The sequence below is a fragment of the Actinoplanes sp. URMC 104 genome (assembly GCF_051386375.1).
In the GTDB taxonomy this organism is placed as follows: domain Bacteria; phylum Actinomycetota; class Actinomycetes; order Mycobacteriales; family Micromonosporaceae; genus Actinoplanes.
Window position 1 is genome coordinate 278170 of record NZ_JBPQTO010000002.1, and the last position, 112623, is coordinate 390792.

General features: G+C 73.3%; 102 protein-coding genes and 1 pseudogene (2 of these 103 cut by a window edge). 37 read left to right on the plus strand and 66 right to left on the minus strand.

The annotated features are described in order from the left end of the window. Together ACSNN8_RS02305 and ACSNN8_RS02310 are read left to right on the plus strand one after the other, a co-directional pair. Window positions 1–453, plus strand: the 3' end of a protein-coding gene (locus tag ACSNN8_RS02305) for a pirin family protein (RefSeq protein ID WP_436646621.1). It extends 516 nt beyond the left edge of the window; 453 of the gene's 969 nt are visible here — the last part of the coding sequence; its start codon lies off the left edge, out of view; it ends in the stop codon at window positions 451–453. Between the two features lie 48 nt (window positions 454–501). Beyond that, on the plus strand, window positions 502–1701 hold the full coding sequence (locus ACSNN8_RS02310; RefSeq protein ID WP_436646623.1) for an aminopeptidase: 1200 nt from the start codon (window positions 502–504) through the stop codon (window positions 1699–1701). Window positions 1702–1723: 22 nt separating this feature from the next. Here the strand turns inward: ACSNN8_RS02310 and ACSNN8_RS02315 are convergent, their stop codons facing one another. Beyond that, a complete protein-coding gene (locus ACSNN8_RS02315; RefSeq protein WP_436646625.1) occupies window positions 1724–1861 on the minus strand; it encodes a hypothetical protein in 138 nt (45 codons plus the stop codon). A gap of 77 nt (window positions 1862–1938) precedes the next feature. On the opposite strand from ACSNN8_RS02315, the gene ACSNN8_RS02320 reads away from it, so the two are divergent. After that, window positions 1939–3513, plus strand: coding sequence for a phospholipase D family protein (locus ACSNN8_RS02320; protein WP_436646627.1), 1575 nt, complete (start codon window positions 1939–1941; stop codon window positions 3511–3513). Here the strand turns inward: ACSNN8_RS02320 and ACSNN8_RS02325 are convergent. Next, window positions 3500–4039: a DUF6817 domain-containing protein gene (locus ACSNN8_RS02325; protein WP_436646629.1), complete on the minus strand. Its 540-nt coding sequence runs from the start codon at window positions 4037–4039 to the stop codon at window positions 3500–3502. The genes ACSNN8_RS02320 and ACSNN8_RS02325 overlap by 14 nt on opposite strands. Next, window positions 4036–5115: a protein-L-isoaspartate O-methyltransferase family protein gene (locus tag ACSNN8_RS02330; protein WP_436646631.1), complete on the minus strand. Its 1080-nt coding sequence runs from the start codon at window positions 5113–5115 to the stop codon at window positions 4036–4038. Before ACSNN8_RS02330 ends, ACSNN8_RS02325 begins: the two co-directional genes overlap by 4 nt. A gap of 106 nt (window positions 5116–5221) precedes the next feature. Here ACSNN8_RS02330 and ACSNN8_RS02335 point away from each other — a divergent pair, with 106 nt between their 5' ends. Then, complete coding sequence (locus ACSNN8_RS02335) at window positions 5222–6052, plus strand: alpha/beta fold hydrolase (protein WP_436646633.1); 831 nt, start codon at window positions 5222–5224, stop codon at window positions 6050–6052. Between the two features lie 170 nt (window positions 6053–6222). Here ACSNN8_RS02335 and ACSNN8_RS02340 read toward each other — a convergent pair whose 3' ends face one another. Further along, window positions 6223–7374, minus strand: coding sequence for a phosphotransferase family protein (locus tag ACSNN8_RS02340; protein WP_436646634.1), 1152 nt, complete (start codon window positions 7372–7374; stop codon window positions 6223–6225). 53 nt (window positions 7375–7427) lie between these two features. Between ACSNN8_RS02340 and ACSNN8_RS02345 the strand changes: the two genes are divergently transcribed. From ACSNN8_RS02345 to ACSNN8_RS02355, 3 genes are read left to right on the plus strand one after another with little or no spacing between them, the layout of a single operon-like run. Further along, the gene (locus ACSNN8_RS02345; protein WP_436646636.1) at window positions 7428–8489 is read left to right on the plus strand and encodes a hypothetical protein; all 1062 of its coding nucleotides are present in this window, start codon (window positions 7428–7430) and stop codon (window positions 8487–8489) included. A gap of 23 nt (window positions 8490–8512) precedes the next feature. Continuing rightward, on the plus strand, window positions 8513–8836 hold the full coding sequence (locus tag ACSNN8_RS02350; RefSeq protein WP_436646637.1) for a TfoX/Sxy family protein: 324 nt from the start codon (window positions 8513–8515) through the stop codon (window positions 8834–8836). Window positions 8837–8871: 35 nt separating this feature from the next. Next, complete coding sequence (locus ACSNN8_RS02355; protein WP_436646639.1) at window positions 8872–10005, plus strand: alpha/beta fold hydrolase; 1134 nt, start codon at window positions 8872–8874, stop codon at window positions 10003–10005. Here ACSNN8_RS02355 and ACSNN8_RS02360 read toward each other — a convergent pair. From ACSNN8_RS02360 to uraD, 7 genes are all read right to left on the minus strand, one after another. Beyond that, window positions 9992–11131 carry a DUF6986 family protein gene (locus ACSNN8_RS02360; RefSeq protein ID WP_436646640.1) on the minus strand — a complete coding sequence of 380 codons (1140 nt, stop codon included), beginning with the start codon at window positions 11129–11131 and terminating at the stop codon, window positions 9992–9994. The genes ACSNN8_RS02355 and ACSNN8_RS02360 overlap by 14 nt on opposite strands. Then, the gene (gene aceB / locus ACSNN8_RS02365) at window positions 11131–12678 is read right to left on the minus strand and encodes a malate synthase A (protein WP_436646642.1); all 1548 of its coding nucleotides are present in this window, start codon (window positions 12676–12678) and stop codon (window positions 11131–11133) included. The genes ACSNN8_RS02360 and aceB overlap by 1 nt, the downstream gene beginning before the upstream one ends. A gap of 133 nt (window positions 12679–12811) precedes the next feature. Further along, a complete protein-coding gene (locus ACSNN8_RS02370; RefSeq protein WP_436646643.1) occupies window positions 12812–14287 on the minus strand; it encodes a DUF1996 domain-containing protein in 1476 nt (491 codons plus the stop codon). A 194-nt stretch (window positions 14288–14481) separates the two neighbouring features. Next, window positions 14482–15837: an 8-oxoguanine deaminase gene (locus ACSNN8_RS02375; protein WP_436646644.1), complete on the minus strand. Its 1356-nt coding sequence runs from the start codon at window positions 15835–15837 to the stop codon at window positions 14482–14484. Beyond that, the gene (gene pucL, locus ACSNN8_RS02380) at window positions 15834–16694 is read right to left on the minus strand and encodes a factor-independent urate hydroxylase (protein WP_436646646.1); all 861 of its coding nucleotides are present in this window, start codon (window positions 16692–16694) and stop codon (window positions 15834–15836) included. Before pucL ends, ACSNN8_RS02375 begins: the two co-directional genes overlap by 4 nt. A 6-nt stretch (window positions 16695–16700) precedes the next feature. After that, window positions 16701–16967: a hydroxyisourate hydrolase gene (locus tag ACSNN8_RS02385; RefSeq protein WP_436646648.1), complete on the minus strand. Its 267-nt coding sequence runs from the start codon at window positions 16965–16967 to the stop codon at window positions 16701–16703. 81 nt (window positions 16968–17048) lie between these two features. Further along, a complete protein-coding gene (uraD, locus tag ACSNN8_RS02390; RefSeq protein WP_436646650.1) occupies window positions 17049–17555 on the minus strand; it encodes a 2-oxo-4-hydroxy-4-carboxy-5-ureidoimidazoline decarboxylase in 507 nt (168 codons plus the stop codon). A 173-nt stretch (window positions 17556–17728) separates the two neighbouring features. Between uraD and ACSNN8_RS02395 the strand changes: the two genes are divergently transcribed. Next, window positions 17729–20572, plus strand: a complete 2844-nt coding sequence (locus ACSNN8_RS02395; RefSeq protein ID WP_436646652.1) for an ATP-dependent RNA helicase — start codon at window positions 17729–17731, stop codon at window positions 20570–20572. A 320-nt stretch (window positions 20573–20892) separates the two neighbouring features. Here ACSNN8_RS02395 and ACSNN8_RS02400 read toward each other — a convergent pair whose 3' ends face one another. The 4 genes from ACSNN8_RS02400 to ACSNN8_RS02415 all read right to left on the minus strand — a co-directional run bounded on the left by ACSNN8_RS02400 (window position 20893) and on the right by ACSNN8_RS02415 (window position 26215). Further along, window positions 20893–23199 (minus strand): putative bifunctional diguanylate cyclase/phosphodiesterase, encoded by a 2307-nt coding sequence (locus ACSNN8_RS02400; RefSeq protein WP_436646653.1) that lies wholly within the window; start codon window positions 23197–23199, stop codon window positions 20893–20895. A 79-nt stretch (window positions 23200–23278) separates the two neighbouring features. Next, the gene (locus tag ACSNN8_RS02405; protein WP_436646655.1) at window positions 23279–24001 is read right to left on the minus strand and encodes a PP2C family protein-serine/threonine phosphatase; all 723 of its coding nucleotides are present in this window, start codon (window positions 23999–24001) and stop codon (window positions 23279–23281) included. A gap of 70 nt (window positions 24002–24071) precedes the next feature. Continuing rightward, window positions 24072–25097, minus strand: a complete 1026-nt coding sequence (locus ACSNN8_RS02410) for a hypothetical protein (RefSeq protein WP_436646657.1) — start codon at window positions 25095–25097, stop codon at window positions 24072–24074. Beyond that, on the minus strand, window positions 25094–26215 hold the full coding sequence (locus ACSNN8_RS02415; RefSeq protein ID WP_436646659.1) for a transporter substrate-binding domain-containing protein: 1122 nt from the start codon (window positions 26213–26215) through the stop codon (window positions 25094–25096). The genes ACSNN8_RS02410 and ACSNN8_RS02415 overlap by 4 nt, the downstream gene beginning before the upstream one ends. 90 nt (window positions 26216–26305) lie before the next feature. Between ACSNN8_RS02415 and ACSNN8_RS02420 the strand changes: the two genes are divergently transcribed. Further along, window positions 26306–26998, plus strand: coding sequence for a hypothetical protein (locus tag ACSNN8_RS02420; protein WP_436646661.1), 693 nt, complete (start codon window positions 26306–26308; stop codon window positions 26996–26998). A 114-nt stretch (window positions 26999–27112) separates the two neighbouring features. Next, window positions 27113–27379 (plus strand): annotated as a pseudogene (locus ACSNN8_RS02425) (calcium-binding protein); the annotation flags it as partial. Between the two features lie 247 nt (window positions 27380–27626). Here the strand turns inward: ACSNN8_RS02425 and treZ are convergent. From treZ to glgX, 3 genes are read right to left on the minus strand one after another with little or no spacing between them, the layout of a single operon-like run. Then, window positions 27627–29360 carry a malto-oligosyltrehalose trehalohydrolase gene (gene treZ / locus ACSNN8_RS02430; protein WP_436646662.1) on the minus strand — a complete coding sequence of 578 codons (1734 nt, stop codon included), beginning with the start codon at window positions 29358–29360 and terminating at the stop codon, window positions 27627–27629. Further along, window positions 29357–31627: a malto-oligosyltrehalose synthase gene (gene treY, locus ACSNN8_RS02435; protein ID WP_436646663.1), complete on the minus strand. Its 2271-nt coding sequence runs from the start codon at window positions 31625–31627 to the stop codon at window positions 29357–29359. The genes treZ and treY overlap by 4 nt, the downstream gene beginning before the upstream one ends. Window position 31628: 1 nt before the next feature. Further along, complete coding sequence (gene glgX, locus ACSNN8_RS02440; protein WP_436646665.1) at window positions 31629–33740, minus strand: glycogen debranching protein GlgX; 2112 nt, start codon at window positions 33738–33740, stop codon at window positions 31629–31631. A gap of 192 nt (window positions 33741–33932) precedes the next feature. Here glgX and ACSNN8_RS02445 point away from each other — a divergent pair, with 192 nt between their 5' ends. The 9 genes from ACSNN8_RS02445 to ACSNN8_RS02485 all read left to right on the plus strand — a co-directional run bounded on the left by ACSNN8_RS02445 (window position 33933) and on the right by ACSNN8_RS02485 (window position 44612). Continuing rightward, a complete protein-coding gene (locus tag ACSNN8_RS02445; RefSeq protein ID WP_436646667.1) occupies window positions 33933–35837 on the plus strand; it encodes an amylo-alpha-1,6-glucosidase in 1905 nt (634 codons plus the stop codon). Further along, window positions 35834–37075 (plus strand): glycosyltransferase family 4 protein, encoded by a 1242-nt coding sequence (locus ACSNN8_RS02450; protein WP_436646669.1) that lies wholly within the window; start codon window positions 35834–35836, stop codon window positions 37073–37075. The genes ACSNN8_RS02445 and ACSNN8_RS02450 overlap by 4 nt, the downstream gene beginning before the upstream one ends. 17 nt (window positions 37076–37092) lie before the next feature. Further along, a complete protein-coding gene (locus ACSNN8_RS02455; protein WP_436646671.1) occupies window positions 37093–37320 on the plus strand; it encodes a potassium transporter TrkA in 228 nt (75 codons plus the stop codon). Between the two features lie 2 nt (window positions 37321–37322). Continuing rightward, on the plus strand, window positions 37323–38795 hold the full coding sequence (locus tag ACSNN8_RS02460; protein WP_436646673.1) for a cation:proton antiporter domain-containing protein: 1473 nt from the start codon (window positions 37323–37325) through the stop codon (window positions 38793–38795). Window positions 38796–38815: 20 nt separating this feature from the next. Continuing rightward, window positions 38816–39805, plus strand: a complete 990-nt coding sequence (locus ACSNN8_RS02465) for a 3-oxoacyl-ACP synthase III family protein (RefSeq protein ID WP_436646675.1) — start codon at window positions 38816–38818, stop codon at window positions 39803–39805. Continuing rightward, entirely contained in the window at window positions 39802–40536 is a 735-nt protein-coding gene (locus ACSNN8_RS02470) for a glycosyltransferase family A protein (protein ID WP_436646677.1), read from the plus strand. Before ACSNN8_RS02465 ends, ACSNN8_RS02470 begins: the two co-directional genes overlap by 4 nt. Further along, entirely contained in the window at window positions 40536–41981 is a 1446-nt protein-coding gene (locus ACSNN8_RS02475; protein WP_436646678.1) for an AMP-binding protein, read from the plus strand. Before ACSNN8_RS02470 ends, ACSNN8_RS02475 begins: the two co-directional genes overlap by 1 nt. Window positions 41982–42377: 396 nt before the next feature. After that, on the plus strand, window positions 42378–43649 hold the full coding sequence (locus ACSNN8_RS02480; protein WP_436646680.1) for a cytochrome P450: 1272 nt from the start codon (window positions 42378–42380) through the stop codon (window positions 43647–43649). Between the two features lie 135 nt (window positions 43650–43784). Beyond that, the gene (locus ACSNN8_RS02485) at window positions 43785–44612 is read left to right on the plus strand and encodes an NAD-dependent epimerase/dehydratase family protein (protein WP_436646682.1); all 828 of its coding nucleotides are present in this window, start codon (window positions 43785–43787) and stop codon (window positions 44610–44612) included. On the opposite strand, the gene ACSNN8_RS02490 is transcribed toward ACSNN8_RS02485, so the two are convergent. Beyond that, the gene (locus tag ACSNN8_RS02490) at window positions 44599–45177 is read right to left on the minus strand and encodes a fibronectin type III domain-containing protein (RefSeq protein ID WP_436646684.1); all 579 of its coding nucleotides are present in this window, start codon (window positions 45175–45177) and stop codon (window positions 44599–44601) included. The two genes, ACSNN8_RS02485 and ACSNN8_RS02490, sit on opposite strands and share 14 nt — an antisense overlap. A 61-nt stretch (window positions 45178–45238) precedes the next feature. Continuing rightward, the gene (locus ACSNN8_RS02495; protein ID WP_436646686.1) at window positions 45239–45988 is read right to left on the minus strand and encodes an EcsC family protein; all 750 of its coding nucleotides are present in this window, start codon (window positions 45986–45988) and stop codon (window positions 45239–45241) included. An 83-nt stretch (window positions 45989–46071) separates the two neighbouring features. On the opposite strand from ACSNN8_RS02495, the gene ACSNN8_RS02500 reads away from it, so the two are divergent. Beyond that, window positions 46072–48405, plus strand: coding sequence for a putative bifunctional diguanylate cyclase/phosphodiesterase (locus ACSNN8_RS02500; protein WP_436646688.1), 2334 nt, complete (start codon window positions 46072–46074; stop codon window positions 48403–48405). A gap of 59 nt (window positions 48406–48464) precedes the next feature. After that, window positions 48465–49373 (plus strand): proteasome assembly chaperone family protein, encoded by a 909-nt coding sequence (locus ACSNN8_RS02505; protein ID WP_436646690.1) that lies wholly within the window; start codon window positions 48465–48467, stop codon window positions 49371–49373. Here ACSNN8_RS02505 and ACSNN8_RS02510 read toward each other — a convergent pair. Both ACSNN8_RS02510 and ACSNN8_RS02515 read right to left on the minus strand, forming a co-directional pair. Next, complete coding sequence (locus ACSNN8_RS02510) at window positions 49370–50110, minus strand: alpha/beta hydrolase (protein WP_436646692.1); 741 nt, start codon at window positions 50108–50110, stop codon at window positions 49370–49372. The two genes, ACSNN8_RS02505 and ACSNN8_RS02510, sit on opposite strands and share 4 nt — an antisense overlap. Window positions 50111–50114: 4 nt before the next feature. After that, the gene (locus tag ACSNN8_RS02515) at window positions 50115–50759 is read right to left on the minus strand and encodes an alpha/beta fold hydrolase (protein WP_436646694.1); all 645 of its coding nucleotides are present in this window, start codon (window positions 50757–50759) and stop codon (window positions 50115–50117) included. Between the two features lie 138 nt (window positions 50760–50897). On the opposite strand from ACSNN8_RS02515, the gene ACSNN8_RS02520 reads away from it, so the two are divergent. Continuing rightward, complete coding sequence (locus ACSNN8_RS02520; RefSeq protein WP_436646696.1) at window positions 50898–51608, plus strand: SDR family oxidoreductase; 711 nt, start codon at window positions 50898–50900, stop codon at window positions 51606–51608. Window positions 51609–51618: 10 nt separating this feature from the next. Here ACSNN8_RS02520 and ACSNN8_RS02525 read toward each other — a convergent pair whose 3' ends face one another. From ACSNN8_RS02525 to ACSNN8_RS02570, 10 genes are all read right to left on the minus strand, one after another. Beyond that, window positions 51619–52275 (minus strand): hypothetical protein, encoded by a 657-nt coding sequence (locus tag ACSNN8_RS02525; protein ID WP_436646698.1) that lies wholly within the window; start codon window positions 52273–52275, stop codon window positions 51619–51621. Beyond that, on the minus strand, window positions 52272–53681 hold the full coding sequence (locus ACSNN8_RS02530; protein ID WP_436646699.1) for a selenium-binding protein SBP56-related protein: 1410 nt from the start codon (window positions 53679–53681) through the stop codon (window positions 52272–52274). Before ACSNN8_RS02530 ends, ACSNN8_RS02525 begins: the two co-directional genes overlap by 4 nt. A 59-nt stretch (window positions 53682–53740) precedes the next feature. Then, the gene (locus ACSNN8_RS02535) at window positions 53741–55822 is read right to left on the minus strand and encodes an ATP-binding protein (RefSeq protein ID WP_436646701.1); all 2082 of its coding nucleotides are present in this window, start codon (window positions 55820–55822) and stop codon (window positions 53741–53743) included. A gap of 44 nt (window positions 55823–55866) precedes the next feature. Then, window positions 55867–56502, minus strand: coding sequence for a tRNA (guanosine(46)-N7)-methyltransferase TrmB (trmB, locus tag ACSNN8_RS02540; RefSeq protein WP_436649372.1), 636 nt, complete (start codon window positions 56500–56502; stop codon window positions 55867–55869). Between the two features lie 54 nt (window positions 56503–56556). After that, window positions 56557–56931 (minus strand): hypothetical protein, encoded by a 375-nt coding sequence (locus ACSNN8_RS02545; protein ID WP_436646703.1) that lies wholly within the window; start codon window positions 56929–56931, stop codon window positions 56557–56559. Window positions 56932–57011: 80 nt separating this feature from the next. Then, a complete protein-coding gene (locus tag ACSNN8_RS02550) occupies window positions 57012–58319 on the minus strand; it encodes a hypothetical protein (protein WP_436646704.1) in 1308 nt (435 codons plus the stop codon). A gap of 150 nt (window positions 58320–58469) precedes the next feature. Then, window positions 58470–58793, minus strand: coding sequence for an ArsR/SmtB family transcription factor (locus ACSNN8_RS02555; RefSeq protein ID WP_436646706.1), 324 nt, complete (start codon window positions 58791–58793; stop codon window positions 58470–58472). Next, window positions 58790–59236, minus strand: coding sequence for an SRPBCC family protein (locus ACSNN8_RS02560; protein WP_436646708.1), 447 nt, complete (start codon window positions 59234–59236; stop codon window positions 58790–58792). The genes ACSNN8_RS02555 and ACSNN8_RS02560 overlap by 4 nt, the downstream gene beginning before the upstream one ends. 525 nt (window positions 59237–59761) lie before the next feature. Beyond that, window positions 59762–60367: a hypothetical protein gene (locus tag ACSNN8_RS02565; protein ID WP_436649374.1), complete on the minus strand. Its 606-nt coding sequence runs from the start codon at window positions 60365–60367 to the stop codon at window positions 59762–59764. A gap of 228 nt (window positions 60368–60595) precedes the next feature. Further along, window positions 60596–61231, minus strand: coding sequence for an HAD family hydrolase (locus tag ACSNN8_RS02570; protein WP_436646710.1), 636 nt, complete (start codon window positions 61229–61231; stop codon window positions 60596–60598). Between the two features lie 27 nt (window positions 61232–61258). Between ACSNN8_RS02570 and ACSNN8_RS02575 the strand changes: the two genes are divergently transcribed. Further along, a complete protein-coding gene (locus tag ACSNN8_RS02575; protein WP_436646712.1) occupies window positions 61259–61753 on the plus strand; it encodes a DUF402 domain-containing protein in 495 nt (164 codons plus the stop codon). A 10-nt stretch (window positions 61754–61763) separates the two neighbouring features. Here ACSNN8_RS02575 and ggt read toward each other — a convergent pair whose 3' ends face one another. The 5 genes from ggt to ACSNN8_RS02600 form a co-directional block, all read right to left on the minus strand. Then, a complete protein-coding gene (gene ggt, locus ACSNN8_RS02580) occupies window positions 61764–63560 on the minus strand; it encodes a gamma-glutamyltransferase (protein WP_436646714.1) in 1797 nt (598 codons plus the stop codon). A 148-nt stretch (window positions 63561–63708) separates the two neighbouring features. After that, window positions 63709–65622 carry an ABC transporter ATP-binding protein gene (locus tag ACSNN8_RS02585; protein WP_436649375.1) on the minus strand — a complete coding sequence of 638 codons (1914 nt, stop codon included), beginning with the start codon at window positions 65620–65622 and terminating at the stop codon, window positions 63709–63711. 2 nt (window positions 65623–65624) lie between these two features. Beyond that, on the minus strand, window positions 65625–67403 hold the full coding sequence (locus tag ACSNN8_RS02590; RefSeq protein ID WP_436646716.1) for an ABC transporter ATP-binding protein: 1779 nt from the start codon (window positions 67401–67403) through the stop codon (window positions 65625–65627). A gap of 19 nt (window positions 67404–67422) precedes the next feature. Next, window positions 67423–68646, minus strand: coding sequence for an MFS transporter (locus ACSNN8_RS02595; RefSeq protein WP_436646718.1), 1224 nt, complete (start codon window positions 68644–68646; stop codon window positions 67423–67425). A gap of 25 nt (window positions 68647–68671) precedes the next feature. Then, window positions 68672–70165, minus strand: coding sequence for an alpha/beta hydrolase (locus tag ACSNN8_RS02600; RefSeq protein ID WP_436646720.1), 1494 nt, complete (start codon window positions 70163–70165; stop codon window positions 68672–68674). Between the two features lie 70 nt (window positions 70166–70235). Between ACSNN8_RS02600 and ACSNN8_RS02605 the strand changes: the two genes are divergently transcribed. Next, window positions 70236–71372, plus strand: coding sequence for a PQQ-dependent sugar dehydrogenase (locus ACSNN8_RS02605; protein WP_436646722.1), 1137 nt, complete (start codon window positions 70236–70238; stop codon window positions 71370–71372). On the opposite strand, the gene ACSNN8_RS02610 is transcribed toward ACSNN8_RS02605, so the two are convergent. The 6 genes from ACSNN8_RS02610 to ACSNN8_RS02635 form a co-directional block, all read right to left on the minus strand. Continuing rightward, complete coding sequence (locus ACSNN8_RS02610; protein ID WP_436646724.1) at window positions 71363–71629, minus strand: hypothetical protein; 267 nt, start codon at window positions 71627–71629, stop codon at window positions 71363–71365. The genes ACSNN8_RS02605 and ACSNN8_RS02610 overlap by 10 nt on opposite strands. A 55-nt stretch (window positions 71630–71684) precedes the next feature. After that, window positions 71685–71939, minus strand: a complete 255-nt coding sequence (locus ACSNN8_RS02615) for a hypothetical protein (RefSeq protein ID WP_436646726.1) — start codon at window positions 71937–71939, stop codon at window positions 71685–71687. 88 nt (window positions 71940–72027) lie between these two features. Then, entirely contained in the window at window positions 72028–72318 is a 291-nt protein-coding gene (locus ACSNN8_RS02620; protein ID WP_436646727.1) for a hypothetical protein, read from the minus strand. A 12-nt stretch (window positions 72319–72330) separates the two neighbouring features. Beyond that, a complete protein-coding gene (locus tag ACSNN8_RS02625; protein ID WP_436646728.1) occupies window positions 72331–74001 on the minus strand; it encodes a sodium:solute symporter family protein in 1671 nt (556 codons plus the stop codon). Window positions 74002–74092: 91 nt separating this feature from the next. After that, complete coding sequence (locus ACSNN8_RS02630) at window positions 74093–74749, minus strand: HAD family hydrolase (RefSeq protein ID WP_436646730.1); 657 nt, start codon at window positions 74747–74749, stop codon at window positions 74093–74095. 2 nt (window positions 74750–74751) lie between these two features. Continuing rightward, complete coding sequence (locus ACSNN8_RS02635) at window positions 74752–75624, minus strand: LLM class F420-dependent oxidoreductase (RefSeq protein ID WP_436646731.1); 873 nt, start codon at window positions 75622–75624, stop codon at window positions 74752–74754. A 279-nt stretch (window positions 75625–75903) separates the two neighbouring features. On the opposite strand from ACSNN8_RS02635, the gene ACSNN8_RS02640 reads away from it, so the two are divergent. Continuing rightward, the gene (locus ACSNN8_RS02640; protein ID WP_436646733.1) at window positions 75904–76548 is read left to right on the plus strand and encodes a hypothetical protein; all 645 of its coding nucleotides are present in this window, start codon (window positions 75904–75906) and stop codon (window positions 76546–76548) included. On the opposite strand, the gene fgd is transcribed toward ACSNN8_RS02640, so the two are convergent. Next, window positions 76545–77543, minus strand: coding sequence for a glucose-6-phosphate dehydrogenase (coenzyme-F420) (fgd, locus tag ACSNN8_RS02645; RefSeq protein WP_436646735.1), 999 nt, complete (start codon window positions 77541–77543; stop codon window positions 76545–76547). The genes ACSNN8_RS02640 and fgd overlap by 4 nt on opposite strands. Before the next feature lie 10 nt (window positions 77544–77553). Further along, on the minus strand, window positions 77554–79434 hold the full coding sequence (locus ACSNN8_RS02650) for a sigma-70 family RNA polymerase sigma factor (protein WP_436646737.1): 1881 nt from the start codon (window positions 79432–79434) through the stop codon (window positions 77554–77556). 166 nt (window positions 79435–79600) lie between these two features. Here ACSNN8_RS02650 and ACSNN8_RS02655 point away from each other — a divergent pair, with 166 nt between their 5' ends. From ACSNN8_RS02655 to ACSNN8_RS02670, 4 genes are all read left to right on the plus strand, one after another. Beyond that, window positions 79601–79990 (plus strand): ATP-binding protein, encoded by a 390-nt coding sequence (locus ACSNN8_RS02655; protein WP_436646738.1) that lies wholly within the window; start codon window positions 79601–79603, stop codon window positions 79988–79990. 88 nt (window positions 79991–80078) lie between these two features. Then, window positions 80079–81221 (plus strand): PP2C family protein-serine/threonine phosphatase, encoded by a 1143-nt coding sequence (locus ACSNN8_RS02660; RefSeq protein ID WP_436646740.1) that lies wholly within the window; start codon window positions 80079–80081, stop codon window positions 81219–81221. A gap of 103 nt (window positions 81222–81324) precedes the next feature. Next, window positions 81325–81789: a MarR family winged helix-turn-helix transcriptional regulator gene (locus ACSNN8_RS02665; protein ID WP_436646741.1), complete on the plus strand. Its 465-nt coding sequence runs from the start codon at window positions 81325–81327 to the stop codon at window positions 81787–81789. 14 nt (window positions 81790–81803) lie between these two features. After that, window positions 81804–82691, plus strand: coding sequence for an LLM class flavin-dependent oxidoreductase (locus tag ACSNN8_RS02670; protein WP_436646743.1), 888 nt, complete (start codon window positions 81804–81806; stop codon window positions 82689–82691). A gap of 39 nt (window positions 82692–82730) precedes the next feature. Here ACSNN8_RS02670 and ACSNN8_RS02675 read toward each other — a convergent pair whose 3' ends face one another. Next, a complete protein-coding gene (locus tag ACSNN8_RS02675; protein ID WP_436646745.1) occupies window positions 82731–83078 on the minus strand; it encodes a histone-like nucleoid-structuring protein Lsr2 in 348 nt (115 codons plus the stop codon). Window positions 83079–83267: 189 nt separating this feature from the next. On the opposite strand from ACSNN8_RS02675, the gene ACSNN8_RS02680 reads away from it, so the two are divergent. Together ACSNN8_RS02680 and ACSNN8_RS02685 are read left to right on the plus strand one after the other, a co-directional pair. After that, the gene (locus ACSNN8_RS02680; RefSeq protein ID WP_436646746.1) at window positions 83268–83696 is read left to right on the plus strand and encodes a hypothetical protein; all 429 of its coding nucleotides are present in this window, start codon (window positions 83268–83270) and stop codon (window positions 83694–83696) included. An 86-nt stretch (window positions 83697–83782) separates the two neighbouring features. Then, window positions 83783–85021: a D-alanyl-D-alanine carboxypeptidase family protein gene (locus ACSNN8_RS02685; RefSeq protein WP_436649377.1), complete on the plus strand. Its 1239-nt coding sequence runs from the start codon at window positions 83783–83785 to the stop codon at window positions 85019–85021. Window positions 85022–85040: 19 nt separating this feature from the next. On the opposite strand, the gene ACSNN8_RS02690 is transcribed toward ACSNN8_RS02685, so the two are convergent. Beyond that, entirely contained in the window at window positions 85041–85556 is a 516-nt protein-coding gene (locus tag ACSNN8_RS02690) for a DUF456 domain-containing protein (RefSeq protein ID WP_436646748.1), read from the minus strand. Window positions 85557–85772: 216 nt separating this feature from the next. On the opposite strand from ACSNN8_RS02690, the gene ACSNN8_RS02695 reads away from it, so the two are divergent. Beyond that, window positions 85773–86693 (plus strand): sigma-70 family RNA polymerase sigma factor, encoded by a 921-nt coding sequence (locus ACSNN8_RS02695; RefSeq protein ID WP_436646749.1) that lies wholly within the window; start codon window positions 85773–85775, stop codon window positions 86691–86693. A 39-nt stretch (window positions 86694–86732) separates the two neighbouring features. Here the strand turns inward: ACSNN8_RS02695 and ACSNN8_RS02700 are convergent, their stop codons facing one another. Next, window positions 86733–89063: a HelD family protein gene (locus tag ACSNN8_RS02700; RefSeq protein WP_436646751.1), complete on the minus strand. Its 2331-nt coding sequence runs from the start codon at window positions 89061–89063 to the stop codon at window positions 86733–86735. 178 nt (window positions 89064–89241) lie between these two features. Between ACSNN8_RS02700 and ACSNN8_RS02705 the strand changes: the two genes are divergently transcribed. After that, the gene (locus ACSNN8_RS02705; protein ID WP_436646753.1) at window positions 89242–89757 is read left to right on the plus strand and encodes a hypothetical protein; all 516 of its coding nucleotides are present in this window, start codon (window positions 89242–89244) and stop codon (window positions 89755–89757) included. 51 nt (window positions 89758–89808) lie between these two features. On the opposite strand, the gene ACSNN8_RS02710 is transcribed toward ACSNN8_RS02705, so the two are convergent. Then, window positions 89809–90648 (minus strand): sigma-70 family RNA polymerase sigma factor, encoded by an 840-nt coding sequence (locus ACSNN8_RS02710; protein WP_436646754.1) that lies wholly within the window; start codon window positions 90646–90648, stop codon window positions 89809–89811. A gap of 318 nt (window positions 90649–90966) precedes the next feature. Here ACSNN8_RS02710 and ACSNN8_RS02715 point away from each other — a divergent pair, with 318 nt between their 5' ends. Beyond that, window positions 90967–92490, plus strand: a complete 1524-nt coding sequence (locus tag ACSNN8_RS02715; RefSeq protein WP_436646755.1) for a DEAD/DEAH box helicase — start codon at window positions 90967–90969, stop codon at window positions 92488–92490. Between the two features lie 44 nt (window positions 92491–92534). Here the strand turns inward: ACSNN8_RS02715 and ACSNN8_RS02720 are convergent, their stop codons facing one another. Together ACSNN8_RS02720 and ACSNN8_RS02725 are read right to left on the minus strand one after the other, a co-directional pair. Further along, window positions 92535–93209, minus strand: coding sequence for a response regulator (locus ACSNN8_RS02720; protein ID WP_436646756.1), 675 nt, complete (start codon window positions 93207–93209; stop codon window positions 92535–92537). Then, window positions 93200–94366: a sensor histidine kinase gene (locus ACSNN8_RS02725; RefSeq protein ID WP_436646758.1), complete on the minus strand. Its 1167-nt coding sequence runs from the start codon at window positions 94364–94366 to the stop codon at window positions 93200–93202. The genes ACSNN8_RS02720 and ACSNN8_RS02725 overlap by 10 nt, the downstream gene beginning before the upstream one ends. A gap of 189 nt (window positions 94367–94555) precedes the next feature. Here ACSNN8_RS02725 and ACSNN8_RS02730 point away from each other — a divergent pair, with 189 nt between their 5' ends. Next, window positions 94556–95257 (plus strand): hypothetical protein, encoded by a 702-nt coding sequence (locus ACSNN8_RS02730; protein ID WP_436646760.1) that lies wholly within the window; start codon window positions 94556–94558, stop codon window positions 95255–95257. 37 nt (window positions 95258–95294) lie between these two features. On the opposite strand, the gene ACSNN8_RS02735 is transcribed toward ACSNN8_RS02730, so the two are convergent. Genes ACSNN8_RS02735 through ACSNN8_RS02745 form a run of 3 tightly spaced genes read right to left on the minus strand, consistent with a single transcriptional unit; the run spans window position 95295 to window position 99154 of the window. Next, window positions 95295–95807 carry a YceI family protein gene (locus ACSNN8_RS02735; protein WP_436646762.1) on the minus strand — a complete coding sequence of 171 codons (513 nt, stop codon included), beginning with the start codon at window positions 95805–95807 and terminating at the stop codon, window positions 95295–95297. Between the two features lie 35 nt (window positions 95808–95842). Then, window positions 95843–98476: an ATP-binding protein gene (locus tag ACSNN8_RS02740; protein ID WP_436646764.1), complete on the minus strand. Its 2634-nt coding sequence runs from the start codon at window positions 98474–98476 to the stop codon at window positions 95843–95845. Window positions 98477–98491: 15 nt separating this feature from the next. After that, the gene (locus tag ACSNN8_RS02745) at window positions 98492–99154 is read right to left on the minus strand and encodes a hypothetical protein (protein ID WP_436646765.1); all 663 of its coding nucleotides are present in this window, start codon (window positions 99152–99154) and stop codon (window positions 98492–98494) included. A 17-nt stretch (window positions 99155–99171) separates the two neighbouring features. Between ACSNN8_RS02745 and ACSNN8_RS02750 the strand changes: the two genes are divergently transcribed. Beyond that, window positions 99172–99354 carry a hypothetical protein gene (locus ACSNN8_RS02750; RefSeq protein ID WP_436646767.1) on the plus strand — a complete coding sequence of 61 codons (183 nt, stop codon included), beginning with the start codon at window positions 99172–99174 and terminating at the stop codon, window positions 99352–99354. Here the strand turns inward: ACSNN8_RS02750 and ACSNN8_RS02755 are convergent. From ACSNN8_RS02755 to ACSNN8_RS02780, 6 genes are all read right to left on the minus strand, one after another. After that, window positions 99328–100329 carry an App1 family protein gene (locus tag ACSNN8_RS02755; RefSeq protein ID WP_436649379.1) on the minus strand — a complete coding sequence of 334 codons (1002 nt, stop codon included), beginning with the start codon at window positions 100327–100329 and terminating at the stop codon, window positions 99328–99330. The two genes, ACSNN8_RS02750 and ACSNN8_RS02755, sit on opposite strands and share 27 nt — an antisense overlap. A 143-nt stretch (window positions 100330–100472) precedes the next feature. Continuing rightward, window positions 100473–101198 carry a hypothetical protein gene (locus ACSNN8_RS02760; protein WP_436646769.1) on the minus strand — a complete coding sequence of 242 codons (726 nt, stop codon included), beginning with the start codon at window positions 101196–101198 and terminating at the stop codon, window positions 100473–100475. A 104-nt stretch (window positions 101199–101302) separates the two neighbouring features. Further along, on the minus strand, window positions 101303–101638 hold the full coding sequence (locus ACSNN8_RS02765; protein WP_436646771.1) for a hypothetical protein: 336 nt from the start codon (window positions 101636–101638) through the stop codon (window positions 101303–101305). A 10-nt stretch (window positions 101639–101648) separates the two neighbouring features. Further along, window positions 101649–102662: a helix-turn-helix transcriptional regulator gene (locus ACSNN8_RS02770; RefSeq protein ID WP_436646773.1), complete on the minus strand. Its 1014-nt coding sequence runs from the start codon at window positions 102660–102662 to the stop codon at window positions 101649–101651. A gap of 159 nt (window positions 102663–102821) precedes the next feature. Beyond that, window positions 102822–103037, minus strand: coding sequence for a hypothetical protein (locus ACSNN8_RS02775; RefSeq protein ID WP_436646775.1), 216 nt, complete (start codon window positions 103035–103037; stop codon window positions 102822–102824). 53 nt (window positions 103038–103090) lie between these two features. After that, window positions 103091–103918, minus strand: coding sequence for a class I SAM-dependent methyltransferase (locus ACSNN8_RS02780; RefSeq protein WP_436646776.1), 828 nt, complete (start codon window positions 103916–103918; stop codon window positions 103091–103093). A 69-nt stretch (window positions 103919–103987) separates the two neighbouring features. Between ACSNN8_RS02780 and ACSNN8_RS02785 the strand changes: the two genes are divergently transcribed. Continuing rightward, window positions 103988–105223 (plus strand): ROK family protein, encoded by a 1236-nt coding sequence (locus tag ACSNN8_RS02785; RefSeq protein WP_436646778.1) that lies wholly within the window; start codon window positions 103988–103990, stop codon window positions 105221–105223. 135 nt (window positions 105224–105358) lie between these two features. Here the strand turns inward: ACSNN8_RS02785 and ACSNN8_RS02790 are convergent, their stop codons facing one another. The 6 genes from ACSNN8_RS02790 to ACSNN8_RS02815 form a co-directional block, all read right to left on the minus strand. Beyond that, a complete protein-coding gene (locus ACSNN8_RS02790; protein WP_436646779.1) occupies window positions 105359–106747 on the minus strand; it encodes a GH1 family beta-glucosidase in 1389 nt (462 codons plus the stop codon). Next, window positions 106744–107775: an ABC transporter ATP-binding protein gene (locus ACSNN8_RS02795; protein ID WP_436646781.1), complete on the minus strand. Its 1032-nt coding sequence runs from the start codon at window positions 107773–107775 to the stop codon at window positions 106744–106746. The genes ACSNN8_RS02790 and ACSNN8_RS02795 overlap by 4 nt, the downstream gene beginning before the upstream one ends. Beyond that, window positions 107775–108791, minus strand: a complete 1017-nt coding sequence (locus tag ACSNN8_RS02800; protein WP_436649381.1) for an ABC transporter permease — start codon at window positions 108789–108791, stop codon at window positions 107775–107777. Before ACSNN8_RS02800 ends, ACSNN8_RS02795 begins: the two co-directional genes overlap by 1 nt. Before the next feature lie 57 nt (window positions 108792–108848). Continuing rightward, entirely contained in the window at window positions 108849–109829 is a 981-nt protein-coding gene (locus ACSNN8_RS02805; protein WP_436646783.1) for an ABC transporter permease, read from the minus strand. Further along, entirely contained in the window at window positions 109826–110905 is a 1080-nt protein-coding gene (locus ACSNN8_RS02810; protein WP_436646785.1) for an ABC transporter ATP-binding protein, read from the minus strand. Before ACSNN8_RS02810 ends, ACSNN8_RS02805 begins: the two co-directional genes overlap by 4 nt. Window positions 110906–110977: 72 nt before the next feature. After that, window positions 110978–112623, minus strand: partial view of an ABC transporter substrate-binding protein gene (locus tag ACSNN8_RS02815; RefSeq protein WP_436646788.1) — the 3' portion only. 43 nt of this gene lie beyond the right edge of the window; the window shows 1646 of its 1689 coding nt (coding positions 44–1689); its start codon lies beyond the right edge, outside the window; its stop codon occupies window positions 110978–110980.

Genomic DNA, 112623 nt, shown 5'->3' on the forward strand with positions numbered 1-112623 from the left:
ACCCCCGACGGCGGCGGCCTGATCCGGGTGATCGCCGGCGAGATCGCCGGGCACGCCGGCCCCGGCTCCACGTTCACCCCGATCAACCTGGCGCACGTCACCCTGCAGCCCGGCGCCCGGCTCGACCTGCCCTGGCAGCCCGACTACAACGCGCTGGTCTACGTGCTGGCCGGTCGCGGCACGGTCGGCGCCGAGCAGCGCCCGATCCACCTCGGCCAGCTGGCCGCCCACGGCAAGGGCGACGCGATCCGGGTCACCGCCGACGCCACGCAGGACTCGAACGTCGACGCCCTGGAGCTGTTCATCATGGGCGGCCGCCCGATCCGCGAGCCGGTGGCCCACTACGGCCCGTTCGTCATGAACACCCAGGCCGAGCTCCGGCAGGCGTTCGAGGACTTCCAGAAGGGCCGGCTCGGCGTCGTCCCCGCGGAGCGCCTGCCCCACACCGACTGACCGCGCGCGGGGCGACCGGCCGGCGGGGATTGACATACCCTGCTCGGCATGGCGCTGATCGAGCGATTCGCCGCCCTCGTGGTCCGGGCCGGCGTCAACGTGCAGCCCGGGCAGGGCGTCGTCCTCTACACCGACACGGCCCACCTCGAGATCGCCCGCGCGGTGACGCAGGCGGCTTACGAGGCGGGCGCCGCCTGGGTCGAGCCGGTGTGGACGGACGGGCCCATGCGCCGGTCGGCCGTCGAGCACGCCACTGTGGAGCAGTTGTCCGCCGTACGCCCCTGGGCCCTCTCCCGGATCGAGGAGTGGCGGCAGGCCGGTGTCGCGTGGGTCCGGCTGCTGGGCGACGCGGACCCGCACCTGCTCGACGGGCTCGACCCCGCCAGGGTCGCCGCCTCGCCGGCCGGGGAGCTGCAGGCCATGCGCCGCGCGGTCGTCGACGGCGGCCTGCGCTGGACGGTCGTGGGAGCGCCCAACCCGGGCTGGGCCCGCGAGGTCTTCGGCGAACCGGACGTCGAGCGGCTGTGGAAGGCGGTCGGCACGGCGATGCGGCTCGACCTCGACGACCCGGTGGCCGCCTGGCAGGAACGGGCCGAGATGCTCGCCGAGCGGGCCCGCCGGCTCGACGCGCTGGAGCTGACCGAGCTGCGCTACCACGGGGAGGGCACCGACCTGACCGTCGGGCTGGTGCCGGACACCCGCTGGAAGGGCGGCGGGCTGGTCGACTCCGACGGCATCGCGTACCTGCCGAACATCCCCACCGAGGAGGTCTTCACCAGCCCCGACCGGCGCCACGCCGAGGGCGTGATCCGGGTGACCCGGCCCGTGGTGGTCGGCGGCCGGGTGATCACCGGGTTGCGGGTGACGCTCGCCGGCGGGCGCATCACCGAGGTCACCGCCGACGACGGCGCCTCCGTCGTGCGGGCCCACCTCGACACCGACGAGGGGGCCCGGCGCCTGGGCGAGGTCGCGCTCGTCGACCGGGACAGCCGGATCGCCCGCACCGGCGTGGTGTTCCACAACATGCTGTTCGACGAGAACGCGGCCTGCCACGTAGCGTGGGGTCAGAGCTTCCCGTTCGCCGTGGCCGGCGGCACCGGGATGACCGAGCCGCAGCGCGCCGGGCTGGGGCTGAACATGTCGAGCGTGCACACCGACGTGGTGATCGGCGGCGAGGGCGTCTCGGTCACCGGGCGCGGGCCCCGCGGCACGGTCGCCATCATCCGCGACGACGAGTGGGTGTTGTGACGGCCGGCGCAGCCGCCGGTGGTCAGGCCATGAACAGCATCGCCGAGGTGCCGAGCAGCACGAGCAGGAGCACGGCGATGAGCAGGCCCTTCTCGGCCGCGAGGGCGGAGTCGACGGGGGCGACGGTGTCGGGGGTCGTGGTCAGCGGCTCTGCGCTCATGGCGTGGATCCTCCGGGAGCGGTGGCGCAGCACACTTCGACGTGCGCGCGCCCGGCTGGCGGCTTAAGTTCGGGGGCGTGCCAATGCCGGATTGGTTCCTCAGCGCTGAGGAGCGTGACAACCCCGACTCCTCCATACCCACCTGGTGCACGGGAAACGCGGTCGAACCGCTTATTCACGGCAGAACATATTTCGACCGGCTCGTGACGGAAGTGGAAAGCCTGCGTGAAGGCGACCACCTCTTTTTCACCGACTGGCGCGGCGACCCCGACGAGCTGATGCGCGACGGCGGCCCCACGATCGCCGAGCTGTTCGCGGCGGCGGCCAAGCGCGGCGTCGTGGTCAAGGGCCTGCTGTGGCGATCCCACCTCGACAAGTTCGCCTACAGCGAGGAGGAGAACCGCAACCTCGGCGAGGACATCCGCGCGGCCGGCGGCGAGGTGCTGCTCGACCAGCGCGTCCGGCGGGGCGGCTCGCACCACCAGAAGCTCGTCGTGCTGCGCCACCCCGGCCGCCCGGAGCTCGACGTGGCGTTCGCGGGCGGCATCGACCTGTGCCACAGCCGCCGCGACGACGAGCGGCACCTCGGCGATCCGCAGGCGGTCGCGATGAGCAAGGCGTACGGGGACAACCCGCCGTGGCACGACGTGCAGCTCGCCCTGCGCGGGCCGGTCGTGGGCGTGCTCGACCTGACGTTCCGCGAGCGCTGGCGCGACCCCAACGACCTCGACCAGCACGGCCCGATCTCGACGGTGGCCGACAAGCTGCGCCACGCCGACATGAGCCCCGACCCGCTGCCGCCCCAGCCGCCGGACCCGCCCGAGTGCGGGCCGCACGCCGTGCAGACGCTGCGCACCTATCCCTCGATGCGGCCCAAGTACACGTTCGCTCGCAACGGCGAGCAGACCGTGGCGCGCGGCTACACCAAGGCCATCAAACGGGCGCGCAGCTTCATCTACCTCGAGGACCAGTACCTGTGGTCGGCCGAGGTCGCGCAGCTGTTCGCCGACGCGCTGCGCGCCAACCCCGGGCTGAACCTGATCGCGGTCGTTCCGCGGCACCCCGACGTCGACGGCCGGTTCGCGCTGCCGCCCAACGAGATCGGCCGCGAGCAGGCGCTCTCGCTGTGCGAGCGGGCCGCGCCCGACCGGGTGCACGTCTTCGACCTGGAGAACGAGGCCGGTACGCCGATCTACGTCCACGCGAAGGTGTGCGTGATCGACGACGTGTGGTGCAGCATCGGCAGCGACAACTTCAACCGTCGTTCGTGGACGCACGACAGCGAGCTGTCCAACGCCGTCTTCGACGAGACGCTGGACGAGCGCGACCCGCGCGACCCGGCCGGGCTCGGCGACGGCGCCCGCCGCTTCCCGCGCGAGCTGCGGCTGGCGCTCATGCGCGAGCACCTGTGCCGGCCGGACCTTGAGCTGACCGACCCCGCCGAGATCGTCCGCGAGATGAACGCCGCCGCGGACCGGCTGAAGGCGTGGCACGACGCCGGCCGGACGGGCCCGCGGCCGCCGGGGCGGCTCATGCCGCACTCGCCCGAGAAGCTGCCCTGGTACCAGCGCTGGTGGGCGAGCCCGGCCTACCGCCTGGTCTACGACCCGGACGGCCGCTCGTGGCGCGACCGCCGCGCTAACCAGTGGTGAGGCCGAGCGTGCGGCGGCAGTCCGCCATCACGCTCGGCGAGGCCAGCGGCGCCCACGTTCCGAAGACCGAGCGGAAGTAGTCGCCCGCGCGCGCCGCGATCTCCGCCGAGCGTTCGAACACGTCGAGCTCGTTGACGATGCTCAGGTCGGCGAACGCGCGGACCTGCGCGGGCGTGGGCGACTCGGCGTGCCCGGTGAAGCGGCTCCAGATCGTCTGCGTCGCCGGCAGCGCCCGCCACGTGCGCTCCCGGTCGCAGCCGCCGTACCGGTAGACCATCGCCTCCGCCGCCGGGCCGACCAGCTCGCGCAGCCGCGCCCGCTGCGTCACGTCGAGCAGCACGACCGCGAAACCGTCTGTCCCGTACGCCGCGTGGGTCAGCCCGGCGAGCACCTCGTCCTCGCCCTTGCCGTGCGCCGCGAGCCGCTCGTGCACGCGGACGAGGTGCTCGTACAGCGAGCCGCCGGCGTGCGGGATCGACTCGGCGCCGCGCTCGCGCAGCCAGGCGTGGACGTCTCCGGCTCTCATCGGGTGAGCTCCCAGGTGTGCGGCAGCAGGATCGGGGCGTCCGGGTCGCCGCCGGGGGCGAGGCGGATGTGCCAGGAACGCAGGGAAGGGCGCTGCTCGGCGAGCCAGCGGTCGAGGATCACGACGGCGTCCGCGGCGTACCGGTCGCGCTGCGCTCCGCCGGCCAGGACGCTGCCGTCGGGCAGGATGATCGCTCCACCGGTGCGCTCCTCGTCGAGCAGCATGAGGCAGTTGCGCCGCTGGCGCGGCACGGCGGCGTAGGTGGCCCGCCGGTGCCACACGCCGGCCGCGTACCACAGGTCGTGATAGGCGAGCTCCAGCGGAGGGTCGAAACGGCCTTCCGCGTACGCGGTGAGCTTGCCGAGCGTCCTGGGCGGGGCCGGCGCGGGAAACGGGGACGCCGCCGTGAGCGGCCCCGACGCGGTCATGAAGCCGGCGGGGATCAGCGCCCGCGCCCGCAGGTCGGCGGTGATGCGCAGGACCGGGTGGTTGCCGGCGTGCTCGACCGGCGCCACGACCAGCCCGTCCGGCGCGAGCTGCTCGAACCACCGCGGGGACACCCCGGCGATCCCGACCGTGACGATGACCCGGTCGAACGTCGTACGGTCGCACCCGAGATAGCCGTCGCCGTGCTCGACCCGTACGCCGTCGATCCCGGCCCTGGCCAGCGCCGCCCGCGCCCGGTCCGCGACGTCGCGCTGCGCGTCCACGCTGACCACCGACGCCCCGAGCCGCGCGATCAGCGCCGCGTTGTAGCCGGTGCCCGCGCCGATCTCGAGCACCGTGTGCCCCGGCCGGACGTCCAGCGCCTCGATCATCATCGCCATCAGCGAGGGCTGGCTCGACGAGCTGACCGGCGTCCGGCCGTCCACCTTGGTGACCAGCACGTCGTCGGCGTAGACCAGCTCGAGGAAGTCGCGGTCGGCCGGCCCGGCCCACGTGCCGTCGTGGCGCTGGAACCCCCGCGGCACGAACGCCTCCCGCGGCACCTCGGCGAAGGCGGCCGCCAGCGCCGGCGAGAGGTCGACGCCTCCCTGCCGGATCCGCTCCACGAAGTCCGCCCGGGGCCCGCGCATCCCCCCACCATAGAGGCGCGTCGACGCGTCACGCCGTGATCGGGAGTTGACGATCTGTGACGGAGTCGGTCGTGAGGATCATCGGTGTGCCGGGTAGACGGTCCGCATGGCTGTTTCCGATGTACGAACCCGTCCGCGCCTCGCCCACACCCGGCTCGGTGCGGGAGAACCGCTGGTCCTGCTGCACGGGCAGGGCCTCTCGCGCCGGTCGTGGGCGCCCGTCGTGGAGGAGCTGGCCCGCGAGCGCGACGTCATCGCCGTGGACCTGCCCGGCCACGGCGACTCGCCGCGCCAGCCCAAGGGCGCCGGCAACACCCCGCTCGACCAGGCCCGCGCCGTGGCCGAGCTGCTGGACGAGCTCGGCCTGGCGACGGTGCACGTGGCCGGCAACAGCGTCGGCGGCTGGGTCGCGCTGGAGCTGGCCCGGCTCGGCCGCGCCCGCACCGTCACCGCGCTGTCGCCCGGCGGTCTGTGGGGCCGGCGCGCCCCGCTGTTCATCAGCACCACGATGCGGCAGTCGCGGCTGAACTCCCGGATCGTCCACCGGCTGGCGCCCGACGCGCCGCGCAGCCGCTGGGCCCGCACCGCGTTCATGGCTCAGCTCTCCGGTCAGCCCTCCAAGGTGCCGTACGCCCTGGCGAACGCCGCCATCGAGGACATGGCGACGGCGCCCGGCTTCCGCGAGACCCTGCACGGGGCCGAGCGCACCGGCTTCCGCCACGGCGCCGACATCCACGTGCCCGTCACGGTGGCCTTCGGCACCCGCGACCGCGTGCTCCCGCCGCTGATCACCCGGCGCCGGTCGCAGCTGCCGCCGCAGACCCGCTGGATCAAGATCAAGGGCGCGGGCCACGTCGCCATGTTCGACGAGCCGGGCGCCGTGGTCGCGCTGCTGCTGCACGCCAGCGGCCCCCGGGCCGGCGAGCCCATCCGCTGACGCCTCCCCTGCCCGACGCCTCCCTGGCCGACGCCTTCCCTGGCCGACGCCTTCCCTGGCCGACGCCTTCCCTGGCCGACGCCTCCCCTGGCCGACGCCTCCCCTGGCCGACGCCTCCCCTGGCCGACGCCTCCCCTGGCCGACGCCTCCCCTGGCCGCGGCGAGCCGGTCTAACCGGCGAGCGCCACCGCCGCGGCCAGGGCGGCGGGGACGTCGTCGGCGTGATAGGGCCACTCGGTGGGCTCGATGGCGTCGAGGAACGCCGCGTAGATGAGCGCCGACCGCAGCGCCGCGACCGGGCGCATCAGCGTGACGGCCCGGGCCGGGTCGGAGCCGGGCGCGGTGTGCCGCCAGCGGGCCACCCACTCGTCGATCAGGCGGCCGGCTCCGCTGTCGAGGCCGCCGGTCAGCCGCAGGATGTCGAGGACCGGGTTGCCGAACGTGCAGTCGCCCCAGTCCATGATGGTCAGCCGGCCGCCCGCGTCGGTGCGGGCGTTGCCGGGGTGCAGGTCGCCGTGCACGAGGGTGTCGGGCAGACCGCAGGCGGCGATGGCGGCGAAGCGGCGCGGCAGGTCGGCGATCAGCTCGCGCAGGCCGGGGATCGCGCCGAGGTGCGGTTCGGCGACGCGCACGTAGTCGCCGAGCGTGCGGTCGAGGCGGGCGTCGGGGATGCCCGCCAGCGGGCCGGGGTCGGCGGCGAAGTGCTCCTGCACGGGGTGGAAGGCGGCGGCGATCGCCGCGCACACGTCGGCGCCGGCCTCGTAGCGGTCCTCGCCGGGCGCGTGCGCGAGCAGCATGCGGCCGTGCTCGCCGTCCGCGATCAGCTCCGGCACCAGCCCCGGCGCCACGCCGCCGACCAACCGCAGCGCGTACGGCTCGTGCCCGAAGAAGCGCGGCACCTGCTTGAGCCACGCGACGGGCTGCCCGTCGGCGCCGTCGAGCCGCCAGATCGCCGACAGGTTCCAGGTGCGCTGCTGGTGGGCGGTGGTGCCGGGCACGATCGCGGCCGCCCAGGCGAGCGACGCCGCGGGGCCGCCGACCTCGGCGTAGGCCGCGCGCTTGGGGTGAGCCGCGAACAGGCTCTCCGCGTACGCGGAAACGGGGTCGACCCTCTCGCGGAGCTCGCCGGTGAGCTCGGCCAGATAGGTGACGTGGCCGCCGGGCGGATGCGCGCGGTCGGCCTGCAGCAGCCGCAGCACCTGCACGTCGGCGCCGAACCCGCCGACCTCCTGCCACCACGGCACCTCGGCCTCGAAGGGCCCACGCTCCCCCAGCAGCTCGCCGCCGGGACCGGCGAGCACGAGCGTCACGGTTCTCGTCACGATCGCACCCTAGCGGGGTGGTGCGGCAGTCACCACGCACTTACGATGCGCGAATGCCAGGACGCCCCGCCACCCCGCTGCCCGAGCTCAGCACCGGCCTGGCCCAGGCGGTGATCCGGCTGGACTCGCGCGCCTCCACCCGCAGCTACCGGGCCATTGTGGACCGGTTGCCGCACGCGGACGAGGCGGAGCTCAGCGCGGGCCTGTTGCCGCTGGTCCCCGCGCTGGAACAGGTGGCGTTCGGCAACGGCAAGCTGCTGGCCACGCTGGTCGCCGGGCTGATCGAGCAGGGCGCCGACCCGCTGCCCGCGCTCGCGGTGCTCTCCGAACGGCTCGCCACGGGTCTCGAGCTGGCCGCCCAGTTCGGCGTGCTCACCGACAAGCTGGGCGGCGAGGTGGCCGCGCCGACGTCGCCGGAGGACTACCAGCGGCTGCGCGAACGGGTCGTCCGGGCGGCGCCGGCGGCCGGGCTCAGCCTCGAGGAGGCCGGCGAGATCACCCAGGCCTGGTTCACCGTCGACGACTGGATCCCGAGCCTGCTGCTGCCCTTGCAGCAGAAGCGGGCCCGGCAGGCGCTGCCCGGCCGCGACCGGTTGACGGCCGCGGCCGCGACGATGACGCCGTACGCCGAGGACGCGGCGTGGCTGCTCGGGCTGCTCGAGGTGCTCGACGACGAGCCGCTGCTCGTGCTGCACCGCCCGACCGGCCGGGCCTACGACCTGACGATCAGCGGGGTCAGCAGCACCTTCCAGCTGCACACGCTGCTCGCGGCGACGCTGATCGGCGACGAGTCGCGCGGCCTGCTGCCGGGCGAGCCCCCCGAGGCGGCGTGGGTCGCGGCCGCCACCGACGGCGAGCTGATGCCGGCCGACGGCATCCGCGGGCAGTTCTACCTGGCCGACGCCGCCGGCGAGACCATCTACAACGAGGGCCGTCCCGCCGACATCCCACTGCTCGGCGACCACCGCGTGATCGTGCTCGACCCGCCGCCGTACGACCGCACCTGGACCGTCGGCCGCACCTATCCGCTGATGACGCCGGAGGTCGTGCTCAACCGCGTCCTCCCGCCCGGTGAGGCCGCGGAGTGGGCCCGCCGCGTTGCGCCGGCCGCCTGACCGCCCTGCGGTAGGTTCCCGGCATGGCCTACGACGAGGTGCTGGCCCAGCGTCTGCGCGACCGCCTCACGGATCCCGCCGTCACCGAGCGCAAGATGTTCGGTGGGCTGGCGTTCTTCACCAACGGCAACATGACGGTGGGGGTGCACGCCGACGAGCTCATCGTCCGGCTCGGCGCCGCCGGGATCGAACGGGCCCTGACCCGCGCCGGCGTGCGGCCGTTCGAGGTCGGCGGCCGTTCGATGCGCGGCTGGGTCCTCGTGGCCGGCGACCACCTCGACGACCCCGCCCTCGACGGCTGGCTGGACGAGGCGTACGAGTACGTGAGCACGCTGCCGCCCAAGTAGCACGCCGCCCGCTGTCCTGGTGTTTCATGGAGCGCATGCTGATCGACGTTGGCGGGCTCTCCTTCGACGTGCTGACGGACGGCCCGGAGCAGGGCGAACCCGTGCTCCTGCTGCACGGCTTCCCGCAGGACCACCGGGAGTTCGAGTTCGTCGTCCCCCGGCTGACGGCCGCGGGCCTGCGCACGATCGTCTTCGACCAGCGGGGGTACGCGCCCGGCGCCCGGCCCACGGCGGTCGAGGACTACCGCATGCCCGCGATCGCCGCGGACGCCGTCGCCGTCCTGGACGCCCTCGGCATCGCGTCGGCGCACGTGGTCGGTCACGACTGGGGCGCCCTGGTCGGCTGGCACGTCGCCGGGCGGCACAGCGCGCGGGTCCGCACGCTGACCGCGGTCTCGGTGCCCCACCCGGCGGCCCTCGCCGAGGCGCTGCGCACCGACCCCGACCAGGTGCGCAGGTTCGGCTACCAGCAGATGCTCGCCTCCCCGGAGGGTGAGAACAGCGTCCTGGCCGACGACGGCGCGTGGGTCCGCACCGTGATGGCGCCGATCGCCGCGCGGGCGCCCCTGTACGTGGACGCCCTGCGCGACCGGGCCCGCCTCACCGGCGCGCTCAACTGGTACCGCGCCGGCGCCCCGGACAGCGCGGCCCGCTCCCGCGCGCACGCCGCAGACAGCGCGGCCGACTCACACGCCCACTCCGCGGACGCGGCCGGGCCCCGCGCCCACTCCGCAGACGCGGCCAGGCCCCACACCCACTCCGCGGACGCGGCCGGGCCCCGCGCGCACTCCGCGGACGACGCGGCCGCGTCCGGCGCACGCTCCACGCACGGCGCGGCAGACTCTCCCGCGCACCCCGCGCACCCCGCGCACCCCGCGCACCCCGCGCACCCCGCGCACCCCGCGCACCCCGCGCACCCCACGGCCGACTCACGCGCGCGCTCCGCGGACGGCCGGATCGGCGCGGTGAGCGTGCCGACCACGTTTGTGTGGAGCGACCAGGACGTGGCGATCGGCCGGACCGCCGCCCTCGGCTGCGCCCGCTGGGTGACCGGCGACTACCGCATGGTGACGCTCGAGGGCGTGAGCCACTGGATCCCCGAGGAGGCCCCGGAGGCCCTCGCGGACGCCGTGCTGGCGCGTGTGCGTTCCGCGGTCACAGGAAGGTGAGCAGCTCCTCTCTTGTGAAGGCGGCGTCGGTGAGGGCGCCGCAGTTGAGTCCCCGCAACAGGTAGGCCGCCAGCGCGCGGGCGGTGGCGGGCTCGTCGGCTATGCCGCTGTCGGCGCGCGACACGTACCGCTGGAGGCGGACCACGGCGGCGTCGCGGCCCTCGCGGAAGAACGTGTAGGTGGCGGCGTAGCGGGTCGGCAGCTGGGCGGGATGCAGGTCCCACCCCTGATAGAAGCCGCGCTCCAGGGAGCGGGCCACGAGCCGGTGGTGCACCTCCCAGGCGGCCTGGACCTCCTCGCGGGTGCCCACCGGCAGGATGTTGGTGGAGCCGTCGGAGAGCCGGACACCGGTCTGCGCGGCGGCGGCCTGCATGACGGCCTTGGCGTGGTCGGCCACGGGATGGTCCATCGCCTGGTGGGCGGCGGCCACCCCGGCGGCGGCGCTGTAGTCGTACGTGCCGTAGTGCAGCCCGGCGCAGCGGCCGCCCGCGGCGGTGATCAGCCGCGCCACGGTGGCGGTGCCGTCCGCGGCGAGCACGGCGGCGGGCAGCTCGATCTGGATCTCGAACCGCAGCGCGCCTGCAGCCAGGCCGTACGCGCTCTCCAGCCGCTCCAGCAGCGCGACCATGGCGGTCACCTGGTCGGGGCCGCTCACCTTGGGCAGCGTGACGACGAAACCGGCGTCCTGATAGGACTCCAGGAACAGGTCGAGCGTGCGCAGCGACCGCCGCCGCGTCGGGGCCTCGAGCGACTTGACGCGCAGCCCGAGGAAGGGCGGGCGCTCGCCGGCGCGCAGGGTCGCCGCCGCCTTGCGGACCGCCGCGTCCTCCTCGTCGTCGTCGCGCACGCCGTAGCCGTCCTCGAAGTCGACGCGCAGGTCCTCGATCGGTTCGCGGGCGAGTTTCTCCCGGACGCCCGGGACCGACCACGGGAAGTCGTGCGCGTCCATGACCCGCAGCGCCTCGGCGCCCCACTCGCGGAACCCGTCGAGCCGGTCGGCCGGGATGTAGACCGTGTGCACGGGCTGCCGGTCGGCGCTCTCGCCCGGATAGCGCGCGGCCAGGAACGCGTCGTGCGCGGCCAGCCGCGCGTCGGCGTCGTCGTAGTCCGCGCCGGTGAGCCGCATCAGTCGATCGACTCGTAGGCGGCGGTGGTGAGGAAGTCGGCGAAGTCGTCGGCGAGCGCCACCCGTTCGAAGAGCTTGCGCGCGTCGTCGAAGCGGCCGGAGGTCCACGCCTCGTCGCCGATCGCCTCGCGGATCCGGGCGAGCTCCTCGTCCTCGAGGCGGCCCACGAGGTCGGCGGTGATCGCGGTGCCGTCGGGCAGGCGTACGCCGTTGTGGATCCACTGCCACACCTGCGAGCGGGAGATCTCGGCGGTGGCGGCGTCCTCCATCAGGTTGTTGATCGCGACGGCGCCGTTGCCGCGCAGCCACGCCTCCAGGTATTGCAGCGCGACCGAAACGTTGGAGCGCAGCCCGGCCTCGGTGACCTCGCCCGGCGTGGCGGCCACGTCGAGCAGCTGCTCGGCCGTGACCGACACGTCGGGGCGCTGCCGGTCGAGCTGGTTGGGCCGGTCGCCGAGCACCCGGTCGAAGATCTCGAGACAGACCGGCACCAGGTCGGGGTGGGCCACCCAGGAGCCGTCGAAGCCGTCGCCGGCCTCGCGCTCCTTGTCCTCGCGGACCTTGCCGAGCGCGACCTCGTTGACGTCGGCGTCGCGGCGGCTGGGGATGAACGCCGCCATGCCGCCCATCGCGAACGCGCCGCGCCGGTGGCAGGTGGCGACGAGCAGCTCGGTGTAGGCCCGCATGAACGGCGCGGTCATCGTGACGGAGGCGCGGTCGGGTAGCACCATCGACGGGTTGTCGCGGAAGTACTTGATGATGCTGAACAGGTAGTCCCACCGGCCGGCGTTGAGCCCGGAGATGTGCGGGCGCAACGCGTACAGGATCTCGTCCATCTCGAAGGCCGCGGGGATCGTCTCGATGAGCACGGTGGCGCGGATCGTGCCGACCGGGATGCCGAGGGCCTCCTGCGCGTGGGTGAAGACGTCGTTCCAGAGGGCGGCCTCGTGGTGCGACTCCATCTTGGGCAGGTAGAAGTACGGCCCGCTGCCGCGCTCGAGCAGCTCCTCGGCGTTGTGGAAGAAGTAGAGGCCGAAGTCGACCAGCGCGCCCACGGCCGGCTCGCCGTCGACGGGCAGGTGACGCTCGTCGAGGTGCCAGCCGCGGGGGCGCACGACGATCGTCGGATAGGGGCCGCCGGCCAGCTCGTACTTCTTCTGCGGGGTCTCGAGCGTGACGGTGCGCCGGATCGCGTCGTACAGGTTCTGCTGGCCGTCGACGACGTTGGCCCAGTGCGGGGTGTTCGCGTCCTCGAGGTCGGCGAGCCACACCTTGGCGCCGGAGTTGAGCGCGTTGATGGTCATCTTGCGCTCGGTGGGACCGGTGATCTCGACGCGCCTGTCCCGCAGGTCGGCCGGGGCGGGCGGGGCGCTCCACTCGGCGGCGCGGATGTCGGCCGTCTCGGGCAGGAACCCGAGCGTGCCCCCGGCAGCGATCGCGGCGCGGCGCTCGGCCCGGGCGGCGAGGAGCTCGTCGCGGCGAGGACGGAAGCGCCTGTTCAGATCGGCGACGAACGCCACGGCCTCGTCGGACAGGATCTCGGTCATCGGCGACGGCTCCCCTCGAGGGTGGTTGCTCCCTCAAACCGTAGTGGAGCCGGGGACCCCCGCAAGCGGCTGTGGATAAACGCCGGGACGGGCGCGCTGGGAACGGTGGGCGCGCCCGCCCCGGCTGCCCCTCCTAGAAGTTGCCGAAGGTGTCGCACTTCGCCTTCTGGACGATGCAGTCCTTGACCCGGTGGCCGAGGGCGGCGTTGTCCCAGGCGAAGAACGCGTCGCCGTGCATCGAGCTGGCGTTGCCGGAGCTCAGCTTCAGGCCGGCGGCGGAGCCCGAGGTCGGGTAGCCGATCACGAACGACAGCGACGGGATCGCGACCGGGAACTTGCCGCTGCACTTGCCGGACGAGTCGGCCGGTCCGACGTGCGACTTGTGGTCGGGGCTGTCCAGGTGCACCCCGTCCCAGCAGTCGGGGAAGGTCAGCTGGAAGGTGATCTCCGCGGTCTTGGCGCAGACCGGCCAGTTGCCGTCGGCGCTGCGGCCGATCTCACCGCCGGCGCCGGCGCACCAGAACTGGCCGGGGGCGCCCTTCGGGGTGGCGACCTGCTTCTTGGCGTCTCCGACGATCATGCGGAAGCCCTGCGGGAACGGCACGGTCTTGGTGGTGTCGGGCAGCCGCGAGCCGTAGTAGACGGTCACGCCGTGCGGCTCGACGACCTTGTCGTTCTCGAGCAGGCTGGGGATCCAGTACGCCGAGCGGTCCTCACCGGGCTTGCAGCTCGAGCCGGCGTTCTTCAGCAGCGTGTCGGTGGTCGTGAAGGCGTCCGTCGAGTCGTTGCCCAGGAACGAGTGCCGGTGCGAGCCGCCGGGCAGGCCGGGCAGCACGATGGGGTCGTCGCTCGCCGCGTGGCTGACCGTGCAGGACGCGTTGAACTCCGCGACCCGGACGGGGTTGTTGGTGATCGCCTTCGGCTTCATCGCGTTGAACTCGGCCAGCTGGGCCTGCCACTTGGCCTGGTCCATCACGACCCAGCCGGCACCCTCGCCGGCCGGCGCGCTCGTGGTCGGCGCGGCGGTGGGGCCGGTCGTGGGGGCTGCCGTGGGCGCGGACGTCGGCGTGCCCGCCGGCGCCGAGTCCAGCGTGAACCAGTTGATGTTGACGAAGTCGGCCGCCTGCGCGCTCTTCAGGACGGCGAAGAGGGTCTGCTTGCCCGCCGGCGCCTGCACGGTCGCACTCTTCGTGGTCCAGCTCTGCCAGCCGCCCGTCCTGGCGACCGGGATGGTGGTGAGCAGCGTGCCCGTCTGCGAGCCCAGCCGCAGCTCGATCGAGCCGCCCGCGGCGTTGTCGGAGGCGATCCGCGCGGTGACCGTGCTGCCGACGGTCACGTCGTCGTAGCGCAGCCAGTCGCCGTTGCCGAGCCAGCCGACGTTCTTGCCGCCGTCGGCGTCGCCGGTGTTCTCGGTCTGCGCGCCGGACTGCGCGGAGTAGGCCTCGGCCTGCAGGCGGCCGGGGACGTCGGTCTCGGCGGCGTTGGCGTTGGCGATGTAGATGCCGCTGGCGCCCAGCGTCGCGGCGACGGCCGCGCCGAGGGCTACGCGGGTGACGCGGCGGCGGGTGCGGGGGTGGGACGGGGCGACGTGGAGGGGATCGGGTCGCATTCTTCTGATCTCTCGTCTCTGCCGTTTTCCAGGGCCGTTTCGAGAGCGAGTATGCCGAGGTCAGATAGTTGTTTCAACGTGTGGAGAAAGAATTAGGAATGGCTTTGCGCAGCGCCGCAGGTCGCCGCGATGTCGATTCCCGATAACGTTTTTCCCGGGCTTTTTCCTTAAGTCTGCCTTAAGTCGCCGGGCGATCAGCGGGCCGCGTCGAGCAGGCGCCGGTGTGCGCGGGCCGCCTCGCGGGCCAGCGTAGCGGCATCGGCGTGCACGAGCTCGCCGCGTTCCACGACCGGGCGGCCGCCGACCAGGGCCAGCTCGACCGGGGCGGCCGGGCCGAACACCAGCGCCGCCAGCCGGTCGTCGATGCCCGCGTGGCCGAGGCCGTCGAGCCGCCACACCACCAGGTCGGCGAGCTTGCCCGCCTCGAGCGAGCCCAGCTCGTCCTCGCGGCCCAGGCACCGGGCGCCGCCCATCGTCCCCAGCCGCAGCGCCTCGCGGGCGTTCAGCGCCGCCGGCCCGCCGTGGGTGCGGGCCGTGTAGAGGGCCTGCCGCAGCTCCTCCCCCAGGTGGCTGGCCTCCTGCGACGCGGAGCCGTCGACGCCCAGCCCGACCGGCACGCGGTGGTCGAGCAGGTCGCGCACCCGGGCCGCGCCCGCGCCCAGCCGCGCGTTCGAGCTCGGGCAGTGCGCCACGCCGGTGCCGGTGGCGCCCAGCCTGGCGATCGCCGCGTCGTCGAGGTGCACGCCGTGGGCCAGCCACACGTCGTCACCGAGCCAGCCGAGGCGTTCCGCGTACTCGACCGGGGTGCAGCCGAGCCGCTCGCGGCAGAAGTCCTCCTCGTCGTCGGTCTCGGCGAGGTGCGTGTGCAGGCGGACGCCCCGGCGCCGCGCCAGGGTCGCGGCCTCGCTCATGAGCCGCTCGGTGACCGAGAACGGCGAGCACGGCGCGACCGCGATCCGCAGCATCGACCCCGGCGAGGGGTCGTGCCAGCGGTCGATCGCCTGCTCCGTGGCCGCCAGGGCCTCGTCGGTGCCCTCGACGATGTTGTCGGGCGGCAGGCCGCCGTCGGAGCGGCCGAGGTCCATCGAGCCACGCGCCGGATGGAAGCGCAGCCCGATGCGGCGGGCGGCCTGTATCTCGGCCTCGAGCACGTCGCCACCGTCGCGCGGGAAGACGTAGTGATGGTCCATCGAGGTGGTGCAGCCGGACAGCGCCAGCCAGCCGAGACCCGCGCCGGCCGCCGCGCCGACCACCTCGGCGTCGAGCCGCCCCCAGATCGGGTAGAGGGTGGTGAGCCAGCCGAACAGCGTCTCATCCACGGCGAGGCCGCGGGTCGCCCACTGGTAGAGGTGGTGGTGGGTGTTGATCAGGCCGGGGGTGACCAGGCAGCCCGCGCCGTCGACCCGGCGAGCCTCCCCGTCGCTCGCGGGAGCCGGCCCGGCGCCCACGGCGGCGATGCGGCCGTCGTCGCCGACCACGACGTGGCCGTCGGCGTGATACGTGTCGGCGGCGTCGACCGTGGCGACCGCGACGTTCTCGACGACGATCACGGGTACCACTCCGTGATGGCCGGCGGCGCGTCGTCGCGGGTGACGGTGCCCTCGATCAGCCCGTAGGGCCGGTCGCCCGCGATGAACACCTCGTTGTCGTTGCCCAGCCCGAACGGCGACAGGTCGGCCGGATAGTGGTGCTTGTTGGGCAGCGCGAGCCGGACCTCGGCGATCTCGGGACGGTCGGTGAGCACCCGGCTGCCCATCGCGAACAGCGTCTGCTGCAGCGAGTAGCTGTGCGTGGTCACGAACGCCCTGGTCAGCGCCTCGACCGCGCCGGCGTGGGACTTGCCCCAGTCGGCGTCGTCGCTCAGGTGCCGCCAGCGGGCGTCGACCTCGGTGGCCAGGATGCGGTCGGTGGTCTCGGGCAGCGTCGTGTAGCGGTCGCGCGGGAAGCCGTGGAACTCCGCGCCGGTCGAGTTGAGCAGGACCATCCCCCGGATGCCGCTGACCACCTGGGTCTGCTCGACGGTCACGGTGACCTCGACCGTGCGGGTGTGGTCGCCCTGACGCCGGAACGAGTGCGGGCCCAGCCGCTCCCACCCGAACGCCTCGATCCCGACGCGGGCGGCGCGGATCTGCGTCTGGGTCTCGACGAAGTGGCGGGCCAGCCGCAGCGCGAACTCCTCGGGCTCGCCGACGCCGTGCTCCTTCGCGAACGCGTACACCGTGTTCTTCATGGTGTCGGTAGGCAGCACGCCCGAGTTGTCGCCGGTCAGATGGGTCGCGGCGAGGTCGCCGGAGAGGGCGATGCCGACGGTGAGGTCCGCCAGCGTGTGCGTCTCGCCGTCGCGGGTGACGCGGACCAGCCGCGTCCCGGCCTTGCCGTACCGGTTCTCTCCGAGCACGATCGCCACGCGCGTTCAGCTCCCTCGATAGGTCGTGTATCCGTAGCGGCTGAGCAGCAGCGGCACGTGATATTGCCGCTCCGGGTCGTGGACGTGGAACGCGACCGTGATCTCCGGGAAGAAGCAGTCGCCGCCCAGGTAGGGCTCGACGTAGAAGAACAGGCGGTAGCCGCCCGCCTGCCAGTCGTGCAGCGGAACCTGGAAGCGCAGCCGGCCGTCGTCGTCCGTCCGCCCCTCGGCGATCGTCCCCCACCCGTGCGAGTCGCGGCGCTCCAACCGCACATAAACATCGCGGCCGGCTCGCCGCTGACCGTGTCGAGGATGTGCGTCGAGATGCGGGCGTGGTCGGTGGCGGTGCCGGCGTCAGAGGGCATCGAGCACCTGCTCGAGCCGCAGCAGCGCGATCCGGCGGAGCTGGTCGGCGACGACGGCCCGCTCGGTGGCCTCGTCGTTGCCCAGGCGCTCGCGGGCCGCGGCGAGGATCTCCTCCTGCGTGCGCCCGCTCGCGAAGATCAGGAAGACGTGGCCGAACCTCTCCTCGTACGCCCGGTTGGCCTCGATCAGCGCCGCCCTCGTGGTCTCGTCGGCGCTGCGCGCGGCGGCCGACTGCTCGCGGCGCGACCAGGCGGCCTCCGGTGAGTCGCCGGCGGCCCGCTCGCCGATGCGCGGGTGGGCCTCGAGCCCTTGGCGGACCTCGTCCCACCGCAGGGCGCGCGAGGCGGCGTCGGCGGCGGCGAGGATGCCGGCCCGGCTGTCGTAGGGCCGCCCGGCGATGACCGCGGCGCCCCACGCGGGGGCGGCGCAGCAGGCGAGAAGGTCGCGCTCGAGACGAGCGGCGGGCAGCGCGTTGAACACCTCGACCGGGTCCATCGGCACCCCCTTCCTGTGTCGATCAGTCAAGCAGGCCTCGCGGCCCGGATGTCCGGTTTTCCGATGCCCGACACCTTGCCACGCCTGCCCGACAATTTCTGCGCGGCGCCTCCGGCCTGTGGACATCCCGCCCGGTGCGCGAAACTGTCGGACCCGTGGGCCAGGATGGTCGCGTGCTCATCACCGACGACGCTCTGCCCGACCTTCCGATCCGCCCGGTGCTGCCGCGGGTCCGCGAGGTGCTGGCCGGCGGCGGCGCGGCGGTGCTGGTGGCGCCGCCCGGCACGGGCAAGACGACGCTGGTGCCGCTCGCGCTGCCCGGCCGGGTGCTGGTGGCCGAGCCGCGCCGGCTGGCCGCCCGGGCCGCGGCGCGCCGCATGGCCGCTCTGCTGGGCGAGCGGCCGGGTGGCCGGGTGGGCTACACGGTGCGCGGCGACCGCCAGGTGTCGCGGCAGACGCGGGTCGAGGTCGTGACGACCGGTGTTCTCGTGCGCCGCCTGCAGCGCGACCCCGAGCTGGCGGGCGTCGACGTCGTGATCCTCGACGAGTGCCACGAGCGCCACCTCGACACCGACCTCGCGCTGGCCTTCCTGGTCGAGGTGCGGGCCGCCCTGCGCGACGACCTCGGCCTGCTCGCCACGTCCGCGACGGCCGACGCGGGCCGGCTGTCCGAGGTGCTCGGCGCGGCGCCGGTGGTGACGGCGTCGGCGCGGCTGCATCCGGTCGAGGAGCACTGGGCGCCCCCGGCCGGCCCGATCACCCCGCCGCTGGGCCTGCGCGTCGACCCGCGCCTGCTCGACCACGTGGCCGCGACCAGCCGGCGCGCGCTGGCCGAGGGCGACGGCGACGTGCTCGTCTTCCTGCCCGGCGCGGGCGAGATCGACGCCGTGGCGGGCCGGCTCGGCGGGGTGGCGGCCGACGTGATCCCGCTGCAGGGCCGTCAGCCCGCCGCGGTGCAGGACGCGGCGCTGCGACCGGGGGCGCGCAGGCGCGTGGTGCTGGCGACCGCAGTCGCCGAGAGCAGCCTGACAGTTCCGGGCGTACGGGCGGTGGTCGACGCTGGGCTGAGCCGGGTGCCCCGCATGGACCACGCCCGCGGCCTGGGCGCCCTCGCGACGGTGCCGGTGTCGCGGGCGGCGGCCGTGCAGCGGGCGGGCCGGGCCGGTCGCGAGGCCCCGGGCCGGGTCTACCGCTGCTGGTCGGCGGCCCAGCACGACCGCCTGCCGGCTCAGCCCGAGCCGGAGATCGCCGCCGCCGACCTGACCGGGTTCGCGCTCGACCTGGCGCTGTGGGGCCACCCCGACGGCGCCGGGCTCGCCCTGCCCGACCAGCCGCCGCCCGGCGCTCTGAAGTCGGCCGTCGCCACGCTGCGCGACCTGGGCGCGGTCGACGCCGCCGGCCGGGTGACCGCCCGCGGCCGGTCGCTGGCCGACGCGGGCCTGCACCCCCGCCTGGCCCGGGCGCTGCTCGACGGCGCGCCGCTGGTGGGCGCCCGCCGGGCCGCCGAGATCGTCGCCCTGCTCGACGACGACCGCTCCTCGCCCTCCGACGACCTGACCGCCGGGTGGCGCCGCGCCCGCACCGACCGGGACCCCGCCTGGCGCACCGAGGTCACCCGGCTGACGGCCACCCTCGACCGTAATGCCTCCGACGAGTCGGTTCCCGACGTCACGGACGCCGCTGCCGGTTCCGCGAGCGCCCGAGCGAGCGGAGCCGACCTGCCGCCCAAGGCGGCCCGAACGAGCGAAGCCGACCTTCCAGCCGAGGCAGCCCGAACGAGCAGAGCCGACCTTCCAGCCGAGGCGGCTCGAACAAGCGGAACCGGCTCGCCGGCCGAGGCAGCCCGAACGAGCAGAGCCGACCTTCCAGCCGAGGCGGCTCGAACAAGCGGAACCGGCTCGCCGGCCGAGGCAGCCCGAACGAGCAGAGCCGACCTTCCAGCCGAGGCGGCTCGAACAAGCGGAACCGGCTCGCCGGCCGGGGCGGCCCGAGCGAGCCGGGAGGCGACGACCGGGTTGCAGTCCGTCGGCCCCAGGCGGCTGCCGGACGACCTGGCCGCGGGCCTCGTGGTGGCGCTGGCCTATCCGGAGCGGGTGGCCCGGGTGCGCGAGCCGGGCGGCCGGACGTACCTGATGGCGGGCGGCACCGCGGCCGACCTGCCGGCGGGCAGCGCGCTGGCGGGTGTCGGCTGGCTGGCGATCGCGTCGGCGGACCGGGCGGCGGGAGCACGGACGGCGCGCATCCGGACCGCCGTGCCGCTCGACGAGGCCACCGCGGTGGAGGCGGCGGCCACCCTGCTCACCGAGGACACCGAGATCGGCTGGGTGGACGGCGACGTGGTCGCCCGCACGGTGCGGCGGCTCGGCGCGATCACCCTGGTGGAGCGGCGTCTCGCCGACCCCGACCCGGCGCGGGTCCGGGCGGCGCTGCTCGACGGGCTCCGGCGTGCCGGGCTCGGGCTGCTGACCTGGTCGCGCGGCGCGGTGGAGCTGCGCGAACGGCTGGCCTTCGCGCACGCGGCCCTCGGTGATCCGTGGCCCGACGTGTCCGACGAGGCGCTGCTCGCGAGCGCCGGCGACTGGCTCGACCTGGGCGCCGCCCGCCGCCGGGCCGACCTCGCCAAGATCGACGTGGCGTCGAGCCTCCGGCGGCTGCTGCCCTGGTCGGTGGCGGGCCGCCTCGACGACGTGGCTCCCGAGCGGCTCCCCGTGCCCAGCGGCTCGCGCGTGCGGATCGACTACGCCGATGCCGCGGCCCCGGTGCTCGCCGTCAAGGTGCAGGAGGCGTTCGGTTGGCGCGACGCGCCCCGCCTGGCCGACGGCCGCGTCCCGGTGCTGCTGCACCTGCTCTCGCCCGCCGGCCGCCCGGTCGCCGTGACCCGCGACCTGGCGTCGTTCTGGGCGCAGGGCTACCCGCAGGTGCGGGCCGAACTGCGCGGCCGCTATCCGCGGCACCCCTGGCCCGAGGACCCGACCACGGCCGAGCCCACCCGCCGGACGAACCCGCGCAGCCGATGAACTACCCGACCGAGCCCACCCACCCGACGAACCCGAGCGGCCGATGAACCCGCGCAGCCGATGAACCCGCGCAGCCGATGAACCACCCGACCGAGCCCACCCACCGGACGAACCCGCGCGGCCGATGAACCACCCCGCCGAGCCCATCCGCCGGATGAACCCGCGCGGCCGATGAGCCACCCGGCCAGACAAACCCGCGCGGCCGATGAACCACCCCGCCGAGCCCACCCGCCCGACGAACCCGCGCGGCCGATGAGCCACCCGCCCGACGAACCTGCGCGGCCGATGAGCCACCCGGCCGGGCCGGGCGCGCGGGTGGGTCAGTTGGCGAGGTGGGCGGCCGACGAGGGCGGCAGCGACGGCGAGGGGATCGACGGGGGCCGCAGGCGGTGCAGGGGCGCCGGCTGGCCGAACAGGTAGCCCTGACCGACGAGGCAGCCCAGCTCGGCCAGGGCGCGGGCCCGCGCGGCGGTCTCGATGCCCTCGGCCACCACGACGATGTCCAGGTCGGTGCAGATGGCGAGCACCGACCGGCACAGCGCGCCCGCCCGGTCGGGGGCGATGTCGACGTCGGTCAGGGTGGCGTCGAGCTTGACGATGTCGACGGGCAGCGAGTGGAGCTGCGCGAGCGCGTTGAAGCCGCTGCCGAAGTCGTCGAGGGCGATGCGGACGCCGTACGCCCGCAGGCGCGCGACGACCGCGGCGGCCGAGGCCAGGTCCTGGATGCGGTGCGTCTCGGTGATCTCGAGGACCAGGCGCGCCGCGGGCAGGCCGCTGCGGGCCAGGGCGGCCGCCACCGACTCCTCGAGGCCGGGCCGGCCCAGCCGGGCCGCGGACACGTTGACGTGCATGTCGATCGGACGCCCGTACACGACCGACAGCGCCGCCGCGTCCGCGCAGGCCCGGCCGAGCACGAAGTCGTCGATGGCGCCCACCAGACCCGTGCGCTCGGCGACCGGCACGAACACGTCGGGGTGCACCGGGCCGGCCACCGGCGACGTCCACCGCGCCAGCGCCTCGACCGCCACCGTCGCGGCGTCGGCGAACCGCACGATCGGCTGGTAGAACACCTCGAACCCGGCCCGCGACGGTTCGCCGGAGGCAAGCGCCTCGGCCAGCAGATGCGGCAGGTCGGCGTTCGGCCCGCCGTCGCCCGTGCCGGAGTAGCGGGCCAGCGCGCCCTTGCCGCGGCGCTTGCTCACGTACATCGCGGCGTCCGCCCGGCGCAGCAACGCGTCCGCGGTCAGGGGTTCGCCGGGCTCGGGCACCACCAGGCCGATGCTGGCGCCGACGCCGAACGTGTGGCCGTCGATCACGAACGGCTCGCGCAGCGCCGCGAGGATGCGGTGCCCGGCCGGTTCGGCGTCGGCCGGCGTGTGGTCGAGCAGCACCGCGAACTCGTCGCCGCCGAGGCGGGCCACGAGGTCGGCGGGCGACACGCACCTCTGCAGCCGCTCGGCGATCGCGCGCAGCACCCGGTCGCCCATCGCGTGCCCGAAGCTGTCGTTGATCAGCTTGAAGTCGTCGAGGTCGGCGAAGAGCACCGCCACCGGACCGCCGAGCGCGCCGGTGAGCCGCTCGCGGAACAGCGCACGGTTCGCCAGGCCGGTCAGCGGGTCGTGGTACGCCTGGTGGTGCAGCCGCCGCTGCCCCTCCGACACGCGGTCGAGCAGCACGGTGTTGTCGACGATCGTGAACATCTGCCGGGCCACGACCAGCCCGAGGCCGAGCCAGCCCAGGTACGCCTCGAAGGGCGACAGCGGCTTGCCGGCCCCGCTGTTGATCGCGATCATGACGCCGGTCGCGGTCACCGGGATGTACGGGAGCACGAGGTGCAGCCACTCCCCTTCGCCGGAGTCGGCCACCGTACGCCCGCGGGCCGACGGCGAGGACAGCGCCGCCACCGCCAGCAGCGCCGCCCCGAGCAGGTGCCCGGCCGACTGCCACGGCGAGAGCGCCCCGTCCGCGAGGTTGACCAGCCGCAGGGTGTCGCTGACCCCCAGCGCGAGCACGGCCAGCCCGCCCAGCGCGATCGGCTTGCGCCCGGCGCGCGAGTCGGGCCGGGTGAGCAGCAGCAGGAGCACCATCGTCGCCAGCACGAGGTCGGCGATCGCGTACGCGGCGGCCGCCACGATCAGCGAGGTGGGCCGCCCGTCCCAATGCAGCCAGTCGCGCGGCACCAGCGACCAGGCCAGCGCGAGCAGCGAGCCCGCGATCAGCACGCTGTCGATGACGAGGGCGACCTGGTCGCGGCGCACCGAGGTGGGCGCCGGGCGGGGACGGGTGTACGGGGCCTGGAGCAGCGCCACGAGCAGGCAGGCGGGCAGCACGAAGAACCCGATGTCGGTCACCGCGGTGATCGCCCGATCCGGATCTGCCACGTCCTGGACCAGCCACCACAGCCGGTTCAGCGTCCAGCCGGTGAGGCCGGCGCCGATCAGCAGGCGCCAGCGGCGCTGCACCCCGGCCCGGCTGCGCGCGCCCGCGAAGCAGATCGACGCCGCGGCCGCCCCCACGACCAGCTGAGCGGTGTCCGCGTACAGACGGCCGCCCCGCGGCTCGATCAGCTCACCGAGCGCGGTCACCCCCAGGACGATCGCCAGCGTGACGAAGAGTCGCGCCGTCATCATCACCACCCATGCAGCCGCGGGACCCCTCGTCGCGGCCGCTGTAACCTACCGCAGGCCCGGGCGGTACGAAGAGTGCTCAGTCCGCCGGAGTCAGATCGGCGACAATCACCGTGACGTTGTCCGGTCCGCCGCCGCGCAGCGCCAGGTCGATCAGCCGCTCGCAGCACGTCTTCGGGTCGGCGGCGGCGAGCATCTCCTGCTCGATGGTCTCGTTGCTCACCACGGCGGTCAGGCCGTCACTGCACAGCAGCCACCGGTCGCCCGCCTCGGGCTCGACGATCACGTACGCCGGGCTGACCGGCTCGCCCTGCAGCACGCGGGTGACGACCGAGCGGCGCGGGTGGTCGGCGGCCTCGTCGGGGCGGATGAGCCCCTGGTCGACGAGCATCTGGACGTACGTGTCGTCCTTGGTCAGCTGGTTGAGCCGGCCCTCGCGCAGCAGGTAGGCGCGGGAGTCGCCGACGTGCGCCATCGCCGCCCGGGTGCCCGAGAAGATGACCGCGGTGAGCGTGGTGCCCATGCCCTGCAGGCTGTTGTCGGCCTCGACCTGCTCGGCGATGCGCCCGTTCGCGACCTCGAGCGCGCGGTGCAGCGCGTCCATCTGCTCGTCGTTCTCGATGGGCGTGTCGAGCGGCGTCATCGCCTCGATGGCGATGCGGCTGGCGAGGTCGCCGGCGGCCATCCCGCCCATGCCGTCGGCGACGACGAGAAGGCAGTCACCGGCGTAGTAACAGTCCTCGTTGTTGCTCCGGACATGTCCTTGATCGGTGCCGGCCGCCCACCGCATGTGCAAGGTCATGGCGTGCAGCTTCCCAGATCACCGCAACCGTGTCTGCACGCGGTCGGCGGCGCGTCGCCGGAAAAGTCCGTCACCTGGGACTGAGCGGTCTGCCGAGGCACCGCGGATCGACCTCCGTCAGGGGGCGTGTGGGCGCTATCCAGGACAGGGCGGAGTCGGTCACCGCCCACCCGCGGACCGCGACGGCGCTGTCGGGCGGCCGCACCGGCTCGGGGCAGAGCGTCTTGGAACGCACCTCGTCGTTGGGGATGAACCTCACCAGTCCACCATCTTCCAGCACCGTCGTCGAGGTGTCGTCGACGGCTATCAGCTGACCGCGCAGGACGGACGCCGGCTGCCCGTCCGCACCGACCTCGACGGCGCTGCTGGGCAGCACCGGCGCGCGCAGGAACACCGCCCCGATCGCCAGCGGGGCGACCAGCGCCGCGGCGGTCGCCGGCCAGTGCGTGACCAGCCGCGCCGCGCGGGCCGGCACCGGGCCGGTGAGCAGCGGTCCGAGCAGCGGCGGCACCCCGAGCAGCAGCGCCGTGGACGTCTCGCCGAGCCGGAAGGCCTGCACGATGCCCGGCCACACGAAGATCAGCACCAGGACGCCGACCAGCACCGGCACGCCGACGGTGATCCACAGCATCAGCCACCGTTCGGTGTGGAACCGCTGGACGCCGGTGAGCCCCAGGATGGCGACGATCAGCATGCCGAGCAGGGGCAACAGCCGCAGCTGCCAGGTGAACGCGGCGAGCATCGCGGCCAGCAGCACCACCCAGTCGGGCATCCGCAGCGCGGTCACGGCCAGCAGCGACCGGCCCGCGTCCTCGGGCGCGCTGACCAGCAGCACGCTGCCGAGCAGCCGCAGCACCAGCACGACCGCCGGCACGCTCCAGATCAGCGTGATGAACAGCGCGCTGATCATGCCGAGCGGCGAGATGTACTGCACCAGCAGCAGCATCGTGGGCAGGTCCTGCCGGCTCAGGTACCACAGCCGCAGCACGAGCAGCACCAGCGGGAACGCGGGCAGCACGGTGAGCAGGTAGTTGAGCTGCGCGCGGCGGCGCCGGGCGGGGATCGGGCCGCCCTTGACGTAGATGCTGTCGCTCATCCGAGGATGTCCTCCCACGGCTGCTCCCGGATGTCCGGCCGTACGACCCGGGGCTGCTCGGCCACGGCGATCGGCGCGCCGTCGTTGTTGGCCACCTCCGACTGGAAATTCCGGTCGTACGCCTCCTCCCAGCGCGAGTCCTTCGGATCGGCGTACGAGCGGTAGAGCGTCAGGTCGACGAGCTTCTCCAGCGCCGGGTTGTCCCCCACGTTGACGCCCCACGTCTCGTTCGCCGGGAATCCGACGTCCCAGTGATCGAATTCCTCCCGGGAGCGAGCCTTGTAACCGGCCAGAATCGCGGCATCGGTCGTCACCGCCTTGACCCGGCCGGCGCGAAGATCCTCGATGCACTGGCTGATCCGGTTCCGGGAGATGAGATCAGCCCCGAACTCCTTGGCCGCTTTCTCGCTGGTCGAGGAGGAGATGGAGCAGACTCCCTCGTCGTGAAGGTCGGCCATGGTCGAGACGCGCGGGTGTTTGTCGCGGCGCAGGGTCAGCACCGACTGCTCGGTGTAGAGGTACGGCGACGAGAAACGTACGCCCGCCGTCGCCTTCCGTTCGGCGTTGATGCTGAAGCTCGCGATCACCAGCTTCACGGGCACCCGCTTGCCGTCCGGCGCGGTGGCCTGCATGCGCGGGCGGTCCTCGCTCTCGATCGCGTAGAACTTGACCTCCGACCGCCGAAATCCCAGGTCCTCGGCGATCATGTATGCGATGTCGATGTCGAAGCCGCTCCACCGCCCGTTCCGATCACGCAGGGCCGTACCGGGCTGGTCGTCCTTGACCCCGATCGGCAGCTCGGTCCACTCCTCCACGCCGGCCTGCTCGCGCAGGTCGGCGACCGACGGCGGCCCGCCCACGAACAGCCGCACCAGCGCCAGAGCGAGCGCGAGAACCAGCGCCAGACCCAGCGCGGCCAGCCGGAACGCGGCCAGGTTGAAGCGCGGCGGCTGGATGAGCGGCTCCGGCTCGGGTGGGGGCAGCCGCCGGTCCGCCGCCTCGCGCTCCGCGACGTCCTGCACCGCGATGTCCTCGGCGGTGCCTTCCGGCCCCGGGGGCGTACGGCGTCGCACCGGCCAGGTGAAACGGCCGGTCCCCGTGCTGCGTTCCGAACCCATGGGCGCCTATCGTGCCGCATGAATGTCACGGTGTGGCGTCCCGTCCGGCTCGCGACGAGATTTCACCCGCCGAACGGGTAGGTCACCGGCATGAAGCGTCCCCTGATCGCCGTCGCCGCCGTGGCCCTCGGTGCCTTTGCCCTGCGTTCCCGCCGTAAGCGATCGCTGCACCCGCTCGGCCGCTCGTTCACCGGTGAGCTGGAGGTGTGGGGCATCGGTGAGGATGCCGAGCTTCTGTCCACCCCCCGCAAGTACCGGGCGACCGTGCGCCTCTCGAAGGGCGCCGGCACCCCCGGCGGCCGTGCCGACGTCCGGGGCCTGGCCGTACGCGTGGACGGCGAGCGGCCGTTCGACCTGCTGCTGTCGACCTGCGGCGAGGGCCGGTTCACCCGTCACCTGCCGTCCCCGCGGCGCACCTTCGACACGTACTACGGTTCGATCACCCCGTTCCGCACCGGCACGGGCCACAAGGTCTACATGGCCGCCCGCGCCGACCGCGACGCCCCGCTGGGCCGCGACCTCGACTCCGTCACCGGCGGCCGGATCACGCTCTACGCCGGCGACCGCGCCTTCGGCCGCGTCAGCCTGGGAGAGCCCCTTTCCGAGCGTACGGACGCCGAACTCGCCTTCGACCCGATCCGCAACACCGCACCCGACCTCCACCCGACCGGCACGATCCACGGCACCCGCGCTTTCGCCTACCGCCTCAGCCAGCGCTGGCGCGGCGCCCGTCCCGCCGATCCCGCCCCCGAAGCCGTCGAGCGCACCGTTCTGCACCGCTGACCTTTCCGCTCGGATCCCCGTTCCGGGCCGCCACGCATTGATCGTCACGATGCGCCCGAGCGGTTATGATGCCTGCTCCACACGGCCACGGGGGATCCGATGCGGCACACCGGCATGCCCCTCTCGGCCGACGGCGGCACGGGCGCCGACAAGCTCACCGGTGGGCCGTGGGCCGACATCCTCAAGGGCGGCGACGGCGCCGACGCCATCTGGGGCCACGACCACAACGACCAGATCGACGCGGGCTCCGGCGACGACCGGGTGTCCGGCGGGAACGGCAACGACGAGATCAAGGACGGTCCCGGCACGGACGTCGTGCTCGGCGGCAACGGCAAGGACACCTTCACCGGCGGCCCGGGCAACGACACGTACAACGGTGGCGCGGGCGGCGACGGTTTCCGCCCCTCCCAGCCGTCCGGCGCCCAGGTCCCCTCGACGGCAACGAGGGCGCCGACAAGCTGTACGGCGGCGACGGCGACGACCTCGTCAGCGGCTCGGACACCGACGCGGACGACCCCGACCGCCTCGAGGCCGGCGCCGGCACCGACACCTGCCACCTCACCCGCAGCTACGTCACCGTCGGCTGCGAGCACTCCGTCGGCCCGTAGCCGGCCCCAGCCGGGACGGGTCAGCGGTAAGCGACCACGACAGCGCTCTCGGCCGGCAGCTCCACCCGGTCGCGCTGCAGCATCACGCCCTCGGAGGTGGCCAGCAGCACCTTGGAGGGCACGTCGCGCAGGGAGACCGTCTGGGCGGCGGGCGCCAGGTTGACGGCGACGGCGGTGTGGCCGCGGCGCATCACGAGGTGCTGGTCGCCGTGCCAGACCTCGACCTGGTCGAGCCACGGGTCGGTCAGCTCGGGGCGGCTGCGGCGCAGGGCGATGAGCCGCTTGTAGAGGTCGAGGATCTCGGCGTGGCCGGGCTTGCCGGGCTCGTCCCAGTTGAGCTTGGAGCGCAGGAACGTCTCGGGATCCTGGGGGTCGGGCACCTCGGCCTCGGCCCAGCCGTGCGAGGCGAACTCGCGCCGGCGGCCCTTCTGCACGGCCTCGGCCAGCTCGGGCTCGGGGTGGCTGGTGAAGAACTGCCAGGGGCTGCCGGCCGCCCACTCCTCGCCCATGAACAGCATCGGCGTGAACGGGGACGTGAGCAGCAGCGTGGCGCCGACCTTGAGCAGGCCCGGCGAGAGCGTCGCGGAGATGCGGTCGCCGATCGCGCGGTTGCCGATCTGGTCGTGGTCCTGCAGGAACGCCACGAACCGGTGCCCGGGCGTCCGGGTGCGGTCGATCGGCCGGCCGTGCCGCCTGCCGCGGAAGCTCGACCACGTGTTGGCGTGGTAGAACGCGCTGGTCAGCACCGTTTCGAGCGACTCGAGCGAGCCGAAGTCGCCGTAGTAGCCCTGCCGTTCGCCGGTGAGCAGCGCGTGCAACACGTGGTGAATGTCGTCGGTCCACTGCGCGTCGATGCCGTAGCCGCCCGCCTCGCGTGGCGTGATCAGCCGCGGGTCGTTGAGGTCGGACTCGGCGATCAGCGACAGCGGGCGGCGCAGGTGCGCGGACAGCGACTCGACCTCGACGGCCATCTGCTCGAGCAGGTGGATCGCGGAGTGGTCGGCCAGCGCGTGCACGGCGTCGAGCCGCAGGCCGTCGACGTGGTAGTCGCGCAGCCACATGAGCACGTTGTCGATGATGTAGCGGCGCACCTCGCCGGCGAGCGGGCCGTCGAGGTTCACCGAGGAGCCCCACGGGTTGGAGCCGGCCTCGCTCAGGTAGGGGGCGAACATCGGGGCGTACGCGCCGCTGGGCCCGAAGTGGTTGTAGACCACGTCGAGCACCACGCCCAGGCCCTTGGCGTGCGCCGCGTCGACGAACCGCTTGAGCCCGTCGGGCCCGCCGTACGCCTCGTGCGGCGCGTACCAGCACACGCCGTCGTAGCCCCAGTTGTACTCGCCGTTGAACGAGTTCACCGGCAGCAGCTCGACCAGGTCGACGCCGAGGTCGACGAGGTGGTCCAGCTTCTCGATCGCCGAGTCGAACGTGCCCTCGGGCGTGAACGTGCCGATGTGCAGCTCGTAGAGCACCGAGCCGGGCAGCTGCCGCCCGGTCCACGCCTGGTCGGTCCAGGCGAACGCGCTGTGGTCGTAGACCCGGCTGGGGCCGTGCACGCCGTCGGGCTGCCAGGGCGAGCGGGGGTCCGGCAGCGGGTTCTCCGTGTCCGGGAGCAGGTACGCGTAGTCGGCGCCGGGGCCGGCGGAGGGCACGTCGAGCCGCCACCAGCCGTCCTCGCCGCGTTCCATCTCCCGGTCCTGGCCGTCGACGCGAAGCCGTACGGTCTTCTCCGGTGCCCACACCTCGAATTGCGTCATTTCTCTTTCACCAGGAGTGCGACGGGATAGGTACGCAGCAGCTCGGCCACCGAGAGGCGGTTCCCGCCGTAGCTGGTGTTCGTGAAGACTTCCGTCCAGCTGTGACCATCGAGTGACACCGCAGTGTCGCCCCAGCCACCGTGACGTGACAAACCCACGGGCAGCCGGGTGGCGATCGTCACCGCGCCGCCGCGGTCGAAGGCCAGCACGTGCTCGCCGACGCGGCCCTCGGCGTACACCGGCCGGTACCCGCCGAACAGCTCGGGCCGCTGCCGCCGCAGCCGCAGCGCGCGGCTGGTGACCAGAAGCTTGGCGGCGCCCGTCTCGTCGACCGGCGGCAGCCAGCCGTCGTCGATGCGGGCGAGCAGCTCGCGGCGGGCGGCGAAGTCGACGGGCCGGCGGTTGTCGGGGTCGACCAGCGAGTAGTCCCACAGCTCGGTGCCCTGGTAGACGTCGGGCACGCCGGGCATGGTCAGCTGCACGACCTTCTGGCCGAGCGAGTTGACCCAGCCGGGCGGCGTGATCGACGCGGCGAAGTCGGACACCTCGCGGTGCAGCGCCGGGTCGTCGTAGATGCGGTCGACCATCTCCCGCAGCGCGGTCTCGAACGCCTCGTCGGGCTTGGTCCAGGTGGTCACGTTGGCCGCTTCCTTCGCGGACTTCAGGGCGTACGCCTGGAGCCTCTCGCGCGAGATGGGCCAGGCTCCCACCGCGGCCTGCCACACCAGGTGGGCGAGCGCCGGGTCGGGCAGCGGGGCGATCCGCACCCAGCGGCGCACGACCTCGGTCCAGTCGCCCGGCACCTCGGAGAGCACCGCGAGCCGCGCCCGCACGTCCTCGCTGCGCTTGGTGTCATGGGTGGACAGCGAGGTCATCGCCTCGGGCCAGTGGCGCCGGCGCTGCTCGTTGGCGTCGTGGAAGTCGTCGGGGGTCACGCCGAAGTCGGTGGGGTCGTTGCCCACCTCGTTGCGGGCGGTGAACCTGGTCCAGCGGTAGAACGCCGTGTCCTCGACGCCCTTGGCCATCACCGCACCGGTGAACTGCTGGAACCGCGCGGCGAGCTCGTCGTCCGGGTTGCGCAGCCGGTTGGTGAGCTGGTCGAGCACCGGGATGAGCTGGGGACGGCGACGGCCCGCCTCGGCGCGGGCGCGGGCGAGCTGGCGCGAGCCGTCCGGCAGGTACGAGCGGTACACCGGGAAACAGGCGGCCAGCTCGGCCAGCGCGCGCGGGGCCGACTCGACCTCGGGCGCCAGCCGCGCCATGCGGGCCAGCTCGGCGGCCAGCAGCGTGGTCGCGGCCGTGTACTTGGTCTCGTGCACCAGGTCCTGCCAGGAGGTGACGCCGCCGGTCAGGTGGTGCTGGAGGGTGTCGAAGAACGCCTCGGTGCTCGGGTCGACGAAGACGCCGCCGACCTCGGCGAGCGCGTCGTAGCCGGTGGTGCCGGCGACGGGCCAGTCGGGCAGCTCCTCGCCCGGCTCCAGGATCTTCTCCACTACCAGCCAGGCCTCCGGCGCGGCGGCGCGCAGCCGTTCGAAGTACGCCCCCGGGTCGCGCAGCCCGTCCGGGTGGTCGATGCGCAGCCCCTGCACCAGGCCCTCGTTCACCCAGCGCAGGATCTCGGCGTGGGTGGCGTCGAAGACCTTCGGATCCTCCACGCGCAGCCCGGCCAGGTCGACGATCGCGAAGAACCGCCGGTAGTTGAGCTCGCTGTCGCCGCGGGTCCAGTTGGCCAGCTCGTAGTGCTGCCGGTCGTGCACCTCGCGCGGCGTGCCCTCGCCGGTGCCGTCGGCGATCGGGAACCGCTTGTCGAAGTAGCGCAGCTCGCCGTCCTCGACGCGCAGGTCGTCGAGCGCGTCGGGCGAGTCGGCCAGGGTCGGGATCAGCAGCTTGCCGCGCGACCAGTCGATGTCGTAGAACTCCGCGTACTCGGACTCGCGACCGCGCTTCAGGACGTCCCACCAGCTCGGGTTCGCGGCCGGGTCGGCCACGCCCGCGTGGTTGGGCACGATGTCGACGACCAGCCCCAGGTCGGCGCTCTTGAGGGCGGCCGACAGCTCGGCCAGGGCGGAAGCCCCGCCCAGCGCCGGGCTGACCTGGGAGTGGTCGACGACGTCGTAGCCGTGTTCGGAACCGGGAGTCGCGGTGAGTATCGGCGCCGTGTAGAGGTGGCTGACCCCGAGGTCGGCCAGGTAGTCGGCCAGCTCGGCGGTCGTCTTGAGCGGGAACTCGGGGCGTACCTGGACTCGATAGGTTCCAGTCGGGGCCAATTTAAACCGTCCTGTCCAGCACGATGAGCGACCGGTCCGGCACCCAGATCTTGTTGCCGGCCTCGACGACCGACGGGCGATCCGGGGACGGCTCGGCCGTCTCGATGACCTTTTCCCACTTCTCCCCGTACTCGGCGGGAGGCGTGGCGAACTCGATGGGCGCGTCGTGCGCGTTGAAGAACAGCAGGAACGAGCTGTCCACGTGCCGCTGGCCGTACTGGCCGCGCTCGCGGATGCCCTCGCCGTTGACGAACAGCGCCACCGCGCGGCCGAAGTCGTTGCCCCAGTCGTCGCCGGCCATCTGGCGCCCGTCGGGGGTGAACCACTCCAGGTCGGGCAGCGGGTCGCCGCCGCCGCGCGCGGTGACCGGCAGCCCGGTGAAGAACCGGCGGCGCTGGAACACCTGGTGGCGGTGGCGGAACGCGGTGAGCTTGCGGGTGAACTCGAGCAGCTGCTCGTCGGCGTTGGCCCAGTCGATCCAGGAGATCTCGCTGTCCTGGCAGTACGCGTTGTTGTTGCCCTGCTGGGTGCGGCCGAGCTCGTCGCCGTGCGAGATCATCGGCACGCCCTGCGAGAGCATCAGCGTGGCCAGGAAGTTGCGCCGCTGCTTGGCGCGCAGCTCGAGCACCTTGCGGTCGTCGGTGGGGCCCTCGATGCCGCAGTTCCACGACCGGTTGTGGCTCTCGCCGTCGCGGTTGTCCTCGCCGTTGGCCTCGTTGTGCTTGTCGTTGTACGAGACCAGGTCGTTGAGCGTGAACCCGTCGTGCGCGGTCACGAAGTTGATCGAGTGGAACGGCTTGCGGCCGTCGTCCTGGTAGAGGTCGGCCGAGCCGGTGATGCGCGACGCGAACTCGGCCAGCGTGGCCGGCTCGCCGCGCCAGAAGTCGCGCACGGTGTCGCGGTACTTGCCGTTCCACTCGGTCCAGTTGGGCGGGAAGTTGCCGACCTGGTAGCCGCCCGGACCGACGTCCCACGGCTCGGCGATCAGCTTGACCTGGCCGACCACCGGGTCCTGCTGGACGACCTCGAAGAACGTGGACAGCCGGTCGACGTCGTAGAACTCGCGGGCCAGCGTCGAGGCCAGGTCGAAGCGGAAGCCGTCGACGTGCATCTCGGTGACCCAGTACCGCAGCGAGTCCATGATGAGCTGAAGGCTCTGGGGGCTGCGCACGTTGAGGCTGTTACCCGTGCCGGTGTAATCCATGTAGAACTGCGGTTGATCGTCCACCAGACGGTAGTACGTCCGGTTGTCGATGCCCTTGAGCGAGAGCGTCGGGCCCAGGTGGTTGCCCTCGGCGGTGTGGTTGTAGACGACGTCGAGGATCACCTCCATGCCCGCCTTGTGCAGGGCCTTGACCATGCCGCGGAACTCCTGGGTCTGCTGGCCCAGCGTGCCGGTCGACGAGTAGCCGTGGTACGGCGCGAAGAAGCCCAGCGTGTTGTAGCCCCAGTAGTTGCGCAGGCCCAGGTCGTGCAGCCGGTTGTCGTGCACGAACTGGTGCACCGGCATGAGCTCCACCGCGGTCACGCCCAGGCTCTTGAGGTGCTCGATGATCGCCGGGTGGCCGATCGCCGAGTAGCTGCCGCGCATGTCCTTGGGGACCTCGGGGTGCCGCTCGGTCAGCCCCTTCACGTGGGTCTCGTAGATCACCGAGTGGTGGTAGGGGATGTCGGGCCGGCGGTCGTTGCCCCAGTCGAAGTACGGGTTCACGACCACGCCCTTGGCCATGTACGGCGCGGAGTCGAGGTCCGACATCTGGTCGGGCGCCTCGAAGTCGTACGCGTAGAGCGACGGGTGCCACTTGATGTCGGCGTCGACGGCCCGGGCGTACGGGTCGAGCAGCAGCTTGTGCGGGTTGTAGCGCAGCCCGCGGGAGGGCTCGTACGGGCCGTACACCCGATAGCCGTAACGCTGGCCCGGCTCGACCCCCGGAAGGTACGCGTGCCAGACGAACGCGTCCTGCTCGTGCAGCTGCACCTTGCGCTCGTTGCCGGACGGGTCGAACAGGCACAGCTCGACCGCCTCGGCCCCCTCGGAGAAGATCGCGAAGTTCGTGCCCGTCCCGTCGTACGTGGCACCCAACGGGTACCGGTGACCAGGCCAAACCTGCATGTCGTGCTCCCACCCCTCGACCGTCGGCACCGGGCCAGGCGTGATTGCCCAGCCCGCCGCCCACCTAACCTCGTACGCCTTGCCCGCGGCCATTCTCACCGATAGGGCGGACAACTTTCGCACGACCGCCGGGGATGCCCCGCGAAGGAGAACTGGGGCACATCGGGGTTTGACGAGACCGAAATTGAGCATATGGCGGGCGTGCCGATCACTCTCGGACCGCACGGCTGCGGTTCCCCGGACCGCGAATGGCTGATCACGGACGGTCTGGGCGGCTACGCCACCGGCACCGTCCCCGGTCTGCGCACCCGCCGCTACCACGCGTTGCTGACCATCGCCGACCGGACGAGCGCGACCCGGCACCTCGCGCTCGCCGCCCTCGACCTCACCGTGACGCTGCCCTCGGGCGCGAAGGTCCCGCTCTACACCCACGAGTGGGCCTCCGGCGTGACCGCCCCGCAGGGCCACCGCCACCTGGAGAGCTTCGCGCTGGTCGACGGCGTGCCGCGGTGGCGCTGGCGGATCGGCGACGTGCTGGTCGAACGGGAGATCGCGATGCGCGCGGGTCACCCGTCGGTCGCGGTGACGCACCGGGTGCTCGCCGGGTCCGGCCCGGTAGGGCTGGCCGTGGCGGCGATGTGCACGTGGCGCGACGCGCACGGCGACCGGCACTCCGGCGACGGGCCGCTGCGCGTCGAGCAGACGGCCGGCGGGGTGATCGTCGAGGACGCGTACCGGCTTCTCGGGCCCGGCTGGCAGCCCGGCGGCGAGTGGCACCTGCAGGCGTACGCCCGGGAGGAGGCGGCCCGCGGGCTGCCCGCCACCGAGGACCTGTGGCACGCCGGCACCTACTCCGCGCGGGTGGCACCCGGCGAGGTGATGGAGATCTCCGCGTGGGGCGGCGACCTGGCCGAGCGGCCGCCCGCCGCCGCGTCGGTGATCACCGCGGCCCGGGCGCGCTCCCGCGAGCTGATCGCCGCGGCGAAGGCCGAGGGGGACACCGAGACGCTGGTGCTGGCCGCCGACGCCTTCGTGGTCCGCGGCGCCGACGGGCCCGACGTGGTCGCCGGCTACCCGTGGTTCGGCAGCTACCTGGGCGACACGATGACCGCGTACGAGGGCCTCTTCCTCGACACCGGCCGCGCCGACGAGGGCCGCGAGCTGCTGCTGGCGAGCGTGCGCCGGGCCGCCGGGGCGGTCAGCGGTCCGGCCGGGGCGTGGACGCCGCGCGACTCGCCGGACGCGCCGCTGTGGCTCGTGCACGCGGTCGACCGGCACGTGCACCGCGCCGGCGACGCCGACCTGGCCGCCGAGCTGGCGGAGCCGCTGGCCCGGCTGCTGAACGACCGCCTCGACGTGGACCCCGGCGACGGGCTCGTGCGGCTGAGCTCCGCGTCGAGCTGGATGAACGGCTGGACCGAGGACGGACCGGTGACCCCGCGCATCGGCAAGCCGGTGGAGATCAACGCGCTGTGGGTGAACGCCCTGGCCGCGCTCGCCGACCTGCAGAACGAGGCCGGCCGGGACGACACGGAGCTGCGCGCCCGGCACGCCCGCGCCCGCGACTCGTTCCGGGCCCGGTTCCGGGCGCCCGAGGGTTGGCTGTACGACGTGGTCGACGGCCCGGCGACGACCTACCCGCTCGGCGCCGGCAACTCCCGCGACGACCCGTCGCTGCGCCCCAACCAGCTGTTCGCCTGGTCGCTGCCGCACGCTCCGCTGCGCGGCGAGCCGGATCGGGACGCCCTGCACCGCCTCGGCGCGGCGCTGCTGACCCCGCTCGGCCTGCGCACGCTCGCCCCCACCGAGTACGGCTACCAGCGCGAGCACCGCGGCGGCCGCGACGAGCGCGACATCGCGTACCACCAGGGCACCGTCTGGCCGTGGCTGATCGGCGCGTACGCCGACGCGTGCGCGGCCGTGGGCCTGCCCACCGACTACCTGGTCACCGGGCTCGAGGCGCACCTGAGCGAGTGGGGCGTCGGATCGGTCAGCGAGACCGCCGACGGCGACCCGCCGCACCGCGCCACCGGCAGCCCGTTCTCGGCGCGATCCGTCGCCGAGCTCCTGCGCACGAGCCAGAGGTACCCGTCGTGAGCCGCATCCTGATGTTGTCCTGGGAGTACCCGCCGCTGCTGGTGGGCGGCCTCGGCCGGCACGTGCACGCGCTCGCCACCACGCTGGCCGCGGCCGGGCACGAGGTCACCGTGGTCACCCGGCACGCGCCGGGCGCGCTGCTGGAGGAGTACACCGAGGGCGTCCGCGTGCTCCGCGCGCCCGACGACCCGGTGCGCTTCGACGTGCGCGACGGCGACATGCTGTCCTGGGCGATGGGGTTCAACCACACGCTGACCCGGGCCGCCCTGCGCGCCGCCCGCACCGGCGAGTACGACGTGGTGCACGCCCACGACTGGCTGGTGGCGCACGCCGCCGTGACCGTTCGTGACCATCTCGACGTGCCGCTGGTGGCCACCGTGCACGCATGCGAGTCGGGCCGTCACCAGGGCTGGCTGCCGCACCCGCACAACCGCTCGATCGACGACATCGAGCGCTGGCTGGCGAACGAGGCGTCCCGCACGATCGTCTGCTCCGATTACATGCGTGCCGAGGTGCAGCGGCTGTTCGACGTGCCGGCCGAGCGCGTCGACGTGGTGTGGAACGGGGTCGACTCGCTGGCCTGGTCGCCGCGTCCCCGCGCGGTGACCGCCGCCCGCCGCCTGTACGCCGGCCCGGACGGCCCGCTGGTGAGCTTCGCCGGGCGGCTGGTCTACGAGAAGGGCGTGCAGCACCTGCTCGCCGCCGTGCCCGAGCTGCGCAGACAGCACCCGGGCCTGCGCGTGGTGATCGCCGGGGACGGCCCCTACCGGGCCGAGCTGGAGGCGCTGTCCACCGAGGGCGTCACGTTCGCCGGTTTCCTGACCGGGCACCACCTCACCGCGCTGATGGGCGCCTCCGACTGCTACGTGGTGCCGAGCATCTACGAGCCGTTCGGGATGGTCGCGCTGGAGGCCGCCGCCGCCGGCACGCCGGTCGCGGTCGCCGACACGGGCGGCCTCGCCGAGATCGTCGACCACGGCGTCACCGGCGTGAAGTTCCCCTCCGGCGACCCCGCCGCCCTCGCCGCCGCGGTGGGCTCGGTGCTGGCCGACCGGGAGCACGCGCGCGGGCTGGCCCGCCGCGCCCGGCGCCGGGTGCGCGACGACTTCGCCTGGCCGGGCATCGCCGCCGCCACGGTCGCCACCTACGAGCAGGCCCGCGCGGAGGACGCCCGCCGCGTCGCCCGCGAGGCGGAGAGCGTGTTGGCCGCGAGCGCCTGGTCAGGCGCCGTCGGCTGACCATAGGATCTTCGCCTATGGGCAAAGGCGTGCACATCCAGGAGCTCCCCGGCCTCGGCACCCGCTACGACGTCGACCTGCACTCCGGCGGCGAGCGGGTGTCGATCGTGGTGTCCCGCGACGGCAAGCGGCACCTCTACGTGTTCACCTCGCGGGGCGACGAGCCGGCCGCGGTGCTCGAGCTGACCGAGGACCAGGCACGCAAGGTGGGCGCCGTGCTCGCCGGCACCTTCTTCGTGGACTGAGCGTGCACGCGAACCTCATCGGGCTGGGCGCCCTGATCCTGGTGGCCGGCCTGCTCGCCCGCGTGGGCCGGCGCATGAGCCTGCCCACCGTCCCGTTCTTCATGCTCGCGGGCATCCTGCTGGGCCCGGGCACCGGCGGGCCGGTCGCCTTCGAGCACCCCGAGGACCTCGACATGCTGGCCCTGTTCGGGCTGGTGCTGCTGCTGTTCCACCTGGGTCTGGAGTTCCCGGTCGAGCAGGTGCTGGGCAGCGGCAAGCGGCTGTTCTGGGCCGCCGGGGCGTACATCGGTCTCAACATCGGCGCCGGGCTCGGCCTAGGCTTCGCGCTGGGCTGGGGCACCTCCGAGGCGTTCGTGATCGCCGGCGCGGTGGGCATCTCGTCGTCGGCGATCGCCACCAAGCTGCTCATCGAGATGCGCCGCCTGGCCAACGCCGAGACCCCGGTCATCCTCGGCATCATCGTCATCGAGGACCTGTTCCTCGCGCTCTACCTGGCGCTGCTCAGCCCGATCCTGCAGGGCGCGGGCTCGGCCGGCGAGCTGGTGCTCAGGATCGCCGTCAGCTTCGGCTACCTGGCCGCGCTGTTCGCCGTGGCGCGCTGGGGCGCCCGCTGGATCGGCCGGCTGCTCGAGACCCGCGAGGACGAGCTGGTCGCGATCCTCATGGTCGGCCTCGTGGTGCTGGTCGCCGGGCTGTCCGCCGAGATCGGCGTGTCCGACGCGATCGGCGCGCTGATGATCGGCCTGGTGGTCGCGCGCACGTCGATCCGCGAACGCGCCGAGCGCATCGTGGTGCCGCTGCGCGACGTGTTCGCCGCGATCTTCTTCGTCGCGTTCGGGCTGAGCATCGACGTCGGCGCGATCGGGTCGGTGATCGTCCCCGTGCTGATCGCCATCGCGATCACGGTCGTCACCAACGTCACCGCCGGCCTGATCACGGCCCGGTTGTTCGGGCTCAACCAGCGCGGCGCGGCCAACGTGGGGCTGACCGTGCTGGGCCGCGGCGAGTTCTCGCTGATCCTCGCGACGCTGGCGCTGGCCGCCGACCTGGACGAGCGGGTCGGCCCGTTCATCGCGCTGTACGTGCTGATCCTGGCCGTCCTCGCGCCGATCTGCGCGGCGAACTCCAAGTACCTCGCGCGGGTCATCCCCGACCGGCTGCTGCACGACCGCTGGCGCTACGTGCGCGAGGAGACGATCAGCACGGCCTGCACCCACCTCGACCGCATCCAGATCACCGAGACCGACGAGGACGAGTGCCGCGAGTGCGTCGAGCTCGGCGACACCTGGGTGCAGCTGCGCATGTGCCTCACCTGCGGGCTGGTGGCGTGCTGCGACGACTCCAGGAACAAGCACTCGACGGCGCACTTCGAGGACAGCCGGCATCCGCTGATCCGCTCGCTGGAGCACGGCGACGGCTGGCAGTACTGCTACGAGGACCAGACGCTGGTGCGCGAGCCCGCCGGCTCGAGGTAGATCGGAATCCCCTGTCGCTCATGAACGTAGGCATCACCGGGATCGCGTACGCCCTCCCGGCCCGGACGGTGCTCACCGACGACCTGCAGCGGCGGGTCAGCGGGGGCCTGCCGGTGCCGCCCGGGCTGTTCCGCCGGGTCACCGGCATCCGGCGGCGTCAGGTCGCGGCCGACGGCGAGTACGCCTCCGACCTGGCGATCGACGCCGCCACCAAGGTGCTGGCCGACACCGGCGCCGACCCGCTCGACGTCGACCTGCTGCTGTTCGCCAGCGCCACCCGCGACATGACCGAGCCCGCGACCGCGCACGTCGTGCAGGCCGCGCTGGGCAGCCGGGCGCACGCGCTGGACGTCACCAACGCCTGCAACAGCTTCCTCAACGGCATCGACCTGGCCCGCTCGATGATCCTGGCCGGGCGGGCCCGGCGCGCCCTGGTCGTGACGGGCGAGACGCCGACCCGGGCGATGCGTCCTCGGCTCACCTCCGCGGCCGAGGCCCGTACGGCCTTCGCGGGCTACACGTTCGGCGACGCCGGCGCGGCCGTGCTGGTCGAGCCGGTCGCCGCGGGCGGGATCCTCGACGTCGACGCCGAGACGCACTCCGAGCACTGGCCGGTGGGCGGCATCTTCGGCGGCGGCTCCCGGCACCCGCGCGAGGCGGAGCACACGTACTTCACCGGCGACGGCAGCCGGCTGCGCGCGGTCTTCGAGCAGATCGGCGCCGGCCTGATCGAACGGGTCGCCGCCCGGACGGGCCTGCGCTGGGACGACTACGCCAAGGTGCTCGTGCACCAGGTGACCCTGCCCTACCTGGAACGCTTCGTCGCGGTCACCGGCGTGCCGCGCGACAAGCTCGAGGTGACCGTCGACGAGCTCGGCAACATGGCCTCCGCGTCGATCGGCGTGCAGCTGGGACGCGTACGGCCGGCTCTGAACGCCGGGGACCGGGTCCTCATGATCGGGCTCGGGGGCGGCGTGAGCCTCATGACGATGGTCTGGCAGGTCTCGTGAGCGCGCCGCTGTGGGTGATCGTCCCCGCCTACAACGAGGCCGCCCGCCTCGGCGCGACGCTCGACGCGCTCGCCGCCCAGACCGACACCGCCTTCACGCTGCTGGTCGTCGACAACGGCTCGACCGACGCCACCGCCGAGATCGCCCGCGCGTTCCGCGGCCCCTTCCCCACCCTCGTGATCACCGAGCCGCAGAAGGGCGTGGGCTGCGCCGTCGACACCGGCTTCCGGCACGCGATCGCCGCCGGCGCCGTCCACCTGGCCCGCACCGACGCCGACTGCCTGCCCGCACCCGGCTGGGTCGCGGCGGCCCGCGCCGCCCTGCAGTCGTCCGGCGGTCTGGCGTGCGGGCGCATCACCGCCCGGCACGACGAGCACGGCCCGTTCGGCCGCGCGTTCTTCCGGCTGCTCGTCGTGCTCGCCGCGAGCTTCGGCCGGATCCGCCCCGCGCACCGCGGCCGCGAATACCTCGCGCCGTACCGGATGCACGCCGGCAACAACATGGCCATCACCGCCGCCCTGTACGAGGCGTGCGGCGGCATGCCCCGGCGCCCCTCCCCCACCGACCGCGCGTTCCTCAACCGCGTACGCCGCACCACCTCCGCGATCGTGCACAGCCGCGACATGGTCGTGGCGAACTCGACCCGGCGGATCCGGGCGTACGGCGTGGCCGGCACCGCGAGGTGGTACCTCGACCGGGGCAGCGGCGCCCGGACGGCGGACCCGCGCTGATGCTCACCGAGCTGATCGACGGCCTGCGCGAGGACGACACCCGCCCCGCGCTGCCCGCAACGACCCGCGGCGACCTGGCCCGCCTGGTGCGCGGCTACGCCGTGGCGCTCACCGCCGAGGACCTCGTGGCCGGTGACACGGTCGCCCTGGCGGTGCGCCCCGGCCCGCGCTCGCTGGCCGTCCTGCTGGCCGCGTACCACCTGGGCCTGCGCATCGCCGTCGTCGACCCCACCGCCGGCCCCGACGTGGTGCGCGCCCGCCTGGCCCTGGCCTCCCCGCGGCTGGTGCTCGCCGACGCCGCGGCGCAGGCCGTGTCCGGCTGGGCGGCTCCGCTCGCGCGGCGCGCGCACCTGGCCCTGCCCGACCTCGGCTCCCTGGCACCCGTGCGCACCGTCGGACGTCGCCTCCCCGGCTCGCCACCCACGCTGCGCCCGCTTCCGGGTGCGCTCCCCCGGGCGTACGACGGTGGTGGTGACGCCGTGGTCGTGTTCACCTCCGGCACCACCAGCCGGCCCCGCGCCGTCGTGCACACGCGCGCCTCGCTCTGCGCGGGGATGGCCGCCGTACGGGACCTGGTCCGGCCCGTCCCCGGCGCGCCCGTGCTGGGCGGAACCTTCTTCGTGCTGCTCCCCTCCTTGGCCTGCGGCGCTCCGGTCGCCCCGCTCACCCGGCGCGCGCTGCGGCGTCTCGACCCGCAGGCCGTCTATCTGACCCCGCCCCAGCTGCGGGCCGCGCTCGCCGCCGGCTGCCGCTTCTCCGGCCGCGTCTACAGCGGATCCGCCCCCGTCAGCGCCGCGCTGCTCGCCGCCGTCCGCCGCGCCGGCGCCCGCGAGGCATGGGGCGTGTACGCGCTCACCGAGGTCTTCCCCGCCGCGGCCGTCGAGTCGTCCGCGAAGAGCTCGTACACCGGCGACGGCGACCTGGTCGGCGAGCTGCTGCCCGGCGTCGCGGCCCGGGTCGACGCCGACGGGCAGCTGCTGCTCGCCGGGCCCACCGCGGCCGACCGCTACCTGGGCGAGGACCCGTGGGAGTGGGTCGCCACCGGCGACCTCGGCCGGCTGTCGGGCCGCACGGTCGTGCTGGGCGGCCGGGCCAAGGACATGATCCTGCGCGACGCGGAGAACATCTATCCCGGCCTGTACGAGCCGGCCCTGCACGTGGCGGGCGTCGAGCTGGCGCTGCTGGTCGGCGTGCCCGGCGAGGACGGGGACGAGCGGGTGGTGGCGCTGGTGCAGGTTGCCGACGGAGTCTCCGAGCGCGACGTGCGGGCGGCGCTGCGGGGGCCGTTGGAGCGGATGGGGGCGGCGCGGCCGGATGCCGTGGTGTTCGGGCGGGTGCCGGTGGCGGGGCGGTCGCGCAAGCCGGATCGGAGGGCTGCGGTGGGGGTGGCTGGGCGGCTCTATGGGCGGGCGGTCGGGTCGGCCGGTCGGAAGCGCGAGCGGTGAGCGGTCGGGGTGTGCGAGCGGTGAGCGGTCGGGGTGTGCGAGCGGTGAGCGGTTGTGGAGGGCGAGCGCGGCCGTTGTCCACAGGGGTTCCCCGCGCCGCCGCGCCGAGGCGTAGGGTCGGCGACCCCGGGTGGGCGGGGGAGGCGGTGGCGCACCGGTGATCATCCGCGATCAGCCGGGACGGGCGGCGACCGGCGGTGAAACGGGAGCCCGGCGGTTGTCCACAGGCGCTCCCCACGCCGCCGCGCCGAGGCGTAGGGTCAGCGACCCCGGGTGGGCGGGGGAGGCGGTGGCCGCACCAGTGATCATCGGCGCCGAGCGAGCGGTCGCGGCCGCCGGGAGCATCGGCGCCGGGCGAGCGGTGGCCGCCGCGGGGAGCATCGGCGGCGGCGGGCGGTGAGCGCGGCGGGCCGCGGCCGCCGGCGGGATCGGCGGGTCTATCTGGGCAGCCACCCGGTGCTGTTCGCGCTGCTGGCGGCGACCCGGGGCCGGGCGGCGCTGCGGCTCGGGGGCACGGTGCTGGTGCACGACGGTGAGGCGTACCGGCATGCGCTGACGCGGGTGCCGCTCGACCGGACGGCGGCCGGCACGACAGGGGGCGAGGCGAGCCGGCTGGCGAGCGCGGGAGCGCTGTTCGACCAGCAGGGCGAGCAGCACCGGGCGACGCGCCGGGACGCGGCCGAGCCGCTCGGGGCGGCGGGGGTGGCGGAGCTGCGCCCGATCTGGACGAGGCTGCTCGAAGAACGGCTGCCTGTGCTGGGATCGGGCGGGACGGTGGATCTGGTGCCGCTCGCCGCGGAGATGGCGGGGGCGACGGCGGCGGCGCTGCTGGGCCTGGAGGTTGATCCGGTCGAGTTCGCGGAGGCGACCCGAGGGGCGGCGGCAGCGGCTGCGAGGGCGCACCTTCCGGGGCCGGGGCGGTGGCGGGCGAAGCGGTCCGCGGCGGCGGGAGCGGCCCGGCTGGTCGAGCTGATGACGCAGGGACGGCCCGCGGGCAACGGGCAGGCGCCGGGATGCCCCGCGAGCGAAGGAGCAACACCACGACAACCCGCCGGCACGGGAGAGCCATCGGGACAGCCTGCTGGCACGAAACCCGCGCCCGGACGATCCGCCGGCGCAAGGACGGCGCCAGGACGACCCGCCAGCGTGCCGGGAAGGCACTCGAGTGTGGGCCTGGACGTGATGCTGGCGGTGGCGGCGATCAACACGACGGTGGCGGCGCTGCCGAGGGCCGCGGCCTGGGCGTGCGACGACGACCTGTGGGATCACGCGGGCGACCCGGCGCTGGTCGACGAGCTGCTGCGGGTGACGGCCCCGACGCCGCTGCTGCCGCGTGTGGCAGCAGCATCGGGGCAGGTGGGCGGCTGCCCGGTGCGGCCGGGTGACCGGCTGCTGCTGATCGCGAGGCACGCGGCGCAGGCGCACCGCCGGGGGCCGTGTCCGACCGAGCCGGCGCCGGCGCGTACGGCGCAGCTGGTCTTCGGCGCGGGGCCGCACGCCTGCCCGGGGGCGGGGCTGGCGTGGGCGCAGCTGGGCGACCTGCTGGCGGCGCTGGCGCCCTACCGGCCGGTGGTGGTGCGGGCGCGGGCCGATCGGCGGGCGGCGCTGCCGGGCTGGCGGTCGCTGACGGTGCGAGCCGGTGGGGCCCGGACATGCCCATCGCGGTGACGGGAGCCGGTGGGGGCACGACATGCTCATCGCGGTGACAGGAGCCGGTGGGGGCAGGACATGCGGACGCGGTGACGGGAGCCGGCGGGGGCAGGGCATGCGGATCGCGGTGACAGGAGCCGGTGGGGGCGGGGCATGCGGATCGCGGTGACGGGAGCGGGCGGCTTCTGCGGTGGGGCGGTGGCGAGGCGGGCGGCGGCGGGCGGGGCCGACGTGGTGTGCCTGGGACGCCGGCCCGGGCCGGTGGGCGAGCACCGCCGGTGGGAGGCCACCCGGGAGGCGCCCGACCTGGCGGGCGTGGACGTGGTGCTGCACCTGGCGGCGGCGGTCGGGGACGGCGGTGACGAGGAAGCGTTCCGGGCGGTGAACGTCGACGGGACGCGCCGGTTGCTGGAGGCGGCGGCGGGGCGGCCGGTGGTGTGGGTGAGCAGCGCCAGCGTCTACCGGCCGGGGCCGTACGCGGCGCCGGTGCGTGAGGACCACCCGACGGACCGGCAGCGGACGGCGTACGGGCGGACGAAGGCGGCCGGGGAGAGGCTGGCGCTCGCGGCGGGGGCCGTGGTGCTGCGGCCGCGTGCGGTCTACGGCGAAGGGGATCCGCACCTGCTGCCGAGGCTGCGCCGGGTCGTACGGGCGGGACGCGCGTGGCTGCCGGGCCCGGACGTGCCGCTGAGCCTGACCGCGGTGGGCAACCTGGCGTCCGCCTGCGTCGCGGCATGGCAGTGGCCGCCGGGCGCCTACAACATCGCGGACGCGACGCCGTACGGAAGGGACGCGGCGGTGCGTGCGGTGCTGGGCGTGCCCGTGCGGCATGTGCCGGTCGCGCTGGCGCGGGCCGCGGCCGTGGCGTCGCGCACCCTCACCCCGTACGCCATAGATCAGGTCACGGACGGGCTGGTGCTCGACATCGGCCGGGCACGCGCGCGGGGCTGGGTGCCGGCCGAGGGGCTCAGGACGTCCTGACGACCTGCGAGCGCGCGACGGTCTTGGCGAACGTGGCGTCGGTGTCGCGGCGGCTGGTGACCATGTCGACCGAGAAGACGTAGCGGGTGCCGCGGTCGAGGCCGCTGATCGTGGCGGTCATGTAGCCGCAGCCGGCGGCGGGCGTGACGACCGTCCAGCCGACGTCGCGCTGCTCGCCGAGCAGGGGGTCCTGGCTGATCGCGGTGATCCGGTACCCGACGATGTCGGCGGTGCCGGGGTTGTACCAGGTGACCGTGCCGCTGGTGGTGCCGGCGGCCGCGTCGGCGCCGTTGATGACCTGGTTCTTGACGGGCGGGCACGACGCGCTGCCGGTCGGCGCGGGCGTGGGCTTCGTCGACGGCAGCGGCAGGAAGCCCGAGGGGAACGGGCTGCGCGTGCCGGCGGCGCGGCTCGGCGCGGGCGACGGGGTGGCGCTGCCGTCGGCGACGACGACCCACGACTTGCCGGCCTCCGCGGTGGCGGCCTCGGACGAGGCGCTCCCGCCGCCGCACCCGCCCAGCGCGAGCGGCGCGAGCACGAGGATCCCCAGCCAACGACGACGCATGCGCAGCCCTCCCACGATCGGTTCCGTTCAGGGGTTCCGATCGTCCGGAGTCGCGTGCGGCTTAGCGCCGGGCCGGAACGGCCTTGTGGTCGGTGAGCCGGAACACCTCGCGGGCCCGGGCGGCGAGGTCCTTGGTGGCGGCCGAGTTCACCCACGTGCCCAGCACGACCGAGGCGCCGGGGATCATCTTGGCGAACATGCGCTTGGCCGCGTGCACGCCCGCCATCTGCGCGAGCCTCATGCCCAGCCGCACCATCACGCCGCTCAGCGGACGCGAGGCCGCCCCGGCGAACAGCAGCGTGGCGCGTTCCCGGCCGGCGGCGACGCCGAGCGCGAGCCGCGCCGTCTGGGCCACCTTGTGCACCCGCTGCAGCACGAGCAGGTCGGTGGCGCGGTCGGGCCCGCACGGGTCGTGGCCGTACGCGGCGGCGATGTGCAGCACCATGCGGGCCTGGTTCCAGGCGAGGACGCCCACGTCGAGCACCGCGCCGGGCAGGCCGGCCGCGCCGGACACCGCGCCGGAGATGCGCGCGAGCGTGGTGAAGTGCCGTACGGCCAGGTCGGCGAGCCGGTCGGGGGTGTGGTCGGGGTGCTCGGCGCGCATCCGCTCGGCCCAGGCCGCGGCCTCGGGGCCCAGCCGGCGGACGGCCTCCAGGGCGAGGTGTTCCGGCGCGTACTGCGGGTCCGCCTTCATCCGCTGCCACAGCGTGGCGGGCGGCGCGGCGGTGCCGGGGTCGGTGATCGGGTCGGAAGAGTTCGCGGGGTCGGTCACCAGATCGCTCCGAGGGGGTAGGGAACGTTCCTGTGCCATTGTGCCGTGCACATGCACGTGCAGGCGAGCCTAAGGTGAGGGATGTGCTCAGGCTGAGACCTGTCCGACCGATTACGCGGAGCGTGACGACCGAACTCCGGCTGCCCCGGCTGCGCCCGGCGCCCCTGCTCGCGGCCGGTGCGGTCATGCAGGTGACAGCCATCGTGCTCTACGCGGTCAACGTCCTGCATCCATCGTTCAGCCCGGTCTGGAACTGGATGCCGGGCATCGTGCTGACGACGGTGACCACGATCGCGTGCTGGCAGACCTCGCGCACCCCCGGCCTGGACCGCGTCGCCGCGCGGCTGTGGCGCTCGATCGCCGCCACCTCGCTGCTGCTCGTGCTGGGCACGATCGGCGACGCCCGCCAGTCGGCGATCGACCCGGCCCGCGTCACCCAGCAGCAGCACGACCTGCCCACCTCGATCTGCTACGCGGCCGCCATGGCGCTGGTGCTCTGGGCGCTGCTGCGGCTGCCGCTGGACCGGCAGGGCACCACCACCCGGTTCCTGCTCGACGCGCTCACCGTCGGCATCACGGTGAGCGTGTTCGGCTGGTACTTCACGGTGCGCGCGATCGAGGCCGGCTCCGGTCAGCGCACCACGGTCCCGACGCTGATGCTCGCCGTGCTCGGCCTGATCGTCGCGCTGGCCATCGTCAAGGTCGCGATGACCGGCATGGGCGGGCTCGAGCCGGGGATCCTGCGCTGGTTCGCCGCCGCGGCCGCGGTCGGCGCGCTGGGCGGCGGGCTGTTCCCGCTGCTGGTCGAGGTTCCCGACGGGCTCAGCGGCGCCCAGATCTTCTCCCCCGCGACCATGCTCTGCGTCGCGTTCGCCGCCGACCGGCAGCGGCGCGTCGCGGGCCTGCCCCGCAAGCCCTCCCGGCGCCGCCTGTTCAGCCTGGTCCCGTACGCCGCGGTGGCCGCCACGGACGGGCTGCTGCTGTGGGTCAGCGGCGACTCCGGCGGCATCGTGCTGGTCGTGGCGCTGGCCGCGTGCCTGCTCACCGCGCTGGTGGCGGCCCGGCAGATCGGCGCGCTGCGCGACAACGGCCGGCTGCTGAGCCGCGTCGACCAGCAGCTCACCCAGCTCAACGACTACCAGGTGGAGCTCACCCACCGGGCTACGCACGACGGGCTCACCGGGCTGGCCAACCGCGCGCTGTTCGAGCAGCGCGCGCAGGAGATGCTCGCCACCGGCGAGCCGCTGTGCCTGGCCATGGTCGACCTCGACGACTTCAAGACGATCAACGACCGGCTCGGGCACGCGGTCGGCGACGCGTTCCTCAGCGCCATCGCCGCGCGCCTGCGCGAGTGCCTGCGCGCCGAGGACGTCCCCGCTCGGCTCGGCGGCGACGAGTTCGGGATCCTGCTGCCCGGCCTGCCCGGCGCCGACGCGCTGGCCCTGCTGCGCCGCATCGAACAGGCGATGAACGTGCCCCTGCACGCCGACGGGCACGAGCTGATCGCCCGGGGCAGCGTGGGCCTGGCCGAGGCGTGGCACGGCGCCACCGCCGCGGAACTGCTGCGCCGCGCCGACCTGGCGATGTACTCCGCCAAGGACAACGGCAAGGGACGCTTCGCCGTCTACGACGACGCGCTCGAGCGCACCCACGAGGCCGACCAGCAGCTCGGCGCCGACCTGCGCCGCGCCCTGGACGCCGGCGAGTTCACCCTGGTCTACCAGCCGATCGTGCGGCTGCCCGACGGCGCCTGGACCGGCCTGGAGACGCTGGTGCGCTGGCCGCACCCGGAGCGCGGGTTCGTTGGCCCGGACGAGTTCATCCCGATCGCCGAGCGCACCGGGCTGATCGTGCCGCTGGGCACCTGGATCCTCCGGACGGCGCTGAGCCGGCTGGCCGCCTGGGACGCCGAGTTCGGCGCTGCCGCCCCGGACGAGCTGGGCGTCAACGTGTCGGCCCGGCAGCTGCGCGAGCCGGGCTTCGCCGAGGAGGTCCGCCAGGCGCTGGCCGCCTCGGGCGTGTCCCCGCAGCGGCTCGTCGTCGAGGTCACCGAGACCGCGGTCTTCGACGGCGGCGTCGCGCTGGACACCCTGCTCGAGATCGCGAAGCTCGGGGTGAAGGTGGCGCTGGACGACTTCGGCACCGGGCACTCGTCGCTCGGCCTGCTGCGGACCGTGCCCGCCGACACCCTCAAGGTCGACAAGTCGTTCGTGGCCGGCATCGGCAGCCGCTCCGAGGAGGCGGTCATCGCCACCGCCATGATCCAGATCACCGAGGGCCTGCACCTCAAGGCGGTGGCCGAGGGCGTCGAGACGGCAGCGCAGGCGGACACGCTTTACGAGCTGGGCTACCGTTTCGCTCAGGGGTACCACTTCTCCCGCCCGCTGCCGCCGGCGGAGGTGCGATCGCGGCTCACCGACGGCGAGTTGGCAAGATCGTCGGGTGCCCGGAATTAATCTCCGGGACCGTTTGTTCGCACCGGTTATCCCTCAACGGAACACAGGAGGTCCTCGACGTGCTCGACCCTGACGAGCTCTACGAGCTGGCCGGCGATCTGCCGGAGCTGGACGAGCCGGTTCTGGTCCAGGCCCTCACCGGTTTCGTCGACGCGGGCAGCGCGATCCAGCTCGCCCGCGAGAACCTGCTGGAGCGGCTCGACAGCCGGGTCGTCGCCACCTTCGACCTCGACCAGCTGCTCGACTACCGCTCCCGCCGCCCTCCGATGATCTTCGACGAGGACCACTGGGTCAGCTACGAGCAGCCCAGCCTCGCGCTGCACCTCGTCAACGACCAGCTGGGAACGCCGTTTCTGCTGCTCGCGGGCCCGGAACCCGACCTGCAGTGGGAGCGCTTCATCGCCGCGGTCACCGGCCTGGTCGAGCGGTTCGGCGTCAAGCTGACCGTCGGCCTCAACGCGATCCCGATGGCCGTGCCGCACACCCGCCCGGTCAGCGTCACCGCGCACGCCACCGACAAGGCGCTGCTCGGCGACCGCGAGCCGTGGCTGCAGAAGGTGCAGGTGCCGGCCAGCGTCGGCAACCTGCTCGAGTTCCGGCTGGGCGAGAACGGTCACGACGCCATGGGGTACGCGGCCCACGTGCCGCACTACCTGGCCCAGACCACCTATCCGGCCGCCGCCGAGCTGCTGCTCGACTCGGTCTCGGCCACCACCGGCCTGGCGCTGCCCACCGGCCAGCTGCGCGAGGCGGCCAAGGTCGTCCGCGAGGACATCGACAAGCAGGTCGCCGAGGACGAGCAGGCCGGCCGCCTGGTGTCCTCGCTCGAGGCGCAGTACGACGCGTTCCTGCGCGGCCGCGAGGGCAACCTGCTGGCCGGCAACGACCAGCCGCTGCCCACCGCGGAGGAGCTCGGGGCCGAGCTGGAGCGCTTCCTCGCCGAGCAGCAGGGCCGCGACAACGACTAACGCTTGACGAAGAAGTCGAGCACCCGCGGGATGTGCCTGTCCCAGTACGACCACTCGTGCCCGCCCGGCTCGAACTCGCTGTCCAGCGGGATGCCGGCGCGGGCACACTCGTGCGCGAAGCGCTCGTTCATCGCGAACAGGTGGTCGCCGGTGCCGCAGCGCAGCATCAGGCGGGGCAGGCTCGCCCCGTCGGCCGTGGACAGCAGGTGGAACAGGTCGTCGCCGGTGCCGGTCACGTCGCGCCCGGCCCACACCCGGTCCATCACCTCGCGGATGTGCGGCCGGTCGTCGTGCTGCTGCAGCCACGAGGTGTCCAGCGCGCCGGACAGCGAGGCCGCCGCGGCGAAGCGCTCCGGCTGCCGCAGCGCCCACTTGAAGGCGCCGTAGCCACCCATCGACAACCCGGCGACGTACGTGTCCTCGCGCCGCTGCGACACATTGAAGAAGCGCTCGACCACTCGCGGCAGCTCCTCGGACAGGAACGTCCAGAACCGCATCCCGTGCGCCTCGTCGGTGTAGAAGCTGCGGTGCACCTGCGGCATGACCACGGCCAGCTGATGGTCGTACGCGTACCGCTCGATCGAGGTGTATCGCGTCCACGCCGTGTGGTCGTCGGTGAGCCCGTGCAGCAGGTACAGCACCGGCGGCGGCGTGGGCCCCTCCTGCGGCAGCACGACGGTCATGGACGTGCCGAGATCGAGCGTCTCGGCGAAGAAGTCAACTTGCAGCAGAGCCATCGGGTCAGAGTAGGGCGCGCAGCCGGGCGGCGAAGCCTTCCGGGTCGCTCAGGTGGGCGAACGCACTGTCCCGCGCCGGGCCCGAGGGCCCCGACGCCGGGCCGGCGACGACGAGGCGGCGGGTGGGCGGTTGCGCCTTCCAGCCCGCGTACGCCGCCAGGAGCGCGGGGTCCCGGCGGGGCTCGGCGAAGGGGCGGTAATGCTCGGGCACGGCCGCGAGACCGGCCGCGGCCACCACGTCGTCCACGGTGCCGGGCAGGTCGCCGGTGGGCTCGTCGAGGGTCAGCAGGCAGTGGGTGGCGTACGCGTCGGCGAAGGCGATCGCCAGCCACGCCCCCGTGCCGTGCCCGACCACGATCGGCGCCCGGTGCAGCTGCAGGCCGTTGACCAGCCCCGCCAGGTCCGCGGCGATCCGCTCGAGGCTGTAGTCGGCGCGCAGCGGGCACTGGCCGTGGCCGGGCAGGTCCGGGGCGATCACCGTGCAGTCGCCGGCCAGCTCGGCGGCGACCGGCCACCACATCGTCCGGTCGAACAGGAGCCCGTGCAGCAGCAGGACGGGACGGCCGTACTCGCCCCAGCGGTCGTAGACGAGCCGGCTCAGCGGGCTGTTCGTGACGTGCGTGGAGCGGCGCGGTGGCTGCGGGTGCATGCGGGACTCTCTCAGCCGGAGGGGTTCCCGGTATACCCGCCCGGCCGGCTTTGACGCACCACTGTCGTGGCGTACCCGAACGTGACCCGCCTCGCAGTCCTTGCCCCTGACGTCAGCGTGAGGTTTTACCGTGGCGGCATGCAGATCAACGGCACAAAAGTTCTCGTGACCGGCGCCAACCGCGGTCTCGGCAAGGCGTTCGCCGAGGCTCTCCTCGCCCGCGGCGCCGCCACCGTCTACGCGACCGCCCGCCGGCCCGACAGCATCGACATCCCCGGCGTCGTCCCCCTCCGGCTGGACATCACGGATCCGGCGTCCATCGAGGCCGCGGCGGCCGAGGTGGGCGACCTCGACATCCTGATCAACAACGCCGGCATCTCCACGGACGCCCCGCTGCTCGGCCCGTCCCTCGACAACGTGCGCCGTGAGTTCGAGACCAACTTCTGGGGCACCCTCAACGTGACCCGCGCCTTCGCCCCCCGGCTCGCCGGCGGCGCCATCCTCACCGTCATCTCGGCGCTGAGCTGGTACGCCTTCGCCCCCTCCAGCAACGGCTACGCCGCCTCCAAGGCCGCGGAGTGGTCGCTCACCAACGGCGTCAGGCTCGAGCTGGCCGACCAGAAGACCCAGGTCACCGCGTTGGCGCTGGCCACCGCCGACACCGACATGCTGGCCGGCATCGACATCCCCAAGCTCCCGCCCTCCGAGGTGGTCGCCCAGGCCCTGGACGGCCTGGAGGCGGGCGCGATCGAAGTGATCGCCGACAAGCCCACCGCCAACGTCAAGGCCTCGCTGTCGCGCGACCCGGCCCTGTTCTACGCCGACATCCCCGGCGCCCTCTTCGGCTGACGTCCGCCCGTCAGGCGGTCAGCGCGATGGTGAGGGCGCCGGCGCCGACCATGACGCCGGCCCACAGGCGGTCGACGTTGAACCACGCCCGGCGCAGGATGTTGACGCCCACGAACTCGTAGACGGCCACGGCGCAGGCGGCCATGACGGCGAACATCGCCAGCGTGTGCACGCCGGCCGCGGCCAGCCCCTCGAGCGCGGCGCCGGGGGTGCCGTCCAGAGCCGTGCCGGGCATGGCGTGGCCGGCATGCCCGGCGCCGGACGCGACGGCGGTGGTGGCAAGGACGGGCAGCAGCATCAGGCCGGCGCCGTGGGCCGAGGACATCAGGAACGACCAGCCGGCCAGCTGCGCGGTGGACAGGCGCATCCCGGCCCAGCGGAAGTGCCGTTCGGACAGCAGCCGCCACAGCCCGAACACGACCAGCACGATCCCGCCCGCGATGCCCACGACGTTGGCGGCCACGACCGACTCGGTCGCCGACACCACGGCGGCCACGATCGCGACCGAGCCGAGGTGGCCCAGCGCGATCGGGGGCAGCGAGCGCAGCAGGACGCCGCGCGACCGTTCCTGCATGCCGCGGGCCACCGCGAACAGCCAGCCCATCGCCGGGTTCAGCCCGTGGAAGGCGCCGAGCCCGGCGAGGGCCGCGAGGTGTCCCCAGGTCACGAGGACGGGAAGCAGTACGAGTCGGAGCTGGCGTCGCCGCCCTGCAGCCGGGTCTGGTGCACCCGCCGGCCGCGGAACTCGTCGCCGTGCGGGAAGAACCGCGGGTCCAGGGTGAGCCCGCCGCCGTCGGCCACGTCGATCTTCGCGAGCCAGGCGCCGACCCCGTCGGGGTAGAACTGGTCGTCCCACGAGCCGTACAGCGAGTTGGTCACGTACACGCGCTTGCCGTCGCGGGAAACCTCGACCATCTGCGGGCCGCCCGCGAGGCGCTCGTCGGGGAACGACGGGTGCGGCACCCGGCCGACGACGCCGCCGAGCCGCACCGAGCCCACCTCGACGGGGTGGAACGGGTCGCTCACGTCGTACTGCTTGAGCTCGCCGGTGCCCCAGCAGGAGACGTACAGGTAGCGGTCGTCCACCGAGAGGTCGATGTCGGTGACCAGCGGCGGCACGGCCCCGAACGGTTGCAGCGCGGGCGGCAGCGCGTCGACGTCGGCGGGCTCCGCCGGGATGTCGATCACCTTGGTGACCTTGAACTCGCCGCCCTCGCGGTGCCAGGCCCAGATCGACGCGGAGAGGTCCTCGACGCTGACGACCACGCCGACGAAGCCGTACTCGCGGGTCGGGTCGTGGGCGGGGCGCAGCTCGAGCGTCATCTGGTACTGGTCGCCGAGGTCGACGGTCTGCACGAGGGTGCGCTTGGCCAGGTCCCAGAAGTGCAGCCGGTGGCCGTACTGGCGGCCCAGCAGCAGCTCCGGCACGATGCCGTCCTCGATCATGTCGGGCGTGCCCCACTCCGAGGTGACGAGCACGTCGCGGGTCAGGTGCCACCAGAAGTCGTACGCCAGGCTCTGGTCGCCGCGGTCGGCCTCCCACTGCCCGCGGACCTCGAACGTGGTGTGGTCGAGCACGGCGATGCCGCCCGGCCCGCCGCCGTCGGTGCCGTTGCCCAGCGCGGAGAGGTAGATGCCGTCGGGTCCGCAGTGCACCGTGTGCGGCCGGGAGTAGTTCGCCTTCGCGGCCAGCTCCTCGGCGCTGATCTCCTTGACGATGCGGGGCGCCCGCGGGTCGTCCTTGGTGTCGATCACGTAGACGCGCGACGAGCGCAGGCCCGGCACGATCAGGTAGCGGCGCTCGACGTGCGGGTGCGGCGCGGTCGGGCACAGCGCGCTGCTGCACGCGTTCCAGCCGAAGTGGTGCAGCTCGTCGCCGGTGTGCGGCAGGTCGGTCCAGCCGACGACCCGGCCGTACGAGTCCGAGCCGGGGTCGGTGTCGACGACGGCGATGGCATCCGGGACAGAGGCGGAGCGGTCGAAGGCGGCCACGTACGCCAGCTGCTCGGCAGGGGCGCCCGCCGCGTCGCGCGGGGAGGGATAGAACGTCGGGTCAGGAGTCCACCGGGTCATGCCGCCATCCTCACCCGAGGAGATCGCCCGTGACCAGAGTCACAACTGTAAACGGGTGGTCAACGCTGCTCCATCGGCAGCCGGACGAGCACGGTGGTGCCCGGCCCGTCGTGGTCGACCAGCTCGATGCTGCCGTGGTGGCGGCTGACCACGACCCGGCTCAGCGTCATGCCCAGCCCGGTGCCGGGGATCGCCGAGTCGCGGGCCCGGCTGGTGCGGTACGCGCCGGTGAACAGCTTCTCGCGCTCGTCGTCCGAGACGCCCAGGCCGGAGTCCGACACAGCCAGCTCCGCGGCCCGTCCCGCCGCCCGCAGCGTGACCCCGATGCGGCCGCCGTCCGGGCTGTACCGGATCGCGTTGCCGAGCAGGTTGTCCACCACCTGGCGCAGCCGCTTGCGGTCGCCCGGCAGCACCAGCCGCTCGGGCAGCTCGTCGTCGATGACCAGCGGCGCGCCGGCCACGGCCGCGCGCACCTTGGCGACCGACTCGCGGACCACCTCGGCCAGGTCCATCGGCGTGAGGTTCACGTCGGCGTGCCCGGCGTCCAGCGCGGACAGCTCCATCAGCTCGTTGATGATGTCGCGCAGCTGGTTGGTGTTGCGCTCGATCACCTTGATCAGCCGCGGGCCGTCGGCGACCAGGCTCTTCTCGTCGGCCTCGAGCAGCAGCTCGGTGTACGCGCTGATCGAGGTCAGCGGCGTGCGCAGCTCGTGCCCCACCAGCGCCAGGTACTCGTTCTTGCTGCGGTCGAGCTGGCGTTGCAGGTCCTCGACGAGGCGCTTCTCGACGAACTGCCCGATGTGCGCGGCGATCCCGGACATCAGCGCGAGCAGCTCGTCCTCCGGGTCCTCGACCGTGTCGGCGAAGACGGTCAGCACGCCGAGCGTCTCGAACCCTTCCCGTACGGGCACCGCGAGCGCGGCGTGCAGCGCGCCCGACGCGGCGGTCTCCGGGGAGATCAGGCTCTGCGGCCGGCCCACGTCGCGGATCCACAGCGGCTTGCCGACCTGCCACGCCCGGCCGGCCAGGCCCACGCCGTACGGGAGGTCGACGGGCACCTCGATGCCGGACTGCCACCCCGGCGCGCTCCACCGGGCGGCCGAGCGGACCACGCCCGCGGCCTCGTCGACCAGCCACAGCTCGGCGTGCACCCAGCCCAGCGTGCTGACCACGGCCTCCAGCACGCGCGGGCCGGCCGCCTCGATGCTCGGCGCGTCGGCCAGCGCCGTGGTGACCGCCAGCTCGCAGGTGCGGAACCGCTCGACGCGCTTGCGGCGGGTCACGTCCTGCACCGCCTGCACCGCCCCGACCGTACGGCCGCCGGGTCCTTCGATCGGGTGCGCGTCGACCAGGTAGTGGCGGGCGCGGCGGTCCGGCCCGTGCAGCACCACCTCGTTGTCGACCAGGTCCTCGCCGCGCAGCGCCCGGAACAGCCCGAGTTCGTCGCGGTGCAGCGGGTTGCCGTCGGCGTCGGTCAGCCCCTCCAGCCACACGTGCTCTGGCAGGCCCGACTCGCCCCAGAGCCGGCGCATCCGCTCGTTGACGAACGCGATGCGGCCCTGCTCGTCGCAGGCGATCACGCCGTCGTGCAGGCTGTCGAGCACCGCGTCGAGGAAGCCGCGCTGGCGGTCGATCTCGTACCGGGCCAGCTGCTCGGTGATCAGCAGCGTGCCGACCAGCGCCGCCTGGGCGACCGAGGCGGTCTCCTCGGCGGTCCAGTGCCGCGGCTCGGTGTCGGCGGCGCAGCAGACGGCCAGCACGCCGCCGTTGCGGTCGCGCATGGGATGGCCGAGGTAGGCGCCGCGATCCGTGCGCGCCCGGTCGTCCCGGGCCAGGTCGTCGATCACGAGCGGGGCGCCCGTTGCGGCGACGATCGCGGCCAGCGTGCCCTCGATCGGCGTCTCGGGTGTGCTGCGCGCCGGGTCGAGCCCGTGTGCGCCGTACCGCCGCAGCCTCTCCCCCTGCACGAGGTGGATCATGCCGATCGGCGCGTGCGCGGCCCGGGCGAGCAGGCCCGCGAGCGCGTCGCCGCCGCCGCCGTCGAGCGAGGCCGGATGCAGCTCGGTGACCTCGTGCAGCAGGCCCTCGTCGAGGCCGCCGGCCAGAATGTCGCGGCCGGGGTCGTCTCGCCGCTTAGCCACCCGTCCAGCCTATAAGGCGCTAATTGCGGAAAAGCGGCAAATCATCAGGTACGGCGTCGGTAGCGCAGATCCGTGATCGGCCGGCCGGCCCGCGCGCCGCGCTGTTCGAACTTCGTCTCGGGCCGCCCCGCGCGGTCGTCGCCGGCGCGCTCCAGCTCCGGGTCGGCGTCGAGCGTCGCGGCCATCGACTCCGCGTAGTCGGGCCAGTCGGTCGCGCAGTGCAGCACCCCGCCCGGGCGCAGCCGGTCGCGCAGCAGCGCCACGTTGGCCGGCTGCACGAGGCGCCGCTTGTGGTGGCGCGCCTTGGGCCAAGGGTCGGGGAAGAAGATGTGCACGGCGTCGAGGCTCGCGGGCGCGAGGCGGTGCACCAGCTGCATGGCGTCGCCGCGGGCCACCCGTACGTTGCCCGTTGCTCCCGCCTCCCGTTCCCGCTCGTCGAGGAGCGCGAGCAGGTTGCCGATGCCCGGGGTGTGCACCTCGATGCCGAGGTAGTCCCGGCCGGGGTCGGCGGCGGCCATCGCGGCCAGCGCGTCCCCCATGCCGAAGCCGATCTCGAGCACCTTGGGGTTGTCCCGGCCGAACAGCTCGTTCAGGTCCAGGGGCGTACGGTCGCCGTCCTCGACGGTCAGACCCAGCGTCGGCCAGAGGGCGGTGTGCGCGTCGGCGTGGCGGGCGCTCATGCGGCCCCGGCGCGGGTGGAAGGTGCGGATCGGCGGGTGGGTCACCCCATACTTCTACGCCGAGACGTCGATCCGGCTTCCGCCGCCCTCCGCCAGATACTCCAGGGCCTTGGGCAGATAGGCCGCCACCGGGTTCGGGCCGCCGGTGCGCTCGTAGCGGCGGCTGAGGTCCTTGAGGTAGAGCGCCGTGGCCTCCTGCCCCGGCGCCAGCCGGCCCGCGGCGCGCTCGGACGCCAGGATCGCGGCGAACGCGGTGACGCTCTGCTTGGCGGGGTCGCGCTGCCCGGTCACCCGGAAGATCAGCTCGCGGTCGCGGCCGGTGAGCTGGTCCTCGGCGCGCTCGGACGGCTTGCCGGCGCGGGCGCCCCGGTTGACCGGCGTGATCGGCGGGTGCGGGGTGCGAGCGGTGCCCAGACCGGAGACGGTCATGCTTCCTCCATCGAGAGCCGGCCGGCAGCAACTCCGTTGCTCCCGGTCACCACCCTTATCGGCAACCCCGCCAGGCGTGCTTAGCGCACCGGTTGCACGCTGGGCTGCGAGCCCTCGTGGAACGGCGCCCGCGTGCCGCGGGCCAGGTCGACGATCACGATCCAGGAGCCCGCCTTGACCTGACCCGTGACGACCGCCCGGCTCGTGCCCAGGTAGGCGATCTCCCGGTCGAGGGCGCCGCCCACGTTCCGCTTCACGCGGGTCTTCGTGTCGTACTCGACCAGGTGCACCGGCTGGTCGTCGGCCTTGGTCTCGCCCTTCTGGTAGGCGGTCCAGGCCAGCTTCGCGCCGTCCGCCCGCCAGCTCGGCACCACCGCGAAGCCGCTCGTCTGCAGGCTGCCCCCGCCGTACGCGGCCACGGTCTGCTCGCCCCCGGTCGCGACCGTCCCCACGCTGAGGCAGGCGTCGTAGACCGACTCGCAGTCCCCGCCCCGGAACGCCACCCTCGTCCCGTCCGGCGACCAGGCCACCGCGTCGTCGGTGCGCAGCCGCTCACTCAGCGACCCCGCTCGCGCCGTGACCGGCGCCGGCTCCGGCGGCAGCTCCTCCCCCCGGCAGTCCCGCGGAAAGAGAATCTCCGGCGCCGTGGCTGTTCCCGCCGCCGCCGCTCCTGCCGTGGCCGCACCCGCCACCGCCGCTCCTGCCGCCGCCGCTCCCGCCGTGGCCGCTCCTGCCGTGGTCCCTCCTGCCGTGGCCGCTCCTGCCGTGGCCGCTCCTGCCGTGGCCGCTCCTGCCGTGGCCGCTCCTGCCGTGGTCCCTCCGGCCGTGGCCGCACCCGCCGTGGCCGAGATCCGGTAGACGCCCGGCCCGCCCGAGCAAGACAGCGAGGCAAACGCGATCCACTTCCCGTCCGGCGACCACGAGGGCCCACCCGCCGCCCGCGTCGTGAGCCGGCGCTGCCCCGTGCCATCCGCCCGCATCACCCAGAGGTAGCCACCCTTGAGGTAGGCCAGCGACTTCCCGTCCGGAGCCCACCGCGGCCGCGCATGCGTGCCGCCGGTGGTGAGGCGCTTCTCGCTCGCACCCTTGCTGACGTAGATGTCGCCGTTGCGCACATAGGCCACCAGGCTCGGCAGGCTCATCACCTGCCCGCCCTGCACGCCGGCACTCCCGCCCGCCTTGACCTGCGCGCTCCCAACGCCTTTCTCCTGCGAGCTCGCCGCAGCGCTCCCCGTGGCCTCCACCTGCGCCTTCGCCGCAACGCTCCCTGTGGCCTCCGCCTGCGCGCTCGCCGCGGCGGCCGCTTCTGCGCTCGCCGGGTGCAGCAGCGCGCCCGTCGTGACCCCCGCCGCTGCCAGGCCCCTGACCACCTGACGCAATGCCTTCATGACGAACGCCCCCCGACGCGCGTGACCCGCTTCGTACACCGGAGAGGATCGTCGCAACCGTTCTGCTCCTAAGGCATTCCCGCCCCGAAACCCCGAAATCCCTCCTTCCCGGTGAGCCCCCTCGCCCGACCGGACGAGGGCGGACCGGCGTCAGCTCGCGGGGTCGGACTCGGCCAAGTGCTTGATCGCGGACAGGCGTTCGTCCCAGCGGCGGGCCGCGGCGGCTATCCACTGGGCCGTCTCGTCGAGGCGCTCCGCCCGTACGGCGTAGTGCACCTCGCGGCCCGCCCGCTGCGCGGTCACCAGGCCGGCGCGTTCCAGGACGGCCAGGTGCTTCACCACCGCCTGCCGCGTGACCGGCGTCGTGGTGGCGAGCACGGTCGCAGTCGCCTCGCGGCGCGCCGCCAGCTCGTCGAGCAGGTGCCAGCGGGTCGGGTCGGCGAGGGCCGCGAGCACTTCCAGCTGCGTGCTCACTTCTCGGCGTACTGCCGAAGCTCCTCCACGATGCCTCGCCAGCCCTCGTCGTGGCTGTCGAAGCCGGCCGTGTCCTCGCGCTCGGGCGGGATCCGCAGCCCCGCGAAGCCCGACTCGACCAGCCGCAGCCGGGTGCCCGCGCCGTCCGGCTCGAGGAAGAACTCGACCAACGTGGAGTTACCTTCGTTCGCGACCTCGCCCGGGAACGCGCTGGCCCACCGGTACGCGAAGTACCGCGGCGCCTCCACCGCGACGATCAGCGTCGGAAAGATCCCGTATTGCCCGTGGTCGAGCCGCATGATGCCGCCCGGCCGCAGATCGATCTCGGCAGGCTCGCCCGACCCGAACCACGCCCCCACGTGCCCCGGCTCCGTGATCACCGCCCAGACCCGCTCGACGGACGCCGCGATGAAGGTCTCCCGCTCGATCCGGTCCTTGCTCATGCCCGACCCCTCTCGTCAATGTGCAACCCCAGAGTTGCGCATCGATCGGAATCCCGCAACCTCAAGGTTGCAGATGGGGTGGCTCTGGCCGTGGGGCTGGTGTCTGGCAGGCGCCGGGTTACCGCCCCGGCGGACGCTGAGGTCGGCCGGGGCAGGCGGCCGGGCACGCGGCAGTGGCTAGGTAGCTCAGCAGACGGCCAGCTAGGCGGCGCGGGCTTGGCGGCTGGACAGACGGCACGAGCCCGGCCGCCAGGCGGGCAGCGGAGCCACACGGCCGGGGGCGGGCGGCCGGGGAGGGCAGCGGGAGCCACACGGCCGGGGGTGGCCGGCCGGGAGGGCAGCGGAGGCCAGCCGGTCAGTTCAGCAGGCAAGGCACGCGGTCGGCGCCGACGGCCAGGAGCACGCTCAATAGTGGCAAGGCCGCCGACCGAAGCGGCCAGGACCGGCGCCCGTGGCCCGACCGCCCGGGCAGGCGGCCGAGGCAGGCGCCGGTGGCCAGGCCGCCGCGACGCGCAGCGAGGACGGTCAGGCGGCTGAGGTGCTCCACATGGCGGTGAAGGCGGCGGCCTCGCCGGCGAGCCAGGTCTCGATGTCGGCGGGCTTGGCTGCGGGGTCGAGGCGGTGGACCTCGCCGCGGCGGAGGTCGACCAGGACGGGCTCGGCGTTGGGCAGGATCTGGTCGATGTGGCGGGCCATCAGGTGCAGCATGGCGGTCGCGGCCTCGGGGGTGGGCGGCGCCTCGTCGAAGTGCAGGCGCACGGCCTCGCGGCGGCCGTCCTCGTACCGCAGACCGAAGTGGGGGTTGATCTTTACGACCAGTGGGCCCACGGACGCCAGCGCGTCGCGGGTCTGGGCGAGGCTGACCTGCTCGGGGTCGCCGAGCGAGGCCAGGTAGGTCTTGGCGCCGGGGCTGACCGACTCGTAGAGCGGCTTCCACCGGTCTTTGACCAGGTTGACGACGCCGTCGAGGTAGCTGCCGCCGGTGCGGAACGCGACGTCGGCCTTGAGCGCCTTGACGAGCTGGCCGTGAGGGTTGAAGCCGGACCGCCGCTCGCGCGCCCGGCGCAGCCCGCCGACGAACGTGGCCTTCGCCGGGCCCGTGCGCGTCACGTAGCGGGTGAAGCCGAGCATGGTCGCGTAGGGCGGGATGACGGGCACGGGGTTGGTCGACGGAACACTCAGGACGGGTGCGGTCACGTCAGTCTCCTTACTGGCCCGGAACTGGCCCAGGACTGGCCCACAAGGGTCCCTGACACGCCGGAAGATCAGCAGGTCACGGGCCCTTTTCGTACATACATTCTAATCGACGGGTACGACATTGCCCACCCTCGCAGCCGCGCACCGAAGGACCGTTCCGGGTCAGCCGAGGACGATGTCCTTCAGCTCGCTCAGGGCGTTGATGCGATGGCTCGCCTGCGAGAAGTCCTGTGTTTTGGTGAACTCGTTGTGGACGATCACGCAATCGATGCCGGCCGCCACGGCTGAGGTGAGCCCTCGGGCCGAGTCCTCGACGACCAAAGTCTCCTCCCGGGTGGCCCCGAAGCGCTTCAACCCGGTCAGGTACGGCTCCGGGTGCGGCTTCGCGAGCTCGTAGTCCTCACGGACGAGCACGAAATCCATGAACTGCGTGATCCGGCGCTTCTCGTGGATGAGCTCGAAGTCCGCCCGCTTCGCCGTCGTCACGATCGCCATGCGTACGTGGTGGGAAAGCTCGGCGAGGGCCTCGACGACGCCCTCGATCTCGATCGGCCGGGTTCGCAGATACTCCTGGTAGTAGGCGTCCCGGGCCGCGCGCTGCCTGCTGATGCTCCGTTCGTCGGCACCCGCCGCCCGGGCTTGGACCCACGTGCCCGCTCCCCGGCTCATGTCCCGCAGGTACTGCTCCCTGTCCACAGTGATGCCGATGTCCGCCAGGGCGCGTTCGCCGGCCTTGAAGTACCAGAGCTCGGTGTCCACCAGGACCCCGTCATGATCGAACAGTACGTACTTCTTCACCGTCTCGGCCCTTCCGGTGGTCGTGGATTGGCTAGTCTGCCGCGGACCCAGCACGAGATCGCCGTCGACCGGATGCGCGAGCCGCGGCTGACCGTACGCGTCTGGGAGGACTGCGACATCCTGGTGCTCATGCCGCCGGGGGCCGCGCACTCCGTGTGGTGGTGGTTCGAGCAGGGCCGGTTCACCGGCTGGTACGTCAACCTCGAGGCGCCCTGCGTCCGGCGTGCGGACGGTGTGGACACCGACGATCACGTGCTCGACATCGTCGTCACGCCGGAGCGCCGGTGGGAGTGGAAGGACGTCGGCGAGTTCGACGGGCGCATCGGCGAACCCCACTACTTCGACGACGCCGCGGCCGAGAAGATCAGGGCCGAGGGTTGCCGGGTCATCGGCCTGATCGAGGCGGGGGTGTTCCCGTTCGACGGCACCCACACGGGGTTCCGGCCGGAGCCCGGGTGGCCCGTGCTGCGGCTTCCCGGGATGACGCAGGCGGGCCGGGAGAGTGACTCCCGGCCCGCCTGATGAGTGATCGTCAGCGTCGTGGATGGACGACGCCGGCGGCGCCGCCTCCGCGGCGGGTGGGTTCGGCGGACGCGATGAGGCCGCCGTGGCGGGTGAACTCGATCGCCGTGGCGGCGCCGAGCTCGGGTGTGTCCGCGCCGAACGTGTGGCCCAGCGCGGTCAGGGCCGGGCCGTACGTCGTACGGAAGGCCGGTTCCGCCTGGATGCCTGCCGTGTTGCGCTGCGAGGCGCGGGGCGCGGCCATGGCCTCGGGCAGCGACATGCCGAGGATGACGCGGTTGACCAGGATCTGCAGCACGGTCGTGATGATCGTGGCGCCGCCGGGCGAGCCGAGCGCGAGGAACGGCTTGCCGTCCTGCAGCACGATCGTGGGCGACATGGAGCTGCGCGGCCGCTTGCCGGGGCCGGGCAGGTTGGGATCGGGGGCGGTGCCCTGCGTACCGGTGAAGTTGAAGTCGGTCAGCTCGTTGTTGAGCAGGAAACCGCGCCCGGGCACGACCATCGCGTTGCCGCCGGTCTGCTCGATCGTGAACGTGTATTCGACGATGTTGCCCCAGCGGTCGGCGACCGTGAGGTTCGTGGTGCTCTTGCCCTGCTCGACGGGCTTGCCGACGGTTGCGGGCGTGCAGCCGGTGGCGTTGATGTCGCCGGGCGGCACCGGCTTGGTCAGCGCGGCGCGCGGGTTGATCTGGCAGGCGCGTTGCCGGGCCCAGGCGTCGGAGACCAGCTTGTCGAGGATCCGCTGCGGGGTGTACGCCCCCACGTAGCGGTTGCGGTCGGCGAAGCTCAGCGCGGACGCCTCGAGGTAGTAGTGCAGCGCCCGGGTCACGTCCTGCCGGGACAGGCCGGCCGTCTCGAGGATGTTGAGCGCCTCGCTGACCGCCACGCCGCCGCTCGACGGGGTCGACATGCCGTACACGGTGAGGTCGCGGAACTTCGACCTGGTCGGCGCGGGGAACCTCAGCTCGTACCGCTTGAGGTCGTCCAGCGTCAGGGTGCCGGGACGGATCGGGTACTGCCACGCGCCGATCGGGTCGTCGGCCACCGGCGGGTGCTGCACCGTACGGACGATGTCGCGCGCGACGGCGCCCTCGTAGAGCACGTCGATGCCCTGGCGCGCGATCAGCCGGTAGGTGTCGGCGAGATCGGGGTTGCGCTGGGTCGAGCCGACGGCCGGCGGGGCGCCGTTGGGCAGGTAGAGCTCGGCGGTGGAGCCGAACTGGCCGAACGCGGCGGCGTTGTCGGCGATCTGCTGGCGGAACGTGGCGTCGACGGTGAAGCCCCGGTCGGCGACCCGCGCGGCCGGCTGGAGCAGGCTCGCCAGCGACTTGGTGCCCCACTTGCGGGTGGCGGCCTGCCAGGTGGCGAGCGTGCCGGGCGCGCCGACGGACAGGCCGGAGACGCGGGCCTCGGCGAACTCGTACGGCTGGCCGTCGGCGGGGTCGATGAAGTGGGTCTCGCGCATCGTGGCGGGGCCGGTCTCGCGCCCGTCGATCGTGGAGACGCTGCGCTTGCGCGCGTCGTAGTAGACGAAGAAGCCGCCGCCGCCGATGCCGGCCGAGAACGGCTCGGTCACGCCGAGGGTGGCCGCCGCAGCGACGGCCGCGTCGACCGCGTTGCCGCCGTGGCGCAGCACGTCGAGGCCGACCGCGGTGGCCGTGGGGTCCACCGTGGAGACCGCGCCGCCGTAGCCGGTGGCCGTGGGGCCGAGAGCGGGGGCGTGGCTGCCGCCGGCCGAGGCCGGCGAGGGTGCAACGAGCAGGGCAGCCGAGAGGGTTGCGACTGCTGTTGCCGGCAGAATCCGCATTGATCCTCCGAAATAGATCTTGAGTAGGCGGTGGTGGGCCATCCCTAACCCCCACCCACCCGGGGAGTGAGGATGACGCTACGCCCGAGGGAGGCGGCGAGCAGGGTTATCCACAGAGCCGTCTGTCTATTTCTGCCTACCAGATCCGTCAGGAATGCGCCGCCCAAGTCGCGAACATCCTCGCGTAGTGGCCCCCGGCGGCCACGAGCTCGTCGTGCGTGCCGGTCTCCACGATGCGGCGGTCGTCGACCACGATGATGCGGTCGGCGCGCATCGCGGTGGAGAGCCGGTGGGCGACCAGAATCGCGGTGCGCCCGTCGAGCAGGGCGTCCAGCGCGGCCTCGACGCGCAGCTCGGAGCGCAGGTCGAGGCTGGAGGTGGCCTCGTCGAGCACGACGACCCGCGGCTCGGCGAGGAACGCGCGCGCCAGGGCGAGCAGCTGCCGCTCGCCGGAGGACACCGACTGGCCGCGCTCGTGCAGCGGCGTGTCCAGGCCCTCGGGTGAGCGCTCGACCAGGTCGCGCAGGCCGACGGCGTCGACGGCGGCCCAGACCTGTGCGTCGGTGGCGGACGGGCGGGCGAACGCGATGTTGTCGCGCAGGGTGCCGGCGAACAGGAACGGCTCCTGCGGCACGACCCCGATCTGGGTGCGCAGGGAGCCGAGCGTGACGTCGCGCAGGTCGTGCCCGTCGATGAGGATGCGGCCCGACGTCGGGTCGTAGAAGCGGGTCACGAGCTTGGCCAGCGTCGACTTGCCGGCGCCGGTGGGGCCGACGCAGGCGACGGTCTCGCCGGGGGCGATGCGCAGGTTCAGAGAAGAGAGCACGGGCCGGTCGGGGAGGTAACCGAACGACACGTCGTCGAAGACGATCTCCCCGCGTACGGGCGGGAGGGTGACCGCCGCGGGCGACTGGGAGACCGTGGGCGGCGAGTCCAGCAGCCCGCGGATCTTGCTGATGGCGGCCTTGCCCTGCTGGTACTGGGTGTAGAGCTGCACGAGCTGCTGCACCGGCTGGAAGAACGAGTTGATGTAGAGCACGAACGCGGTGAGCTCGCCGATGGTCAGCGAGCCGCGCAGCACCATCCGGCCGCCGATCAGCAGCAGCACGGCCATCGCGACCAGCCCGATCACGGACGTGCCGGGACCGTAGACGGCGTTGATCCGGCCGGTGAAGTCGTTGGCGTCGCGGTAGCCGCCGACGACCTCGCGGTGGGCGACGACGTTGCGCTCCTGCCGGTTGTGCGCGGTGACCACGCGGACGCCGTTGAGGCTCTCGGCCAGGTCGGCGAACATCGCCGCGATGGCGTCGCGCTGGCGGTTGTAGCCGCGGTCGGCGGCGTGCCGGAACCACAGCGACGCGATCGTCAGCGGCGGCACGACCAGCGCCAGCGTGATCAGCGCGAGCGTCGCGTTGTAGTGGAACAGCACGCCGGTGACGACCACCATGGTCAGGCCCTGGATGAGGAACTGGGCGAAGCCGTCCTGCAGCAGGCTTTGCAGCGACTCCACGTCGGAGGTCATCCGGGTGAGCGTGACGCCGGCCTTCTCGCGGGTGTAGTAGTCGAGCGACATCCGCTGGAGGTGGGCGAAGATGCGGATGCGCAGGTCGCGGGTGGCGGCCGCGGCGAGCAGGCCGCTCTTGCGCATGCGGATCGCGGTGGCGAGCCCGGTGAGCAGCACGGCGGCGACGAAGCAGATCGTCGCCACGATCACCACGCGCAGGTTGCCGGCGGCGATGCCGTGGTCGATCCCGACCTGGACGAGGTACGGGCCGGCCTGCAGCAGCAGCGTCTCGACGAGGATCGCGATCGACGCGGCCGCGAGCAGCGCGGGGCGGCCCAGCAGCAGCCGGCTCAGCGAGATCTTGCGCCCCGCGTCGCCGGCCGGGTCGAACGAGACGCCGGGGTCGCCGTGGTCGGGCTCGTGCGATTCGAGCTTGGCGACGCCCTCGCGCAGGTCGTCGGGGATGCCCGCGAACGGCAGGCCGTTGCCCTTGCGGCCGGCGGCGCCCATGGTGGGGCGGCCGCCGACGTTGAAGCCGCCGAAGCCGCCGCCGAACATGCTCACTGCGCGACTCCCGCCGGGTCGGAGGTGACGGAAGCGGCCAGCACCTGGGCGTAGCGGGGCTCGCTCGCCAGCAGCGAGGCGTGCGTGCCGTCGGCGATCACGCGGCCGGCCTGCATCAGCACCACCCGGTCGGCCAGGCCGATCGTGGAGAGGCGGTGGGCGACGATCAGCGTGGTGCGGCCGCGCATCTGCTCGCGCAGCGAGGCGTGGATGCGCTGCTCGACGGTGACGTCGATGGCGCTGGTGGCGTCGTCGAGCACGAGGATCGGCGGGTTGACCAGCAGGGCCCGGGCGATCGCGACGCGCTGCCGCTGGCCGCCGCTGAGCGTGTAGCCGCGCTCCCCCACCACCGTGTCGTAGCCGTCGGGCAGCTCGCGGATGAACTCGTCGGCCCCGGCCGCGACCGCCGCGGCGACGACCTCCTCGCGGCCGGCGGCGGGTTTGCCGTACGCGATGTTGTCGTGGATGGAGAGCGAGAACAGGAACGGCTCGTCGGGCACGATGCCCACCTGCTCGCGCAGCGAGGCCAGCGACAGCGAGCGCACGTCGTGCCCGTCGATGGTCACCCGCCCGGCCGTGACGTCGTAGAACCGTGCCGCGAGCCGGCCCAGCGTGGACTTGCCCGAGCCGGTGCCGCCGACCACGGCCACCGTCTCCCCCGGCCGTACGCGCAGGTTCAGCCCGTCGAGGGCCACGGTGCCGTTGGGGTACGCGAACGTCACGTCCTCGAACGCGAGGTCGCCGCGCAGCGGCACGACCAGCGGGTCGGGCCCGTCCACGACGTCCGACGGCGTGTCGAGGATCTCGTAGATGCGCCGCGCCGAGGCCGAGGCGCGCTGGCCCATCATGATCATCATGCCGAGCATGCGGAACGGCGGCTGGAGCATCAGCACGTACGAGTTGAAGGCCACGATGGTGCCGACGGTGGTGTGCCCGTCGATCACCATGATGCCGCCGACCAGCAGCACCAGCGCGAGCCCGAGCCGGGGCAGGTTGTCCAGCAGCGGGTTCCAGCGGCTGCGGATCCGCGCGTCCTGGCGGTACGCCCACCGGATGCGGTCGGCGCTCTCGGCCAGCGCGCGCAGCTGGCGCCCCTCGGCCGCGAACGCCTTGACGATCCGTACGCCCTGGATGTTCTCGTCGACCACGGTGGCGAGGTGCGCGAGCCGGGCCTGGATCATCCACGACACCGGGAAGATCGCCTTGCGCATGCTGACGCCGAGCACCCCGATCACCGGCATGGTGACCATCGCGACGATCGCGAGCGGCACGTTGATCGACAGCATCAGCCCGAACGCGACGACCGCGATCAGGCACTGCACGAGGATCGACGGGCCGAACGACAGGTACATCTGCACGGCCCGGATGTCGGAGCCGGAGCGCGACATCAGCTCGCCGGTCTGCGCCCGGTCGTAGAAGCCGAACGGCATGCGGACCAGGTGGGTGTAGACGATGTTGCGCAGGTCGTACTCGAGCTCGTACGCGGTGCGCAGCAGGTACAGCCGGGCCAGGAAGTTGATCAGGCCCTGGACCAGCGCGAGGCCGACGATCCACCAGACGTACGTGCCGAGCTGCGCGGTCCGGTCCACGATCGCGCGGTCGATCCCGATCCGGACGAGGTTGGGGATCTGGACCTGCACGACGAGCCCGGCGAACGACAGCACCAGCGAGGTGACGAGCAGGGCGCGGTGGGCCTTGACCAGCGGCAGCGCCCGGCGCAACCAGCCCTTGCGGGCATCCGGATCGACGGCTGCCCGGGGTGCGCGGCGGGTCAACGGCGCCTCCTGACGAGATCTATTTAGCTTGGCTAACGATACTCCCCGCCGGAACGGGGGCGGGGGTGACGCGGCCCACCAGCACGACGGCGAGCGCGCCGAGCAGCTGGCAGAGCGCGATCGCGCCGAGCACGACCGCCGCGCCGGCCCCGGCGGCGAGCCCGGCCGCGGCCGCGCCGGCCGCCGCGGCGGTGACCTTGAGGCCGGCGCCGAGCGAGAACACCTGCGTACGGACCTCGGGCGGCGACTCCTGGTCGCGTACCGCGAAGACGGCCACCGACACCGGAGAGCCGAGGCCGCCGGCGAGCGCGAACAGCACGAGCGCGCCCGCGAGCGCGGACAGGGGCAGCCCGTCCCGGCCGCCGCCCGCGAACAGGACCAGCACCGCGAACGGCACCGCCGTGGCGCCGATGCAGAACGCCACCACGGCCTCGGGGCGCCACCGGCGGATCGGCCAGCGGGTGCAGGCCAGCGAGCCGATCAGCCCGCCGACCGCACCGGCCGACAGCACCCCGCCGGTCAGCGCGGGCCGGTGCAGCTGGGCCGCGAGCAGCGCGCCGACCAGCGGCAGCGCGCCGACGCCGGCCAGGCTGAACACGGTGCCGAGGGTGACCGCGCCCAGCCGCGGACGGCGCCACATCAGGGTCAGCGCGGCGAGCGGCGAGGCCAGCCGCCGCTCGTGCGCGCCGACCGGCAGCGGCAACGTGGTCACCAGCACGGCCGCCACCACCACGAGCGCGGCGAGCCCGACGGTCGACCAGGCGGCCCCGGCCAGCCCGGCGAGCACGGCGGCGAGCGCGGGGCCGGCGATCCCGGCCACGCTGTAGGTGGTCACGTCGAGCCCGAACGCGCGCTCGAGCCGGTCGGGCACGAGGTCGCCGAGCAGGCTGCTGAGCCCGCCGATGAGCAGCGGCGCGAAGCAGCCGGCGACCACCAGCACCAGCACGGCGCCCAGGGTGGACCGGCCGATCAGCAGCGCGGCGGCGCCCAGGCAGCAGGCGTACGCCAGGTAGGCCGCCGCGTAGAGCAGACGGCGCCGGCGTACGGCGTCGGCCACCGCGCCGACCAGCGGAGCGGCGAGCACGTGCGGCACCATCAGGGCGGCGATCAAGGCGCCGCCGAGCGCGGCGCTGCCCGTGCGCTCGAGCACGAGCAGCAGGATCGCGACCCGCGCGCCCTCGTCGGCCAGGCGGGCGCAGACGGCTACGCCCACGTACCGGGCGAGAACGAACGACGACGACATCGGTCGGACAGTTACCCATCCGGCGTCAGCCGACACCGAACGGCTCGGGGTCCACGGCCGGGCAGCGGGTGCCGGGGGCGACCGGGCGCAGCGTGAGCAGGTATCTGTCGACCGCCCCGGCGACGCACGGGCTCTTGCCGTAGACGACGTGGCCCCACCCGTCATACGTGAGCAGGCTCGCCGAGTGGCCCAGCCGGGCGGCGACCCGGCGCGCCCACGGATAGGCGGTGGCCGGGTCGTGCACGGCGTTGACCAGCAGCACCGGTCCGAGCCCGGGCGGCGGGTCCGGGTCCCGCTGCGGGTTGTCCGGCGGGGACGGCCAGCCCAGGCAGCCGGTCAGCGCGTTGAGCGCCAGCGGCGAGATCAGCATCTGCGGGGCACGCGCGGCCGAGGCCCGCAGCCGCCGCTGCAGGTCGGCGAAGCCGGTCAGCGGCAGGTGCCAGTCCTCGCAGAAGACCGCGGGGAAGCTGTGGTCCACGAGATCCACGGACGGCGGCGCGGTGGCGCGCCGGGCGGCGGCGGGCGTCGCCGCGGTCGCGGTCGCGTCGCGCAGGTAGTAGGCGAACGAGTACCACTGCGGGTCGTAGAACGCGGTGAACGCCGCCATGAGCAGGTTGGCGACCGTCAGCCTGCGCGGCGGGTCGTACGGGTTGACCAGCTGCCCGGCGCGGGCCCGGGCGATCGCGCCCGCCCACAGCCCGGGCAGGTCCCGCCCGCGCAGCACGCAGCGGGGGTCGCGGGCGCACCACTTCACGAACTCGCCGAACGCGTCCTGAGCGGCGTCGGTCTCCCGGGCCACGAAGTCGTCCAGGCCGGCGCCGTGGTCCATCACGCTGTCGAGCACGAGCGCGCGCAGCCGCTGCGGGTAGCTCTGGGCGTACTGGCGGCCGATCAGGGTCCCGTACGAGGCTCCGTAGAAGTTGACCTTCGTCTCGCCCAGGGCGGCGCGCACGGCGTCGAAGTCGCGCACGACGCTCCCGGTGTCGACGTGGCCGAACACCGGGCCGGTGCGGGCCGCGCAGTCGGCGGCGAGCCGGCGGTTGTGCGCGATCGTCGCCGCGTACTGCTGCTCCGAGGCGATCAGCGGGTCGGGCTTGGCGTCGACCAGATCGACCGAGCACAGCACCGGCGTGCTGCGGCCCACCCCGCGCGGGTCGACGCCGACGATGTCGAACCGCTCACGCACCTGCGCGCCGAAGAACGAGGGCGCGTTGAACGTGAAGTCGACCGCCGAGCCGCCCGGCCCGCCGGGGTTGACCATCAGCACGCCGAGGCGCCGGGCCGGGTCGGTGGCCCTGCGGCGCGCGATCGTCAGCAGGATCGTGGGGCCGGCCGGCTGCGCCCAGTCCGCGGGCACCCGCATGGCGCCGCACTGCACCTCGGCGTCCTCCGGGCACACCTTCCACGTGATGGACGCGGGCGTGCTCGCCCGCGCGGGCGCCACCCCGGACGTCAGCAGGGTGACGACCGTGAGCACCGCGGCCCGCAAGCGTCGCGTCGAAGCTCGCACCCGGCCCATCCTGGCGATGCAGGAAGTTCACAGGGGCGGGAATCGGGTCAAGTTCGCCGGGTCGTGGCACCGTGGACCGATGACCCCCGCCGCACGGACCCGTCTCGCCCTGGCCTCGGCCGGCGCCTTTCTGCTCGTCGCCTGCTCCGACGGCGAGGCCTCCACCCCCAGCGGCGAGACGTTCCCGGCGGCCGGGCCGTCTTCGGCGGCGCCGTCCTCGGCGGCGCCCTCCTCCGCCGCGCCCGTCCGGCTGCGCGAGCCGGACCTCGGCGATCCGCAGACGATCGTCCGGGGGCTCGAGGCGCCGTGGGGGCTGGCGTTCCTGCCCGACTCCTCCGCGCTGGTCAGCGAGCGCGACAGCGGCGACATCCTGCGGGTCCCGGCGGGCGGCGGCGACCCCGAGCGGGTCTACCAGGTCGACGGGGTCGACGCCGGTGGCGAGGGCGGCCTGCTGGGCATCGCGGTCGACCCCGACTACGAGCAGGACAAATACGTGTACGCCTACTACACCGCGTCCGGCGACAACCGGATCATCCGGTTCACGCTGTCCGGCGGCAGCCCCCGGGTGATCCTCGACGGGATCGGCAAGGCCCGCATCCACAACGGCGGCCGGCTCGCGTTCGGCCCGGACGGGTACCTCTACGCCGGCACGGGCGACGCGGGCAACGGCAGCGAGTCACAGGACCGCGACGACGTCAACGGCAAGATCCTGCGGATCACCCGCGACGGCGAGCCGGCCCCCGGCAACCCGTTCGACGGCTCGCCGGTCTGGTCCATGGGCCACCGCAACGTGCAGGGCCTCGCCTGGGGGCCCGACAAGAAGATGTACGGCATCGAGTTCGGCCAGAACACGTGGGACGAGGTGAACGTCATCCAGCCCGGCAGGAACTACGGCTGGCCCGAGGTGGAGGGCAAGGGCGGCGACGACCGGTACGTCGATCCGCTCGTGCAGTGGAGCACCGACGAGGCCTCCCCCTCGGGCGCGGCGGTCGCCGGCGACACGCTCTACGTGGCCGGCCTGCGCGGCGAGCGGCTGTGGACCGTTCCGCTCGGCGGCGGCGCGCCCCGGGCGGTGCTGAGCGGCGAGTACGGGCGGCTGCGAACCGTCGCCGTCGCCCCGGACGGCGCCCTGTGGCTGACCACGTCCAACACCGACGGCCGCGGCGAGAGGCGCGACGGCGACGACCGCATCCTGCGCTTCCCCGCTCAGAAGTAGGGCGCGAGCAGCCCGTTGAGCTCGTCGTCGGTGAGGCCGCCGGCCACGCCCAGCCCCTGCCACCGGATGGTGTCCATCGCGATGCGGATCGGCACCCCGTAACCCGTCACGAGGCCGACCACCAGCAAACTCTCGGGCAGTCCGGCGGGCTGCCGGTCGCGCACCGCGCCGAGGATCTCGGCCGGGGTGCCACCGCCGCGCGCGAGCTCCCGCGCGAGCACGGTCCACGGCGGCGCGTCCGGATGGGGGACTCTCACGATCACCTCGGCGACGACAGCGGCCCGGCCCCTTCGCGGGACCGGGCCGGATCACTCACTTGTTGTTGTTGGGCGGCAGCTCGGGGAGGGCCGAGATCGCCGCGGCGTACCTGACGAGCTGGCGGCCGTTGGGCACGACGCCGACGGCGCGGAGCTGGTCGTGCAGGGCCTGCACGACCTGGTCCTCGTCGCGGCCCCGATGGGTCTGCATGACCTTGTTCACGACGTAGTCGACTCGGATCTGCTGTTGCCAACCGGCGGTACGGTAACCGCCCGACCTGGCGTTGCTGATGGGGGCGATGGCTTCCATGCCGGGTCCATCGGTCGCCGGGGCCCGCGGGTCAAAGAGTGCGGAGGCGGTGCAACCCGATGACAACCGGGTCGCACCGCCTCGGACATCAGTGCGCCGGGGGACGGTCGTCGTCGAGCTCGGCCGGGTCCGGCGGCTTGGGCGGGTTGAGCCGCAGCCAGAGCAGCATCAGCAGGCCCAGCGCCAGCATGGCGAGGCCCATCCAGAGGTTGATGCGCACCCCTTGGGCCTTGTCGATCTCGGCCTGGCTGTCGAACAGGCCCAGCAGCGTGACGATCACGCCGTAGACCACGAACAGGCCACCGATGACCCGCCGTACGTCGAACAGCCGTGCCGCCGCCGACAGTTTCTTCTCGTCGATCTGGTCGTTGTCTGCCATGATCGCGCCTCCTTACCAGACCGGGATGTAGAGCAGGACGGCCAGCACGACCGCGACCGAGCCGAGCAGGACGGGGTTGCGCCACCAGACCTTCTCGCCCGAGATGATGACCTCGCCGCTGGTGGAGCTGCCGCCGAGGCCGTAGACGAGCCCGCGCAGCTCGTCGTCGGGCTTCGACGGGGTGAAGAAGGTGACCACGACCGCCACCAGCACCGCCGTCACGAAGGCGACGCCGGCGCCCCAGAAGCTCTGCTCGAGCGCGGAGTTGAACGTGACCGCGTCGGTCAGGTAGAGCACGTAGAGCGTCAGCGAGGCGAGGAAGCCCAGCACCAGCGACCAGAAGCCGGCCCACGGGGTCATCCGCTTCCAGAACATGCCGACGATGAACGTGGCGAACAGCGGCGCGTTGAACAGCGAGAACAGCTGCTGGATGTACTCCATGATGTTGCCGTAGCCGGAGGCGATGAACGCGGTGCCGATGCCGATGACGACGCCGCCGATCGTGGCGTACCGGCCGATCCGCAGGTAGTACGCGTCGTCGCGGTCCTTGCGGATGTAGGCCTGCCAGATGTCGTACGTGAAGACGGTGTTGAAGCCGCTGACGTTGGCGGCCATGCCGGCCATGAACGAGGCGAGCAGGCCGGTGACCGCGACGCCGAGCACGCCGTTGGGCAGCAGGTCGCGCATCAGCAGCGGGATCGCGTTGTTGTAGGTCAGGTCGCCCTCGTCGGCGCCCAGCCCCTTGACCGTCACGATGGCGATCAGGCCGGGGATGACGGTCACGGCCGGGATCAGCAGCTTCGGGAACGCCGCGATGATCGGCGTACGGCGGGCCGCGCTCATGTCCTTGGCCGAGAGCGCACGCTGCACCTCGGCGAAGTTGGTGGTCCAGTAGCCGAACGACAGCACGAAGCCCAGGCCGAACAGGATGCCGATCCAGTTGGCGCCGAGCGGGTTGTCGCTGCTGCCGGTGTTCGACCACGTGTGCAGCGCGGCGTCGCCGAGCGGGCCGCTGCGCACCGCGTCGAACAGCCCGTCGATGCCGCCGACCTTGACCAGGCCGACGATCGTGACCGGGATGAGGCCGGCCAGGATCACGAAGAACTGCAGCACCTCGTTGTAGATGGCCGAGGAGAGGCCGCCGATCGTGATGTAGGTCAGCACGATCGCGGCGCCGACGAGGATCGAGACCCACAGCTCCCAGCCGAGGAGCGCGTCGAGGATCAGCGCGAGCGCGAAGAGGTTGACGCCGGCGATCAGCACCTGCGCCACCGCGAAGCTGATCGCGTTGAAGATGTGGGTCGGCCGGTTGAAGCGCCGGCGCAGGAACTCGGGGACGCTGCGCACCTTGGAGCCGTAGTAGAACGGCATCATCACGATGCCGAGGAAGACCATGGCCGGCACCGCGCCGACCCAGTAGTAGTGCAGCGTCAGCAGCCCGTACTGGGCGCCGTTCGCGGCCATGCCGAGGATCTCGAGCGCGCCGAGGTTGGCCGACACGAAGGCCAGGCCGGTGACCCAGGCCGGCAGCGAACGTCCGGAGAGGAAGAAGTCCGCGCTGGTGGCGATCGCTCTTCGGGCGGCGAAGCCCACCCCCAGGACGGTGGCGAAATAGAGAACGAGGATCAGGTAGTCGAACAGGTCGAGATCGAGCCGTAGCCCGCTCTCCGCGGCAAGCACCACAGGCCACCTCCAAGGGGAAAGTCGCCCGGCGATCTACCCGACTCGAAGATCTTTCACACCTGAATGTGTCCGCGACGTTACACAGTCACGCTCAGCGGAGACCTTCGATGCGCTCCGGAGTCAGCTCGGACACGCTCGTCACCACCAGGGACGCCTGCGCCAGCGCGTCCGCGGCGGGCGGATAGACGCCGTGCGGCACCGCGATCACCGCGAGCCCGGCCGCGGCCGCCGCGCGCAGCCCGTTGCTCGAGTCCTCGACCGCGGCGCACACGGCCGGGCTGAGGCCGAGCTTCTCGACGGCGGCCAGGTAGACGTCGGGGGCGGGCTTGCCGCGCGGCATCTCCTCGGTGGACAGCGTGACCCGGAACGCGTCGGTCAGCCCGGCGGTCTCGAGCACCTGGTCGATCAGGATGCGGGCCGAGGAGCTGGCCAGCCCCAGCGGGAAGCGGGCGCCGAGACGGCGTACGGTCTCGACCGCCCCCGGGATCAGCGGGAGCGTCGTGCGGTAGCGCTCGGCCATCCGGCCCAGCACGTCGGCGGCGACCTGCTCGGGCGTGCGCGGTACGCCCACCTCGGTGGCCAGGTGCCCGGACCACTCCGGGGTGCTCATCCCCATCATCCGGTCCTGGCTGTCGGGCAGGAACGCCCGGCCGTGCTCGGCGACGTACGCCCGCCGCACCTGCTCCCAGACCTCCTCGGTGTCGATGATGACGCCGTCCAGGTCGAAGACCACCGCCTCGATGCCCATGCTCAGAACGCCTCCGCCGCCGGGACGATCTCCTTGGCGAAGATCTCGAACTGCCGGGTGTCCCACGCGTTGCGCAGCCCGCCGTGCCCGACCGTGAAGCCCAGTTCGTGCAGCCGGCGCAGCCCCTCGACGGTCTCGCCGACCCGCTCGCCCTTCTCGCCCAGGTCGAAGTTGTAGAGCACCGTCTTCTCGATCTCGTCGTAGTCGCGGCCGACGTCGTCGCAGTGCTGCTTGAGCACGTCGAGCTTGTGCTGCACGTCGGGACCCGGGAACAGGTTGCACGCGTCGGCGTACTGCGCGACCAGCCGCAGCGTCTTCTTCTCGCCGCCACCGCCGATCAGGATCGGCAGGTGCGGCCGGCTCAGCGGCTGCGGGCTGTTGAGCGTGCGGGTCAGCGTGTAGTGCCGGCCCTCGAACGCGGTCTCGTCGCCCGCGAACATCTGCTTGCAGACGCGCAGCGCCTCCTCGAGCCGCTCGAACCGCTCCTTGGTGGGCGGGAACGGCAGGCCGAGGCCCCGCGACTCCTCCTCGTTCCACGCCGCGCCGATGCCCAGCATCGCGCGGCCGCCGCTGAGCACGTCGAGCGTGGTGACCGCCTTGGCCAGCAGGCCGGGCTCGCGGTAGACGACACCCGTAACCAGCGTGAGCAGCTTCGCGTTCTTCGTGTGTGCGGCCAGGAAGCCGAGGGTCGTGTAGGCCTCGAGCATGTCCTGCTCCGGCGGGCCGATGACCCCGATCTGCCAGAGGTGGTCCATCACGCTGATGCGCTCGAAGCCGGCCTCGTCGGCCGAGGACGCGATGTCGGCGAGCACGGCGCCGAGCCGGGGCGCGCCCTCGGGCCAGGTGAAGTTGGAGATGTGCAGGCCGAGTCTCACGAGTCGTTCCTCCCCGGGTCGCTTGTCACCGGGACATACCCCGCAACGGCTCCGACCCTACCCCTAAACCCCCATCCTTGTACGCAGCGTGAGGACCGACCGGCGGGGTCGGACGGTCCGCGAAGACGATCTCCCTCCACCGTTCCGGCGAGTTGCCGTCCGGTTGCCGACCGGTAGTTTTCTCGATCAGGATCCACCCTGAGGAGCACCGCCATGCCTCCTTCGCCGCTTCCCGCCGCGACGAGCCACCGCAGAACGCTGTCACGCTCTGTAAGGGTTATGGTCACGCGCCTGCGTCTCTGGCTGCGCGCGTGGCTGCTCGCCCTGCGGGGCGAGCGGAACGAGCCCTCGCCGGCTGCCGTCCCCGGCCGCGCGGTTCCCTCCCCCGCCGCCGCGGCCGGCAACCTCGCCTACACCGGCCCCGAGCGCCGCGCGTACGCCGGTGAGACCGGAGCAGGCCGCCGGGCGCTGGACCGCCGGGCCGTCGAGGCTCTGGCCGCGGAACGCTCGGCGGGCGAGCGGCTGACCCGCGAGCGGACGGCCGGGCGCGGGCTCGCCGGTTCGGCGGGCTGGTCGCGGGCCGACAGCCGGCAGGGACAACAGGTGTGGGCCCACCCGGCACAGGCGAGGCGTGCCGCCGACGGGCGCGGCCGCAACACCCCGCCGCCGGCCCGGCGCGACGGGCACCCGGAACGGCTCGGCGGCCCGGACGTGCAGCCCCGCCCGGCCGCGGCCCCGTGGGCTGCGACCCCGTGGACAGCGGCCCCCGGCGCGGCGCAGCCGCCCCGGGCCCGGGAGGTCGGCACGCGGCGGCGGCGCATCCAGGCCACCCGCCAGTCGCAGCCGGACCTGCGGGTGATCAACGGCGAGGGCACGGGCACGACCTCCGGCCGCCGTGCCCGCCTGCGCCCGGTGAAGGACTAGGCCCGCTCGCGCAGCTGCGGCAGGATCCGCTCGCCGTAGAGCCGCAGGAACCGCTCCTGGTCGGGGCCGGGGGCGTGGAACACCAGGTGCTTGAAGCCCATGTCCAGGTACTCGGCGACCGTGCCCGCGTGCTCCTCGGGGTCGGAGGAGCAGATCCACCGGGTCACCGTGCGCTCGACCGGCAGCGCGTCGGCCCGGCGCTGCATCTCGATCGGGTCCTCGACGCCGGTCTTCTCCTCGGGCGAGAGCGCGAGCGCACCCCAGTACTGCGTGTCGTTGCGGGCCTTGTCGATGTCGTCGTCGAAGCTGACCTTCACCTCGATCAGCAGGTCCAGGTCGTCGATCGTGCGCCCGGCCTTCTCGGCGCCCTCGCGCACCGCCGGCAGCAGCGTCTCGGTGTAGAGGTCGTGGCCCTTGCCGCTGGTGGTGATGAACCCGTCGGCGATGCGGCCGGCCAGCCGGGTGGCGGCCGGGCCGGAGGCGCCGATGTAGATCGGCACCGGGGTCTCGGGCTTGTCGTAGATGGTCGCGTTCTCGGTGCGGTAGAACTGCCCCTCGTACGTCACCCGGTCCTCGGTCCAGAGCTTCTGGATGAGCTGGACCGCCTCCTTGAGCCGGGCGAAGCGCTCCTTGCCGTCCGGCCACTGCAGGCCCAGCGGCACCTCGTTGAGCGACTCGCCGGAGCCGACGCCCAGGATCGTGCGGCCCGGCGCGAGGCAGCCGAGCGTGGCGAACGCCTGCGCGACGACGGCGGGGTGGTAGCGGAACGTCGGGGTGAGCACGCTGGTGCCGATCAGCACCCGCTCGGTGCGGGCGGCGAGCGCGCCCAGCCACGGCAGCGCGGCGGGGGCGTGCCCGCCGTCGTGCCGCCACGGCTGGAGGTGGTCGCTGACGAACACCGAGTCGAAGCCGAGCTCCTCGGCCAGCACGCCGTACCTGAGCAGTTCCACCGGCGGGAACTGTTCCGCCGAAGCCTTGTACCCGAACCGAATCATGGGCCCGACGTTACCCCGCCGCCTTGTACGCCTTGCCGGCCTCCGTGGGGCTGTCTCCGTCCTTGTAGAGGCCGAAATCGACGCTGTCGCCGACGGCGGGCAGCCCGAACCAGGCGTACCGCTCGACGTACGACCGCTTCTGCATGCCCTTGGTCGAGCCGTTGATGAACGTCACGAGCTGGGCCTGGGTCGGGTACTTGGGGGTGCCGCCGAAGTTCATCAGGCCGTACTCGGTGACCCAGATCGGCTTGTTGTAGCGCTTGTGCACGGCGTCGACGTAGCCGAGGAACTGGTCGACGGCGGCGGCGGAGAAGTCCGAGCCGTACCAGTGCAGCGTGATGAAGTCGACGCGGTAGCCCTTCTGCTTCGCGCCGGTCATGAACCGGTCGAGCCACCCGCCCGGGGTGTCGCCGCCGTACGCGACGGCGGGACTGCCCAGCCGCTGCCCGTTGGCCTCGAGCCGGGGCCAGGCCGCGAGCGCCTCGTCGACGCTCATCTTGGCCTGGCCGTCCATGTCGGGCTCGTTGAAGCCGAGCAGCTCGTCGCCCTCCTTCTTCGCCTCGGCGAGGGTGGCGGCGGTGACGTTGGCCTTGCCCCAGATCATCGGCACGAACTCGACGTCGGCGGGGCCGGGCATGGTCCGGTTGGTCGACGACCAGTTGTAGTACCAGCCCGCGCCGACGTCGTCGAGGGCCGGCTTCGCGTCGGCGAACTCCCAGACGCCGACGCCCTTCTTCTTGCTCGCCTTCGCGGTGATCACCACGGGGGCCTTGGTCGTGGGCTTCGGCTTCGCGCTGGTCGGCTTCGGCTTCGGCGTGGCCGACGGGCTGGGCCGGGCGCTGGTGGGCGCGGGGCGGGGCGGGGTCGTGCGCGCGACCACGGCCGCGGTGGTGACCGGCGGCGGGTCGGATTTCTGCGTCACGACGACGGCGGCCGTGCCGCCGGCGACCGCGGTGGTCGACAGGGCGGCGGTCAGCACCTTGCGGGACAGGCTGAAGCCCACCTTGGCGGCGAGGTGGGCGCCGCTTCCCTTGGCCGCCGCGACGCCGCCGCCGGCCTTCGCGCTCACGAGGCCGCCGCCCGCCTTGACGCCGGCCAGCTTCGCGGCGCCCAGCGGCAGCACGCCCTTGCCCAGCAGGCCGGCCGGCAGCGGGACCAGCGCCATGCCGGCCAGCAGCCGCTCGGCCGCGACGAGCCCGTTCCACGCCGGCGCGCAGTGGCGGCACTCGCGGGTGTGGCGGGCGATGCGCTTGCGCCACAGCGGGCTGGGCCGGCCGTTCCAGTCGGCGGTCAGCAGCTGCAGGTCGGGGCATGGCGGCGCGGCGGCGAGCGCGCGCACGACGACCCGGGCGGTCTCGAGCTGGCCCTTCATCCGCTGGATGCGCACCGCGGCGTGCTGGCGGGTGACCTCGGTGGCCTCGACGATCTCGTCGCGGGTCAGCTCGCCGGAGGCCTCCAGCCACCACAGCGACAGCAGCTCGCGGTTGTCCTCGTCGAGCCAGCGGGTCGCCTCGGCGGTCTCGCGGCGCTGGCCGCTGAGCTCGAGCCGGGTGATCGCCAGGTCGGTGAAGTCGGCGCCGGGGTCGCGCACGTCCTCGTGCACCAGCGCCTCGGGGGCGCCGCGCCGGGCCCGGAACCGCTCGCGCACCTGCCGTACGGTGATCGCCACCAGCCACGACCGGAACGCCTCGGGCTCGCGCAGGTCGCCCAGGTTGCGCAGCACGCGCAGCATGACGTCCTGCACCACGTCGTCGACGTCCGCGTGGCCCTCCAGCGCCCGCCCGACGATCGTGTAGACCAGCGGCAGGTAACCGGCCACCAGCCGGTCGACCGCCACCGGGTCGCCGTCGCGTGCGGCGATCACGACCGCGATGTCGGGTTGTTGCGCCATGGTCCTGCCTTCCGTCGGGCGTGCCGTGCCGTGGCCCCTCGATCGGCCACGGGAAGGGAGACGACCGAGCCGTCCATGGATAACACGTTTTCCCGCGCCCTTCGGATGAGCGGGCCGCCGCCCGCGATTAACGCACGGGCCGAGCGGGAACCGTAGTCCCATGCGTATGACAGTCCGACTGGACCTGCCCCGTGAGGCGGGCAGCGTGCCCACCGTCCGGCGGCTGCTGCGCTCCGCCCTCGCCGTCCTGCACGTCGACCACGGGTCCCAGGACGATCTGGAGATCGCGATCACCGAAGCGTGCTCCAACGTCGTGCGGCACGCCACCGGGACCGAGACCTTCGAGGTCTGCCTCGACGTCGCCGAGAAGCACTGCTCCATCGACGTGCGCGACAACGGCCCCGGGTTCGACCCGGAGACGGCCGGCGCCGAGGCGGGTGCGGTCAGCGAGAGCGGACGGGGGCTGAATCTGATCAAGGCCCTCGGCGAGAACGTGCGGATGACCTCGGTGCCCAAGCGCGGCAGCCTCATCCACTTCGAGAAGTCGTTCGCCTGAGCCTGGTTCCGGTCCACCGGCGGCAAGCGCCTATCATGCTTGCTGTCCAGCAACTAATGTCCGGGAACGTCGTGGGAAGGGAGCCCGAGTGTCCGGCCGTCCGGTTTCCGTCGGCTCCCTGCTGCGCTCGGCGCCGCCCGATCGGCTTCCCGAGATCGTGGCCGGGCATCTGCGCGACTGGTTCCCCGTCGACGACGTCGAGGTGCTGCTCAGCGACCTCACGCTGACCGCGCTGTGGCCCGTGCTCGACCCGGGCTCGCCCGTGGGCGGGCCGCTCGAGCAGCGCTGCTTCGGCAGCCAGGAGCCGGTGACCGACACCGGCTCCGGCCGCGTGCTGCTGCCGCTGACCACGTGGGGCGACCGCCTCGGCGTGCTGCGGATCCGGCTGAGCGCCGCGCCCGACCCCGCCCTGGTGACCGAGCTGACCGTCGTCGCGGACGAGCTGGCCCTCGCGCTGCGCGCCGCCGACAAGGACACCGACCGCTATCGCCAGGTCGCCCGGCGGCAGCGCCTGACCATGGCCGCCGAGCTGCAGTGGGACCTGCTGCCCGGCCGCTCGCTGCGCGGCGAGCGGTTCGTCCTGGCCGGGCAGCTCGACCCGGCGTACGCGATGTACGGCGACCACTACGACTGGTCGCTCACCGACGACCGGCTCACGCTGACCGTGCTCAACGGCTACGGCGACGGCATGGAGGCGGCGCTGCTCACCACCGTCGCGGTCAACGCGATGCGCAACGCCCGCCGCTCGGGCGCCAACATCGTCGAGCAGGCCGAGCTGGCTTCCGACGCCGTCTACGCGCGCTACGGCGGCGCGGCGCACGTGGCCACGCTGCTGCTCGAGCTCGACCTGGCCGGGGGCTCGATGGAGGCGGTGGACGCCGGCTCGCCGCGGGCCCTGATCGCCCGCAACGGGGACATCAGCACGGTCACCTTCGAGCAGCAGCTGCCGCTGGGCATGTTCGGCGACAGCCGGTACGAGACCCAGAAGTTCCAGCTCGAGCAGGGCGACCGGCTGCTGGTGGTCAGCGACGGCGTGCACGCGGCGACGCCGGGCGGCCGGCCGCCGTACGGGGAAGCCGGTCTGCTCACCGCGCTGCGCCGCACCCGGCTGCAGCCGCCGACCGAGGCGGTGGGCACGGTGATCCGGGCGCTGCGCGAGTACCACGCCGGCGACGACCAGGAGGACGACGCCGTCATCGTCTGCCTCGATTGGCTGCGCGCGTCGGCATGATCTTCCCGGCGGGCGGGTAGAGGCACAGCGGGCTCACCTCTGCCCCGGTTTCTCACGCCTGCCGTACGCCTGCCGAACGTCTGCCGAACAGGAAAGCGCCGCCATGGACGGGGTCACCGACGTCGCCGCCGCCGTCGAGTCGACGGTCGACGCGCTGGTGTCGGTGCTCGACGCCGCCGGCCTGGCGCAGCACCCCCGGGTGCCGCCGGCCCAGCTGCGGGTGCTCGCGATCATCGCGCAGAACAAGCACACGAACATGAGCCGCCTCGCCGAGGCGCTGGAGGTCGTGCCGTCGTCGGCGAGTCGGCTGTGCGACCGGCTCGAGGCCACCGGCCTGCTGCGGCGGCTGCCCGACCCGCGCGACCGGCGCGAGGTGCGGCTGCTGCTCACCCCGGCCGCGCGCCGGCTGCTCGACCAGCTGCGCGAGCGCCGCCGCCGCGCGCTCGAGGAGGTGCTCGAGCGGATGGCTCCGGCCGACCGCCAGCAGCTGGTGCAGTCGCTGCGCGCGTTCGCCCGGGTAGCGGTCGGTGAGCCCGGCGGAGAGACCGGAGGCCTGCGTACGGCGTGAGGTAGCGTCTGCCGATGCGCATCGGCATCGTCATCCTTCCCGACCAGCGTTGGTCCGTCGCCGGGCGGCGCTGGCAACGCGCCGAGGAGTACGGCTTCGACCACGCGTGGACGTACGACCACCTCGGCTGGCGCGACCTCGTGGACGGCCCGTGGTTCGACGCGGTCCCCACGCTCACGGCGGCCGCGATGGTCACCCGGCGGATCCGCCTCGGCACGTACGTGGCCTCACCCAACTTCCGGCACCCGGTGCACTTCGCCCGGGAGATCACCGCGCTCGACGACATCTCGCAGGGCCGCCTGCTGCTCGGGCTGGGCGCCGGCGGCATCGGGTTCGACTCGGCGGTGCTCGGCCGACCGGAGCTGAGCCCGCGCGCCCGGGTCGACCGGTTCACCGAGTTCCTCGAGCTGCTCGGCACGATCCTCGGCAACCCGGCGACGACGTGGAAGGGCGACTACTACGCCGCCGTCGACGCGCGCAGCACGCCCGGCCCCCGTCAGCAGCCGCGCCCGCCGTTCGTGGTGGCCGCGAACGGCCCGCGTGCGCTGCGGCTCGCCGCCCGGCACGGCGACGGCTGGGTGACCACGGGCATCACCGGCGCGGCGCCCGAGACGGCCGCGCAGTGGTGGGCCGACGTGGCTCGGATCGTCGCGGGCTTCGACGCCGCGCTCGACGATGCCGGCCGCCCGCGCGACGCGATTGCGCGCTATCTGAACCTGGACTCGTCGCCGGTGTATTCGCTGAGCAGCGCCGAGGCGTTCGAGGACGCGGTGGGCCGGGCGCGCGAGCTCGGCTTCACCGACGCGATCACGCATTGGCCGCGCGAGTCGAGCTGGTATGCCGGCGACGAAAAGGTGCTGGAATCGGTCGCGGCGCGGCTGCCGCGGCTGCGCAGTTTGTAGTCGCGGCTCGCCCGCAATTTGCATGCCGGCGGCGGGCGGTCAGCCCCCGTTCGCCGCCCGGTATGCCTCGGTCACGCTCTGCGGAATGCGGCCGCGCTCGGAAATCTGATGCCCGTTGGCCGTCGCCCACTCGCGGATCTGGCGGTTTTCGTCGCGGGAGCCCGCCGTGCGGCCCGAACCCGGGCGCCGGGACGGGATGCGGGCCGCGGAGCGGCCGATGCGAGTGCCCGCGTTGATGTAGGGATCCAGCGCCTTCCGCAGCTTGCCCGCGTTGGCCTCGGAAAGGTCGATCGTGTAGCTGGTGCCGTCGAGACTGAACTCGACCGTTCGATCGGCCTTCTTTCCGTCCAGATCGTCGATCAGAGTGGTGATTACCTGCCGCGCCATGACGACTCCCGAGTCCATCCGACCAACCGCGCCCAAGTGTTGCTCGCCGCGGCCTTCTCGCGCAACTGTCCGGGGCGAATTCGCAATTCTTTCTCGACCGATCTCAAATGGCGGCACGTCCATTCACGGTAATCGGGCGGGAAAGCCTCGGCTTGGCCGGACGGCGAGCCATCACCTAGGGTCGCTGGCATGGACTCCGACGCCGACTGGACCCGGCAGCGACGGCAGGCCATCGCCGGCCACGCCGCCGCGCTCGAGGCGGGACGCGCCGCCGAGGCCCGCGAGGCGGCCGCCCTCATCGACGAGTTCGTGCGCCGCGCGGGCGAGCGCGGGCTGACCCCCGGCACGCTGCAGGCTCGAACCTTCGACGGCCGGGCCACGTACCGGACCCATGTGCGTGGGTGGTATCTCAAGTCCAACCGTTCGGTCGCCGTGGGCGAGGACGGGGAGTACTACGTGCTGACCGTGCCGGCCTCGCTGCGGGCCCGCTTCGCCGGCGCCGACCTGACCCCGAGCCGCCCCCGCCTGATCGTCGGCGCGGGCGGCGGCGACGGCGAGACCGTGCCGTTGAAGCAGCTGCTCGACCAGCGGCTCGAGGCGGGAGTCTCCTGGCCTTGATCCGTCGTCCCCTGGCGGCCCTCGCGGCCGCCGCCCTCGTCGCCGCGGCTCCCCTCCCCGCTCCCGCCCCGGCCGGCGCCGCCGGCCTGGCTCCGGCGCGGGGCGCCGCCCGTCCTCCCGGCCTCGTCGCGGCGCGGGCCGCTGCCCGTCCTCCCGGCCTCGTCTCGGCGCGGGCCGCCGACATACCGTGCCCCAAGCCGAAGGTCGCGCCGCCGGCCGACCGGCCACCCGCGCCCGTGCCGCCGCCCGACGACCCGGTCGGCAGCGCCATCGGCGGCGACGCGCTCGCCACCCACGGCCTGGTGATCCCGCCGGGCGCCAAGGCCCCGCCCGCGGTCACCGCGAGCACCTGGATGGTCGCCGACCTCGACACCGGCGAGGTGCTCGGCGGCTGCGGCCCGCACGTTCCCCGCACGCCGGCGAGCGTGCAGAAGACCCTGCTGGCCGCCACCGTGATCGACAAGCTGAACCCCGCCCAGCGCATCACCGTCACCCCGAGCGACCTGAACATCGAGCCCGGCAGTTCGGCGGTCGGCCTGATCCCCGGCGGCACGTACTCGATCTCCACGCTGTGGCTGGGCCTCATGCTCAACTCGGGCAACGACGCCGCCAACGCGCTGGCCCGGCTGGCCGGTGGCGGCGGCCCCGACGGCGTGGCCAGGACGGTCGCCGCGATGAACGCCACCGCCCGGCGCATCGGCGCCTATCAGACCCACGCCGTGACCCCGTCGGGCCTCGACGGCAAGGGCCAGTTCACCAGCGCGTACGACCTGGCGCTGATCGCCCGCGTCTGCTTCGCCAACGCCGACTTCCGCCGCTTCGTGCGCACCCCGCGCGCCCGGATGCCCGCCCAGCCCAAGCTCAAGAAGCCGGGCTTCCAGTTCCAGAACGAGAACAAGCTGATCTTCAACTATCCCGGGGCGCTGGGCGGCAAGACGGGGTTCACCAAGCTGGCCCGGCACAGCTACGTCGGCGCCGCGCAGCGCAACGGCCGCCGCCTGGTGGTCACGCTGCTGGGCGCCGAGGCCCGCCCGCTGCGCGGCTGGCAGCAGGGCGCGGCGCTGCTCGACTGGGGTTTCGCGCTGCCCGCCGACGCGTCCGTCGGCAAGCTGGTCTCCCCGCAGGACCTGGCTCCCGCGCCCTCCCCCACACCCCCGCCGCCCGCACCCCCGAAGGCGGCCGCGACCCGGACCCAGTCGAAGCCCGAGCCGCCCCAGGTGCTCTCCGTTGCTGCCGCGGCGTCGGTGGCCCTGCTGCTGGCCGGAACCCCCCTGCTGCTCCTGCTCACCCAGCGCCGCCGGCGCCGCCCCAAGCGCACCCACTGACCGTTTTTCACGAGGGCGCTCAGGGCAGCTGCCAGTCCGACCAGAGCAGCCCGAAGACCCAGACGACGGCGACAGCCAGCGCGGCCGTGAACTCGATCAGCATCGCCATCCCGGCGGCGGCCACGGCCTGCCGGGTCGACGGCCACGCGCCCGCGGCGCCCAGGCGCGTGCGCTCGACCAGGTAGATCCCGAGCACGAACCCCAGCGGCAGGCCGATCACCGGGATCACGAAGAAGCCGATCACGCCGAGCAGCCCGCCCGCGATCAGGGCCGAGTTGGGCACGCCGGCGCCCTTGAGGCGGCGGCCGGGCAGCAGGTATTTCACCAGCGCGCCGAGCAGCGCCACCGCGGTGGCCACGCCGAACACCAGCCAGCGGACCGCGTCGCTGCCCTCGCCGAGGATCGCCCAGAACAGCACGCCGGCCCAGCTGAGCAGCAGGCCGGGCAGGATCGGGATCACCACCCCGACCACACCGACCGCGATCGCCACTCCGGCGATCAGGGTGATCACCCATCCGCTGTCGGTCAGGTCCATGCGCCAAAGGTGCCAGCCCCGCGCACGCGCGAAAAGACACGGACCCGAGTTCTCAACCAACCCACAGCCGCGACCGATGGGTCAGGCGGTCGCTCCCGCCGAGAACAGCAACCCTTACGCACCCGCGACGAACTTAGCCGGCACCCGGTCGCGGACGAACTTCCCTGTGTACGCCGGAAAGCCCACCACGGGCTGCCGACAACGGGGGAGACACACATGACCAGCACCGCGACGACCGCTGCCGACATCGCTGCCGACACCGCCGCCACGACGGTGCTGTCCGCCCGTGAGCAGGAGGAGATCATCCGCACCCACATGCCGCTGGTCGGCCACCTGGTGCGCGACATGCTCAGCCGCATCCCGAACCACATCCACCGCGACGACCTGACCAGCGCCGGCCTGCACGCGCTGGTCACCGCGGCCCGCAGCTGGGACCCGGACCGCGGCATCCCGTTCCACCGCTTCGCGAGCACCCGCATCCGCGGCGCCATCCTCGACGAGCTGCGCGCGCTCGACTGGGCGACCCGCTCGGTGCGCACCAAGGCCCGCGCCACGGACACCACCCGCCAGCAGCTCACCACCACGCTGGGCCGCACGCCCACCGCGGACGAGCTGGCCCAGGCGCTCGGCACCACGACCAGCGAGCTCAAGCAGACCGACACCGACGTGGCGCGCGCCACCGTGCTGTCGCTGCAGGGCTTCACCACCAGCAGCGCCGACGACCTGGTCACCGAGAAGACCCCGGGGCCGGAGGACATGCTGCTGCGCCGCGAGCAGATCGGCTACCTGCACCACGCGATCGGCTCGCTGCCCGAGCGGCTGCAGGTCGTCGTCACCGAGTACTTCCTCAACGAGCGCCCGATGGCCGACATCGCCGCCGACCTGGGCGTCACCGAGTCGCGGGTGTCGCAGCTGCGCGCCGAGGCGCTGTCGCTGCTCAAGGACGGCCTCAACACCCACCTCAACCCGGAGCTGGCCCCCGTGCCGGACAACCCGGAGGGCATCACCGCCCGCCGCCGCGCCAGCTACTACGCCGCGATCGGCGACAACACGTCGGTGCGCAGCCGGCTGGCGCTGACCAACGCGCACGGCCACACCGCGTACAGCCGCGGCGCCAAGCCGTTCGCGGCCGCCTGAGCGAGAGGGGCCCGGCCGATGCCGGGCCCCTCGTCTCGTTCACGCCAGCGCGTTCAGCACCTTGGGCAGGTCGGCGGTGTGCAGCACGCCGAGCCGCCGGGTCGCCCGGGTGACCGCCACGTAGAGGTCGGAGAGCCCGCGCGGGCTCTCGGCGATGATCTCGTCGGGCTCCACCACGATCACCGAGTCGAACTCGAGGCCCTTGGCCTGCCGCACGGTCATCAGCACCACCTGGTTGAGCAGGTCGGGCTGCTCCCCGACCGCCGCGCCGGGCACCGCCTCGACCAGCGCGCGGCCCAGGTCGGCTTCGCGCGCCTCCGGCACGATCACCCCCACGCGGCCCTCGCCGGCCTCGGCGGCCTCCACGCGTACCGCCGCGATCACCTCGGCCGGCAGCGCGACCGGCGGCACCCGCAGGGCCCACGGGTCGACGCCGGCCGTGCGCACCGACCGCGGCGGCTCCAGCGCGGGGTCGAGCGCGGAGAGCACGTCGGCCGCCACGGCCATCACCTCGGCGGGCGTACGGTAGTTCACCGTCAGCTCGACCAGGTTCCAGCGCTGCGCGACGTACGGCTCGAAGACCTGCTCCCACGTGGTGGTGCCGGCCAGCTCCGAGGTCTGCGCGACGTCACCGACCACGGTCATCGAGCGGCTCGGGCAGCGCCGCATGAGCAGCCGCCACGCCATCGGCGAGAGCTCCTGCGCCTCGTCCACGATCACGTGGCCGAACACCCACGTGCGGTCGGCGGCGGCGCGCTCGGCGGCCGTCCGCGTGTCGAGCACCTCGTGCCGCTCGACGAAGGCGCTCGCGTCCACCACGTCGATCGCGGAGAGGATCTCCTCCTCCTCGTCCTCGAAGTCGAGCGAGCGGGAGCCCTCGACGATCTCGAGCACACCCTCGGCGTACTCGATCGCCTCGCGCCGCTCGCGGGCCACCTCACGGGCCCGCAGCGTGTCGTCGACGCCCAGCAGCTCGGCCAGCTCGTCGAGCAGCGGCACGTCGGCCGGCGTCCAGCGGGCGGACCGGTCGCGCAGCAGCAGCGCCCGCTCGTCCGGGGTCAGCCCCGGCGTGGCCGACTCGAGCCGGTCGGCGTCGCTGAGCAGGTCGCGCAGCACCTGGCGCGGGGTCAGCACCGGCCAGAACTCGAACAGCGCGCGCTGCACGTCGATGTCCTCGCGCAGCTCGCGGCGGGTCTCGGCGAGGTCGGCCTCGGAGAGCAGGTTCTCCCCGCCCAGCGGGTCGGCGCCGATGCGCTCGGCGATCTGCAGCGACAGCGCGTGGATCGCCTCGGTCACGAAGATCGAACGGGCCACGTTGTGCGGGCGGCCGGGGCGGCGGGCCGCGGCGCGCGCGTCCTCGAGGACGGCCCGCTCGATGCGCAGCGGATAGCCGTCGTGGTCGACCTCGACGTACGTCTCGGGGACGGTCTGCCGGTCGGCCACGGCGCGGGCCAGCACGTCGAGCATCGCGGTGCGGCCCTTGAGCGCGGCGGCCGCGGGCGGTTCGACACCCCTGGCCCGTACGCCCGGGAACATGTCACCCAGCGTCGCGAGCAGCACCCCGGTCTCCGCCAGCGACGGGAGCACCTGGGAGATGTAGCGCAGGAACGTCGGGTTCGGCCCGAGGATGAGCACGCCCTGCTTGGTGAGCTGACCGCGGTACGTGTAGAGCAGGTACGCCGCCCGGTGCAGCGCGACGGCGGTCTTGCCCGTGCCGGGGCCGCCCTGCACGACCATGATCCCGTTCAGCCCGGCGCGGATCACCTCGTCCTGCTCGGCCTGGATGGTCTCGACGATGTCGCGCATCCGGCCCGTGCGGTTGGCGGTCAGCGCGGCCAGCAGCGCCGCCTCGCCGGTCACGTCCTCGCGGCCGCGGCCGTCGCCGGCCTCGAGGTCGAGCACCTCGTCGTCGATGCCGGTCAGCACCCGCCCACGGGTGCGCAGGTGCCGGCGGCGGGTCACCCCGTCGGGCGACACCGCGGTCGCGAGATAGAAGGCGCGGGCCGCCGGGGCCCGCCAGTCGACCAGAAGCGGATCACGGTCGTGTTCCTCGGCCGACAATCCGATGCGGCCGATGTAGCGCGGTTGATCGGCGGCGAAATCGAGCCGTCCGAAACAGAGGCCGTTCTCCACCGCGTTCATCTGGGCGAGTTGCTCGGTGTAATGACCGCGGGTGGCCTCGCGCTGGGCCCGGCCCTGCGGGGTGCCGCCGGCCTCGAGCAATATCGCGCGCAGCCGCTCGTCAGCCTGCGCCCGCAGGCCGTCCAGCCGCTTGTAGAGGGTGGTGAGGTACGCCTGTTCGGCACGGAGGTCGTCGTCTCGCGTCACCGCGGCGGAGCTTGACAAAGCCACTCCCCTTTGTGCTATCATTCGCGGGCAGCGCTCATTTGTGAGCGTTTTTTTATTGCTGGCAAACGGCCAGAATAGCGCATCGACCGCCATGCCCCCACCCGTCGGCCAGGTTACGGCCTGCCGATGAAGTGTCGTCCATCGGTCTACTTTTCCGGCGAGCCGTTACGCGCGGCGGCGGTGACGCTTTAACCCGGTCATGACCCACAACCACCCGATCCGACGCCTCGGCGCGCTGGCCCTCGCGGGCGCCGCCACCCTCGCCTTCACCTCCGCCTGCACCGGCGACGACGAGGCCCCGGCCGGCAACGCGGCCCAGGCGGCCGTCGGCGGCCCGGAGCCCAAGACCGTCGAGGGCGCCAAGTCGGCCGCGCAGACCGTCTTCGACCGCTTCGCCGGTGGTGACTTCGCCGGCGCCTGGGAGATGTACACCGCCGCCGGCAAGCAGGCGATCAGCAAGGCCGACTACGTCAAGCTCAACCAGGCCTGCTCGCGCAAGGGCCTGGCGATCCAGCTGACCAGCGCCCGGATGGAGGGCGCCGACCGGGCCGTGGTCATCGCCAAGCAGCTGGTGGCCGCGCAGTCGTACACGATGGTCTACGAGGGCGACGCCTGGAAGCTCGAGCCCGCCAAGGAGGGCCTGGCCCTCTACAAGCAGGGCGCGGCCAAGGCGATCGCGGCCCAGAAGAAGGCCGGCACCTGCGCCAACCAGTAACCGGCGACACAGTGGAGGCCCGCCGCGAACCGCGGCGGGCCTCCGTTCCTCTCAGGCAGCTGTGGGCAGACCGTCCGGGCCGGTCAGGGCCAGCCGGGTCCGCAGCGTCCCGCGGCTCGCGATCTGCTCGTAGTAGGCGGCCCGGCGGCGGGCCACGCATCCCTCCTTGGCCGGGTTCTCCGCGGCGAGCGCCGGGTCGAGGTGCGTGTTGAGGCCGTCGCGCAGCAGCCTCAGCGCCTCGGCGCGCAGCTGCGACACCCGCGACTCGCTGACGCCCAGATCCTCGGCGATGCGGGCCATCGGCCGCTCCTCGAAGAAGTAGCCCTGCACCACCGTGCGCAGCCGGTCGGGCAGCGCCTCGATCGCGTGCCGCAGATAGCCCAGCCGCTCGCGCACCAGCAGCATCTCCTCGGGGCCGGCGCTGGGCTCGGTCACCATGTCGTCGGCGGCGGCGGTGGCGAAGCCCTGCAGGCTGAACACCACGGCCCGCTGCACGTCGTCGTCCGCGTGCTCGATGTCCTCGACCGAGCAGCCGAGCCGCTCGGCGACCTCGCGCACGGTGGGCGTGCGGCCCAGCTCCGCGGTCAGCTCCTGCCGGGCCGAGTCGGTGCGCCGGGCCCGCTGCCGCACCGAGCGGCTGGCCCAGTCGAGGCCGCGCAGCTCGTCGAGCAGCGCGCCGCGCACCCGGGCCGCCGCGAACCGGGCGAACGGCACCCCGCGGGCGGGGTCGAAGCCGCGGGCCGCGTGCACCAGCGCGGCGTACCCGGCGGAGAGCAGGTCGTCCCGGTTGACGTGCGCGGGGATCCGCGCCAGCATCTCGCGCACCAGATGGCCGACCAGCGGCATGTGGTCCTGCACGATGTCCTCGCGGCGGCGGTCGGCAGAGGTCATGGGGGGTCTCCTCGCGTACCTGGCCGGGGCGGGGGGAGAGCCCGGCGCTGAGGAGAACGGTGATCTCGTTCGAGTGCGGAACGGGTCCCGGACGGGTGCAGGAGAGTTGCTTCACAGCCCCGCGGCCGTCCCGGCGAGGTGCGGGTATGCTTGATCACGCGGCCCGCCCAGTCTTGCCTCGGGCCGCCTTGCGACCGGTCCCCGGCAGGCGTTGCAGCCACCGGCCCGGTCCCTCGGATCGACCACCACGCGCCGCGACTGAGAACAAAGTCTGCGCCGGGCAGGACGACCCCTCTGACACTCTGGAGTTCCCGCTACATGTCCACCTTCACCGACTTCGGCGTGCCCGCCGTGCTCACCACGGCCCTCGCCGAACTCGGGATCACCACCCCGTTCCCCATCCAGGCCGCCACGCTGCCCGACTCGCTGGCCGGCCGGGACGTGCTCGGCCGCGGCCGCACCGGCTCCGGCAAGACGTACGCCTTCGTGCTGCCCGTGCTCGCCCGGCTGGCCGCCTCGAAGTCCCCGCGCCGCCCCGGCCGCCCGCGCGCGCTGATCCTGGCGCCGACCCGCGAGCTGGCCACCCAGATCGACGCGACGATCGCGCCGCTGGCCGCCAAGCTCGGCCTGCGCAGCCTGACCGTCTTCGGCGGCGTCGGCCCCACCCCGCAGATCAGGGGCCTCAAGGCCGGCGTCGACGTGGTCGTCGCCTGCCCCGGCCGGCTCGACGACCACCTGCGCAGCGGCCACGCGTCGCTGGACGCCGTCGAGATCACCGTGCTCGACGAGGCCGACCACATGGCCGACCTCGGGTTCCTGCCGGTGGTGCGCCGGCTCATGGAGCAGACCCCGCGCGACGGCCAGCGCATGCTCTTCTCGGCGACGCTGGACAACGGTGTCGACGTGCTGGTCAAGCGGTTCATGCACAAGCCGGTCACACACTCCGTGGACTCGGCCGCCGAGGCGCCGGTCGAGATGTCGCACCACGTGCTGCACGTGCGCGGCGACGACCGCTTCCCGGTGCTGGTCGACCTGCTCTCGGCGCCGGGCCGCTCGGTCGTGTTCACCCGCACCAAGCGGCGCGCCAAGGTGCTGACCCGCCAGCTGATCGCGGCCGGCGTGCCCGCCGTGGAGCTGCACGGCAACCTGGCGCAGAACGCCCGCAACCGCAACATGGCGGCGTTCTCGGACGGCACCGCCGAGACGCTGGTCGCCACCGACATCGCGGCCCGCGGCATCCACGTCGACGACGTCGCGCTGGTGATCCACGCCGACCCGCCCGTCGAGCACAAGGCCTACCTGCACCGCTCGGGGCGTACGGCCCGGGCCGGCGCGCAGGGCACGGTGGTCACCCTGATGACCGACGACCAGCAGGCCGAGGTCCGCGACCTGACCCGCAAGGCCGGCGTGCGGCCCACCACGAGCCGCACCCGCCCGGGCGACCCGCTGCTCGCGGAGCTGGCGCCGGGCGAGCGCACGTTCGTCGCCCCGGCGGCCGCTCCCGCCGCCCCGGCGGGGACGGCGACGTCGGCCCCCTCGCGGCGCGGGCGTGGTCGCGGCGCCGGACGTCCCGCCGAGGGCGCCGCGCCGGAGCAGACGTCGGCACGCCGCCGTCCCGGCGCCGCCCAGCCGCGCGCCACGTCGGGTCGCTCCGGCGCCGCTCAGCCGCGCACCGGGTCGGGCCGCTCCGCCGCAGCCCAGCCGCGCACCGGGTCCGGCCGCTCCGGCGCCGGCCAGCCGCGGTCGGGTTCCACGCCCGTCCACACCAGCCAGTCGCGCAGCGGCGGCGCCGCCGCTTTCTCGGCCGGCACCCGGGTCGGCGGCCGGCGCTCGGGCCGCTAGGTCTCCTGCTCCAGCAGCCGCCTGCGGCTGCTGGAGCACGCACCTCACACCTGGGCCTCCCCCGGGCGCACGTGGCCGGTCTCGTAGGCGGCCACCACTGCCTGCACCCTGTCCCGTACGCCCAGCTTGGCCAGCACATTGGACACGTGCGTCTTCACGGTCGCCTCGCCCAGGTACAGCTCACCGGCGATCTCCGCGTTCGACAGGCCGCGGGCGATCAGCCGGAGCACGTCGCGCTCCCGCTCGGTCAACGTGTCGAGCACGGCCGAGCGGCGGGTCCGCACGGGCGAGGCGCTCGCGAAGGACTCGATCACCCGCAGCGTGACGTTGCGGTCCAGCAGACCACCGCCGGAGGCGACGGTACGCACGGCATCGACCAGCTGCTCCGGCGGTGACACCTTCAGCAGGAAGCCGCTCACGCCGGCGCGCAGTGCCGCCTCCAGGTAGTGGTTCTCGTCGAACGTGGTCAGGATGATCACCTTGACGCCGGGATGGGCGGCCAGCACCCGCCGGGCGCCCTCGATGCCGTCGACGTGCGGCATGCGGATGTCCATGAGGACGACGTCCGGCTGCGTCGCGGCCACGACGTCGACCGCGGAGGCTCCGTCGGACGCCTCACCGACGACGGTGATGTCCGGTTCGGCGCTCAGCACCATGCGCAGGCCCACCCGGATCATCGCCTCGTCGTCGACGAGAGCCACTCCGATGCTCACTGCCACCTCCGGGCGATGGGAAAGCGTGCGGTGACCGCGAAGCCGCCCTCGTCGCGCGGTCCCGCCCGCAGCGTGCCGCCGAACATCGCGGTGCGTTCCCGCATGCCGATGAGGCCGTTGCCGCCGACCCGGTCCGTGCCGGAGGGCTGCACCGCGCCGCCTCCCTCGTCGATCACCTCGATGGTCACCGCGTCGGGGGCGTACCGGATGGTGACGTCCGCGTGGCTCCCGGGCGCGTGCCGCAGCACGTTGGTGAGGGCCTCCTGCAGGACCCGGTACGCCGAGACGTCCAGCGCGCGGTGCAGCTCGCCGGGCGAGCCCTCCACCTCCAGGCCGACCGACAGACCGGCCGCGCGCACGTCGGCGACCAGCTCCTCGGCACGCGACAGCGAGGGCGCGGGCGCCGCCGGTTCGGTCGTGCCCGCGTCGCGCATGATGCCGACGAGCGCCCGCAGCTCGTCGACCGACTGGCGGCCCAGCCGCTCCAGGCCCAGCATGACCTCCCGCTCGGTCTCCCGCGTCTCCAGGACGTCGTGGAGCTGCCGGCGCAGGCCTCCGATCTGCAACGTCATGACGCTGACCGAGTGCGCGACGGCGTCGTGGATCTCGCGGGCGATGCGCGTGCGCTCCCCGGCGACCGCGGCCCGGGCCACCGCCTCGCGCTGAGCGTCCAGCGCGGCCGCGAGCTCGACGAGCGTACGGCTGCGCTGCCGCTCCCGTTGCACGAGCACCCCGCTCCACCAGGCGACCACGAAGATCAGCGAGAAGAAGACGTTCATCCACGAGAAGCCCTCGCGGACGGTGTCCGAGGCGGCGTAGACGACCATCGCGACGACGAGCCCGAGCCGGGACCGACGGACCGGCTCGGCGAAGCCCGCCCATCCGACGGCCAGCAGGGTGGCGATCAGTCCGGTGCCGCCCGGCCCGGGAATGTCGAGCACGATGCCGACGGGATAGAACCCGGCCACCACCGCCGCCCCGGCAGCGGGCCGCCACCGCGCGAGGGCCAGGCCCGCCGGGATCCAGGCGGCGACCACCACCAGATGGGCCGGCGTCGGCCGGAAGCCCGGGTCGGACAGCGCCTCGAGGACCGCGAGCGCGCCCAGCGCCGGCGGCAGAAGCCAGGTCAGCAGGCGCAGGCCGCGCCTGTGGAGTGCTCGCACGCCTCGACCTTAGAGGCGGCGGGGTCCCGGCAAGATCCGTCGCACGGCGGAGCCGCGGCCCGGACTGCTCCGTCGCGCGGGGGAGCCGGACTGGCTGCGTGGCTGCGGAGGCGGGATGAGAGCCGCGGGCGGAAGCATTCGTCACGTCGCCGGCCACGAGGGCCGGCACCGCCGAAGGGATCGCAGACGATGACCACCACGCACCAGGCAGCTCCGGGGACCGGCACCACCGCACCCGCCGGCGTCGCGAGCCGCCGCCCGGCCCTGCGCCTGCTCGCCGGCGGCGCGCTCATGGCCGGCCCGGTGCTGTTCGCCCTGGGCATGGCCACCACGCCCCAGGCCGCCGGCGACTCCGACCCCGCCTACATCGCCTCCCTGGCGCACGACGCCACCATGACCCAGGTCTCGGCGCTGTTCCTGCACTACGCCAACCTTCTCCTCGCGCTGGGCATCCTGGCCGCCCCCGCGCTGGTCCGCGGCCGACGGGGTCACTGGCCCACGCTCGTCGGCTCGGTGCTGGCCGCCGTGGCGTTCGGCAACCTCTCCGGCTCGCTGCTCAGCGACTGGTGGAACCTGTCGGCCGGCACGCACCTGCCCGCCGAGCAGGCGGTCGTCGTCTTCCAGGGCTTCAAGCAGGCGTCGCTGCTGGGCTGGTGGACCGGCACCACCCCGTTGAACCTGGTCGGCCCGCTGCTGGTGCTGGTCGGTCTCGTCCTGGCCGGCGTGGTCCGGTGGTGGACGGTGCCGCTGCTGATCGCGGGTGTCGCCGGCCTGGTGGCGATCCCGGCCGACCTGCCGCTGGTCACCGCCGGGGCGGTGCTGGTGGGTTTCTCGCCGCTCGCCCTGATCGGGCTGCGCCTGGTGGCGCGGTGGCGGGCCGGCACGGTCTGAAGCGCCGTGCGCGCGCCGGCCCGCCCGGCGCGAAGGACTAACCGGCGTACAGGTCCAGCGTGATCCGCACGGGCCGGGCGATGATCGCCCGGCCCGTCGCCACGCCGGCGGCCACGCGGTCGACCGTCGCGGACGCGACGAAGTGGCAGCCGTCGGCGGTGGGCTCGGCCACGTCGAGCGCGAGGGTCACCTCGCTGTCGCGGCCGCGCACCCGCAGCACGCCGGTGAGCAGCCAGCCCGCGACGCCGCGGCGGCAGCCCGTGCTGCGGAACCCGATGACCGGGTGGTTGGCCGCGTCGAGGAACTTCGGGCCGGTGATGTCCTTGTTGCGGCGCGCGTCGTCGCTGTGGAAGCTGCCGGCGTCGAGCACGGCGGACGCGCTGGACGCGGCCGGGTCGGCGGCGACGGTCACGGTGCCGCCGCGCAGCGCGACGGTGGCGTGCACCGGCTTGAGGCCGAAGACGTGGGTCGCGGTGAGCCGGCACGAGGAGCGCTGCGGGTCGAGGGTGTAGGTGCCCGGGCGAAGGGTGGTCTGCACGTTTGTCGTCATGCTTCCCAGGCTCGCCGGGCAGGAAGGCGGAAACCTCAGTGCCGGTACTGAGATGCGGCACGTAGCTCGCCGCGGTTGGCGAACCCGAGCTTGCCCAGGATGTTGCGCACGTGGGTCTCGACCGTGCGCTCGGAGAGGACGAGCCGCTGCGCGACGGCCCGGTTGGACAGTCCCACGGCGACCAGCGCGGCGATCTCCCGCTCCCGCGCGGTGAGCTCGTCGCGCGCCAGGCCGGCCGCCTCGGACGCCACCGCGCGCATGCCGAGCCGGCGGGCGGTGACCAGCGCCGCCGACGCGAGCTCCCGGCACCGGCGCGGGTCGGTGGCGCGCAGGCTCCGGGCGTACGCGACCCGGGCCAGCGCCAGGAACGACGGCGCGCCGAGCCGTTCCTCCATCACCACGGCCTGGTGCAGCAGCCGCCCGGCGTCCGGCTCGCCCAGCGCGACGCCGATCGTCCCGGCCGTCCGGGCGACCGCGCCGTAGCAGCTGGACATCGAGTTCAGGTAGACGCCGGCCCGCGGGCGCATGCGGGCGTAGCAGTCCGCGGCGATGTCGTGCTCCCCCACCCAGGCCGCGACCTCGCCCAGGGCGACGGTCACGAACGTCCGCCGCCCGTCCGCGGGCAGCCTCGGCAGCACCGCGCGCAGCCGGCGGGTCGCGGCCAGCGCCGTCTCGCGGTCGCCGCGGCCCATCGCGAGCTGGGCGAGCTGGGCGACCGCGATCGGCGCCTGCTCCCCCTCGAACGGCATCGGGTCGGTCCACGAGTAGTCGCCGGTCTGCGCGGCCAGCCCCGAGAGGAACGCCAGATAGAGGTACGGCGCGGAGGCGTCCTGCGAGCGGGCGGCCAGGTCGCGGGCCTCGGTCGCGAGCTCCAGCGCGGGCCCGAGCCGACCCGCCAGCAGGGCGCGGGCGGCGCGGGCGCGCAGCAGGTGCCAGCGGGCGACCGGCCAGCCCAGCCGCTCGGCGAGCCCGGCCAGCCGCGCGAGCTCGGCGTCGTACCCAGCGAGGTCGCCCAGCGCCAGGAAGGTGTCGAGCAGCCAGGTGCGGCCCCACAGCTCGGCGTCGGGCTGCCCGCTGGGCGCGGCCAGCTCGCAGCTGCGCCGGCCCAGCTCGAGCACCTCGTCGAGCCCGTCGACGGGGTCCATCGTCTCGTGCCGCGCGTGGATCGCCGCGACCAGCGCGTCGGCCCGTCCCGAGGCGGACGCCAGGGCCATCGCCTCCCGGCTGATCCGCTCGGCGCGTTCGGGGTCGCGATCCTCCGCCAGCAGGAACGCGTACTGCGCGAGGACCATCGCGCGGTCGCCGTCGTCGAGGTCGCGGGCCAGCGCCCGTTCGCAGAGCCGCACCAGCGCGGGGCCAAGCGGGCCGCCGAACCCGCGGATCACCAGCGCCGCCGGGGCGCCGACGTCGTCGACCACCGCCTCGCAGTCGGCCAGCGCCACGTCCAGCTGCCCGTCGTGGTACGCCGCCCGGGCACGGTCGAGGCGCAGCAGGCGGTCGCCGGGCGCGTTCTCGAGCGCGCGGCCGAACCAGTGCACGGCCTCGCTGTGGTCGAGCGACCGGGTCGCCGCGCGGGCCGCCGCGACGCAGGCCTCCACGGCGAGCCGGCGGGACGAAGGATCGGCCGCGGCCCGTACGCGGTGCCTCGCGATCTCGGCCGGGCTGCCGTGCTGCTCCAGGGCGGCGGCGAGCGCGGCATGCACGCGGATCCGCTCGTCGCGGCCGAGATCCGCGTACAGGGCCTGGCGGACCAGCTCGTGCGCGAAGCGGACCCGCGAGGGCGTCCACGGGTCGTCGACGAGAACCCCGGCCGCGACAGCCTCCGCCACCGTGCCGACCGGCACGACCGAGCTCAGCACGGTCACGTCGACGTCGGTCCCCCACGCGGACGCCGCCGCGAGCATCCGCCGGCAGGCCGCGCTGAGCCGGGCGACCCGGCGGGTGACCAGGCGGCGCAGGCCCTCCGGCAGGTCCAGGTCGCCGGCGGGCCGGGTCAGCCGGTTCTCGCGGACGAGCAGGCGGGCGAGCTCACGGGTGTAGAGCGGGTTGCCCCCCGCGAGCCGATGCACGACGGGGACCCAGCTGGGATGCAATCCGCCGGCCGCTTGTCCGGCCAGATAGTCTCCGACCGCTGCAACGTCCCAGGGACCCAGAAGCAGCGTCTCGCAGTTGAGCAGATCCGATATTTCGGTGCGGGTGGTGGCGATCACCAGGATGCGAGCCTTGTCGATCTCGCGGGCCAGAGCGGACAGCAGCGCGAGGGAGGCGTCGTCGGCCCAGTGCAGGTCCTCGAGCACCAGCAGCAACGGGCGCTTCACAGCGGCCGCGCACAGCGCCGCGACGGTTGCCTGCACGGCACGGAAACGGGCGGCAGCAGCCGATTCGCCCTCGTCGGCGAGGTTCAGCAGGGCCGGGGACAGGCCGGCAGGTGCCGCGCGGAGCATCGTGGTCCACGGCCAGAAGCTGGGGGCGCCCTCGTCCGGGTCGGCGCGGCCGGTCAGCACGCTGACGCCGGCCGCCCGCGCCACGGCCTCCTCGACCACCGCCGTCTTGCCGATGCCCGCCTCGCCGACGATCAGGGCGACCGCGCCCGTGCCCTGCTCGGCGGCCGCTCGCAGGCGGTCGAGGGCGGCCACCTCGGCCACCCGCCCGACCAACCGCACTCCCATGCGGACAAGGTGGCCCTAGACGCGCGGGATGTCCACCAGGATTTCGTCGGAGAGCGCGTAGCCGTCGGCCAGCACGAGCTCGTCGCCGCTCCAGAAGCGACCCGGGTCGTACCAGTTGGGCTGGCGGCCGGGCGGCAGCAGGCCCATGTCCTCGTAGGTCACGGCGACCACCTCGGCGCAGTACGCCGTCTCGAGCGCGGAGTCGGTGGCCGGGCCCTTGCCGCCGCGCAGCCGCCAGCGGGGGCGCACCTGCGGCACCCGGCCGCGCACCCAGCGCCACGCGAGCTGCGCCGAGGACGGGAACGGCGTGCCGTCGAGCCGCGCCACCGTCTTGAGCGCCTTGTCCTCCATGTCCTTGGGCACCCCCGGCTCCAGCTGGCGCAGCCAGCCGCGCTGGCCGTAGCGCTGCGCCCACACGGTCACGGCGTCGCGCAGGTCGTGCAGCTGCACCCCGCGCTGGAACGTGCCGGACCACAGGTCGGGCAGCGACCGGCCGAGCTCGGCGTGCCACATCAGCGGCGGCATGTCCTCGACGACGATCGACATGCCGACGTGGTTGACGGGGCTGTTGGTCAGCGTCTGGATGGCCCGGTCGGCGCCCGTACGGCCCCGGAAGATCCAGATGTCCCCGGTCCGGGTCAGGTCGATGGCCTCATCGAGGCTGATGGCGGCGTCCACGTGTCTATCCTCGAGTGATGCGTTGGTGGAAAATCGTGGGATTGGCCGGTCTGGCGGGGGTCGCGGCGACGGGCGCCGTCGTGGCGCGAGCGGAGCGCAAGCGCCGGCAATACACCCCCGACGAGATCCGGGAGCGGCTGCACCAGCGGGTCGCCGAGGCAGCCGCCGAGGAGTCAGACGACATCAGTGTCGCGGAGTAGCGACCACAGCCCCGCGCCGTCGGGCGCCGAGAACCAGGTCTTGCCACCCGAGCCGACCGCCTCGGGGGTGCCCGACGGGCCGGGGACGGCGCCGGCGAGCACCGACTGGGTGGGCGACAGCCGCCGGATCGCGACCGCGGCCACGTTGTCCGGGTGGGCGTGCGCGAACTCGGAGTAGATCTCCTGGTCGTGCTGCCCGTCGTCGCCGATCAGCAGCCAGCGGATGTCGGGGAACTCCCGCGACAGCCGCTGCAGCGTGTTGCGCTTGTGCTCCTGGCCGCTGCGGAACCAGCGGTCCGCGGTGGGACCCCAGTCGGTGAGCAGCAGCGGCCCCGCCGGGTAGAGGTGGCGCGACAGGAAGCGGCTCAGCGTGGGCGCCACGTTCCACGCGCCGGTCGACAGATAGAAGACCGGGGCGCCCGCGTTCGCCGTGATCAGCCGCTCGTAGAGGACCGCCATGCCGGGCACCGCCATGCGCGCGTGCTCGTCGAGCACGAACGTGTTCCACGCGGCGAGCAGCGGGCGCGGCAGCGCGGTGACCATGACCGTGTCGTCGATGTCGGAGATCAGGCCGAACCGGCACTGCGGGTCGACGACGCGGATGGGCGCCTCGACCGGCTCGGCGCCCTCGGTGAACAGCCGCACCCGGCCCCACCCGGGGTCGAGGTCGCCCTTGACCCGGGCGTCCACATAGCCGCTGCGGTCGGTGCGGGTCTCGGTGACGTCGTCGCCGATCTGGATCTTCACGATCGCGTTGTTGACCGGTGAGCTGGTGAAGCTGCGCCAGCCGCGCACCTTGTCGAGCTTCTTGGACGACGGCCGACCGCGGGTCAGCACCACCCGGGCCATCACCCGCGCCCACCCGGGGGCGCCGTAGCCCGTGTACGCGGTGATCACCGGCCGCCATCCCCGGTTGCGCAACCGGCGCTCGACGATCTCGTGGAGAGCGTCCTCCACACGCGCCGCCCGGTGCATCCGGATCGCGGGCGGCTGCCCGGCCGCCGGAGTTGTCGCCACGCTCTGGCCCCCTGCCCCTTTAGGTGTCGGCGGTCATCCTGCCCGGTTACGGTACCCGGACAACCTTGCAGTCGCCGGGGAACGTCCTCCGTCAGGAGGGGTCAGGCCGCGCTCGGCAGGGGCGGCTTCTCGGCGGTGCCCCACTGCTCGGCCCACCAGTGCTCGTCGGCCACCGGCTCGCCGGTCGCGCCCGCCCGCACCAGCGCCGCGGCCGCCTCGGCCCGCAGGCTGCGCAGCGCCTCGGCGGCCAGCTCGGACTCGTGCCACGCGGCCTGCTCGCGCTTCTGCGCGTCCTCGTACTGCGACATGCGGTGCGCGCGGATCGCGTTGAGCAGCAACCCCTCCTGCACCACCGGGTGCAGCCGCGGGTTCCAGCCCCGGTGCGCGAGCACGTCGTTGAGCTGGGCGATCGAGATCTCGCGGCGGCGGCAGGCGGCCGTCGCGGCGCGGTGCAGATAACGCTGCCGGTCGACGTTCTCCCCCGGCTTGCGGCGCCGGCTCATCAGCGGATAGGCCGACGCCCGCGCGCCGGCCCGCGCCAGCCGGTCGGCCTCGGCGTACGCCTCCCAGGCGGCGTCCACCTCCTCCTGCGCCGCGGCCCACTCGGCCCGGCGGCGGGTGGCCGTCGTCGCGGCGCGCTCGGCCGCCACGGCGACCTCCTCGGCGAAGCGCAACGCGTCGGCCTGCGCGGGGGTCAGCGGTTGCACCGGGGCCTTGGGCGGCAGGGCCATGAGCGTGGCCGACACGGCGATCGCGAGCAGGATCAGCAGCCACAGCAGGGCGGCCTGCGGCACGGAGACGAAGAAGTTGTGCAGGACGGGTTCCATCGCAACCTCACAGGCGGACGCGATCTACGGCGACGACACGACGCTGGGTGCAGCGGCACGGGGCCACGGGCGGGCGATCTCAGCCCGCCGATGCGGTCACGGCGTCAGCGCGACGGAGGCCCGCGGACGGCACCGATCCGCGGCGCGGCCCCGGCGAGCAGGACGACCGCCACGGCCGTCACCGGAGCCGGCATCGGCAGGGCCGGCACGCTCAGGACGCGCGGCTCGACCGCGGGTTGTTCTGCCCCGAACCCGGCCGGCGTCACCGCCTCGGCCCGCGTGACACCGGCCACAGTGACCGGCGCGGGCGCAGCGGTCTCGAGCGACGAGGGCGCGAGGTGGGCGGCGAACGCCACCGCCAGCATCGCGAGCCCGGTGAGAAAGCGCAGCAAGCGGTGCCCGTCCCACTTCCGGGGAAGCACACGCGCCGCAGCCGTCACAGCGATCAACTTACCGTTTCCGTCCGGAACGCGCAGGGCTCATCCGGGTTACGCCCGGCGCGTCACCGATCGGTGCGGAAACCCCCGGACGGGCGAACCGCTCGGCCAGGCGCGCGCAGGCCCGCGACAGCGCGGGCGGCCCGACGACCTCGAAGTCGGCGTCGAACCGCGCGACGGACGCGGCGAGGCTCGGCCACGACCACGAGCCGAGGGTGAGCCGGCACCGGCCGGGGCCGGCCTCCTCGACCACGCCGTCGCGGGTGTAGAGCGCGACGGTGGCGGCCGGAAGGTCGAGCAGGACCGTGCCACGGCAGGGCCAGGAGCCGTCGGCCGAGCCGCGGAACGTGCCGACGACGTACGCGGCGACGTCCCCGCCGGGCAGCTCGCGGGGCCGGAAGCGGGGCCCGTTGGGCGTCCGCAGGCCGATCCGGTCGACGCGGAAGGTGCGCCAGTCCTCGCGGTCGAGGTCCCAGGCGACCAGGTACCAGCGCCCGTCCCACGTGACGACGTGGTGCGGCTCGGCGCGGCGGATCCCGTCGCCGTAGTCGAAGCGGACCACCTCACGGGCGTGGACGGCGGCGCTGACGGCGAGCAGCACGTCGCCGTCCACCGGCGCCGGCGGCCGGGTGGTGGGGCGTTCGACGGCGGTGACCCGCAGGGCCTCGACGCGGTGGCGCAGGCGGCTCGGCAGGACCTGCCGGACGGTGCCCAGCGCCCGCGCGGCGTCGTCGGCCAGGCCGTTGCCGGGCGTGGTGGCGAAGACCTGCAGGGCGACGGTGAGGGCGACGGCCTGTTCGTCGTCGAACAGCAGCGGGGGCAGCTCGGCGCCGGCGGCGAGCCGGTAGCCGCCCTCGGGGCCCTTGGTCGCGGCGATCGGATAGCCGAGCTCGCGCAGCCGGTCGACGTCACGGCGCACGGTGCGCAGGCTGATCCCGAGCCGGTCGGCCAGCAGCGTGCCGGACCAGTCGCGGCGGCTCTGCAGCAGCGAGAGCAGCGCCAGCAGGCGCGCGGAGGTCTTCGGCATCGTCCCAGTCTGCCCGAGGAAGGTGCCACCTCCTGGCACCTGCGCGCGGTGGTGCTGCACGGCGAGGACGGCGCGCCCCGTCACATCGCTGTCGGGGGCGCGTCCGGGGACTGACCGCGAGCGCGGGAGGAGAGACGGCGGCCCGGGAGCCGCCGTCCGTCACTTGCTGGGTTCCGGAACGTCGAGGTCACACTTGATCTTGGGGTTGACGCCCATCCAGTTGAGCGGGCCGGCGAGCGTCGTGACGGCGATCGTGCCGAACTCGGCGCAGCTGGTGTCGCTGGTGTCGGAGAAGTAGCCACGCTCGTAGGCGGCCACGCCGCCGAGCACGAGCCAGAGAAGAACGATCAGCCCGCCGATCGTGCCGATGCGCATCGGGGCCTCCTATGCCGTGGGGATGCCCACCGATACCCCGTACCGTTCGATCTCTAAACGGGACGCTTCACCGCCTGCAGGGTGTACGTGTGCGGCAGCCGCTCGGGCCGGTCGGCGAGCTGCCATTCGCCGTCGCCGAGGTCGGTCATCAGCTCGCCCTCCAGCGCCCGCCACGGCACGCTGGTGTGCTCGACCAGGCCGGTCAGCGTCAGGCCGGCCTCGAGCACGGCCGTGACGATCTCGCCGAGGCCGTGGTTCCACTCGTGCGTCCGGTTGTGGGAGAAGGCCACCTCGGTGTCGACGTACGTGCCGCCCTCGTCGTACACCTGCGGCTCCGCCATCTCGAAGTACGGCTCCTCCAGCGCGAGCACCCCGTCGCGCCGGTCGTAGTCGAGCGACCACAGCACCGGGTGGCCCTCGCGGATGAACAGCCGCCCGCCCGGCTTGAGCAGCGCCGCCACGGTCGCGGCCCAGCGCCGCACGTCGGGCAGCCAGCACAGCGCCCCTACACCGGTGTAGACCAGGTCGTAGCCGTCGCCCGCGGCGGCCACCGCGTCGTACACATCGGACTGCACGAAGCGGACGTCCGCCCCCGCGAGCCCGGCGATGCGCCGCGCCTCGTCCAGCGACTTCGACGAGAAGTCCAGGCCGGTCATCGTGGCGCCCAGCCGCGACAGCGAGACGGTGTCGGTGCCGATGTGGCACTGCAGGTGGATGCCGCGCAGGCCGGAGACGTCGCCGAGGAGGGCCCGGTCGAAGCTGACCGTGTGGCTCAGGAAGGCGGGGTCGGCGAAACGGTGCACGCCGTAGCCGGCGGACGCGGCGTGCGCGGCCGCGCGGTCGTCCCAGTTGGCGCGGTTGATGTCGAGGTAGTCGGTCACCCGGGCACGATATGCCGTACGAGATCGATGCGGCTTAGGATTTCAGTCCGGCGAGGCGAGGGGGCGGGCTTGGACACCAGGCGTACGACGGTGCGTGACGTGCGCCGGGCGAACCGGTCCGGCCTGCTCACCGACCTGTTCCACGGCGGCCTGCAGAGCCGGCAGCAGCTGGCGGCGAGCACCGAGCTGAGCCAGGCCAGCGTGAGCAACCTGATCGGCGAGATGATCGAGGAGGGGCTGGTCGAGGAGGCCGGTCTGGTCGGCTCGGACGGCGGGCGGCCGCGGGTGCTGCTGCGGGTGCGGCCGGGCTTCCGCTATGTGGTCGGCGCCGACGTGGCCGAGACCCGGGTGCTCGTCGAGCTGTACGACCTCGCGATGTCGCGGCTCGCGGCGGTGACCCTCGAGCACGACGACCGGCCCGAGCAGGTCGCCGGCCGGGTGCTCGCCGGGCTGGGCCGGGTGATCGAGGACGCTGGGGTGGCGCCGGCCGACGTGCTGGGCTTCGGCGTCGGCGTGCCCGGCGTGGTCGGCCTCGACGGCGTGGTCGACTCGCAGTCCACCGGGTGGGACTCGGTTCCGCTCGGCGCGATGCTGCGGGCCGGCACCGACGTGCCGATCTTCGTGGAGAACGGCGCGAAGACCCAGGGCCAGGCGGAGATGTGGTTCGGCGCGGGGCGCGGCGCCCGGCACGCGGTCATCGTCATGATCGGTACGGGCGTGGGCGCCGCCGTGGTGATGGACGGGCGCAGCTACTACCGGGGTGCGAACAGCAACGCCGGCGAGTGGGGCCACACCACGCTGATCTACGACGGCGACCGGTGCCGGTGCGGGGCCCGGGGCTGCCTCGAGGCGTACATCGGGGCGGAGGCCATCGGGCGGCGGCTGGCGGCCGCGACCGGGGAGGCGTACAGCGAGGAACTGCTGGCCTCCCGGCTGCGGCAGCCCGACCTGCAGGAGCCGGTGGCGGGGGTCTTCGAGCAGACCGCGGGCTACCTCGGCGCGGGGCTCGCCGACCTGATCAACCTGTTCAGCCCGGAGCGGATCGTGCTGGGCGGCGACACCGGCGCGGCGTTCGGCGAGCGGTTCCTGCCCCAGATCCGCGCCGCCGCGGCCCGGCACGCGCTGCGCCGCCCGTACGCCCAGACCACGATCACCGTCTGCGAGCTCGGCACCGACGCGGTCGCGATGGGCGCCGCCACTCTGCCGATCGCGCAGCTGCTCGCCGAGGGCGGCCTGCCCGAGCCCGCCGAGCAGGTCGTCGCCTTCACCCCGCGCCCCCGCCGTCCGGGCGCCCGCGCCCGCTGACCCGGCCCGAGGTCCGAGAGCTCCGCTCGGGGACCTCCGGCGCCACCGTCGACACCTTCGTGGCGGCTGGACGGTAGCCGCTCGATCGGTGACCGTCGACGGTGGCGCGGAGGCAGACCGGCGTCGCGGCGGGCTCTACGCGCGCAGCGCCGCGATGGAGTCGCGGTACCAGAGGGCGCTCTGCTTGGGCGTGCGCTCCTGGGTCGCGTAGTCGACGTGCACGATGCCGAACCGCTTCGCGTAGCCGTACGCCCACTCGAAGTTGTCGAGCAGCGACCACGCGAAGTAGCCGCGCACGTCGGCGCCCTGCTCACGGGCCGCGGCGACCGCGGCGATGTGCGAGGCCAGGTACGCGGTGCGGTCGTCGTCGGCCACGTACCCGGTCTCGTCGGGCTGGTCGTCGAAGGCGGCGCCGTTCTCCGTGACCACCAGCGGCAGGCCGGGGTAGTCGCGGTGCAGGCGCAGCAGCAGCCGGGTGAAGCGCTCCGGGGTGATCGGCCAGTCCATCGCCGTGCGCGGGGTGTCGGGCAGCACCGCGCGCACGACCGGCTCGCCCTGCTCGTCGTGGGTGTTGCCGTCGGCGTCGGTGCCCGCGAAGTCCTGCCCGAAGTAGAAGTTGACGCCCAGCACGTCGAACGGCGTCGAGATGACCTCGAGGTCGCCGTCGTGCACGGGCATCGCCGAGCCGCGCGCGGCCAGGTCGGCGACCACGTCGGCGGGGTACTCGCCACGGCGCAGCGGGTCGAGGTAGAGCCGCAGCCCCATGCCGTCGGCACGCCGCGCCGCGTCCCGGTCGGCCTCCGTGTCGCCGTGCGGGTCCGCCGTGCCCATGTTCAGCGTGATCCCGTACGTGTGGGGCCGGGTCTCCGCCGCCCGCATGGCCTGGACCGCGAGCCCGTGGCCGAGCAGCAGGTGATGGGTGGCCGCCAGCGACGCGTCGAAGTCGCGGCGGCCGGGCGCGTGCACGCCGACGTGGTAGCCGAGCCACGCCGAGCACCACGGCTCGTTCAGGGTCGTGAACGTGTCGACGCGGTCCTGCAGCCGGTCGAAGACGAGCATCGCGTAGTCGGCGAACCGGTACGCGGTGTCGCGGTGCGGCCAGCCGCCGGCGTCCTCGAGTTCCTGCGGCAGGTCCCAGTGATAGAGCGTGACCCACGGGGTGATCCCGTTGCCGAGCAGCTCGTCGACGAGCCGCTCGTAGAAGCCCAGCCCCGCCTCGTTGACCGGGCCGCGGCCGTGCGGCTGCACCCGCGGCCACGCCACCGAGAACCGGTAGCTGTCCACGCCGAGGCTCTTCATCAGCGCGACGTCCTGCGGCATCCGGTGGTAGTGGTCGCACGCCACGTCGCCGGTGTCGCCGTTGTGCACGGCGCCGGGCACGCGCGAGAACGTGTCCCAGATGGACGGCGTGCGCCCGTCCTCGGCGGCCGCGCCCTCGATCTGGTACGAGGCGGTCGCGACCCCCCACACGAACTTCGGCGGCAGGCCGGTGGCGAGGGGGATCCTGGTGGTGGTGGGGTTCATCGCTCTCCAGTGAGGACTTCGGAGGGCCCGACGGGCTGCTCCGTGGGATGCAGCCAGCACGCGACCGACCGTGCGGCTCCGTCCGGGGTGCCGGGTCGGCCCAGCACCGGGATGTTGCCGGGGCACGGCTCGAACGCCTGGGGGCACCGGGGGTGGAACGAGCAACCGCTCGGCATGCCGGCCAGGTCGGGCGGCGAGCCGGGGATGCCGGCCAGCTCGCGGCGCGGCCCGCGCAGGGCGGGGAAGGAACCGAGCAGGCCCTTCGAGTACGGGTGCAGGGCGTCGCGGTAGAGCGTGGCCGCGGGCGCCTCCTCGACGATCCGGCCGCCGTACATGATCGCGATCCGGTTGGAGAACTCGACCAGCAGCGACAGGTCGTGCGTGATGAAGATGACCGAGAAGCCGAGCCGCTCGCGCAGCTCGATGAGCTGGCCCAGGATCTGCCGCTGCATCACCACGTCGAGCGCGGTGGTGGGCTCGTCCATGATGACCACCTGCGGCTGCAGGATCAGCGCCATGCCGATCATCACGCGCTGCCGCATGCCGCCGGAGAGCTGGTGCGGGTAGGCGTCCATCCGGTCGGGCGAGATGCCCACGAGCTTGAGCATCTCGCGGGCCCGCGCGTTGCGGCTGTGCTCGCTCATCGACGGCTCGTGGGCCTTGAGCACGTCGGTGAGCTGCGTCGAGATCTTGTGTACGGGGTTGAGCGAGTTCATCGCGCCCTGGAACACGATGGCCGTCTCGGCCCAGCGGAACGCGCGCAGCGCGTTGTCGTCGAGGCCCAGGACGTCGTACGGCTGCCCGCCCTCGGGGTGGTAGATGACCTCGCCGCCGGTGATGACGCCCGGCGGGGCCAGCAGCCGGGTCAGGCCGTACGCCAGGGTCGACTTGCCCGAGCCGCTCTCCCCCGCCAGGCCCAGCACCTCCCCCTTGTGCAGGGTCAGGTTGACGTCGCGGACGGCGCGCACGGCGCGGTCGCCGAGGCCGTAGTCGACGTTGAGGTTGCGGATTTCCAGTACGGGTTCCATCACTTCGCCTCTCGCGCCACAGGCGTCAGCACGTCGGGGTGGATCGTGGCGTGGGTACGCGGCTCGGGCGTGTTCGACAGCACCGGGGTGAAGCCGATCCGCATCCGCACGGTGTGACCCGCGTTCGTCTTGATCTTCGTCTTGCCGGCGCTGCGCAGCCGCGGGCTGACGAACTCGTCGATGCCGAAGTTGATCAGCGAGAGCGCCGTGCCGAGGAACGCGATCGCGAGGCCCGCCGGCACGAACCACCACCACGCGCCCTGGCCGAGCGCCTGCTGGATCTGCGCCCAGAACAGGATGGTGCCCCAGTTCCAGCCGCTGGTCGACGCGATGCCGATGAACGCGAGCGTGATCTCGGAGAGCACCGCGAAGACGACCGTGCCGATGAAGCCGGACGCGATGACCGCGGTCAGGTTCGGCAGCAGCTCGAAGATGATGATGCGCCAGGTCTTCTCACCGGTGGCCCGGGACGCCTCGACGAAGTCACGCCGGCGCAGCGAGAGCGTCTGCGCCCGCAGCACGCGGGCGTTCCACGACCACGACGTGAGCCCGATGATCACCGCGATGAGCGTGTCGTTCGCGCTGCTCAGCGCCGAGGTGATGATGATCATCAGCGGGATCGCGGGGATCACCAGCACGACGTTGGTGAGCACCGAGAGCGTGTCGTCGGCCTTGCCGCCGAGGTAGCCGGCGGTGACGCCGATCAGCACCGACAGCGTGGTGGCGATGATGCCGGCCAGGAAGCCGACGTAGACGACGCTGCGGGTGCCGGACAGCAGCTGGCTGAAGATGTCCTGCCCGAGGTGGGTGGTGCCGAACCAGTGCTTGGCGGACGGTCCCTGCAGCAGGTCGTTGCTACGCGCGTCCGGGTCGAACGGCGCCACCCACGGCCCGATGATCGCGAACAGCACGTAGATGCCGAGCACGGTGATGCCGGTGAGCGCCTTGGCGTTGCGCAGGAACACCAGGCGCTGCCGCTTGGCCTTCGTCGGCTTGGCGCCCTCCGGCTGGGCCATGGCGCCCTGGCCGGGGATGACCTGCGCAGTGCTCGAGGTGGGAATCGTCGTCATCGCTCAGCCCTCCTTGCGGGTGCGCGGGTCGAGGAGCAGGTACGCGATGTCGGCGAGCAGGTTCGCCACCAGCACCGAGATCGTGATGACCAGGAAGATGCCCTGCATCAGCGGGTAGTCCTTGGCGCCCAGCGCCTGCAGCAGCGTGAAGCCCAGACCCGGGTACGAGAAGACGATCTCGACCAGCAGCGTGCCGCCGACGATGAAGCCCAGCGACAGAGCGAAGCCGGAGACGTTGGGCAGCAACGCGTTGCGGGCCGCGTAGCTGACCGCCACCCGCCGCTCGGACAGGCCCTTGGCGTGCGCGACGGTGATGTAGTCCTCCGAGGACACCGTCACCATCATGTTGCGCATGCTGAGGATCCAGCCGCTCACCGAGGAGATCAGGATGGTGAGCGCGGGCAGCAGGCTGTGCTGGATGGCGCTGGGGATGAAGTACTGGTCCCACGCCGGCACCAGGCCGGAGTCGAAGCCGCCACCCGACGGGAAGAAGCTGTCCGGGCCGGCCAGCAGGTAGATCGCGATGATGCCGAGCCAGAAGTACGGCACGCTCGAGAAGAACGTGGTGACCGGCAGCAGGCCGTCCGCCCACGAGCCGCGCCGCCAGCCGGCCAGCACGCCCAGGCCGGTGCCCAGGAAGAAGCTGATGATCGTGGTGATGCCGACCAGCAGCAGCGTCCACGGCAGCGCCTGGCCGATGACCTGCGAGACGGGCGCCGGGAAGAACGTGAACGACAGCCCCAGGTCGCCGTTGAAGATCTGCTTCCAGTAGTCCAGGTACGCCGCCCACAGGCTCTGCTTCTTGTCGAGCCCGAACAGCACGTACAGCGACTGGATGGCCTGGGTGCTGATCTGGCCCTGGTACTTGGCGATCAGCGACTGCACCGGGTCGCCCGGCACCATGCGCGGGATGAAGAAGTTCAGGGTGATCGCGGCCCACGCGGTGAACAGGTAGAACGCGATGCGCTGGAGGAAGTACTTCATCGGGCGGCCGTCCCTGGTTGCTGGGCTTGCACGGTCGCCTCGTCGTAGAGCCAGCACGCGGCCCAGTGGCCGGGCCGGTCGCCGATCTCGAGCCGTACCGGCAGATCGGTGGTGCACCGCGGCATCGCCATCGGGCAGCGCGGGTGGAAGCGGCAGCCGGCCGGCGGGTGGATCAGGCTGGGCGGCTCGCCGTTGCCCCGGTCCTCCTCCGCCGGGTCGATGTCGGCGGTGAGCCGGTCCGGGTCCGGCGCCGAGTCGATCAGCAGCCGGGTGTACGGGTGGGCGGGCGTCTGCGTGACGGTCTCGGAGTCGCCGCCCTCGACCATCCGGCCCGCGTACATCACCAGCGTCTCGTCGGCGAAGTAGCGCGCCGAGGCGATGTCGTGGGTGATGTAGAGGATCGCCAGGTTGAGGCGCTCCTTGAGGTCGCGCAGCAGGTTCAGCACGCCGAGCCGGATCGAGACGTCCAGCATGGACACCGGCTCGTCGGCGAGCAGCGCCTCGGGCCGGGCGCCGAGCGCGCGGGCGATGGCGACCCGCTGGCGCTGGCCGCCGGACAGCTCGTGCGGGAACTTGTCGAGGTAGCGCGCGGGCGGGGTGAGGCTGACCCGGTTGAGCAGGTCGGTCAGCGCCTCCTCGAGCTCCTGGGCGTTCGACCCGGCGTTGCCGTGGATCTTCAGCGCCCGGGTGAGGTGGTAGCGGATCGTGTGCACCGGGTTCAGCGAGGCGAACGGATCCTGGAAGATCATCTGGACCCGGGCCGCGTACCGGCGGAAGGCCGCGCCGCCCTTGACGGCCGTCGGCTCGCCGTGCAGCTGGATGTCGCCGCCGGTGCGGGGGTAGAGCTGGGCGAGCAGCCGGGCCACCGTGGACTTGCCGGAGCCGGACTCGCCGACCAGGGCGACCACCTGACCACGGCGCAGCGTGAGGCTCACGTCGTCGACGGCGTGGACCGCGTCGTGCTGTTTCTTCAAGAGGTGCCGCAGTTGCCGGCGGACGGGGAAGTGCTTGGTCAGGCCGATCGCCTCAAGCACCACCTCGCCGGCCGGCGCCTTGGCGTCCTGGGTCGACGTCATGGGGCTTCCTTCGCGGGGATGGTGGAGTGCCGCTCCCGCACGGACGGCATCCGTGCGGGAGCGGCGGGACGATCAGGAGTTGGCGGGGCGGAGCTTCAGGATGATCTGCAGCGAGTACGGCTGGGTCGGCTGACCGCCCGAGTACGGGTCGGCGTCGCTGGGCCAGCCGGTCCAGTTCTTGGTGCTGTAGAACATGCCCACGTTGTCCGAGCCGACCGGCAGCATCGGAACCTGCTCCACGAAGACCTTCTGGATCTGGTTCATCGCGGTGGTGCGGGCGGCGTCGCTGGTGGCGTTGGCGTACGCCTTCAGCGCGGCGGTGGCCTCCGGGCTCTTGAACCGGCCGAAGTTGCCCTGCGGCGACGCGGTGCCGATCGGCTTGAGCAGGTCGCCGTCCATCACGGTCTGGTAGATGTCGTACGGCGTGGCGCCGCCGTTCGTCCACCGCATGCTGCCCTCGAAGTCGCCCTTCTGGATGTTGGCGTCCCAGACGTCCTGGTTGGGCTTCTCGATGGTCGCCTCGATGCCGATCTCGGCGAAGTTGCTCTTGATGATCTCGAGCGTGGTCTGGTAGTCCGACCACGGCGCCGGGTCGCTGAGCTTGATCTTGACCGGCTTGCCCGACGGGTCGCTCAGCGTCTTGCCGTTGAGCTTGTAGCCCGCCTGCGTCAGCAGGGCCTTGGCGCCCTCGACGTCCGGCGTGAGGGTCTTGTCCTTGTACTCCGGCGCGATGAACGCGTCACCGGCGCCCGGCGGCAGGCCGGTCACGCTCTTGATCTCGGGGTGGAAGTACGCCGACTCGGCCTGGGTGAAGATGTCCGAGCGGTTGACGACCATGTTCATCGCCTGGCGCAGCTTCGGGTCGTCGAACGGCTTCACGGTGGTGTTGATGTAGAGGCCGTGGATGCCGAGCACGCCGGGCGCCCACATCTTGTTGGTCTCGCTCTTGGCGACGAAGGTCTGCTGCGCGTTCGGGATGAACACGAAGCTCCACTCCGAGTCGCCGTTGGTCAGCGCGGTGGCCTGGGTGTCGTTGCCGGAGTACGAGGTGTACCGCAGCTCCTTGACCTGGGGCAGGTCCTGCCAGTAGCCGCCGTCCGTGCGCAGCGCCAGCGTGACGCCGGCCTGGGTGAACGACTTGAGCGTGTACGGGCCGCTGCCGACCGGGTTCTTCAGCGTGTCCGTGGTCGGGTCCGCGATCTTCTCCCAGACGTGCTTGGGCACGATCGGCGTCTGCGACATGATCTTGACCTGGTTCACGTACTGCGACGACTTGAAGGTCACCTTCACGACCTTGCCGTTGACCGTGACCTGGTCGTACGGGATCGCGTTCTGGTTCAGCGCTTCCTTGGCCTTGAGCAGGTTGAAGGTGTACGCCACGTCCTCGGCGGTCAGCGGCTGGCCGTCCGACCACTTCGCGCCGTCCCGGACGGTGACCTCGGCGGACTTGTAGTCGTCGGCCCACTTGACCGACTCGGCCAGCCACGGCGTCGGCGGGTCGGCCGGCTTGACCGGGTTCCACTGGGTCAGCGGCTCGAAGATGACCCACTTGTAGCCGAGCGCGTTCGCCGAGGAGGTGCCGGCGAACGGGTTGTTGTTCTCGGTCTGCGTGCCGTTCGGCATGCCGATGCGCAGGTAGTCCACCGACGACTTGTTCGCGTTGTCGGCGTTGTTGGCGTTGGGCGAGTCGCCGCACGCGGCCAGGCCGCCCGTGGCGA

What these genes read in the sequence shown, in the direction of transcription:
- ACSNN8_RS02310 (WP_436646623.1), top strand. Translation starts at nt 502, where the DNA reads ATGGCGCTGATCGAGCGATTCGCCGCCCTCGTGGTCCGGGCCGGCGTC.
- ACSNN8_RS02315 (WP_436646625.1), bottom strand. Translation starts at nt 1,861, where the DNA reads ATGAGCGCAGAGCCGCTGACCACGACCCCCGACACCGTCGCCCCCGTC.
- ACSNN8_RS02325 (WP_436646629.1), bottom strand. Translation starts at nt 4,039, where the DNA reads ATGAGAGCCGGAGACGTCCACGCCTGGCTGCGCGAGCGCGGCGCCGAG.
- ACSNN8_RS02330 (WP_436646631.1), bottom strand. Translation starts at nt 5,115, where the DNA reads ATGCGCGGGCCCCGGGCGGACTTCGTGGAGCGGATCCGGCAGGGAGGC.
- ACSNN8_RS02335 (WP_436646633.1), top strand. Translation starts at nt 5,222, where the DNA reads ATGGCTGTTTCCGATGTACGAACCCGTCCGCGCCTCGCCCACACCCGG.
- ACSNN8_RS02345 (WP_436646636.1), top strand. Translation starts at nt 7,428, where the DNA reads ATGCCAGGACGCCCCGCCACCCCGCTGCCCGAGCTCAGCACCGGCCTG.
- ACSNN8_RS02350 (WP_436646637.1), top strand. Translation starts at nt 8,513, where the DNA reads ATGGCCTACGACGAGGTGCTGGCCCAGCGTCTGCGCGACCGCCTCACG.
- ACSNN8_RS02355 (WP_436646639.1), top strand. Translation starts at nt 8,872, where the DNA reads ATGCTGATCGACGTTGGCGGGCTCTCCTTCGACGTGCTGACGGACGGC.
- ACSNN8_RS02360 (WP_436646640.1), bottom strand. Translation starts at nt 11,131, where the DNA reads ATGCGGCTCACCGGCGCGGACTACGACGACGCCGACGCGCGGCTGGCC.
- aceB (WP_436646642.1), bottom strand. Translation starts at nt 12,678, where the DNA reads ATGACCGAGATCCTGTCCGACGAGGCCGTGGCGTTCGTCGCCGATCTG.
- ACSNN8_RS02370 (WP_436646643.1), bottom strand. Translation starts at nt 14,287, where the DNA reads ATGCGACCCGATCCCCTCCACGTCGCCCCGTCCCACCCCCGCACCCGC.
- uraD (WP_436646650.1), bottom strand. Translation starts at nt 17,555, where the DNA reads ATGGACCCGGTCGAGGTGTTCAACGCGCTGCCCGCCGCTCGTCTCGAG.
- ACSNN8_RS02400 (WP_436646653.1), bottom strand. Translation starts at nt 23,199, where the DNA reads ATGACGGCGCGACTCTTCGTCACGCTGGCGATCGTCCTGGGGGTGACC.
- ACSNN8_RS02405 (WP_436646655.1), bottom strand. Translation starts at nt 24,001, where the DNA reads ATGACCTTGCACATGCGGTGGGCGGCCGGCACCGATCAAGGACATGTC.
- ACSNN8_RS02410 (WP_436646657.1), bottom strand. Translation starts at nt 25,097, where the DNA reads ATGAGCGACAGCATCTACGTCAAGGGCGGCCCGATCCCCGCCCGGCGC.
- ACSNN8_RS02415 (WP_436646659.1), bottom strand. Translation starts at nt 26,215, where the DNA reads ATGGGTTCGGAACGCAGCACGGGGACCGGCCGTTTCACCTGGCCGGTG.
- ACSNN8_RS02420 (WP_436646661.1), top strand. Translation starts at nt 26,306, where the DNA reads ATGAAGCGTCCCCTGATCGCCGTCGCCGCCGTGGCCCTCGGTGCCTTT.
- treZ (WP_436646662.1), bottom strand. Translation starts at nt 29,360, where the DNA reads ATGACGCAATTCGAGGTGTGGGCACCGGAGAAGACCGTACGGCTTCGC.
- glgX (WP_436646665.1), bottom strand. Translation starts at nt 33,740, where the DNA reads ATGCAGGTTTGGCCTGGTCACCGGTACCCGTTGGGTGCCACGTACGAC.
- ACSNN8_RS02445 (WP_436646667.1), top strand. Translation starts at nt 33,933, where the DNA reads ATGGCGGGCGTGCCGATCACTCTCGGACCGCACGGCTGCGGTTCCCCG.
- ACSNN8_RS02455 (WP_436646671.1), top strand. Translation starts at nt 37,093, where the DNA reads ATGGGCAAAGGCGTGCACATCCAGGAGCTCCCCGGCCTCGGCACCCGC.
- ACSNN8_RS02465 (WP_436646675.1), top strand. Translation starts at nt 38,816, where the DNA reads ATGAACGTAGGCATCACCGGGATCGCGTACGCCCTCCCGGCCCGGACG.
- ACSNN8_RS02475 (WP_436646678.1), top strand. Translation starts at nt 40,536, where the DNA reads ATGCTCACCGAGCTGATCGACGGCCTGCGCGAGGACGACACCCGCCCC.
- ACSNN8_RS02485 (WP_436646682.1), top strand. Translation starts at nt 43,785, where the DNA reads ATGCGGATCGCGGTGACGGGAGCGGGCGGCTTCTGCGGTGGGGCGGTG.
- ACSNN8_RS02490 (WP_436646684.1), bottom strand. Translation starts at nt 45,177, where the DNA reads ATGCGTCGTCGTTGGCTGGGGATCCTCGTGCTCGCGCCGCTCGCGCTG.
- ACSNN8_RS02495 (WP_436646686.1), bottom strand. Translation starts at nt 45,988, where the DNA reads ATGGCACAGGAACGTTCCCTACCCCCTCGGAGCGATCTGGTGACCGAC.
- ACSNN8_RS02510 (WP_436646692.1), bottom strand. Translation starts at nt 50,110, where the DNA reads ATGGCTCTGCTGCAAGTTGACTTCTTCGCCGAGACGCTCGATCTCGGC.
- ACSNN8_RS02515 (WP_436646694.1), bottom strand. Translation starts at nt 50,759, where the DNA reads ATGCACCCGCAGCCACCGCGCCGCTCCACGCACGTCACGAACAGCCCG.
- ACSNN8_RS02520 (WP_436646696.1), top strand. Translation starts at nt 50,898, where the DNA reads ATGCAGATCAACGGCACAAAAGTTCTCGTGACCGGCGCCAACCGCGGT.
- ACSNN8_RS02530 (WP_436646699.1), bottom strand. Translation starts at nt 53,681, where the DNA reads ATGACCCGGTGGACTCCTGACCCGACGTTCTATCCCTCCCCGCGCGAC.
- trmB (WP_436649372.1), bottom strand. Translation starts at nt 56,502, where the DNA reads ATGAGCGCCCGCCACGCCGACGCGCACACCGCCCTCTGGCCGACGCTG.
- ACSNN8_RS02545 (WP_436646703.1), bottom strand. Translation starts at nt 56,931, where the DNA reads ATGACCGTCTCCGGTCTGGGCACCGCTCGCACCCCGCACCCGCCGATC.
- ACSNN8_RS02550 (WP_436646704.1), bottom strand. Translation starts at nt 58,319, where the DNA reads ATGAAGGCATTGCGTCAGGTGGTCAGGGGCCTGGCAGCGGCGGGGGTC.
- ACSNN8_RS02560 (WP_436646708.1), bottom strand. Translation starts at nt 59,236, where the DNA reads ATGAGCAAGGACCGGATCGAGCGGGAGACCTTCATCGCGGCGTCCGTC.
- ACSNN8_RS02565 (WP_436649374.1), bottom strand. Translation starts at nt 60,367, where the DNA reads ATGCTCGGCTTCACCCGCTACGTGACGCGCACGGGCCCGGCGAAGGCC.
- ggt (WP_436646714.1), bottom strand. Translation starts at nt 63,560, where the DNA reads ATGCGGATTCTGCCGGCAACAGCAGTCGCAACCCTCTCGGCTGCCCTG.
- ACSNN8_RS02585 (WP_436649375.1), bottom strand. Translation starts at nt 65,622, where the DNA reads ATGTTCGGCGGCGGCTTCGGCGGCTTCAACGTCGGCGGCCGCCCCACC.
- ACSNN8_RS02595 (WP_436646718.1), bottom strand. Translation starts at nt 68,646, where the DNA reads ATGTCGTCGTCGTTCGTTCTCGCCCGGTACGTGGGCGTAGCCGTCTGC.
- ACSNN8_RS02600 (WP_436646720.1), bottom strand. Translation starts at nt 70,165, where the DNA reads ATGGGCCGGGTGCGAGCTTCGACGCGACGCTTGCGGGCCGCGGTGCTC.
- ACSNN8_RS02605 (WP_436646722.1), top strand. Translation starts at nt 70,236, where the DNA reads ATGACCCCCGCCGCACGGACCCGTCTCGCCCTGGCCTCGGCCGGCGCC.
- ACSNN8_RS02615 (WP_436646726.1), bottom strand. Translation starts at nt 71,939, where the DNA reads ATGGAAGCCATCGCCCCCATCAGCAACGCCAGGTCGGGCGGTTACCGT.
- ACSNN8_RS02620 (WP_436646727.1), bottom strand. Translation starts at nt 72,318, where the DNA reads ATGGCAGACAACGACCAGATCGACGAGAAGAAACTGTCGGCGGCGGCA.
- ACSNN8_RS02630 (WP_436646730.1), bottom strand. Translation starts at nt 74,749, where the DNA reads ATGGGCATCGAGGCGGTGGTCTTCGACCTGGACGGCGTCATCATCGAC.
- ACSNN8_RS02640 (WP_436646733.1), top strand. Translation starts at nt 75,904, where the DNA reads ATGGTCACGCGCCTGCGTCTCTGGCTGCGCGCGTGGCTGCTCGCCCTG.
- fgd (WP_436646735.1), bottom strand. Translation starts at nt 77,543, where the DNA reads ATGATTCGGTTCGGGTACAAGGCTTCGGCGGAACAGTTCCCGCCGGTG.
- ACSNN8_RS02650 (WP_436646737.1), bottom strand. Translation starts at nt 79,434, where the DNA reads ATGGCGCAACAACCCGACATCGCGGTCGTGATCGCCGCACGCGACGGC.
- ACSNN8_RS02655 (WP_436646738.1), top strand. Translation starts at nt 79,601, where the DNA reads ATGACAGTCCGACTGGACCTGCCCCGTGAGGCGGGCAGCGTGCCCACC.
- ACSNN8_RS02665 (WP_436646741.1), top strand. Translation starts at nt 81,325, where the DNA reads ATGGACGGGGTCACCGACGTCGCCGCCGCCGTCGAGTCGACGGTCGAC.
- ACSNN8_RS02670 (WP_436646743.1), top strand. Translation starts at nt 81,804, where the DNA reads ATGCGCATCGGCATCGTCATCCTTCCCGACCAGCGTTGGTCCGTCGCC.
- ACSNN8_RS02675 (WP_436646745.1), bottom strand. Translation starts at nt 83,078, where the DNA reads ATGGCGCGGCAGGTAATCACCACTCTGATCGACGATCTGGACGGAAAG.
- ACSNN8_RS02680 (WP_436646746.1), top strand. Translation starts at nt 83,268, where the DNA reads ATGGACTCCGACGCCGACTGGACCCGGCAGCGACGGCAGGCCATCGCC.
- ACSNN8_RS02690 (WP_436646748.1), bottom strand. Translation starts at nt 85,556, where the DNA reads ATGGACCTGACCGACAGCGGATGGGTGATCACCCTGATCGCCGGAGTG.
- ACSNN8_RS02695 (WP_436646749.1), top strand. Translation starts at nt 85,773, where the DNA reads ATGACCAGCACCGCGACGACCGCTGCCGACATCGCTGCCGACACCGCC.
- ACSNN8_RS02700 (WP_436646751.1), bottom strand. Translation starts at nt 89,063, where the DNA reads ATGATAGCACAAAGGGGAGTGGCTTTGTCAAGCTCCGCCGCGGTGACG.
- ACSNN8_RS02705 (WP_436646753.1), top strand. Translation starts at nt 89,242, where the DNA reads ATGACCCACAACCACCCGATCCGACGCCTCGGCGCGCTGGCCCTCGCG.
- ACSNN8_RS02710 (WP_436646754.1), bottom strand. Translation starts at nt 90,648, where the DNA reads ATGACCTCTGCCGACCGCCGCCGCGAGGACATCGTGCAGGACCACATG.
- ACSNN8_RS02715 (WP_436646755.1), top strand. Translation starts at nt 90,967, where the DNA reads ATGTCCACCTTCACCGACTTCGGCGTGCCCGCCGTGCTCACCACGGCC.
- ACSNN8_RS02730 (WP_436646760.1), top strand. Translation starts at nt 94,556, where the DNA reads ATGACCACCACGCACCAGGCAGCTCCGGGGACCGGCACCACCGCACCC.
- ACSNN8_RS02735 (WP_436646762.1), bottom strand. Translation starts at nt 95,807, where the DNA reads ATGACGACAAACGTGCAGACCACCCTTCGCCCGGGCACCTACACCCTC.
- ACSNN8_RS02740 (WP_436646764.1), bottom strand. Translation starts at nt 98,476, where the DNA reads ATGGGAGTGCGGTTGGTCGGGCGGGTGGCCGAGGTGGCCGCCCTCGAC.
- ACSNN8_RS02750 (WP_436646767.1), top strand. Translation starts at nt 99,172, where the DNA reads ATGCGTTGGTGGAAAATCGTGGGATTGGCCGGTCTGGCGGGGGTCGCG.
- ACSNN8_RS02755 (WP_436649379.1), bottom strand. Translation starts at nt 100,329, where the DNA reads ATGCACCGGGCGGCGCGTGTGGAGGACGCTCTCCACGAGATCGTCGAG.
- ACSNN8_RS02760 (WP_436646769.1), bottom strand. Translation starts at nt 101,198, where the DNA reads ATGGAACCCGTCCTGCACAACTTCTTCGTCTCCGTGCCGCAGGCCGCC.
- ACSNN8_RS02770 (WP_436646773.1), bottom strand. Translation starts at nt 102,662, where the DNA reads ATGCCGAAGACCTCCGCGCGCCTGCTGGCGCTGCTCTCGCTGCTGCAG.
- ACSNN8_RS02775 (WP_436646775.1), bottom strand. Translation starts at nt 103,037, where the DNA reads ATGCGCATCGGCACGATCGGCGGGCTGATCGTTCTTCTCTGGCTCGTG.
- ACSNN8_RS02790 (WP_436646779.1), bottom strand. Translation starts at nt 106,747, where the DNA reads ATGAACCCCACCACCACCAGGATCCCCCTCGCCACCGGCCTGCCGCCG.
- ACSNN8_RS02795 (WP_436646781.1), bottom strand. Translation starts at nt 107,775, where the DNA reads ATGGAACCCGTACTGGAAATCCGCAACCTCAACGTCGACTACGGCCTC.
- ACSNN8_RS02800 (WP_436649381.1), bottom strand. Translation starts at nt 108,791, where the DNA reads ATGGCCCAGCCGGAGGGCGCCAAGCCGACGAAGGCCAAGCGGCAGCGC.
- ACSNN8_RS02805 (WP_436646783.1), bottom strand. Translation starts at nt 109,829, where the DNA reads ATGAAGTACTTCCTCCAGCGCATCGCGTTCTACCTGTTCACCGCGTGG.
- ACSNN8_RS02810 (WP_436646785.1), bottom strand. Translation starts at nt 110,905, where the DNA reads ATGACGTCGACCCAGGACGCCAAGGCGCCGGCCGGCGAGGTGGTGCTT.